This window comes from Comamonas antarctica (assembly GCF_013363755.1).
Taxonomy (GTDB): domain Bacteria; phylum Pseudomonadota; class Gammaproteobacteria; order Burkholderiales; family Burkholderiaceae_C; genus Comamonas; species Comamonas antarctica.
On sequence record NZ_CP054841.1, the window covers coordinates 510,902 to 623,936 of the forward strand.

Genomic DNA, 113,035 nt, shown 5'->3' on the forward strand with positions numbered 1-113,035 from the left:
AGGCTGCGGCGGGAAAGTGGGAGGTGGTTCAAGACAAAGCTCCAGTCAACAGGATTCTTGCGCGCCGGGCCGGCGCAGCGCGCGCACGCTGCCGTGCGCGCCGGCCAGCAGCGACAGCGCGTACAGCGCGCCCAGGCTCAGCGTGATGGCGGCCGAGGCGGCAATGCCCAGGTGGAACGAGGTCAGCAGCCCGAGCACGCTGCCCAGCACCGCCAGCGCCACGGCCAGCGCCATCTGCGCGCCCACGCTGCGCTGCCAAAAGCGCGCCGCCGCGGCGGGCAGCACGGCAAAGGCCACGGCCATCAGCGTGCCCAGCGAGTGAAAGCCGCCCACCAGATTGAGCACCAGCAGCAGCATGAAGACGGCATGCGCCAGCGCGCCCTGGCGCCCTTGCAGGCGCAGGAAGCCGGGATCGAAGCATTCAACGATCAGCGGCCGGTAGATCAGCGCCAGCGCCAGCAGCGTGGCCGTGGCAATGCCCCCGGTCAGCAGCAGGGTCGGGTTGTCGAGCGCCAGCACCGAGCCGAACAGCACATGCAGCAGATCGACATTCGAGCCGCGCAGCGAGATCAGCAGCACGCCGAGCGCCAGCGAGATCAGATAGAAGCCGGCAAAGCTCGCATCCTCGCGCAGCGCCGTGTGCCGCGTGACCATGCCCGACAGCAGCGCCACCAGCAGGCCGGCCAGCAGCCCGCCCAGCGTCATGGCGCCCAGCGACAGGCCGAAAAACAGATAGCCCAGCGCCGCGCCGGGCAGGATGGCGTGCGACATCGCATCGCCCACCAGGCTCATGCGCCGCAGCAGCAAGATCGTGCCCAGCGGCGCGGCGCCGGCGCTCAGCGCCAGGCAGCCGGCCAGCGCCCGCCGCATGAAGCCATAGTCGGCAAACGGCAGCCACAGCTCGGCAATCATCGCGGCCACTCCGCGTCCTCGAGGGCCTCGAGCACGGCGCGCGTCTCGCCCCAGCCCCGCATCCGCCCGGCCAGCGCCAGCGTCTGCGGGAAGTGGCTGCGCACGCGCTCGCGCTCATGCAGCACCGCGATCACCGTCTTGCCCTGCACATGCCAGTCCTGCAGCAGTTGCAGCAGCGCTTGGGCCGTGGCCTCGTCGACGCCCGCCAGCGGCTCGTCCAGCAGCACGACCGGCGGGTCCTGCACCAGCAGGCGCGCAAAGCGCATGCGCTGGAACTGCCCACCCGAGAGCTCGCCGATGTAGTGCGCCTGCAATCCCTGCAGGCCGACGGCGGCAATGGCCGCGCGCACGCGCTCGGCCAGCGGCGGTGTCACCCGGCCGAAAGCGCCGATGCGCGGCCACAGTCCCACCGCGACGAAATCCTCGACGCTGACCGGGAACTGCGGGTCCACCCCGCCGGCCTGGGGCAGATAGCCCAGCGCCGGCCGCGGATGGCGCGACGCAATGCTGCCGCGCAGCGGCCGCAGCAGGCCCAGCAGCCCCTTGAGCAGGGTCGACTTGCCGCCGCCGTTGGGGCCGATGACGGCCGTCATCGAACCCCGCGCGAAGTGCCCGCTGAGGTCCTGCACGGCCAGGCGCGCGCCATAGCCCAGGCTCACCCGATCGAGACTCAGGTCGGCGCCAGCCTGCGCCGGCTGCAGCGGCTCCATGCGGTCCATTCGCATCATGCGCGCCCTGCCCTTCCTGGCCTTCCTGCCTTTGCTAGCTCCTCATGGCCCAGGCCAGCGCCAGCCACAGCAGCGCGGCCACGGCGGCGGCCACGAGGCAGCGCACGGCGGCAGCGGCCTGCAGCAGGCGCACGCGGTGCGCACTCCGGCCACCCTCGGGTCTTGTCCAAAGCATTTTCAGCATCCATCGACGACTGTGATTTCATAACATGTGATGTTATAACAATTTTCAGCCGGCGATGACGGATCGGGCGCAGGCGGCGCAGCAGCCGCAGCGACTTCCCGCGCGCGCCCGGCCTTGGGCGATACTTGGCGACCAACAACCAGAGGAGACCAATTCGATGATGCATCGCCGCACCGTGATGGCCTGCGCCGCCGTGGGCGCCTTGTGCGCCGCGCTGGGCAACGGCCTGGCCCTGGCACAGGGCGTGGGCCCGTGGCCTGTCAAACCCATCACCTTCGTGGTGCCGCAAAGCCCTGGCGGCGCCAACGACGTCATTGCGCGTGCCGTGGCGCAGAGCCTGGGCAGCACGCTGGGACAGCCGGTGATCGTGGAAAACCGCCCCGGCGCCAACGGCAATCTCGGCACCAGCCAGGTGGCGCGCAGCGCTGCCGACGGCTACACCTTCCTGGTGACGGCGCAAAGCGCGCACACCATCAACCCCGCGCTCTACACCCGGATTCCCTTCGATCCGATCAAGGACTTCACGCCGGTGATGCAGCTGGCGGTGGCGCCCTATCTGCTGGTGGTCAATCCGAAGTTCCCCGCCAAGACGCTGGACGAACTGGTGGCCTACGCCAAGACCCATCCCGGCCAGGTGGAGTACGCCTCGGCGGGCAACGGCACGCTGAACCATCTGCTGGGCGAGATGCTGAAAAAGCAGCGCGGCGTCAACCTGCTGCATGTGCCCTACAAGGGCGCGGCCGCCGCGGCCACCGATGTGGTGGCGGGCCAGCTGCCCGTGACCTTCGGCAGCTTTCCCGGCGTGATGCCGTTTGTCACCAGCGGCAAGCTGCGCGTGCTGGGCGTGGCCTCGGACAAGCCCACGCCGCTGGCGCCGGAGATTCCCGTGCTCAAGGAACTGGCCGTGACCTCGTGGTATGGCCTGCTGGCGCCGGCCGGCACGCCCCAGCCCATCGTGGACAAGGTCTACCTGTCGATCACGCAGGTGTTGAACACCCCGGCCATGAAGGAGCGGCTCAGGGCGCTGGGCGCCGAGCCGGTGCAGTCCACCCCCGCGAGCTTTGCCGCCGGCCTGCCGGCGGAACTGGCGCAGTGGCAGAAGATCGTCGACGCCTCGGGCGCACGCATCGACTAGCCCGCGGGGCGCGCACCACCGGCCTAGGGCGGCGGCAGCGCATCGAGCACGCGCTGGCGCGCGCCCGTGGTGTGCGCCAGGATCGACTGGTCGGTGGCCACCAGCACGCTGCCCGGCGCCAGCAGCGGCAGCAGCTGCACGGCAAAGGCGGGCGCGAGGCGCACGTTGTCGATGGCCTCGGGCCGCAGCGCCACGCCGGCCTCGCTTTCATGGCCGGGCACGCCCAGCAGCACCCATTGCGGCATGCCGCCCGGCGCCACCGACTGCACGACCAGCGCGTGCGTGCCCGTCCAGGCCGCGGCACTGCGCAACGCGATGCGCGCGCGGCCGATTTCCACGCCGCCGCGCAGCACCACGAGCCGCTGGTCGCGGCTGCTGAGCACCAGCGAGACCGGCCCGTCGGCTGCGCGTTCGGGCTGCCAGCGGCTGTCCTCGTCGGGGCCCAGCGGCGTCACCGCCGCCGTGTCGGCTGCGCCGCGCGCGTTCACCGGCGCCAGCATCGAGGGATGGGCCACGGCCTGCGGCGCCTGGCCCTGCGCGGCCACGACCACGGTCATGCCCAATGTGGTCGCCGCAAACAGGCGCTGCGCAAATGCGGTGGGCAGGTGGATGCAGCCGTGCGACTCGGGGTAGCCCGGCAGGCCGCCGGCATGCAGCGCGATGCCGTCCCAGGTCAGCCGCTCCTGATAAGGCATCGGCGCGTTGTCGTAGAGGCTTGAATGGTGGTGCCGGTCCTTTTGCAGAATGGTGAAGACACCGGTGGGCGTGCGGTGCCCGGGCTTGCCGCTGCTGACCGTGGTGGCGGCCTCGAGCAGCCCGTTGCGGTAGAGGTAGGCGCGCTGCTCGCTCAGGCTCACCACCATGACCATCGGCCCGGCCGCGGCCTGGTCGCCGGCCCAGATCCACTGCCCGGGCTTGAGCGCCGCGGGCGGCGTGTCCACCGGGCTCGACGTGGCTGCGCCCCATACCGGTTCGGCCCGTGCGGCCAGCGGCGCGAGCGCGGCCAGCGCTGCGGCGCCGGCCGCATGCAGCCAGCGGCGACGCGGCAAGGCGCGCTGCTGCATGCTCAAAACACGCTTCTCGCCGACTGGCTCAGCTTGACCGCCAGCGCGCACTCGGCCAGCAACTGCGCCGCGGAGTAAGGCTTGACGACATAGCGCGCGGCGCTGGGCAGTCCCAGGTTCTGCGCCGGCGAGGCGCCGCTCGCAAACACGATGCCCAGGTGCGGGTGCAGCGCCAGCGCGCGGTGCGCGAGCTCGGCGCCATCCATGTCGGGCAGGCCGATATCCAGCACCAGCGCGTCGAAATCCGCCTGCGCGCCCAGCAGCGCAAAGGCTTCCTTGGCATTGGCCGCCTCGCTGACCACATGCCCGGACAGGCGCAGTTGCTCGGCCGTCGAGGTGCGGATCAGGTCGTCGTTTTCCACGACCAGCAGCTTGAGATGGGCCGCCGCCACCCCCTTCGCGCTTTGCACCATTTCAACGAGGCACTGGCGCCGCTGCGCCTCCTCGGCAATCACGTGGCGGATGCGGCGCGCCAGGGCTTCGCGCGTGTAGGGCTTGGACAGCAGCTCCACGCCTTCATCGAGCCGGCCGCCATGCACGATGGAGTTCTCGGTATAGCCCGAAGTGAACAGCACGGCCAGCGCGGGCAGGCGCTGCTTGGCCTTGCGCGCGAGCTCGCGGCTCCTGAGCTTGCCGGGCATCATCACATCGGTGAACAGCACATCGATGGGCACGCCGCTGTCGACCACCGTGAGGGCGCTGTCCGCGTCCTTGGCGCGCAGCACGCGGTAGCCCAGGCCCACCAGCGTGGCGACGGCCGTCTCGCGCACCTCCTCGTCGTCCTCGACGACCAGCACCGTCTCGGTGCCGCCCTGGATCGGGCCGCTCGACCAGTTGATGGGCGCCGGGTCCTCGTCCTGGCTGGAGCGCGGCAGATAGAGCTTGACGGTGGTGCCTTCGCCGACTTCGCTGTAGACCGCCGCATGGCCGCCCGACTGCTTCACGAAGCCGTAGACCATGGACAGGCCCAGCCCCGTGCCCTTGCCCTCGGGCTTGGTGGAGAAGAACGGCTCGAAGGCGCGCTCCAGCACCTCGGACGACATGCCGCTGCCGTTGTCGGTCACGGCAATCACCACGTACTGGCCGGGCTTGAGGTCTTCGTGGCGCTTGCAATACTCGAAGTCCAGCAGCGCATTGCCGGCCTCGATGGTCAGCTTGCCGCGGCCGTCCATCGCATCGCGCGCATTGATGGCCAGATTGAGCACCGCGTTCTCGACCTGGCTGGGGTCGGCCATGGTGTTCCAGAGCCCGCCCGAGATCACGGTCTCGAGCTCGATGCTCTCGCCCAGCGCGCGGCCCAGCATGTCTTCGAGGCCGCGGATGAACTTGCCGACGTTGACCACCTTGGGCTCGAGCGGCTGGCGCCGGCCGAACGACAGCAGTTGCGAGGCCAGCTTGGCGCCGCGCGTCACGCCGCCCATCGCGCCCTCGATGCGTTTGAGCGCCTGCGGATTGCCGTCGAGCATGAGCTGCAGGATCTGCAGGTTGGCGCTGATGACCTGCAATGAATTGTTGAAATCATGCGCAACCCCGCCGGTCAGCGCGCCCAGCGCCTCCATTTTCTGCGCGCGCTGCAGCGCGCGCTCGGCCACCGAGCGTTCTTCGGCCTCGCGCCGCAGGTGCTCGAGCGCCTGCTCCAGCTCGGCGGTGCGCTCCTTGACATGGGCTTCGAGCGTCGTGTTGATCTGGCGCAGCGCATCTTCGGCATTCTTCTGGTGCGTCACGTCGTAGCCATCGACAAAGATGCCTTCGACCTGGCCGTCGATGAAGACCGGCTGGTAGATCAGGTGCAGGAATCTTTCCTCCTCGTGGCCGCCGCGCTGCAGGCGCACCGACATGGCCTCGCCCTTGAAGGGCTCGCCGGTCTTGTAGACCTTGTCCAGCAGCTCGAAGTAGCCCTGCCCCGTGACATCGGGCAGCACCTCGCGCACCGGGCGCCCGATGATGTCCCGCGGGCCGACGAGACTGCAGTAGGCATCGTTGGCCAGCTCGAACACATGCTCGGGCCCGGACAGCAGGGCCATGAAGCTCGGCGCCTGCTTGAACATGGCATGCACGCGGTCGCGCTGCGCGGTGCGCAGCAGCACTTCCCGGGACAGGCTTTCATTGACCTGGGCCAGGTTGTCGGCCGCCTCCTGGCGCAAGGCCAGGGCTTCGTTCAAGGCCTTGGCGCGCAGCCGGGCCGTCTCGAAGCCCTCGATGGTGGTCCAGCGCGCGGCGATCTGCCCCACGAACAGCTTGACGAAGCTCTGGTAGTCGTCGTCGAAGGGCCGGTAGGGATTGAGGCCGACGACAAACGCGCCCACCGGCTGCTCGTTGCCCGCGGCATTCAGGCAGATGACCACGGCTTTCTTCGGCGCGATGTCCCAGCCGCCTTGGGGAAAGCCTTCGGCGGCATCGATGTCGATGACCAGCATCTGCTGGCATTCACAGGCGCGGCGCAGCTGCCAGCGCTCGATATCGACCGCGCCGCCCAGATCCTCATAGACGGCGGATGCGTTGCCTGCGGTGTCGAAGCGGTACAGCGCGCTGAACACGATGCTCTTGTTGGCGTTCTTCGCCGCCGCGGCAATGGCCGCGAAGAAGGTCTCGAAGGTATTGGTGGTGGCAATCGCGCCGGCCAGCGACTCCAGCGTCTCCAGCCGTCTGACGCTGATGACGCGCTCGGTCTCCTCGCTCACGGCGCAGAAGATGCCTTCGACCTGCTCGGCGTCTCCGACCAGCGGGCTGTACGAGAAGGTGTGGTAGGTCTCCTCGGGATAGCCATGGCGGTGCAGGATCAGCTTGAGCGCGCGGTCCCAGGTAGCTTCGCCCTGCTCGTACACGCGGCGCAGGCGCGGCTCGATGTCCGACCAGATCTCCGCGTACAGCTCGCGCGTGGGCACGCCCAGCGCGGCGCCATGCTTGCTGCCCAGGGTCGGCCGGTAGGCATCGTTGTAGAGAAAGGCGATGTCCGGGCCCCAGCCGATCCACATCTCGAACTTCGAAGTCAGCAGGATGCGCACCGCCAGCTTGAGCGACTGCGGCCACTGCAGCGGGTCCCCCAGGCTGGTGGCGGCCCAGTCGTGGGCGCGCATGTGCCTGGCCATATCGCTGTCCCCTACAAAGATACGCTCCAGTGCGCGCTGATCGTCCAAGCTCATAGGTACAGTGTTCATGCAAAAAGGTGAAGCCAGTGCAGTCTTGGCTCTTTCCCAGAGCCAATCCATCGCCGCAAGCGGGCTGATAGTCGATTTGTCGGAAATTATGCATAAGGAATGCGCCGGGCCCGCGCGCGCCGCACTGCATGGCAAGGGATTGGCGGGCAAATTGCGTGTTGTCCGACGCCTGCGACCAGCGCCTGCATTCAGCATCGCAATTTTCCACACAGGAGTTCGCCATGGCCGTCAAAACCGTCGCAGATCTTTTTCTCCACGAACTTTCGGACACCTACAGCGCGGAAAAGCAGATGACGCGCTCGCTGCCGAAAATGGCGCGCGCCGCGGCCGACGCGCAGCTCGCGCAGGCCTTTCTCGACCATCTCGAAGAAACGCGCGGCCAGGTGGAGCGCATCGACGAGATCGTCGAGCTGCTCAACCTCAAGCTCAAGCGCATCAAGTGCGCCGCCATGGAAGGCCTGGTGGAGGAAGGCAAGGACTTGATCGAGGAGATCGACAAGGGGCCGGTGCTTGACGTCGCGCTGATCGGCGCCGCCCAGAAGGTCGAGCACTACGAGATCGCCAGCTACACCACCTTGATCACGCTGGCCGGCAAGCTCGGCTATGACGCCGCGCTGCCGCTGCTGCAGGCCTCGCTGGCCGAAGAGAAGGCCACCGACGAAAAGCTCGGCAAGCTGGGCCAGGCCGCGGCCATCGAAGATGCCGCCCTGGTGGGCCAGAAGAAGTAAGCCGGCCTGCGGCGACCCGCAGCGCGCAGGCGCGAGACGCTGGCCGCAAAGGCCGGCGGCACAAGCCGGCGGGCTGCGCGCCGGCAATGGGAAATCCCGGGGGGGCGGCCGGCCGGCGCCTGTGCGACAGTCGACTGCGCCCACCAGCCGTCATCATCCAGATGGCGCGCTGTGGACCGGGCGCGGCCAAGGAGTTTGCCGATGCAGCAGCGCAAGTTGGGGTCCTCGGGTCCGGTCACTTCGGCGATCGGACTGGGATGCATGGGAATGAGCGAGTTCTACGGCGACAGCGATGACGCGGCCTCGCTGCGCACGCTGGCGCGCGCGCTGGAGCTGGGCGTGTCGCTGTTCGACACCGCCGACACCTATGGCCTCGGCCGCAACGAGGCGCTGCTGGGACGCTTCATTGCCGAGGGCGGCGCCGCGCGGCGCGCGCAGATGGTGCTGGCCACCAAGTTCGGCATCGTGCGCGCCGAAGGCAGCTACGAGCGGCGCATCGACAACTCGCCGGCCTATCTCCGCCACGCCTGCGAGGATTCGCTGCGCCGGCTCGGCGTCGAGCAGATCGATCTCTACTACTGCCACCGCCGCGACCCCGCGGTGCCGATCGAGGAGGTGGTGGGCGTGCTGGGCGAGCTGGTGCGCGCGGGCAAGGTGGGCGCGATCGGCTTGTCCGAGGTCTCCGAGGACACGCTGCGGCGCGCGCACGCGGTGCACCCGGTGGCCGCGCTGCAAAGCGAGCTGTCGCTGTGGAGCCGCGCGCCCGAGAACGGCATGCTCGCGGCCTGCGCCGAGCTGGGCACGGCCTTTGTCGCCTACAGCCCGCTGGGGCGCGCGTTTCTGACCGGCACGCTGCAGGTCGAGCAGCTCGCGGGCAACGATTTCCGCCGCAACAATCCGCGCTTCACGGGCGCGGCGGGCGAAAGCAACCGCCAGCTGGTCGCGGCGCTCGCCGAGTTCGCGGCCGCGCGCGGCATCACCAGTTCCCAGGTCGCGCTGGCCTGGCTGCTGTGCAAGTACCCGCAGGTGATCCCGATTCCGGGCACGCGGCGCATTGCCTGGCTTGAAAGCAATGTCGCCGCCGTGGACGTGCAGCTGGCGCCACAGGAGCTGGCGCAGCTCGATGCGCTGTTCGACCCCGGGCGCGTGGCCGGCGCGCGCTATCCCGATGCGGGGTTTGTCGGCATGGAAACGCGCTGAGTCCAGGCGTGGCTTAGAATCCATGCTGGGTGGGGCGCCATGGGGGTGCCTCAGGGAATCGCGCAGGTCGGGCCGCCGCGCGGCTTCATTACGCCCGCATGTTTTCTTTCCCCATTGAATCGGTGGCGGCAGCTGTCTTTGCCGCAGCCCTGCTCCACACCTTCTGCGCCAAGCAGTTCGAGCGCCTTTCCCACCGTTTTCCGCGCCATGCGGGCCTGTTCCACCTGCTCGGCGAGGTCGAGGTGGTCTTTGGCTTCTGGGCCATCGTGCTGATCGGCTTGCTGGCCCTGGGCCAGGGCGGCGGCGCGGCCGTGCAGTATGCGGAGTCGCGCAACTACACCGAGCCGCTGTTTGTGTTCGTGGTGATGGTGATGGCCGCCGCCCGGCCGGTGCTGGTGACGGTGATGACGCTGGTCAACAGGCTGGCGCGCTGGCTGCCGCTGCCAACGCCGCTGGCCGCCGCCTGGCTCGGCCTGGCCGGCGTGCCCCTGCTGGGCTCGCTGATCACCGAGCCTGCGGCCATGACGCTGGCCGCGCTGATGCTGGCGCCGCAGATCTTCCGGCGCCAGGTGCCCGAGGCGCTCAAATACCTGGCCCTGGGCGTGCTGTTCGTGAATGTCTCGATTGGCGGCACGCTGACCTCCTATGCCGCGCCGCCGGTGCTGATGGTGGCCGCCACCTGGCAGTGGGACAGCGCCTTCATGTTCGCCACCTTTGGCTGGAAGGCCGCGCTGGCGGTGCTGGTCAACGCCACGCTCGCGACCTGGGTGCTGCGCCGGCACCTGCGCGCGGGATTGCCGGGCAAGGACGCATTGCCCGAGGAAGCGCATGTGCCGTGGCCGGTGGTGGCCGTGCACCTGGCGCTGCTCGCCGCGGTCGTGGCGCTCGCGCACCATCCGGTGCTGTTTCTCGGCCTGTTCCTGATGTTCCTGGGCTTCACCCAGGCCTACGCGCGCCACCAGAGCCCGCTGATCCTCAAGGAAGCCCTGCTGGTGGGTTTCTTCCTGGCGGGGCTGGTGGTGCTGGGCGGCATGCAGCAATGGTGGCTGCAGCCCATTGTCTCGGGGCTCGAGCCGCTGGCGCTGTTTGTCGGCGCGATCGGGCTCACGGCCATCACCGACAACGCCGCGCTGACCTATCTGGGCTCGCTGATCATCGGCATCCCGGACCAGTCCAAGTACCTGCTGGTGGCCGGCGCGGTCGCGGGCGGCGGCCTCACCGTGATTGCCAACGCCCCGAATCCGGCGGGCGTGGCCTTGCTCAAGCGCGGGTTTGCCGATGAAACCGTGGGCGCGGTGGGCTTGCTGCTCGGAGCGCTCGGGCCGACGGCGGTGGCCGCGGCGGCGTTCCTGTGGCTCTGAGCGGCGCGGCAAATTTTTAGCGGCTAAAAATTTCCGCCGCGCCGCGGCCCGCTCTGCCTCACAGCTTGGTGCGCACGTAATAGCGCTGCGGCAGGCCCCAGGCAATGATGATGCAGCTCACCACCAGCGCCGCGGCCAGCGCATACAGGCCCATCGAGGCGCTGCCGGTCACATCCTTGACCTTGCCGACCATATACGGGCTGATCAGGCCGCCGAGCTGGCCGATCGAGTTGATCAGCGCAATCCCCGCCGCCGCCGCCATGCCGGTGAGGAAGCGCTGCGGAAACACCCAGAACAGGCCGATGGCCGAGATCACGCCGGTCGCGGCAATCGTCAGCCCGACCAGCAAGGCCGTGGTGTGCGCGCTGTACATGCCGCAGATGAAGTAGCCGATGCCTCCGGCCAGGGCGGTGAGCGCGAGGTGCCAGCGGCGCTCGCCGGTACGGTCGGAATTGCGGCCCAGCAGGATCATCACCACGCCGGCCACCAGATACGGGATGGCGGAGATCAGGCCGATGGCGAAGGTGTCCTGCGTGCCCGCGGTCTTGATCAGCTGCGGCATCCAGAACACCAGGCCGTAGATGCCGCCGGCCAGGCACATGTAGATCAGCGACAGCGTATAGGTGGCCGGCTCGCGCAGCGCGGCGGCGAAGTTGTGCGTGTCGGCTTCCTTGGCATCGCGCTCGACCAGGCCGCTCCAGAACTTCCTGTCGCCGGCGCTGAGCCATTTGGCGTGCGCGATCTCGTCGTCGAGATGGAACCAGACGATGATGCCGAGGATGATCGAGGGAATGCCTTCGAGCAGGAACAGCCACTGCCAGCCATGCAGGCCCATCGCACCGTCGGTGAACTTCATGATGCCGCCCGAGATCGGCCCGCCGATCACGCCGCAAAACGCAATGCCGGACATGAAGATGGTGTTGATGCGGCCCCGGCGCTGGGCGGGAAACCACTTGGTGAAGTAGTACAGCGCGCCCGGCACGAAGCCGGCCTCGAGCGCACCCACCAGGAAGCGGATGAAGTAAAAGCCCATCTCGCTGGTGACGAACATGGTGCAGGCCGAGGCAATGCCCCAGGTGACCATGATGCGCATGATCCAGACCCGGGCGCCGACCCGGCGCAGGATCATGTTGCTCGGCACCTCGAACAGGAAGTAGCCGATGAAGAAGATGCTCGCGCCCAGCCCGTAGACCGCGTCCGAGAACCCGAGCTCGCTTTGCATCTGCAGCTTGGCGAAGCTGATGTTCACGCGGTCGAGGTAAGCCATCACCCAGCAGATCACCAGCAAGGGAATGAAGCGCCAGAAGACCTTGGTGTAGATCTGCTTCTCGCGCGATGCCTCCCCGATGTCCAACCCACTCTCCATGTGCAGTGCAGTGCTCATGCTTGTCTCCTTTTATTGGTATGCGGCGCCGCGCTGCGGCGGCGCCGTGGTGGCGTGGCTGGCGCCTCAGTAGGTGGCGCGCCCGCCGGACAGATCGAACACCGCGCCGGTGGTGAACGAGTTCTCGGCGCTCACCAGCCAGCCGACCAGCGAGGCGATCTCGTCGACCTGCACGAAGCGCCCGCGCGGGATCTTCGACAGCATGTAGTCGATGTGCTGCTGCGACATCTGGTCGAAGATCCTGGTCTTGGCCGCGGCGGGCGTGATGGCGTTGACGGCGATGTCGTGGCCCGCGGTTTCCTTGCCGATGCTCTTGGTGAGCGCGATCACGCCGGCCTTGGAGGCGCTGTAGGCGCAGGCATTGGGGTTGCCCTCCTTGCCGGCGATCGAGGCCACGTTCACGACCCGGCCATAGCCGTGGTCGAGCATGCCCCTGACCAGCACCTTGTTGACGTTGAAGGTGCCGTTCAGGTTCACCTTGAGCACCTGCTCCCACTCGGCCTCGGAATAGTCCACGGTGGGCGCATTGGCGCCGGCGATGCCGGCGCTGTTGACCAGGATGGAGACCGGCCCCAGCGCGGCCGCGGTCTCGGCCGCGGCCTGTTCCACGCTGGCCAGGTCGGTGATGTCGGCAACCACGGTGTGCACCGCGCCCTGCCCTTGCAGCGCCTGCTGCGCGGCGTGCAGCGCGGCCGGGTCGCGGTCCCAGAGGGCCACGGCGGCGCCGCCCTTGAGCAGGCGCTGCGCCACGCACAGGCCGATGCCCTGGGCACCGCCCGTGACCACGGCCACCTTGCCGGCGAAATCGTATTGGTTCATGGCAATCTCCTCAGGCGGCAACGACGCGTTGCTGTTGCTCGCCCAGGCCGTCGATGCCCAGGCGCATGGTCTGGCCCGCGCGCAGGTAGACCGGCTCGGGCTTGACGCCCATGCCGACTCCGGGCGGCGTGCCGGTGGAGATCACGTCGCCGGGGTACAGCGTCATGAAGTTGCTGAGGTAGGCAATGATTTCAGGCACCTTGAAGATCATCGTGGCGGTGCTGCCGTCCTGGTAGCGCTTGCCGTCGACTTCGAGCCACAGGCGCAGCTGGTGCGGATCGGCAATCTCGTCCTTGCTGACCAGCCACGGGCCCGTGGGGCCGAAGGTATCGCAGCCCTTGCCCTTGTCCCAGGTGCCGCCGCGCTCGATCTGGTAGGCGCGCTCGGAGACATCGTTGACCACGCAGTAGCCCGCGACATGCTCCATGGCCTGGGCTGCGTCGATATACGAAGCGGTCTTGCCGATCACCACGCCCAGCTCGACTTCCCAGTCGGTCTTGACCGAGCCGCGCGGAATGCGCACCTCGTCGTTGGGCCCGACCACGGCCGAAGTCCACTTGTTGAAGACCACCGGCTCCTGCGGAATCGGCATGTTCGATTCGGCGGCGTGGTCGGCGTAGTTCAGGCCGATGCAGATAAACTTGCCGATCCGGCCGACGCACGCGCCCAGGCGCGGCTGGCCCTCGACCAGCGGCAGCGTGGCCAGGTCCGTGGCCTGCAGCTGGGCGAAAGCCGGGCTGGCGAGGAACGGGCCGTCCACGTCGGCGGTCAGGCGGGAAATGTCCCGGATCCGGCCGTCCTGGTCCAGGACTCCGGGCTTCTCGGCACCCTCGGGTCCGTAGCGCAACAATTTCATCAGGCGTCTCCATCAGCTTCATTGGGATGGAACGCAGTTTAGAAGCCGCGCAGGCGGCGGCCGATGCAAAACAGGCCGCGCAGACAACACAATGGAATCTCCAGACAAACCCGATCAGGACAATCCCCAGCTCGCCAGCCTGCATGCGATGGGCGGACGGCTCAAGTTCAAGCAGCTCAAGCTGCTGATCGCCATCGAGGACATGGGCTCGGTGCACCAGGCAGCGGCGCTGCTGCACATGTCACAGCCCGGCGTGAGCAAGGCGCTCAAGGAGATCGAGGAGGCGATGGGCGTGGCGCTGTTCGCGCGCACGCACCAGGGTCTGGTGCCGACCGAGATGGGCTGCTGCGCGATCCGCTATGCGCGGCTGATGCTGTCGAGCCTGTCGCACATGCACCAGGAGCTGCTGAACCTGTCGCGGACCTCGGGACTGCGCATTGCCGTCGGCACCATTGCCGGGGCGCTGGCGGCGGTGCTGGCGAACGCGCTGATTGCCTTCCAGCAGTTGCACCCCGAGGTCACCGTGGAGCTGCAGGAAGGCACCAGCGCCGACCTGCTCGAAGGCCTGCAAAGCGGCCTGCTCGACCTGGCGCTGTGCCGTACCTCGGTCGCCAGGCGCACCGATCTGTTTCACTTCGAATGGCTGCACGACGAGGAAGTCGCGGTGGCCGTGTCGCCCATGCATGCCCTGAGCCGGACCCGCGATGTGCGCTGGCAGCAGGTGGTGCAGTACCCGTGGATCCTGTTTCCCGGCCACATGCCGCTGCGCACGCTGCTCGAGCGCGAAGCCGCGAGCAATGGCGTGGCGCTGGAGTGCACGCCGGTGGAGACCGCCTCGACCTTTGCCACGGCCTTGCTGCTCAACAAGAGCCCGCAAATGGTGGCGCTGATGTCGCTGGAGACGCTGGAGTTCTTCGCGGCGCGCGGCACGGTCGCGCGGCTGGATTTGCGCGTCAACGCCAGCGCCGAGCCCTATGGCATCGTCACGCGCGCCGGCGCCGTGCAGCCGCCCGCCGTGGCGGCGCTCATGGACTGTATTCGCCGGCAGGCGGCGGCAGGACGGAATCCGGCGTGACGACCGGCACGCCGCCGCCCAGCACGCGGTACAGCGTGGCCAGCGCGTTCAGCTGATCAAGCCGGTTCTGCTGCAGCGCCAGTTCGGCGGCGCGGCGGCGCTCCTGGGCATCGAGCCACAGGCGCAGCGCCGAGGCGCCGGTGCGGTAGCGCACTTCATAGAGCCGCTCGGCCTCGCGCGCCGCCGCCAGCTGCAGCGCCAGTTGCTCGCCCTGCTGCGCCTGCTGGCTGCGCGCCGACAGCGCGTTCTCGACATCGGCCAGCGCGGCGTAGAGCGTCTGGCGGAAGTTCACCACCGCTTCGGCGTACTGCGCGCTGGCCAGCTCGCCCGACAGCTGCATTTCGCGCTGGCGCAGGAACGGCAGGTTCAGCCCCGCGCCCAGCGCGGCCACGGGATTCGACAGCAGATTCAGCAGCGCCGTGCTGGAGGTGCCGAGCTGGCCGGTGAGCGTGAGCGACGGGTAGTAGCTCGCGCGCGTGGCGTCGCCGCTCGCAAGAACACTGCGCAGCCGCGCCTCGGCCGCGCGCAGGTCGGGCCGGCGCGCCAGCAGCGCGGCCGGCACGCCCGCGGCCACGGCCGGCAGCGCGCCCTCGGGCAGGTGCTGCGCGGGCTGCGGCAGCAGCCGCACGAGCGTCGCATCGCCCGGCGGCGCATCGAGCAGCACGGCAATCGCATTGCGTGTTTCCACGCGCTGCTGCTCCAGTTGCGCCATCACCGCGCGCTGTCCGGCCACGGTCTGCTCGGCCTCGCGCAGCTCCAGCGCCGACACCGCGCCAGCCGCGTATTGCGCGCGCACCAGCTGCTGCGTGCGCAGCGAATAGGCCAGGCTCTCCTGGCTGCTGGCCAGGCGCAGCTGCAGATAGCCCAGTTGCCAGTACAGCCCGGCGGCCGTGCCAGCCAGGGCCTGGGCCGTGGCTTCAAGGTCCTCGGCGCTGGCGCGCGCCGACCATTCGGCGGCGTCGCGCGTGCGCGCCACGCGGCCCCATAGATCGAGCTCGTAGCTGGCCGCCAGCGTCGCGCCGCTGCTGCGCGCCGTGGCGTTGCCGCTGCCTTCGAGCCGGCGCGAGGCATTGCTGCTCACGCTGCCCGACAGCGTGGGCGCGAGCGCCGTGGCGGCAATGCCGGCCTGCAGCTGCGCCTGGCGCACGCGCCAGGCCGCGGCCCCGAGGTCGTTGTTGCGCGCCAGCGCGGTTTCCACCAACTGGTCCAGCGCCGGGTCGTTGAACTGGCGCCACCAGCGTTCGGGCAGCGCTGTCGCCTGGGCGGGTTGCGGCTGCTGCTGCCAGGCGGCGGGCAGCACGGCGGCCGGTGTCTCGTAAGCCGAATGCGTGCCGGCGCAGCCGGCCAGCAGCAGGGCCAAAGCCATCGGCGCCAGCCGCAGGGCCTCGATTGCAGGGATGCGATTCTTGCTCATCTCGTTCGTCATTCGCGCGCCAGCGCATCGATGGGGTTGAGGCGGGCCGCGCTGCGCGCCGGCAGGAAGCCGAACACCACGCCGATCAGCGTCGAGCAGGCAAACGCCCAGAACATGGAGCTGGTGGAGAACGCCAGCGGCACGGCCGGCACCAGGCTGGTGATCAGCGCCCCCAGTCCCAGCGCGATGCCGATGCCCAGGGCGCCGCCGAGCAGGCACACCAGCACCGCCTCGATCAGGAACTGCTGCTGGATGTCGCCCTGGCGCGCGCCCACGGCCATGCGCACGCCGATCTCGCGCGTGCGCTCGGTCACCGACACCAGCATGATGTTCATCACGCCGATGCCGCCGACCATCAGCGAGATCACCGCGATCGAGGCCACCAGCAGCGTCAGCGTCTGCGTGGTGTTCTCTATGGTCTGGCGGATGCTGTCGGTGTTGAGCACATAGAAGTCCTCGCGGCCGTGGCGCGTCTTGAGCAGCTGGTTGATGCCCTGCTCGGCCGCGGCCATGGGCGCGCTGTCGGACACGCGCACGGTGATGCTGCGCAGGTAGTTCTGCCCGACGATGCGGCCCATGGCCGTGGTGTAGGGCACCCAGACGTTGAGCGCCTCGGAGTTGCCGAAGGCGTTCTCGCTCTTGGCCGCGACGCCGATCACGCGCACCGGCACGCTGCCCAGCAGCAGCACCTCGCCCACCGGGTTGGCCAGGTTCGGGAACAGCTTGGCGCGGGTGTTGTCGTCGATCACCGCGACCTGCTGCAGCTGCTGCACCGCGTCGCGCTCGAACACGCTGCCCTGCGCCAGCTTCACCGCCTTGACGCGGAAGTACTGTTCGCCCACGCCGTTCACCGTGCCGGTGAGCTCCACGTTGCGCCAGCGAAAGCGCGTGGCCGTGCTGACATTGGGCGTGACGCTGTCGACATAGGGCTGGGCGGCGAGCGCCTCGGCGTCGCTGGGCACCAGCGTGCGTACCGCCGCCGCGCGCACGTCGCCGAAGCCCGCGCCCGAGAACACCTCGATGGTGTTGGTGCCGATGGCGCTGATGTCCGACAGCACCTTCTTTTGCGCCCCCGTGCCCAGCGCCACCACCGACACCACCGAGGCGATGCCGATGATGATGCCCAGCATGGTGAGGAAGGTGCGCAGCCGGTGCGCGTTCATCGCCAGCAGCGCCATGTGGAAGGCTTCGCGGAAGCGGTCGCCAAAGGCCGACACGCGCGCCGCCAGGCCGGTGGCCGGGGCGCCCGCGGCGGGCAAGGCGCGCTGGCGGGGCGCGGCGGCATGCTCGCGGCGCGTGTCGCCGACGATCACGCCGTCGCGGATCTCGATCACGCGCTCGGCATGCGCGGCCACGCCCATGTCGTGCGTGACGATGATCACCGTGTGGCCCTCGGCATGCAGCTCCTCGAGGATCTTCATGACCTCGGCGCCCGACTGCGTGTCGAGCGCGCCCGTCGGCTCGTCGGCCAGGATCACGCTGCCGCCGTTCATCAGCGCGCGCGCGATCGACACGCGCTGCTGCTGCCCGCCCGAGAGCTTGCCCGGCGTGTGGTGCATGCGCTCGCCCAGGCCCAGGCGCTCGAGCAGCGCGGCCGAACGCGCATGGCGCTGCGCCCGCGTGCGGCCCGCATATACCGCCGGCACCTCGACATTGCCCTGCGCCGTGAGGTCCGACAGCAGGTGGTAGCGCTGGAAGATGAAGCCGAAGTGCTCGCGCCGCAGCTCGGCCAGCTCGTCGGGCAGGAGTTCGCGCGTCTCGCGCCCGGCAACGCGGTAGCTGCCGCGTGTGGGCGTGTCCAGGCAGCCCAGGATGTTCATCAGCGTCGATTTGCCCGAACCGGACTGGCCGACGATGGCCACCATCTCGCCGGCCTGCACCGTGAGGTCGATGTCCTTGAGCACTGCGAGCATCTGGTCGCCCGCGGGAAACTCGCGCGTCACGCCGCGGATTTCCAGCAGCGCCCCGCCCGAAGCGGCCGTATTCATCTCGGATCGCATGGCCTGCGCTCCCCTCATCGCGGCGGCGGGCCGCCCGGCATGCCGCCGCGCCTGGCCGCGGGCGCGGCCGCGGCGTCGCCCAGCACCACCTGCTCGCCCGCGGCCAGCCCTTCGGTGATCTCGGCCGTGACGTTGTTGTTGAGCCCGACCCTGACCTGGCGCGGCTGGGCGTTGCCCGCGGCGTCGAGCACGCGCAGCGTGGTGCTGCCGTCGGCATGGCGCTCGCCCAGCGCGGCCGATGGTATGGTCACCACCCCCTTGGCCTCGGCACGCACGATGTACACCTGCGCGGTCATCGAGATGCGCAGCTTGCCGTCGGGATTGGGCACGTCGAACAGGCCGTTGTAGTAGACCGCCGTGGCCGTGGCGCTGCTGGCCGCGGTGCTGGCTGCCGTGGTCTCGGTGAGGATCGAGTCCGGCGCGGGCTCGACCGCGCGCAGCGTTGCCGCGTAGCGTTGCTCAGGCTCGCCCAGGATGGTGAAGTAGACCTTCTGGCCGGGCTGGACGCGCACCACATCGGCCTCGGAGATCTGCGCCTTGACGGTCATCGAGTCGACCTTGGCCAGCTTGATGATGGTCGGCGCGGCCTGGTTGGCGTTGACGGTCTGGCCCTCCTGCGTCACCACCGCCACCACCTGGCCGTCCATGGGCGCGACGATGCGCGTATAGCCCAGGTTGACCTTGGCGGTGTCGGCGGCAATTTCCGCCTGGCGCAGCTGCGCCTGCAGCGCGTCGATCTCGGCCAGCGTCGCGCGGTAGGTGGCCTCGGCGCTTTCGAGTTCGGACTGCGGGCCCGCATCGGCCGCGCGCAGCTGCTGCTGGCGCTTGTAGGCCTGCTCCACCTGCGACAGCGAGGCCTGGCGCGCACGCAGGTTGGCGCGCGCCGTGGCGAGCGCGGCCTCGGCGTTGCGCACCGTGTTCTGCTGCGTCATGGAGTCGATTTCGGCGATCAGCTGGCCTTGCTTGACGTTGTCGCCCAGCGCCACCTTCAGCGACTGGATCTGGCCAGACACCTGCGCGCCGACGCTGACCTGCTTGAAGGCCTGCAGCGTGCCGCTGGCCAGCACCGTGTCCTCGAGATCGCCGGTGGCGGCCGGCGCGGAGATGAAACTGCCGGGCGGCTTGGCGGGAAAGAACTGCCACTTGACGAAGGCGGCCGCCGCGGCGGCCAGCACCAGGGCGATGCCGATGCGCTTGGAGGTTTTCTTGGAGATGGGCATGGAGGGTGCGGTTCAAGGGTGGCCCGTGATGCCACGCGACGAAGCCGGTACCGGCAGGCTGCCGGGTCCGAGCGGTTGACCGGATGCATGTCCGGACCTGTCGGCAGTCCGTGGCATGCGGCCTCATGCTGAGGCACTGGGGTGGGGAGCGGGGTGCAGGCAGCGCCTGCACCGGGCTGCAATGATTCTAGGGTAAACCTGGACTGGTCTCGCCCCGGCCTGCGTAAGACGCTGGCGCATGGGCCCCTCGTCTGCGGGCCGATAATGCTTCGATCCGGCCAGGCGCGATCCTGCCTCTCCAACCTATCTGAATGTCCAGCCCAATGAATGCCCATGACTTTGACCTGTTTGTAATCGGTGGCGGCAGCGGCGGCGTGCGTGCCGCGCGCATGGCCGCGCAGCGCGGCGCACGCGTGGCGCTGGCGGAGATGCAGGGCGAAAGCGGCCTGGGCGGCACCTGCGTCAACGTCGGCTGCATTCCCAAGAAGCTCTACAGCTATGCCGCGCATTACGCCGAGTCCTTCGAGGAGTCGCATGGCTTTGGCTGGGAGGGCGCCGCGCCGGTGCTGAATTGGGGCACGCTCAAGGCCAACCGCGCACGCGAGATCGCGCGCCTCAACAGCATCTACGGCCATCTGCTGACGGGTGTCGGGGTCGAGGTGTTCGATGCCTTTGCGCGCCTCGATGGCCCGCACGCGGTGGTGCTGCGCGGCGCCGCAGGCAGCGAGGAGCGGCGCTTCACCGCCAAGCACATCCTGATCGCCACCGGCGGCACGCCGTTCCGGCCCGAGATCGACGGCGGCGAGCATGTCATCGACTCGAATGCGATCTTCGACCTGGAGCCGTTTCCCAAGCGCCTGCTGGTGGTCGGCGGCGGCTATATCGCCTGCGAGTTCGCCTCGATCTTCAACGGCCTGGGCGCGCGGGTCACGCAGCTGTACCGCGGCGAACAGGTGCTGCGCGGCTTCGACGACGAGATCCGCGAATTCGTCGCCAAGGAAATGGGCAAGACCGGCGTCGACCTGCGCCTGAACGCCGATGTCGCGGCAATCACGCGCACGTCCGAGGGCCTGCAGGTGAAGCTGCAGGACGGCAATGAACTGCAGGCCGACGCCGTGCTCTACGCCACCGGCCGCGTGCCGCTGACCCAGGGCCTGGGCCTCGAGACCGCCGGCGTGGCCATCGGCAAGAATGGCGCGGTGCTGGTCGATGAGCGCTACCAGACCAGCATTCCCTCGGTCTATGCCGTGGGCGATGTCACCAGCCGCGTGCAGCTGACGCCGGTGGCGCTGGCCGAAGCCATGGTCGTCGTCGACCAGCTGTTCGGCCCGGCCGCGGGCAAGCCCGCGCGCAGCATGAACTACGACTTCATTCCCACGGCGGTGTTCACCCATCCGAGCATCGGCACCGTGGGCCACAGCGAGTCGCAGGCCCGGCAGATGTTTGGCGACGTGACCATCTTCCGCAGCGAATTCAAGGCGCTCCGGCACACGCTGTCGGGCAGCTCGGAGCGCACGCTGATGAAGCTGGTGGTCGAGACCGCGACCGACCGCGTGGTCGGCCTGCACATGGTGGGCGCCGAGGCCGGCGAAATCGTGCAGGGCTTTGCCGTGGCGATGAAGGCCGGCGCCACCAAGGCGATTTTCGACAGCACCATCGGCATCCACCCCACGGCCGCCGAGGAGTTCGTCACCATGCGCGAGCCGGTGAAGGCGGCGCCAGCGGGCTGATGCTGCAGGCGCAAGCCTGCGTCCTGGGGCGCTACCGCGGCGGCGCGGCCCGCGCCGGAATGAAGCGGTGCAGCAGGGCCGCCGCCAGCGCCGCCACCGCGCCCATGAAGGCGATGCCCGTGGCCAGCGTGGTCGCGGAAACGATCAGCGACAGCAGTGCCGGCCCGGCCGTGGCGCCGATGTCGGCCAGCAGGCGCCAGACGCCCAGGAAATAGGAGCGGCCCTGCACCGGCGCGTGGTCGGCGCCCAGCGTCATGTTCATGCCCGAGCTGATGCCGTTGCCAAAGCCGATCAGCATCGCCACCAGCACCAGCGCCGCGAAGCTGCCCGTGAGCGGCATCAGCAGCATGCCCGCGCCCATGATCAGCATGGCGGGCAGCGCGACCGCGCGCCGGCCCCGGGTGTCCATTACCTTGCCGGCGGGGTAGAACACCAGCGTCTCGATGGCGCCGGCCAGGCCGAACAGCAGCGAGGCCGCGGTGGGCGCCAGGCCCAGGTGGTCCGCCCACAGCGGCAGCACCACGCTGCGCGCGGCGCGCACCGCGCCCACCAGCAGGATGGCCAGGCCCAGCGTGAGGAAAATCCGGCGGTGGTCGGCAAAGGTCGACAGCAGCGAGACGCGCTTGCCGGACTGCGCGGCCTGGTGGCGCGGGTGGTCGGGCAGGTCCGGAATGCGCGCGCCCAGCGCCGCGGCGGACAGCACCGCGACGATGCCCACCGCAAACGCCGAGGACAGGCCGTGGAAGTGGATCACCGCGGCGCTCAGGAACGGCCCGATGAAGCTGCCGATGCGCACCACGCCGCCCAGCGCCGACAGCGCGCGCGCGCGGTGGCTCAGCGGCACCACCTCGGTCATGTAGCTCTGGCGCGCCAGGTTGTAGATGGCCTGCGACATGCCCATCATGAAGCAGCCGAGGGCAAACACGCCGTAATGCGTGGCGAAAAAGCACACCGCCATGCCCAGCGCGCTCCACAGCCCGGCCGTGACAATGGCCGCGCGCTCGCCCCAGCGCGCGATCAGCAGCGAGGCCGGGATATTGTTGAGCACGCAGCCAATGCTGATCAGCGTCACGGCCAGCGCCGCCATGGGAATCGACGCGCCGAGCTCGCGCGCCAGCAGCACGACGACCGGCAGGATGGCGCCGTCGCCAATGCCAAACAGCAGCGCCGGGCCAAACGCGGCCAGCGCGATCTTGCGAAAGGAAAAATCGTTCACGGGAGGCAATCCGAAAGAGCGCAGGGCCAGCCCGCGCCGGCGGGCGCCGCGGCCAGCGGGAAAGAGGTGTCAGGCGCGCGCTTCGGCGGGCGCGACGCTCGCGCCTTCGATGCCATGGCGCTTGAGCGCCGCGGCGACAAACCCGCTTTGCTTGCGCTCCTCGACAAACGCGTGCAGCAGCGCCGCAGCGGCTTCGCCGCGGCGGGTGGGTACACCCATCGCCTGCTGGATCAGCATGAAGCGCCCGGGCAAGAGGCGCAATCCGCCAATGCGCCGCGCATCGGCTTGCAACTGCTGCTTGACGCCCGCGGCGACATCGGCATTCGTGGCGACAAAGGTATCGACCACCGCCGGCGAGGTCGGCGCGCGCTCTATCGTTGCCTGGCGCAGTTCGCGGCTCAGATAGAGGTCGTAGGCGCTGCCCTTGCCCACCGTGACGCGCGTGCCGGGCTGGTCGACCTGTTCATTGGCCTGCAGCGGCGAGGCCTCGCGCACCAGGTAGGCGCCCTCGATCAGCACATAGGGCGCGGTAAAGCGTATGCCCTGGCCGCGCAGCGGGTCGATGGCAAAGAAGCCGATATCGGCCTGCTCGGCGGTGACGGCCTCGACCGACTTGCCCGCGGCATCGAACACGACCAGCTCCACCGGCACGCCCAGCCGTTCGCCGAACGCGCGCGCCAGATCGACCGACACGCCGCCCACTTCCCCGCTCTGCGCGTTGCGGTGCGCCAGAATCGGATTGCCCAGGTTGATGGAGGCGCGCAGCACGCCGGTGGGCGCGAAGGCTTGCAGGAGGTCGGGAGCGATGTGCATGGTGTGGCGGTTCAGGGTTTGAGAATGGCGCTGATCTTCTCGAGGTTGCGCAGCGTGCTCGACAGATGCACATGCATGGCCTGCGCGGCTTCGTCGTTGCGTCCGCGCTCGAGCAGGTCCAGCAATTGCAGGTGTTGTTCGCAGTGCTCGCGGTAGCGCGAGCGCTCCTGCATCGAGCGGTAGGACAGCAGCCGGCGCACGCGGTTCACGCGCCGGATGGTGTCGATGAAAAACGGATTGCCCGAGCCTTCGACCAGCGACTCGTGGAAGCGCACGCCGCGCTCGTGCAGCGCCGCGGCGCTGTCGGTGGCAATGCCGCCCTGCAGCAAATGCCGCTCGGCCGCGCGGCAGCGCTCGATGACTTCGGGCGCGAGGCGATAGCCGGGCTCGAGCAGCGCCGCGGGCTCGAGCGCGAGCCGCAGCCGGTAGGACTGCAGCAGGCTGTCGGCCGTGGTCAGCATCGCGGAAAACGTCCAGCCGTAGCCGGGCTTCTTCTCGGCCCAGCCTTCGCTGGCGATGCGCGCCATCACGCTGCCCAGCTGCGCCGGCGTGAGGCCGTAGCGCTGGCGGATCTCGGTTTCCTTGAAGTCGCTGGGCAGCAGCCCGCGCAGCCGGTCGTCGGCAATGCGGAAGTAGACATCGGCCACGACATTGGTCTCGTCGATGCCCAGCTTCTCGGCCAGGTCCTTGGCCGGCAGCTGCACCGGTTCGGCAAGAAAATAGCCGCGGTTGGCCTCGCGCCGCAGGATCTGCTTTTCGGCGAGCAGCGCCAGCGCCTCGTTGATCGGCGAGCGCGACACGCGCAGGCGGTCGGCGAGCAGTTGCGCCGGCAGGTGGCTGCCCACGGGCAGGCCCTCGGTCTGGATCAATTCCAGGATCTGGGTGGCAATGGTGGGTTCAGTCCGCATGGAAGCGGATTGTCCATGCAACGCGAACATTACGCAGCCATCTGCTCGCGATGTTCGGCCAGCATGCGCTGCAGCGTCGAAGGAATGACGCCGCCGGCACGCAGCAGCGCGACTTCAAGCTGGGTTTCCACGGCGGCCGTCGCCGTCAGTTGCTCACTGCCGCCATGGGCGCGCAGGATGCGCACCGGCACGGCGCAGCGCGGCTCGATGGCGTCGGGCAGCGCCTCCACGGCAATGCGGTCGCCCGGCGCCAGCTGCAGCGATAACGGCGTGACGCCCGCAGGAAAGCGCAGCGGCAGGATGCCCATGCCGATCAGGTTCGAGCGGTGGATGCGCTCGAAGCTGTTGGCCAGCACGCTGCGGATGCCCAGCAGGCGCTGGCCCTTGGCCGCCCAGTCGCGCGACGAACCCGTGCCATAGCGCTCGCCCGCGACCAGCACCACGGAGTCGCCCTCGGCCGCATAGCGCCGCGCCGCGTCATACAGCGGCATGACCGCGCCGCTGGGCACATGGAGCGTGTGCGCCACCGGCACCCCGGGCGCGAGCAGGTTCTTCAGCGTCTTGCTGTGGAAGGCGCCGCGCACCATGACCTCCCAGTTGCCACGGCGCGAGGCAAACACATTCAGGTCGCCCCGGTCGTCGCCGCGCTCGACCAGGAAGTCCGCCACCAGGCTGTCGCGCGGAATCGCGCTGGCCGGCGAGATATGGTCGGTGGTGATGTCGTCGCCCACGACCAGCAAGGGATAGGCGCTGAATTGCCCCAGCAGGCTGCCCTCGCCCAGGTCGGCGAACGGCGGGCGGCGCAGCGCGGTGGACTGCGGCGCCCAGGGATAGAGCGGCGTGCTGGGCGCGGGCAGTTGGTGCCACAGCGGATTCCAGGTGGCGATCTGGAATGCGCGGCGGTAGTCGGCGGGATCCTGCGATGCGGACAGCCAGGCCTCGATCTCCTCGGGCGTAGGCCAGAGGTCGTGCAGGAAGACCTCGCGGCCTGCGGGCGTGACCTGGATCGGATCGACGCGCAGGTCGACCTCGGCGTTGCCGGCCAGCGCAAACGCAATCACCAGCGGCGGCGACATCAGAAAGCCCAGGTCGAGATCGGGATGCACGCGGCCCGCGAAGTTGCGGTTGCCCGACAGTACGGCCACCGGGTGGATCGCGCCCGCGGCCATGGCCGCCTGGACTGCGGGCAGCAGCTGGCCCGGATTGCCGATGCAGGTCGTGCAGCCATAGCCAACGATATCGAAACCCACGGCCGACAGGTCTTCGGTGAGCCCGGCGCGCGCCAGATAGTCGGCGGCCGCGGGCGAGCCCGGGCCGGTCGAGGTCTTGACCCAGGACGGCACTTTCAAACCCAGCGCGCGCGCCTTGCGCGCCACCAGCCCGGCCGCGACCAGCAGCCGCGGGTCCGAGGTATTGGTGCAGCTGGTGATGGCGGCAATGACGATCGGATGGCGCGGCATCCCGCCGGCACGGCCCTTGGGCTGGAAATCCAGGGCCTTGAGCAACTCGGCGGTTTCGCCAAAGCCACGCAGATCCTGCGGCCGGCGCGGGCCGGCGACATGCATGCCAATGCTGTCCAGGTCGACATCGATGCTGCGCGTGAAGCGCGGCGTGGCGGCGGGATCGAACCACAGGCCGATGGCCTGGGTCAGCACGCGCACGCGCTCGATGGCCTCGGCGCTGCGCCCCGTCGTGCGCAGATAGTCGAGCGTCGCCTCATCGACGGGAAAGAATCCCGTGGTCGCGCCATATTCCGGCGCCATGTTGGCCACGACGGCGCGGTCGCCCGCGGTCAGCGTCGCCACGCCGGGGCCAAAGAACTCGACAAATTCGCCCGACACGCCGATGGCGCGCAGCCGGCTGGTCACGGTGAGCGCCAGGTCGGTGGCCAGCACGCCCGGGCGCAGCCGGCCGGACAGGCGCACGCCGATCACCTCGGGAATGCGCAGCATGGTCGGCAGGCCGAACATCACCGTCTGCGCCTCGAGGCCGCCCACGCCCCAGCCCAGCACGCCAATGCCGTTGATCATCGGCGTGTGGCTGTCGGTGCCGATCATCATGTCCGGCACCAGCCAGTCCTGGCCCGCGCGCTGCTCGGTCGTGACCACCGTGGCCAGTTGCTCGAGGTTGACGGTATGCATGATGCCCGTGCCTGGCGGGTGGATGCGCACACCCTGCAGCACCTTCGACGCCCACTGCAGGAAGCCATAGCGCTCGGCATTGCGCCGGATCTCGAATTCCATGTTGCGCTGCGGCGCATCGGGCCGCGCGAATGCCTCGACGGCCAGCGAGTGGTCGACCGAGACATCGACCGGCAGGCTCGAATTGAGCACCGACGGGTCCACGCCGGCCTCGGCCAGCGTGCTGCGCATCGCGGCCAGATCGACCAACGCCGGCGTGCTGGTGGTGTCGTGCATCAGCACCCGGCCCGGCTGGTAGGCGATTTCGGCTTCGCTGCTGCCGGTCTGGGTCCAGGCCAGCAGCGCCGCGATCGCGGCCGCGCGCTCGCTGCCCGCCATGTTGCGCGCGGCGTTTTCCAGCAGCAGGCGCAGCACCACGGGCATCTGCGCCAGCTGCGTGCCGGCGATGCCATGCAGATCGGTGGCCTGGTAGGCAATGCCATTGGCGCGCAGCGCCAGCACGGGGATCTCGGTGTTTTCCATGAGTCGTATTTTGCATTTACCGTGCATAAAATGCAAACCAGTGCAAACCCTAGCGACCGGGGCGCGGCGTTTCGCGTCCCTTTGCACCGGTCCAACCCGCCCGAGGAATTTCATGTACGCGTATGTCGGCAGCCGCACCACCCAGCAAAGAAATGCCCGCGGCGAAGGCATCAGCATCTTTCGCGTGGACCCCGCGCAGGGGGCGCTGGAGCTGGTGGATATTGCAAGAGGCCTCACCAACCCGTCGTTTCTGGCCCTGAGCCGCGACGGACGGTTTCTCTACACCGTGCATGGCGACGCATCGGAAGTCAGTGCCTTCGCGGTCGACCGCGCCACGGGCGCCCTGCGCTTCATCAACCGGCAGGACACGCAGGGCCGCAACCCGGTGCATCTGGCTTTCGATCCCAGTGGCCGCCATCTCGTCGTCTCGAACCACATTGGCGCCAGCCTGGCCGTTCTGCCCGTCAATCCCGACGGCTCGCTGGCTCCCCTGACCCAGTTGCTTGCGCTCGAAGGCCCGGTCGGGCCGCACCGTGTCGAACAGCAGCAGGCCAAGCCGCATTTCAATCCCTTCGACCCCTCGGGCCGCTATGTCGTGGTGCCCGACAAGGGGCTGGACCGCGTCTTCAGCTTTGCCTTCAGCGACGGCCGGCTGGTGCCCGCGGCCGCGCCCTGCGCGGTGGCGCGTGAAGCCAGCGGGCCGCGCCACCTGGCGTTCCATCCGCAGCTGCCGCTGGCCTATGTGGTCAATGAGCTCGACTCCACCGTGACCGGCTACCGCTTCGATGCCGCCACCGGCGCGCTCGCGCCGTTCCAGGTTCTTTCCGCGCTGCCCGACAGCTATGCGGGCAACAGCCGCGCGTCGGGCATTGCCATCGATGCCCGGGGCCGCTTCCTGTACGCCTCCAACCGCGGCTTCGACAGCATCGCGGTGTTTGCGATCGACGCGGCAACGGGACGGCTGGCATTTGTCGGCGCCCGGCCCTCGGGCGGCAAGACGCCGCGCTTTTTCGCCCTCTCGCCCAATGGCCGCTGGCTGTTTGCATTGAACGAGGACAGCGACTGCATCGTGACGTTCGCCATCGACCCGGCCACGGGAACGCTGGCCGAGGTCGGCGCCCCGGTGCACAGCAAGAGCCCGGTCTGCATGGTCTTTTCGGCCTGACGCGTGCGCACATCCCCACCTCAACCCAGGAGACCGCCATGAAACCCATCCTCTCTTGCAGCCTGCTGCTGTGCGCCGCGGCGCTCACCCCTGCCGCTTTTGCGCAAGGCGACTACCCGGCCAAGGCCATCACCATCGTCGTGCCGTTTTCCGCGGGCGGCGGCGTCGACGCCATGGCGCGGCTGCTTGCCGAGAAGCTGCGCGCGAGCCTGCAGCAGACGGTGCTGGTCGACAACAAGCCCGGCGCGAGCGGCATGGTCGGCGCGGCCGCGGTGAGCAAGGCCGCCGGCGACGGCTACACGCTGCTGCTCGGCTCCGCGGGCGAGACCAGCATCAACCCGCTGATCTACAAGAGCCGCATGCAATACCAGCCGCAGCGCGACCTGGCGCCGATCGGCCTGGTCGCGCGCGTGCCCAATGTGCTGGTCGCCAACCCGGGCCTGCCGGTCGGCAACCTGGCCGAACTCGCGGCCTACGCCGCCAAGAACCCCGGCAAGCTCAGCTATGCGACCAGCGGCGTCGGCAATCCGCAGCACCTCAACGGCGAACTGCTGCAATCGGTGCTGGGCGTGAAGATGCAGCATGTGCCCTACAAGGGCGCCTCCGGCCAACTGGTCGATGTGGCCTCGGGCGCGGTGGACCTGACTTTCGTCAGCTACGCCGGCGCGGCGCCATTTCTCAAGGGCAACCGCGTCAAGGCGCTGGCCGTGACCTCGGCCAAGCGCACCAGTTTCGCGCCCGAAATTCCCGCCATTGCCGAGACGCCAGCGGCCAAGGCCTATGACCTGGAGAACTGGTTTGGCGTGTTTGCGCCGGCCAAGACGCCGGCCGCCATCCAGGCCCGGCTCAGCGAGGCGATTGCCGCGGCGCTGAAAGACCCCGATCTCGCCCGGCGCCTGCGCGAACAGGGCGGCGAGCCCGAGCCCATGACCCAGGCCCAGTTCCGCGACTTCATCGCCCGCGAAAGCGCCAAGTACGCGCGCATTGTCGAGGCCGCCCACATCCTGCCCGAATAAGGCAGCGTTCCCCCAGGCGGCACCAGACCGCTTCATTTCAATCCCTCAGGAGACAAGCATGTCGTTCCATTTCGTGACCCGCCGCCGGCTGGTCGCTGGCGCAGCCCTGGCCGCGCTCGGCACCGCGGCCTTCGCCCAGCCCGCAGCGCCTGGCTATCCGGCCAAGCCCATCACCATCATCGTGCCCTTTGCCGCGGGCGGAAACACCGATGTCAAGACCCGGCTCGTGGCCAAGCGCATGGGCGAGATCCTGGGCCAGTCGGTGATCGTCGACAACAAGCCCGGCGCCAGCGGCAACATCGGCATGGAGCTCGCCGGCCGCGCCGCGCCCGACGGCTATACGCTGGCCATGGGCAGCTTCGGCCCGCTGGCGGTGAATCCCTGGATCTATCCCAAGCTGAACTTCGACCCCAAGGCCTTCGTGCCCATCATCCTGCTGGAGAAAAGCCCGCTGGTGCTGGTCGCGCCCATGGACCGGCCGTTCGGCAATGTCAACGAGGTCGTGGCCGCGGCCAAGGCCAGGCCCGGCCTGCTGAACATTGCCAACGCCGGCCCGGGCGGCGCCCACCATCTGTCGGCCGAACTGTTTGAAGCCGCGGCCGGCATCGACATGGTGGGCGTGCCCTTCAAGGGCGGCGGCCCGGCCTCGACGGCGCTGATGGCCGGCCAGGTGGACCTGATGTTCGAGCAGACCGGCGCGGCCATGCCGGCGATCCAGACCAAAAAGGTCAAACCCATTGCCGTGACCTCGGCGCAGCGCCTGCGCTTCATGCCCGACGTGCCGACCTTTGCCGAAGCCGGGTTTCCCGCGGTGACGGTCTCGAACTGGATGGGCTATGTCGCGCCCAGGGGCACGCCGCCCGAGATCGTGGCCAGGCTGCAGGCCGCATTCGCCAAGGCCATGGAGCACCCGGAAGTCAAGGACCGCATCGTCTCGCAGGGCAACGAGTTCGGCGGCGGCAGCAGCCAGGACTTCGCCGCCTTCATCGACAGCGAATCGGGCAAGTGGTCCAAGCTGGTGAAGGAACGCGGCATCCGCATGGAGTGAGCGGCGCGCGCCGCATCAAGCCTGGCGCGCAGTTGCCGCGGCGCGCCTGCGGCTCTTTTCCTCGGAGCTCGGGCAGTCCCGGGCCGCCTCCTGCTGCAGCCAGGCCAGAAATGCCGCAAGCCCGGGCCGGGACAGGCTTTCCTCGCGCCAGACGGCGTAATACGACAGCGGCGACAGCACGTTCAGTGCCGGCAGCAGCCGCACCAGCCGCCCCGCGGCCAGGTCGTCGCAGGCCATCACGCTGCGCGCCAGTGCAATGCCCTGCCCTTCGGCCGCGGCCTGCAGCACCGCGGCAGCGTTGTTGATGCGGTGCCCGCGCTCGACCGTCGCGCCCGGCACGCCGACGCGCTCGAACCAGGTCTGCCAGGTCACATAGCCCGAAGGGCCGTCGCCCGTCATGTCGTGGATCAGCGGGTGCCTGAGCAAATCGGCCGGCTCGCGTATGCGGGCCCTGGCCAGCAAGGCCGGCGAGCAGACCGGAAACACCGCTTCCTCCATGAGCTTTTGCGCGCAGAGTCCGGGCCAGCGGCCCGCGCCGTAGCGGATGCCCAGGTCGATGCGCTGCACGGCAAAGTCAAGCAGGCGCTGGCTGGTGTCCAGCAGCAGTTCGGTGCCCGGCTGCTGCGCCGAGAAGCGCTCGATGCGCGGCAGCAGCCATTTGGAGGCAAAGGCCGGGCTCATGGTCAGTTTCAGCACCTCGTGCGCGGGCGCCTGCCTGAGCCGGGCCAGGCCCAGGCCCAGGCGCTCGAAACCGGCGCGGATATCGGGCAGCGCGGCCAGCGCGGCTTCGGTGGGCACGATGCGCTGGCGGCCGCTGGCCACGCGCGTGAACAGCGCCACGCCCAGCCACTGCTCCAGGCCGCGCACCAGCTGGCCCACGGCCGCTGAACTCACGTTCAATTCATCGGCTGCCGCCGAAAAGCTCTGGTGGCGCGCGGCGGCTTCGAAGGCCTTGAGGGCATTGAGATGGGCGGGGGCAGTCATGGGAAAGAATTTCTTGGGCGGCCGCAAAGAATAAGCCGTTTGCGCCGTCGCCGGGAACAGAGAAGAATTCAACCCTGCTCCGGTAGCCTACCCTTGGCAAAACGGACAAGAAAAAATTTGCGGCGCATTCCAACCCCTCACCCTCCCATGCACATCAACGCCGATTTCACGCTCGCGGCCAGCGTCAGGCCCGAGAACCATCAGTGGATTGCCTCGCCACAAGCCGGCGTCGAGCGCGTCATGCTCGACCGCGTGGGTGCCGAAGTCGCGCGCGCCACCAGCCTGGTGCGCTATGCGCCGGGCTCGGACTTTCGTGCCCACCGCCATGCGGGCGGCGAGGAAATCCTGGTGCTGTCGGGCGTCTTCTCCGACGAGCATGGCGACTATCCCGCGGGCTGGTACCTGCGCAATCCGCCGGGCTCGTCGCACAGCCCGCGCAGCGCTCCGGGCGCGGTGATCTTCGTGAAGCTCCAGCAGATGCGCGACGACGAAACGCAGACGGTACGCATCGATACGCGCGATGCGGCCCGCTGGCAGGCGGCCGACGGCCGCGCGGTCTGCCGGCTCTTCGACGATGCGCACGAACAGGTGTCCATGCTGCGCCTGCCCGGCGCTGCGCCGCTGACCGTCCCGGAACGCGACGGCATGGAGCTGCTGGTCATTTCCGGCGCGCTGTCGGTCGATGGCATACCGCATCCCGCAGGCAGCTGGATCCGGCTGCCACCTGGGGCGCATCCTGCCATGCAGGCGCTGGAAGACACGCAGGTCTATGCCAAGACCGGTCCGGGGCTCTGGCCCACCGACAGTGCCGCAGCCGAGGGCCGTACGCCATGACCATCAACCTTTCGGTGCTGCGCCTTGCCGCCGCCCAGGCGCTGTCGGGCGCCAACTCCATCGTGGTCTATGCCAGCGGCGCGATCATCGGCCATATGCTCGCGCCGCGGCCCGAGTGGGCCACGCTGCCCATCACCATGTTCGTGGTCGGCATGGCGCTGGCCACGCTGCCCGCGGGACACATTGCGCGGCGCCATGGACGCGCGCGCGCCTTCCTGCTGGGCAATCTTTGCGGTGTGCTGATGGGCCTGCTGGCCGCGCTGGCCATCGTCCAGCAGTCGTTTGCGCTGTTCTGCCTGGCCACGCTGCTGGGCGGCGCCTACGCGGCCGTGGTGCTGACGTTCCGGTTTGCCGCGGCGGAATGCGTGACGCCCGAGGAGAAGCCGCGGGCGCTGTCCCTGGTGCTGGCGGGCGGCGTGCTGGCCGGCGTGGTCGGGCCGCAGATGGTCAGCGCCACCATGAATGCCTGGCCGCCCCATGCCTATGCGCTGACCTATGTCTGCTCCGCGGCGGTGGCCGTGCTGTCGGCGCTTGTGCTGCGGGGCGTGAAGCTCAACGCGGTGAAGCCGCCGGCGGCGGGCGCCGCGGTGCGCCCGCTGGGGCCCATCCTGCGCCAGCCGCTGTTCATGGCGGCGCTGCTGTGCGGCACCATCAGCTATCTGCTGATGAATTTCATGATGACCAGCGCCCCGCTGGCGATGGAGCTGTGCGGCATCTCGCGCCACCATTCCAATATCGGCATCGAGCTGCATGTCGTTGCCATGTATGCTCCGAGCTTTTTCACCGGCCGACTGCTCCAACGCTTTGGCGAGCTGCGCGTCATACTTGCCGGGCTGCTGCTCACGGCCTGCGCGGCGGCCACCGGGCTGATGGGCCTGAGCGTCGAACATTTCTGGGTCGGGCTGGTATTGCTGGGGCTGGGCTGGAATTTCGGCTTCCTCGGCGCATCGGCACTGGTGCTCAAGTGCCATGCGCCCGAAGACGGCCCGCGCGTGCAGTCGATCAACGATTTCGTGGTGTTCGGCGCCATGGCCATCGGCTCGTTTGCCTCGGGCGGCCTGCTTGCGGCCTACGGCTGGCAGTGGGTCACGGGCCTGATGCTGCCGTCCGTGGCGCTGGCGGTGCTGGCCTTGCTGTGGCTGGCGAAGAAACCCGCCATGGCCGCATTCCCCTCACCTGACGACAAATGACGAGTTCCCTGGTATCGATGCTGCCCGCAAACCTGCCGGCGCATCTGCTTTTCATGCTGTTCGTGGCGTTCTCGGTCTATGTGCAGACGCTCACCGGTTTTGCCTTGTCGCTGATGCTGCTGGGGCTGGTGGGACTGACGCATCTGTTTCCGCTGCCCGATGCGGTGAATGCGGTTTCCTTCCTGACCATCATCAATGCCGCGACTTTCCTGCAGCGCCGGCGCCCGATGCGCATCGAGCCCGTCATGATGGTGGCGGTGCTGGCCAGCATGGCGGGCTCGTTCATCGGCATGGGCATACTGGTCTATCTGGCGGCCAACGCGCTGCAACTGCTGCGCACGCTGCTGGGGCTGATCATCATCGGCTGCGCGCTGCTGCTGTGGCGCATGGGCCAGCCGCGCGCCACCCCCTCGCCGCCGCGCGTTTTCGCAGCGGTGGGCGCGCTGTCGGGCGTGCTTGGCGGCCTGTTCTCGGCTGCCGGTCCGCCGCTGGTGTATGTGGTCTACCGCCAGCCCTGGCCGCTGGCGCGCATCCAGGAGTCGCTGATCTTCGCGTTTGGCGTGGGCGCGCTGCTGCGGCTGGTGGTGCTGGGCCTCGCCGGGCAGATCGGCGCGCAGTCGCTGCTGCTCGCGGCCGAGGCGATTCCGGTGGTGCTGCTGGTGACGCTGCTGAGCGCCAACCGCAAGCCGCCGGTCTCGCGCGAAACGCTCAAGCACCTGGTCTGCCTGCTGCTGATTGCCGCGGGGGTGGGGATGCTGGCCTGAGGCGCCACGGCCTTTGCGCCGGCGGCTTGCCGGCGCTGTCGCTCAGGGCAGCCGTGCCGACGGCGTGATCTGGCGCGGATCGGTGCTGAGTTCCAGCAGCGAGAATCCCGCTACCTGGCGCGCGCGCGCCAGCGCCGCAGGAAAGTCTTCGGTGCTGTCCACGCGTTCGGCATGCGCGGCGCCCATGGCCCGGGCCAGCGCCACATAGTCGGGGCCGACCAGGCGCGTGCCGCTGACCCGGCCCGGGTAGTGGTTCTCCTGGTGCATGCGGATGGTGCCGTACATGCCGTTATTGACCACGAGCACCACCAGGCGCGCGCCGTGTTCGGCGGCGGTGGCCAACTCCTGCGGGTACATCAGGAAGCAGCCGTCGCCGGCGACGCACAGCACCTCGCGTTCGGGGTGGCGCAGCGCGGCGGCCACGGCGGCGGGCACGCCGTAGCCCATGGCCCCGCAGGTGGTGGCCAGCTCGGTGCGCGCCGCGCGGTACTGGTAGAAGCGATGCAGCCAGACCGAATAATTGCCGGCGCCGTTGGTGACCAGGGCGTCGTCCGGCAGCACGGCGCTCGCATGCGCGACGGCCTGGCCCAGATCGACGCCCACGGCCTCGGCCACGCGCCCGGGCGGCTGGCTGAAGGCTGCATGGGCCTGGCGCGCGGCCAGGGTCCAGCCATCCCAGGGCCGGCTGGCGGGCGCGGCCAGCGCCGCCAGTGCGGCGATGGCGCATGCGGTGTCGGCCTGCACCCCGATGTCCGGGCGGTAGACGCGCCCGATCTCGCCCGCATCGGGGTGGATGTGGATCAGCCTTTGCCGCGGCACCGGAACCTCGAGCAGCGTATAGGAGTCGGTCGAGACATCCCCCAGCCGCGTGCCGATGGCCAGGATCAGGTCGGCTCCCTTGACGGCCTCCTTGAGGCGCGGGTTCATGCCCAGGCTCAGGTGGCCCACGTACTGCGGGCTGCGGTTGTCCAGCGCATCCTGGCGCCGGAAAGCGCAGGCCACGGGCAGGTTCCAGGCGGCCGCGAAACGCTGCAACTGCTGCGCTGCCGCTGCGCTCCAGCCGCTGCCGCCGGCCACCACCAGCGGCTGGCGTGCCGCCTGCAGCGCCTGCGCGATCTGCGCCAGCGCCGCATCGGAGGGCGGTACGGCCTGCAATGCGCAGGCGGCAAAGGCCATGGTTTGCGTGGTCTCGACCAGCATGTCCTCGGGCAGCGACACCACCATCGGGCCCGGGCGGCCCGAGACCGCGGTGTGGAAGGCGCGCGCCACGATCTCGGCCATGCGCGAAGCGTCCGTGACCTCGACCACCCATTTGGCGAGGCCGCCGAACATGGCCTGGTAATCGACCTCCTGGAACGCGTCCCGGCCGACCTGGCGGCGCGCGATCTGGCCGACAAACAGGATCATCGGCGTGGAGTCCTGCTGCGCGATATGCACGCCGATGCTGGCGTGGGTGGCGCCCGGCCCGCGCGTGACCATGCAGATGCCCGGGCGCCCGGTCATCTTGCCGTCGGCCTCGGCCATGTTGGCCGCGCCGCCTTCGTGCTTGGTCACGATCAGCTCGATGCTGCCGCGCGCATCGTGCAGCGCATCCAGCACCGCCAGATAGCTTTCGCCGGGCACGCAGAACACGCGGTCAACGCCGTGCAGGCGCAGCGCGTCGACCAATACCTGTGCCGCGGTGCGCGGGGTGGCGGAGGCGGCGGTCCGGGAGGGGGTGTCTTCAAGCATGGGCATTTCCTGTGGTGAGCGGGCGGCAAGCCGGCCCGGATTGGCACGCAGTTTAGAAGCCGCTGGCGCCGGGCGCAGCGCGATTTGCGCAGGGCAGCCGTGCCGAAATCGCGTTGCCGCGCGGGGCCCGGTTTTTCTAGCATGGTCGCTGACGGCACGGCTGCGAAACCGTGGCCGCCACCCCCGCCCGCCGGCCTTTGCCGCGGCGCCAAAAAGGAGACAAGACATGCGCAAGAACATTCCCGGCAGGCGCGCCCTGCTGCTCAAAGCCGCCGCTGCCGCCGCCGCGGCCCACTGGCCGGTCACGCCGGCCCTGGCCGCCGATGCCTGGCCCGAGCGCAGCATCACCTACATCGTGCCGTTCACGCCGGGCGGCGCCACCGATATCCTGGGCCGGCTCTACAGCCAGGCGCTGGCCCAGAGCCTGAAGGTGCCGGTGGTGGTGGAGAACATCGGCGGCACCGGCGGCAGCCTGGGCTCGGCCAAGGCCGCGCGCGCCAAACCGGACGGCTACACGCTGGTCGGCGGCACCATCAGCTCGCATGCGATCAACATCAGCATCTACCCCTCCGTGGGCTACGACCCGGTCAAGTCGTTCGAGCCGGTGATCCTGAGCGGCACGCTGCCCAATGTCATGCTGGTGCGCGCCGACGGGCCGTTCAAGACGCTGGACGACGTCATTGCCGCCGGCAAGAAGCCCGGCAGCCGCATCAGCTACGGCTCCGCAGGCGTGGGCTCGTCGCAGCACCTGACCGGCGCCTTGTTCGCGCTGGAGACCGGCACCGAGTTGCTGCATGTGCCGTACAAGGGCTCCGGGCCGGCGCTGCAGGCGCTGATGTCCGGCGAGATCGACCTGCTGTTCGACAACATCACGCCCGGCATTCCCTTTGTCAACGCCGGCCGGCTGCGCGCGCTGGGCGTGACGTCGCTGCAGGAATCGCGCTCGCTGCCCGGCGTCAAACCGCTGGCGCAGCAGGGCCTGGCGGGCTTCGAGGTGCTGTCATGGCAGGCCGTGTTCGCGCCGGCCGGCACGCCCGCGCCCATCATCGACAAGCTGCATCGGCACATGGCCGCCACGCTGAAACAGCCCGAGGTGCAGGAAAAGCTCGCCGCGCTGGGGCTGGACGTCTCGGGCGCGGGCCCGCAGGCGCTGCGCGCGCTGCAGCGCCGCGAGGTGGCCAAATGGGCCGAGGTGGCGCGCCGCGCCCAGGTCAAGCTGGACTGACAGGCCTCCATGAGCACACTCCAGCACATCCATGCCCTGGCGGATTTCGAGGCCCCGGCGCGCCGCAGGCTGCCGCGCCAGCTGTTCAGCTACATCAGCAATGGCGCGGACGATGAGTCCTCGCTGCGCGCGAACCGCGCGGCGTTCGGGCGCTATGCGTTCGTGCCGCGCATGCTCGAGGGCGTGGCCCGGCGCTCGCAGCAGATCGAGCTGTTCGGCCAGACCTACCAGTCGCCGTTCGGCATCTCTCCGGTCGGCCTTGCGGCCATGTGGTGCTACCGCGGCGACCTGGTGCTGGCCCAGGCGGCGCAGCAGCTGGGCATTCCCGCGGTGATGAGCGGGGCCTCGCTGATTCCCATGGAGGAAGTGGCCGCCGCCGCGCCCGGCACCTGGTTCCAGGCCTATATGCCGGGCGAGCCGGCGCGCGTCGAGGCGCTGATCGCGCGCATCGCGCAGGCCGGCTTCAAGACCCTGGTGGTGACGGTGGACCTGCCGGTGCAGGTCAATCCCGAGCGCTACCTGAAGAATGGCTTCAGCACGCCGCTGCGCCCCAGCCTGCGGCTGGCCTGGGACGGCCTCAGCCATCCGCGCTGGCTTGCCGGCACCTTCCTGAAGACGCTGGCGCGGCATGGCATGCCGCACTTCGAGAACTGGCGCGCCGAGCGCGGCGCGCCGATCCTCGCGGCGCGCGCCGAACGCGACTTCCAGGCGCGCGATCACCTGGACTGGACGCACCTGGGCGTCATGCGCGAGCTGTGGAAGGGGCCGCTGGTGGTCAAGGGCATCCTGCGCTGGCAGGACGCGGTGAAGGCGCAGAAGCTGGGCGTCGACGGCATCATCGTCTCCAACCACGGCGGCCGGCAGCTCGATGGCGCGATCTCGCCGCTGCGCGTGCTGCCGGAAATCGTGCAGGCCGCCCCCGGGCTCACGGTGATGATGGACAGCGGCATCCGCCGCGGCAGCGATGTGCTCAAGGCGCTGGCGCTGGGCGCGCGCTGCGTGTTCAACGGCCGCTCCTTCAACTATGCGGCCACCGTGGCCGGGCCCGAGGGCGTGCGCCATGCGATCCAGATCCTGCGCAGCGAAGTGCAGCGCAACATGGCCTTGCTGGGCATCAACCGGCTGGACGAACTCGATGCCGCGCTGGTGCGCGACCAGCGGCGCGACTGAGGCGGCCGCCGCTCAGCCAGTCACCGCGTGCACCCCTGGCCACTGGCCCTGTTTGACCAGCGTGGCCACCACCTGGCGCAGCACCTGGGTGGTCTCCCATAGGCCGCTCGCGGCCGGCCGGTTCAGGGCCGTGGCGATGGCCACGGCGCGCAGCGCCTCGTCGCCGGCCAGGCGCACGGCCTGCAGCTGGCCGCGTTCGACCTCCTCCTGCACCGCGGCCAGCGGCAGCAGCGTGCAGCCATGGCCGGCCGCGACCAGGCGCCGCGTCATGAAGGTCGAGCCATCGCATTCCATGGCCACCTGCAGCCGCTTGCCATGGCGCTGGGCCCAGCTCTCGGCCAGGCCGCGCAGCCCGTGCCGCGTGGTCGGCAGCACCAGCGGCAGATCCAGCAGCGCGCCGATCGGCAGCGGATCGGACGGACGCCGCCAGCCCGGCGGCAGCACGCAGTACAGCGGCTCCTGCAGCAGCAGATCGTGGTCGACGATGCGCGACTGGGTGGGCACGTAAAGCAGCGCCACGTCGATCTTGCCTTCCTGCAGCCAGTCCACCAGCTGGTGGCCCATGCCTTCGACGAAGCGGATGCGCGCGCGCGCGAAGCGCGCCTGCAAGGCATGGCCCAGCGCGCCGAAGGTCATCTGGGCCAGGGTCGGCATCGCGGCAACGACGATCTGCGAGGGGCCGTCGGCCGCCAGGTCCGCCGCCACCCGGCGCGTGTGCTGCAGCGCATCGACCACCTTGCGCGCCTCGATCAGCAGCAGCGCGCCGGCATCGGTGGGCACCATGCCGCGGCCGCTGCGGTGGAACAGCTTCACGCCGGCCTCGTCCTCGAGCCGGCCGATATGCCGGGTCAGCGTCGACGGCTCCATGCCCAGCGCCGAAGCCGCCCGGGAGATGCTGCCGCTTTCCGCCACGATATGAAAATATTCCAGCGCGCCAAGGTCCATGGCCGGAATATACCGGTGCCGCAGCGCCGGCCCGCGGATCAGCGGCCGCTCATGACGCGCTGGCTTGCGGCGCCGCCGCGGCGGCAATCGCTTCGGACGGCCAGGCCGCCGGCACGGGCACCGCGCAGGGCGCGTCGGTGTCCACCGTGCCGAACAGCGCGGGACTCACGATCTCCAGATACTCCATGTCCGGCGAGTAATCAAACAGATAGTGGCGGATGCCGGGACGCTGGTGCACGCAATCGCCGGCTTCCACCAGCGTCACCTGGTCTTCGTACATGAACTTCGCCCAGCCCTTGGTCATCAGCACGATCTGGAAATCCGCGACATGCCGGTGCCAGCCCGTGCCCTGCTCCGGCGGCTTGTTGGCCTTGACCAGATGCGCGATCACCCGGCCATGGGTGGCATCGGCCACGCCCAGGTCCCGGTAGAGAAAGAAATCTCTCAGTCCATCGGAGCGCCACGGCGTTTCGCCCTCCTTGACGTGGGAGAAAAGGGTCACTTGCTCGCTGCTTGCAGTCATGACGGTGGCCTTGTGAGAGGGTCAAAGTGAAGTGGGCTGCTCGGTTGCAGCCGACGCCCAGGCAGCTCAAGGCCTTGCCATGCGCAAAAGACGCAGGTCCCGTTGCGCACACTCGGCCCCGACCTGGTGCCAATATGTGCGCCGACCTCCGGTTGGTCAAGAAACGCAAATGGCCAAAGCTTTCATCAGGGTTTTCCAGAAGTTCTTGCGGCACCTGCCGCCGCCCCCAGCCAGCGTCAGGCCGGCGGCGCGAAATGCCGAGTCCGCCGGCACGCGTCGCAAGAACACAACAATCTGAGGACAAAAAGCCACAGCATGCGGGCAAACACAAGATAATGATAACGATTCGCACTATCGTTTTTCTCCTGCTCCGTGGCCTTGCTGCTCATGCCACGCCCTTGCCGTGCATAGCCTCTACCAAGACCACCACCCCTGGCTGCAAAGCCTGCTGCGCAAGCGCCTGAGCAACCGCGAGGATGCGGCCGACCTGGCCCAGGACACTTTCCTGCGCCTGCTGCGCGCGCCCGTGCCGCAGGACGAGATCCGCGAGCCGCGGCGCTATCTGGCAACGATTGCCAAGGGCCTGGTCACCGACCTGTTCCGCCGCCGCGCGCTAGAGCGCGCCTATCTGGAATACCTCGCCGGCCTGCCGCAGGCACTGGCGCCGTCCGCCGAGGACCAATTGGCGCTGCAGCAGACGTTGCTCGAAGTCGACCGCCTGCTGCAAGGCCTGCCGCCCAAGGTGCGCGCGGCCTTCGTGCTGGCGCAGTTCGAGGAACTGAGCTATCCCGAGATCGCGCAGCGCCTGGGCATTTCGCTGCGCACGGTGAGCAACTACCTCGCGCGGGCGCTGGAACACTGCTGCCTGGCCATGGCATGAAGCCGGCCGTCGACCCCGAGCGCCAGGCCCTGCGCGAAGCCGTGACCTGGCAGGTGCGGCTGCGCGATGCTGCCACCGCAGACGAGGCGCGCCAGGGCTGGAGCCAGTGGCTTGCCGCCGACCCGGCGCACCAGCGCGCCTGGCAGCGCGTGCAGGCCGTCAATGCCCAGTTGGCCCAATTGCCGCCGGCGCTGGCGCGCCAGACGCTGGCGCCGCGCCCGCAGGCGTCGCGGCGCGGCGTGCTGCGCAGCCTGGCGCTCGGCCTGGGCGCGGGCAGCACCGCCTGGATGGGCTGGCAGGGCCTGCCCTGGCAGCAGTGGCGCGCCACGCACCGCACCGCCACCGGCGAGCGCCAGAACATCACGCTGCCCGACGGCTCGCTGCTGGCGCTGGACACGGCCAGCGGCGTGGATCTGGATTTCAACGAACGCGAGCGGCTGGTGCATTTGCGCGGCGGGCGGGTGCTGATTGCCACGGCCGCCGACGCGCTGGGCCGGCCGTTCAGCGTGCAGACGCCGCACGGCCGGGTGCAGGCGCTGGGCACGCGCTTCATGGTGCAGCTCGACGGCGCGGGCCGCAGCCATGTGCAGGTCGAGGAACATGCGGTGCGCCTGCTGCCCGCGGCCGGCGCGCCGCAGCAGCTCGCGGCCGGCGAGCAGGGCTGGTTCGACGCCGCCCGCGCGCAGGCGCCGGAGCCGGCCGATCCGTTTGCCGCGAGTTGGCAGCACGGCGGCCTGGTGGCCGTGGACATCGCGCTGGGCGATCTGCTGGCCCAGCTGGCGCGCTACCGCCGCGGCCACCTCGAATGCGCGCCCGAGGTGGCGCAGCTCAAGGTCTCGGGCGCGTTTCCCGTCGACGATACCGACCGCGCGCTGGCCGCGCTGGTCAGCCGCTTTCCGCTGCAGTTGCGCAGCCGCACGCGCTATTGGGTGCGCGTGGAAGCCCGGGATGCAGCCTCCTGAATGCCGAATTGCGCTTTTTTGAAAAAATAAAAAGATAGCACCCGAGTCAGGCCAGCTCCCGTCCCGGCGCGCAAACCACGGGGCAAATCCGCGGCCGCGCAGCAAAAAACTTCGCCGGCAGTTGCAGGATTGCCCGGGCTCATCCGGCATACGAGGAAACACCGCCCAGTTCCGCTCCGCCATGCCACGCCCTTCCCCGCCACTGCCGCCACACGGCCGCCGCGCGCCCGCGCGGCGCCGGCATGCGGGCGCGGCGCTGCTCGCCGGATGCATGTGGCTGGTGCCGGCGCTGGCGATGGCGCAAGCCGCTGCGCCCGCACGCGCCGAACTGCGCAGCTTTCAGATCGCAGCCGGGCCGCTGAGCCATGTCATTGCCCAGTACGCCAACCAGGCCGGCGTGGCGCTGTCCTTCGATGCCGCGCAGCTCGGCACGCGCCGCTCGCCCGGGCTGCAGGGCAGCTATTCGGTCAAAGACGGCTTTGCACGGCTGCTTGAAGGCACCGAGCTGCAGGCGGTGCATGAATCCAGCGGCGTCTACACGCTGCGCCTGCAGTCCCTGCACCCCGGCAGCGCCGCCAGCGTGCTGGACGGCGTCATCGTGCGCGCGCGCGCCGAGAACGCGGCCACCACCGAAGGCTCGGGCAGCTATGCCGCAGCCCAGGTGACGGCCAATATCGGCCAGCAGCGGGTGCGCGACATTCCCCAGCCGGTGAGCGTGCTCACGCGCCAGTGGATCGACGACCAGGCCCTGCCCGACCTGCACGCGGTGCTGAGGAACGCCACCGGCGTGACCGTCGACTACATCGACAGCGAGCGCATCAACTACTACGCGCGCGGCTACCAGATCGACTCGCTGCAGGTCGATGGCATGGGCATCAACCAGGTGACCTCGGCCGCGACCTTCATCCAGCCCGACACCGCCATGCTCGACCGCGTCGAGGTGCTGCGCGGCGCCTCGGGCCTGCTGCGCGGCGCGGGCAATCCGTCGGCCGTGGTGAACCTGGTGCGCAAACGCCCCAGCGCACAGTTCCAGGGTTCGGCGGCGCTGACGCTGGGCTCCTGGGACCGCCGGCGCCTCGAAGCCGACCTGTCGGGGCCGCTCAACGACGCCGGCACGCTGCGCGCGCGCCTGGTGGCGCTGGCCGACGACAAGGCCGCGTTCCAGACCGCGCGCCACGAGAAGCGCCAGAGCGTCTATGCGGTGCTCGAGGCCAACCTGAGCCCGCAGACGCGGCTCACCGCCAGCCTGCAGCAGACCGCGCTTGACGCGACCGGATCGTGGGGCGGCCTGCCCGCGAACCTCGACGGCAGCCAGCTCGGCTTGCCGCGCAGCACCTACCTGGGCACGCCCTGGAACGCCTGGAACCGCAGCAACCGCCAGGCCTATGTCGAGCTCGACCACCGCCTGGACCATGGCTGGCAGTTCAAGGCCCAGGCCGCGCGCAGCTATTTCCGCTCCGATGGCTTCAAGCAGACCTCGTTTTCCAGCGCCAGCGACACCAACCCCTATCTCGCCAACGTCACCACCTCGATCTATGACGGCGAAGCCAGCAGCCAGGGCACGCTGAGCCTGCAGGCCACGGGCCCGTTCGAGTGGCTGGGCCGGCGCCATGAGCTGGCGCTGGGCCTGGACATGCAGCGCGTGCGCGCCATCGGCAGCTCCGGCTACTGGGACGTGAGTCCGCTGTATGGCGTCGACATCCGCAGCTGGGACCCCTACACCAGCTACCCCGAGCCGGCCTACGGCGCGGGCAACGGCAACGCCTATTCCGCGCCCACGGCGCATGTGCACCAGCATGGCGGCTTCGCGCGTGTGCGCCTGTCGCTGAGCGACGCGCTCACCGCCATCGCCGGCGCGCGCCTGAGCTGGTGGGACTACCACGAGCCGGCCACGCCGGGCAGCGGCTATGGCGTGCGCCACGAACCCACGCCCTATGCCGGGCTGGTGTACGCGCTCTCGGAGCAGGTCAGCGCCTACGCCAGCTACAGCCGGATCTTCAGCTCGCAGAACAAGAAGCAGGCCGATGGCAGCCTGCTGCCGCCGATCGAGGGCCAGGACTTCGAAGCCGGCCTCAAGGGCGAGTTCCTGGACGGCCGGCTGCAGGGCACGCTGTCGGCCTTCGACATCGAATACACCGGCAGCGCGCTCGAGGACACGGCCTCGCCCATGCCCTGCCTGCCGTATTACCTCGCGGGCCGCTGCTACCTGGCCGGCGGCAAGAGCCGCAGCCGCGGCTGGGAGGCGGAGTTGTCGGGCGCGCCCGCGCCCGGTTGGCAGCTGCTGGCCAGCTACACCCACACCCGCAGCCGCATCCTGCGCGACGACAGCACGGCGCTGGTCGGCCAGCCGCTGCGTCCGGCCGACCCGCAGTATGCGCTGCGCGTGTTTGCCAGCCGCCAGCTGGCCAGCCCCTGGCCGGGCTGGACCGTGGGCGCCGGGGTCCGGCTGCAAAGCCGCACCTATACCAGCGTCGGCAACGTAACCACCCGCCAGGGTGGTTATGCGCTTTTTGATGCGCTCGTGGCCTACCGCTTCAGTTCCACGCTGGCACTGCAGCTCAATGCCAACAACCTGTTCGACAAGGTCTATTACGCCAAGTTCTCGCCCAACAGCCGGTTCTTCAACAACTACTACGGCGACCCGCGCAACCTGACGCTCACGTTGCGCGCGACCTTCTGAACACCGCTTTCCAGCCGTTTTCCCTTTCCATAACCTCTGATGTGAATGCAATGAAAAATCGTTCCTACTGCGCTTCCCCGCGCTTTGCCGCCAAGCCGCTCGCCCGCCTGATGGCGCAATGCCTGGGCACCGGCCTGGCCCTGGCCTCGCTGGGCGCGGCCGCCCAGAGCGCCGACAAGGCGCTGCAGGAGGTGGTGGTCAGCGACCAGGCCGCGGCCATTGGCGGCCTGCAAAAGACCTATTCGGGCGGACAGCTGGCGCGCGGCGGCGACCTGGGCATCCTGGGCCGCACCGACCTGATGAACGTGCCGTTCAGCACCACCAACTACACCGCCTCGTACATCGAGAACCAGCAGGCGCTGAACATCTCCGACGTGGTGATGAGCGATGCCTCGGTGCGCACGCTGCAGGCGCGCGGCGGCTTCGGCGAAGACTTCCAGATCCGCGGCTTCAGCCTGGGCATGCGCGATGTGTCGCTCAATGGCCTGTACGGCCTGGTGCCCGCCACGCGCGTGCCGCTGGAGATGATCGAGCGCGTCGAAGTGCTCAAGGGCCCGGGTTCGCTCACCAATGGCGTCGGCCCGAGCGGCAGCGTCGGCGGCAACATCAACCTGGTGACCAAGCGCGCCGGCGACGAACCGCTGACGCGCGTCATCGGCACCTACATGGGCCAGTCGCAGTTCGGCACCCACCTCGACGTGGGCCGGCGCTTTGGCACCGACAACCAGTGGGGCGTGCGCGCCAACGGCGTGTGGCGCAATGGCGAGGGCAATATCGACAATGGCCGCCAGCGCCTGGGCCTGGGCTCGCTGGGCCTCGATTTCGCCGGCGACAAGCTGCGCTGGTCGCTCGATGCACTGGCCACCGACGGCAAGACCGAAGAGGTCCGCCCGCAGATCGGCTTTCGCAGCGGCACCACCCAGGTGCCGGCCGTGCCCGACGCGCGCCTGAACTTCTTCCCCGGCACGCTGCTGACCGACAAGGCCAAGACCGTGATCTCGCGCCTCGAGTACGACCTCAACGACGCCACCACCGTCTACGGCGGCATCGGCTACAGCGATACCAAGAGCAACCAGACCTTCCCCGGCACCTGGGGCATGGAGCCCGATGCGCAGGGCAACTTCGGCGTCTACAACGGCTACTACGACGAGTACAACAAGACCAGCTCGGCCGATGCGGGCCTGCGCACGCGCTTCAAGACCGGCGGCGTCGGCCATACGCTGGTGCTGTCGGCCAACCACATGGCGCGCGAGACCGGCTACTTCTACACCAGCACCGCCACCGCCAATCCGTCCAACCTCTACAACCCGTCGCCGCTGCCCGTGATCACCGCGGCGCGCGGCGCGCCCAGCAAGACCGCCGACCTGACGCAGCAAAGCGTGGCGATTGCCGACACCCTGGCCTTTGCCAATGAGCGCGTGCTCGTGACCCTGGGCCTGCGCGACCAGAGCATCCACCAGAAGAGCGTCAACGGCTCGACGCCGTACAAGGCCAGCGCCGTCACGCCGCTGGCCGGCGTGGTGCTCAAGGCCGCGCGCGACACCTCGATCTACGGCAACTACACCGCCGGCCTGCAGGCCGGCTCCACCGCCGGCCCGACCTATGCCAACGCCGGCCAGGTGTTCGCGCCGCAGAAGACCAAGCAGATCGAGATCGGCGTGAAGCAGGACTGGGGCGTGCTGATGACGCAAGCCGCGCTGTTCCAGATCACCCAGCCCTCCACCACCACCGAAGGCAATGTCTACAGCTTTGGCGGCGAGCAGCGCAACCGCGGCCTGGAACTGACGGCCTACGGCGAAGTGCAGCGCGGCCTGCGCCTGATGGCCAGCGCGGCCTTCCTCGACGCCAAGCTGACGCGCACCGACGGCGGCGTCAACCAGGGCAACGATGCCAACGGCGTGCCCGCGCGCACCTTCAACGTGGGCCTCGACTGGGACACCCCCTGGGTGCCGGGCCTGAGCCTCAATGGCCGCGTGATCAGCACCTCGTCGATGTACTTCGACGCCGCCAACCAGCTGCGCATGCCCGGCTGGAGCCGTGTCGACATCGGCGCGCGCTACCGCACCAAGGTCGGCAGCCAGCCGCTGGTGCTGCGCGCCAGCCTCGAAAACGTGTCCGACAAGGCGTACTGGGTGACCAGCACCAACCCGAGCTATGCCACCGTGGGCGCGCCGCGCACGCTGATCCTGTCGGCGCAGATCGATTTCTGATCGCCTGAACCCGCCCGGCACCGCCAAGGCCTCGAAGCCCTGGCGGTGCCTTTGACTTTTCATCCTCAGCCACAAAGCCAATGCAAAGCCATACCATCAAGACCTGGGCCTGGGTACACAAATGGAGCAGCCTGGTCTGCACCGTTTTCATGCTGCTGCTGTGCCTCACCGGCCTGCCGCTGATCTTCCACCACGAGATCGGCCACCTGCTGGGCACCGAAGTCGAAGCCCCGGAGATGCCCGCCGGCACGCCGCATGCGAGCCTGGACCAGGTGCTCGACGTGGCGCGCGCGCAATACCCCGAGCGCATCGTGCAGTTCGTCTCCAAGTCCGACGAGACCGACGACATCTGGTACGTGACCATGACGCCGACGCCGGCCAACACCGACGACTTCCGCACGGTGGTCGTCGATGCCCGCACGGCCGAGCTGCTGCCGCTGCAGCCGCGCTTCGACGAAGGCTTCATGTGGATCATGTTCAAGCTGCATGTCGACCTGTTTGCGGGCCTGCCGGGCAAGCTCTTCCTGGGCTTCATGGGCTTGCTGCTGCTGGTGGCCATCGTCAGCGGCGTGGTGCTTTATGCGCCGTTCATGCGCAAGCTCGACTTCGGCACCGTGCGCCGCGAGCGCACGGCGCGCGTCAAGTGGCTGGACCTGCACAACCTGCTGGGCATCGTCACGCTGGTGTGGCTGTTCGTGGTCGGCGCCACCGGCATGATCAACACCTGGACCGACCTGGTGATCAAATACTGGCAGCACGACCAGCTCAGCAGCGTGCTCGCGCCCTACCAGGGCCAGCCGACGCTGGCCCAGGCCCAGCGCGCGCCGCTGCAGCAGTCGCTTGACGCGGCCATGCAGCAGGTGCCCGGCTCCAAGCTGTCGTTCATCGCCTTCCCCGGCACCAGCTATTCCAGCCCGCACCACAACACCGTGTTCCTGCGCGGCGACGAACCGCTGACCTCCAAGCTGCTGCACCCGGTGCTGGTCGATGCCAAGACCTCGGCCGTGACGGCGGCGCCGGCCATTCCCTGGTACCTCACCGCGCTGCTGGTCTCGCAGCCGCTGCACTTCGGCGACTACGGCGGCCGCGCCATGCAGATCATCTGGGCGCTGCTGGATATCGCCAGCATCTTCGTGCTCGGCACCGGGCTCTATCTGTGGCTGAAGAAGGGCCGCACGGCCGCCAGGCCGCAGGAGCTGCACGGCGACGCGAAAACCATTGCCCGGGAGGCCACGCCATGAAGCCGGCGCGCATGAAAAACCGTTTCCTGTCGCTGTGGGGCTGGCCCATCGTACTGGGCCTGCTCACGGCCATCGGCCTGGTCTCCGCGCTGTTCAGCGACGGCGGCTTCGGCGACCAGCTGTCGGGCGTGTGCCTGGGCATCGTCACGGCCGTGGGGCTGTGGTTCAGCTTCCGGCGCTGACGGCTGCCCCTTGCGCTGCCTGTCTCAGCGCACGGCGGGTGTTTCCTGGGCACGCGCAATGCGTGCCACACCCAGCTTGAGGCCGACCACGCCGAAGATGCGGTTCATGGTCTGGACGCTGCCTTCGCTGCGCTCCTGCTCGATATCCTGCAGCGTGCGATGGGCCACTCCGGTGAGTTTCGCCATCTCGGCCACGGTCAGCCGCATCGTGGTTCGGAGATGGCGCACCGCCTGCGGCAATGACCATTGCGGATGGGACAGCACATCCTCGATGGCCTGCTGGCGCAGTTCCAGTTGCTCGGCAATCGAAAGCGGGTTGAAACGTTTGTCCATGGTGCTCAGGCCAATGCAGCCAGTTCCTGCGCCCGGGCCAGGAGGCCGGGGCGCAAGTGGTTCAACACGTCGGCATCGATACCCATGGCCTCGCCTTCGGCAGCAATGCGCCGCAGCGCGGGCACCATGGCCCGCAAGCCTTCCACCAGCGCCGCACGTTGCAGCAGCGCCGGGCCCTTCTTGCGGCGCGCGCGCTGCACCTGCCGCGCGCTTTCGCACACACTGTCGAGTACGCGTGACCAGTCGGGCCTGCCGCCGTCATTGCCCTCCCAGCGGATGCGCCGCGCAATGCCGTCGGGATGCAGGTACATGGGCGCGAAGTCGAACAGCGGCGTCAGCGTGATGCGGCCGGAAAAATCCCTTTGCAGGGCCGTGTTGCGCGCATGGTTGTCCTTGTTCCCCAACGCCAGATTGGCCACATCGCGCCGCAGGTATTCCAGCACCTCCTGCTGCGGGTCGGTGCAATAGCGCAGCAGCCCCTCACAGACCTGGTCATGCGAGGGGACGGCTTCGAAGCCGGGCATGCCGGTCAGCGTCGCAATGCTCTCCTGGGCCAGGCGCACGACCGCGCCATTTTCCACGCGGCGGTCGAAGCGCTCGATGAATAGCGCGCGCTCGCGCAGCACCAGCGGGGCATGCACCCGCATCCCCAGTTCCTTGGCCAACTGCATGTACACCGCTTCATGGCGCAGGATGCTGGCCAGGCCAGGATCGGTGCCGCGGCCAAACTTGACGATGTAATGCCTGCAGGCCTGCTCGTCCGGCAGCGTATGGTCCAGGTAAAGCAGCCCGTCATGGGCCCGCGTCAGCAGCACCTTGGGCCACTCGCCCTGCACTCCCGAGGAGCCGGCGACAAACAGACCATGTGCCGCCAGGTATTCGGAAAAATCGTCGCCGCGCTGCGCCACTTCCTCGTCGGTAAAGCCGCGGAAACCGCCGGCATGGTCGGCAAGCCAGGCGGCAGCTTCCTTGACGCGCAGGTTGCCAATGGGATTGCCGGAGCCGGCGAGCAGCAACGGCCAGTCGGCCACTGCGTCCGCCGTGGGCGGCAACCCCATGCGCCGCAGCAATTCCTGGCGGCCAAAGCCCTGGGGCAGCAGGTCGATGAGAAATACCGGCCAGTGCGCCAGTTGCACCGGCTCCAGACCCACGGGCCAGGCAGCGCACAGCGCATGCGCATCATTTTCCCGGCTGTGCTCGAAAGCCCAGTCGACCGCATAGCCGGTATACGACGGGCTTCTCCAGCCCGCGTTTTCCGGGCCGAGCAAGCGCACGCTGGCAACGTCATGCCAAGCGCCGGATGCATGCAACTGAAGGGTGCAATGACTCATTTACACGGAATTCTAGCAAATATAGGCCGTTTTGACCGCCTAATTAGATTACTTTTCCGTGCAAATAGCATCAACGCAGTATTCAGAGAGCCGGGTGACAGTGCCTTTCACATGCCGCGAAACACCGCCGGCCGTTTTTCCGCAAACGAGCGGATGCCCTCCTGCACATCGGCCGTCGCATAGAGCCGGCGCTGCTGCGCCTCCAGCACCTCGGCCGCGGCCTGCGGGCCGGAGCCCAGGGCCAGGCGCGCGTTCTCCAGCGTGGCCTGCACCGCCAGCGGCGCCTGGGCCGCGATGCGCTGCGCGTAATGCCAGGCGCGCGCGAATTCCTGGCCCGCGGGCACCACCTCCTGCACCAGGCCCATGGCCAGCGCCTCCCGGGCCGTGAACTCGTCGCCGGTGAGCAGGAACTTCATCGCCTGGCCCCAGCCCGCGCGCTGCGGCAGGCGGATGGTGGCGCCGCAGGTGGGCATGATGCCGCGCGCGACTTCCTGCTGCGCGAAGCGGCAGTTGTCGGCGGCCACGCAGATCTCGCTGGCCAGCGCCAGTTCCACCGCCAGCGTGAAGCTGATGCCCTTGAGCGCCACGACCATGGGCTTGCGCCGCAGCCGGCCGCGCAGGTTGAACGGGTCGACCTCCTCGGGCGGATACAGCGGCAGGCCGGCCTGGCGCAGCGGCGCGATCTTCGCCAGGTCGACGCCGGCGCTGAAATGTTCGCCATGCGCATGCAGCAGGCCGACAAACAGGTCGGAGGAATCCTCGAGCCGCGTACAGGCCCGGGCCAGCTGCGTGAACATGGCCGGCGTGAAGCCGTTGCGCTTTTCGGGCCGGTCGATGCCGATCAGCAGCACGGCGCCGCGCTGCTCCACCGTGATCTGCCCATCGGGATCGCGGGCCGTCGGCGTGTCTGTCACGGGCGCTTCCTGCATGGCCATCAATCCAGCGCCAGATTCATGGGTTTGACAATCGCGCCCCAATGCACATATTCCGCATGCAGCAATTCGCCAAACTGTTTCGGGCTGGCCGAGGAAACCGCGGTTTCTCCGCCCGCGGCCAGCTTGGCGGCAAAATCCGGCGTGGCGACAGCGGCCACCACCGCCTGGTGCAGGCGGTTGATCACGGGCGCGGGCGTGCCCGCGGGTGCCAGCAGGCCGAAATTGGTATAGGCCACGAGATTCGGATAACCCGCTTCGCGCAGGGTCGCGACATCGGGAATCTGCGCCGCGCGTTCCTCGGACATGATGCCCAAGATGCGCAGCTTGCCCGCCTGGTGCATGCCGATGGCGCTGGACATGACTTCGATATTCACGTCGATGCGCCCTCCCATCAGGTCGGCATAGGCCGCGGCCGTGCCCTTGTACGGCACCTCGACCATTTTCACGCCCAGGGTGCGGCCCATCCATTCGCCGATGATGTTCGTGAGACTGCCGGTGCCGGTGGTGCCGTAGCTCACGCCGCCGGGCTTGGCCTTGGCCCAGGCAATGAATTCCTGCATGTTCTTCGCCGGAAAATCCGGCGCCGCCACGACGCCGAACGGCAGCCGCGAGACGATGGAGATCGGCGCGAACTCCTCGGGCTTGTAGCTGAGGCGGCGGTAGATGTAAGGGTTCACCGACGTCGTGGTGCCCGGCGCCATGAACAGCGTATAGCCATCCTTGGGTGCGCGCGCGATATAGGCCGCGGCCAGCGTGGTGGCGGCGCCCGGGCGGTTCTCGATCAACACCGCGGTGCCGAGGTTTTTCGCCATCAGCTCGCCCACGCGCCGCGCGGTGATATCCGTCGGCCCTCCCGGTGCATAAGGCACGACGATGGTTACCGGCTTGCTCGGAAATGCCTGGGCCCAGGCGCCCGCGGCACATATCGCCGTGCCAATGCACAGCCCCCATTTTCTCCAGGCCAGGGAATATCTCATTGCACTGTCTCCTTGCTTGAAAAGCCGCTTCTGTCCGGCGGCATGCATTACCGGCTGGCAGCCGGCTTCCATGAGGGAATCCATCGGGCGGGTGCGGCTTTCAGCGCGTTTTTGCGGGCAGCAGGCTGCGCGCGAGAATGTCGCGCTGGACTTCGCTCGCGCCGCCATAAATCGTGCCCGGGCGCGACACCATATACAGCCGGTGCAGGTCGATATTCACCGCGCCAAAGGCCTGGGCGCCATTGACGGCGCCGCGTTCCGCGGCAAGGTCCATCACCAGCTCGACGATTTTCTGGAACAGCTCGGTGGAGACCAGCTTGAGCACCGAATATTCGGCATCGAGCGTCTGGCCGGCCAGCGCCGCGGCGCAGGTTTCGGCATACAGGCCGTGGAAATCATGCAGTTCGCAGGCCAGCTGGGCCAGGCGGTCATTGGGCAATGCGGCGGCGCGCATGTCGGGGGCGGCGTCCAGCATCTGCCGCAGGTAGTTGAATGCCTGCTGCGCCAGCGCCGGGCTGCCGTTGACCAGGCGCTCGACGCCCAGCAGGCTCTTGGCGACGTTCCAGCCATTGTCGAGCGGGCCCAGCAGGCGGCTCGCCGGCACTTCGACGTTGTCGAAGAACACTTCGCAGAATTCGTCGTCGCCGGCCATGTTGACGATGGGCCGCACCGTGATGCCCGGCGAGTTCAGGTCGACCAGCAGCAGGCTGATGCCCTGCTGCTTGCGCTCGTACTGCCCGGTGCGCACCAGCATGAAGATGCGGCTGGCATTGTTCGCGTGGCTGGTCCAGATCTTCTGGCCGTTGACGATGAACACATCGTCGCGGCGCTCGGCGCGGGTGCGCAGCGACGCGAGGTCCGAGCCCGCGCCGGGCTCGGAATAGCCCTGGCACCAGACCTCCTCGCCGCGCAGGATGCCTGGCAGGAAGCGCGCCTGCTGCTCGGCCGTGCCGTAGCGGATCAGGATGGGCGCGAGCAGCGTGCTGCCCATGTCGAGCACGCGCGCCACGCCATGCGCATCGAAGACCTGCTTGTAGAGCAGCTGCTTGCGCAGCGGCAGGCCCATGCCGCCCGCCGCGCGCGCAATGCCCGGCGCGCGCAGGCCGTGGCGGTGCAGCGTGCCCAGCCAGTCGCGCTCGGCCGCGCCGCGCAGGCGCAGCACGATGGGCTGGCGCCATTCGGGCGGATAGTGGGCCTGCAGCCAGGCTTCGAGGCGCGCCGCGAACTCGCTATCGGACAACTGCGCCCAGGCCTCGGGCGTGGCCGGATGCGGGCCGGCCGGGAAGCCGCCGCGCAGCTCCGGCGCTGCGGGCCGGTCGAACGCCAGTGCCGCAAACCGGCGCCGGTGCGCGGGCGCGTTGCCGAATGCGGGTGCGTGCCGCAGCGCCGCATCGGCACACAAGCCGATGTCGGCCTCCTCGGTATAGCCCATCGCCCCATGCAGTTGCATGGCCGCGCGCGTCGCGCGCAGCGCGAGTTCGGAGCAGCGCGCCTTGGCGGCGCTCGCGGCGGCGGCGAAGTCGTCAGGCGCCGCCGCGTGGATCTCACAGGCCTTGCGCCACGAGGCAAAGGCCAGGCGCTTTTGCAGGTCCAGATCGACCACGCGATGGCGCACGGTCTGCAGCGCCGCCAGCGGCTGGCCGAACTGCACGCGTTGCGCCAGATAGGCGGCCGTGCTGTCCAGCGCGGCTTCGGCCAGCCCGGCCAGATAGGCGGCGGCCACCACGCGGGTCTCGTCAAGCGCCACGCCCAGCGCGCGCCGCGCGGCGGCGCCCGTGGCCAAGAGCGCATCGGCGGAGATCCGCACCGCGTCGAAATGCAGCGTGTCCATCGCGCTGCCGTCGGCACGCAATTGCGCGTCGCGCCGCACGCCGGCGGCCTGCGCGGCCACCCGCACCAGCCGGGGCTGGCCGTCCTCGCTGGCCGCCACCAGCCATTGGTCGGCCGCGCCCTCGACCGCGACACAGGTCCCGTCCAGCACCAGGCCCTGCGCATCGCGCGCCAGCACCGCGCCGCTCCAGCCGGGATCGATCTCGCCCGGCTGCGCCTGCCAGGCCAGCGTCAGCACCTGCGCGCCGTCCACCAGCTCGCCGGCCAGCGCGTCGCGCAGGTCCGAGGCCGGCAACGCGGCCAGCAGCGCGGCCGGCGCCACGGCGCAGCCGACAAAGGGATCGGGCAGCAGCGCCGCCCCGAGCCGCGCCGCGAGCGCGGCCGCGGCCGACAGCGGCAGGCCAAAGCCGCCCAGTTCCTCGGGCAGGCGCATGCCCAGCCAGCCGCATTCGCCCATGGCCGACCACAGCCGCGCATCGAAGCGCCGCCCTTCGCTGCGCCAGCAGCGCGCGCGCTGCAGCGAATGCCGGGCCTGCAGAAACTGCTGCGCACCATCCAGCAGCATGCGCTCGACTTCCTGGCGCTCCTCGAACGCGTCGACGACCTGGTTCATGGCTGGCTTTCGGTGGCGGCAAGCGCCATCAGGGCGCGGTCATCGGCGGCATCGGGCGCGGCCCAGCGGCTGGCGCGGCTCAGCCGCTCGCGGCACTCGGCCACCATGCGCTCGATCAGTTCCTCGCAGCTGGGAATGTCATGGATCAGTCCGATGCACTGGCCGGCGCTGAGAATGCCGCCGTGCACCTCGCCGCTTTCGAGCGCCGCGCGCCCGCGCGTGCCCACCACCAGCGGCCGCAGGTCCTCGAACGCGCAGCCGCCGGGCTGCGCCTCGAGCGCGCGCACCTGCTCGGCAATCTCGTTGCGGAAGACGCGCGCGGTGTTCTTCAGCGTGCGGTAGATCAGCGCCGTGTCGCGCTCGCTGCCGGCGACATAGGCCTGCTTGATGTGCTCATGGATGGGCGCCTCGCGCGTGACGCAAAAGCGCGTGCCCATGTTCACGCCTTCGGCGCCCAGCACCAGCGCGGCGGCCAGGCCGCGGCCGTCGGCAATGCCGCCCGAGGCAATCACCGGGATCTTCAGCGCCCGCGCCGCGGCCGGGATCAGCACCAGCCCGCCGACATCGTCCTCGCCCGGATGGCCCGCGCATTCGAGCCCGTCGATGGACACCATGTCGACGCCCGCACGCTCGGCCGACAGCGCATGGCGCACGGTGGTGCATTTGTGCACGATGGTGATGCCATGCTGCCGGAAGGTGCGGATGAATTCCTCGGGAATCCGGCCCGCCGTCTCGACGATCTTCACGCCGCTGTCGACGATGGCGGCGACATACTCGGCATAGGGCCGGGGCACCGACGAGGGCAGCATGGTGAGGTTCACGCCAAACGGCTTGTGCGTCATGCGCCGGCAGCGCGCGATTTCCTGGCGCAGGTCGTCGGCCGTGGCCTGGGTGAGCCCGGTCAGGATGCCCAGGCCGCCGGCATTGGAGACGGCCGAGGCGAGCTCGGCCAGGCCGACCCACTGCATTCCGCCCTGGATGATGGGATATTCAATGCCCAGCTTTTCGGTGACACGTGTTTTCATCGTTTTTCCGCAGGAGTTGAAGACAGATCCGCGCACATGGCACGCATGCGGCGGCCGCCACCGGCCTGGCACGGGGCCCGGCGGTGGGCACAGGATTTACTCGGCCTTGATGCCTTTTTCCTTGATCAGATCGCCCCAGAGCCGGTATTCGGCGGCCATGTCGGCCTTGAGCCTGGCGGGGCTGTCCTGGCCGGTGGGCATCAGCGCCAGCGCCGCGAGCTTGGCGCTGAACGCGGGCTCGGCCATGATCTCGGCGGTGGCGGCATTCACCGCGGCCACCGCCGCGTCGGGCGCGCCGGCGGCGGTGAACAGGTGGTACCAGCCGCGGCCGAACTGCTGGCCTTTGGTGAACATCGGCGGGATCTCGGGCATGGCCGCCCAGGGCTTGTCGTCGGCCACGCCCAGCGCGCGCAGCTTGCCGGCCTTGAGGTGCGGCAGCGAGGTGGTCATGGCATCGAGCATGGTCTGCACCCGTCCCGACATCACATCGACCAGCGCCGGCGCAGTGCCCTTGTAGGGCACGGTGACCATCTTCACGCCATAGGCCTCCTGGAACTGCGTGCCGATCAGATGCGTGATGCCGCCCTGGCTGGGCGTGGCGTAGTTGACCTTGCCGGGGTTGGCCTTCATGTAGCTGATCAGTTCGGGCAGCGTCTTTTGCGGCAGGTCGGCGGGCGTGACCAGCACGAACACGATCTCGGTCAGCGACGCCACGGGCTTGAGCTCCTTGAGCACATTGACCGGGCTCGAACCTTGCAGCTGCGGCGAGATCAGCAAGGTGTTGGTCACCAGCAGCAGCGTGTGGCCGTCGGCGGGCGCGCTCGCCACCTGGGCCGCGGCCAGCAGCGTGCCCGCGCCGGGCTTGTTTTCCACGATCACCGGCTGCTTGAGCTTGTCCTGCAGCTTCTGGCCGAAGTCGCGCGCCAGGATGTCGGCGCCGCCTCCGGGCGGATAGGCCACGACGATGCGCAGCGGCTTGGTTGGAAAGGCCTGCGCGGCGGCGGCCAGCGGCAGGCTGCACAGCGCCAGCAGCGCGAAAAGGCGGCGGTTGAATCGGATGGGCATGGCGGTGTTCCTCGGGCGGCGTTCAGGCCAGCGCCGCGGCGCCACGCGGCTGGGCGCCCCCGGACTGGGCGCCGCCGGACTGGGCGCGCGCGGACTGCGCATCGATCCATTGCTGGCGCTGCTGCCAGCGCGCCAGGGTCCAGAAGCAGCTGTCCATGGAACGGAACAGCGCGATATGCGGCAGGGAGGCGGTATCGGCATAGCCCGGCCCGCCCATCCACTGCGTGAGCCACACGTTGCAGGCGATCTTGCCGAAGCGCGCGGCCTGCTCGTTGAGCGTGGCAATGCGCGGCGTCGCCGACTCGTAGGCCTGGATATGCGGCGTGACCACGCAGTCGTAGGCAGCATCGCCCATGGTGGCCGCCGCGCAGGCGCTGAAAGACGCCGGGTGGCTGATGACCTGGGCCGTGGTGTCGAACGGGTTGTGCGGATAGCCAAAGGCCGGAATGGTGTCGGCCAGCACCTGCGCGTTGGCCGCATCGGCGGGCGGCGGCAGTTCGATGCCGTGCGCGGCGGCGGCATCGGCGGCAATGATGCAGGCGCCGCCCGAGGTGCTGAGAATCGCCGCGCCGCGGCCGCCGGCGCGCGGCGCCTTGGCAAAGAAGCTGGCCACTTCGAGCACACGGTCGAAATGCTCGACCATGACCGCGCCGCAGCGCGCGAACAGCGCTTGCCAGTCGGCCTGGCTGCCGGCCACCGAGGCCGTGTGGCGCCACGCGGCATGGATGCCCTTGGCCGAGCAGCCGAGCTTGTGCACGATCAGCGGCTTGCCGGCGGCCAGCGCGATGCGCGCCGCCTGCTCCATGCGCGCCGGGTGCTCGTGGCCCTCGATGATGCAGACGATGGCCGCGCAGGCGCTCTCGCCGGCCAGGTAGCTCACGTAGTCGGCGACATCGACATCGACCATGTTGCCGCAGGCCAGCGCGTGGCTGATGGGCGTGCCGGCATTCGCGCCCTGCGCAATCGCCATCGCCAGCGCGCCCGACTGGCTGGCGATGCCGACCGCGGCGGGCCCGGGCAGGTAGCCCGGGAATTCCGAGAACGACAAGTGGGTGGAGGCGGCGTAGTTGGCAAAGCCCAGGCAGTTGGGGCCGACCAGCCGCGTCTTGCTGCCGCGCACCAGCGCCGACAGCGCGCGCTGCGCGCTCAGGCCCTCAGCCTGGTCGGTTTCGGCATAGCCCGAGGCAAACACCAGCACGCCGGGCAGTTGCGCTTCGACGCATTGCGCCACCAGCTCATAGACCTTCTCGCGCGGCACGGCGATGACGGCGCAATCGGGCACCTCGGGCAGGGCCGCGAGGTCGGGATAGCAGGGGTCGGCGCCCAGCGTCGCGTACTGCGGGTTGACCAGGTAGACCCGGCCCGTGTAGTGGGTGCGCAGGTTCCTCAGCGTGCGCTCGCCAAACGAGCCCGGGCGGCTCGAGGCGCCGATGATCACGACGCTGCGCGGCGCCAGCAGCCCGGCCAGCTCGCCATGGGAATACACCGTTTCTCGCAAGGAATGCATGGTTCTTGTCTCCTGGTTCTATTCGCAGGCAAGTCGCGTTGGCGGGCGATCTATTGCTCGAAATCCTAGCCACCGCGCGGCGCGGCAGCCAATACTTTTGCGCTTCCCACCGATACCGAAGCGCTATCGAAACCCAGGCAAAACCCGGGGATCGACGGCCAGCCCCAGGCCGGCGCCGGGCTCATACGCCGATGGTGTAGCCGCCGTTGACCGACAGGTGCTGGCCCGTGACATAGGACGCGGCATCCGACAGCAGGAAGGCCACCGGGCGCGCCACCTCGCCGGCCTCGCCCCAGCGGCCCAGCGGAATCTGCGCCAGATAGGTGTCGGCGAACTTCTCGCCGCGGATGGTTTCGGTCATTGGCGTCTCCACCACGCCAAAACCCACGGTGTTGCAGCGGATGTTGTACTTCGCCCATTCGCGCGCCGCGCACATCGTCATGCCCAGCACGCCGGCCTTGGCCGTGCCGTAGTTGATCTGGCCGATGGTGCCGCGGCGGCCCGCGTCGGACGAAATGTTGACGATCGAGCCGGCGATCTGCTCGCCGGCCTTGGCGCGCGCCAGCAGGTGGCGGCCCAGCGCCTGCAGGAACTGGAAGGCGCCCGTCAGGTGCACGTCGATCACGGTCTGCCAGGACTCGAGCGTCATCTTGTCGATCATCGCGGTGCGCGTCACGCCGGCGTTGTTGACCAGGCCGTTGACGCCGCCGAACGCGGCCACGCCGGCATCGACCGCGGCCTGGGCCACGGCGGGGTCGGTGACGCTGCCGATCACGGTCACGCAGCGGCCTTCGCCGAGTTCGGCGCGCAGCGCCGCGAGCGCCGCGTCATTGAGGTCCACCGCCACCACCTTGCCGCCCAGCGCGACGATGGTCGAGGCCAGCGCCTTGCCTATGCCCTGGGCCGCGCCGGTGACGATGATCTGCTTGTTGTCGAGAGAGAAGTCGGGAGTTTGCACGAATAAGTCCTTGATGTCGGTGCCCGCGCGGGCAGGCGTTAAAGCGTTTCCTCGGTGCCCAGCACCATGGTCGCCTGGCTGGAGAGTTCGCCGCCATTGCCGTGGGCCAGCGCCAGCTTCGCGTCCTTGACCTGGCGCGCGCCGGCCGTGCCCTGCAGCTGCTGCACGGCTTCGACGATGGTGAACAGCCCGTACATGCCCGGGTGCACGCACGACAGGCCGCCGCCATTGGTGTTGACCGGCAGCTCGCCGCCGGGCGCGATGCGCCCGCCTTCGACAAAGGCGCCGGCCTCGCCCTTCCGGCAAAAGCCCAGGTCCTCGAGAAACAGCAGGGTATTGATGGTGAACGCGTCGTAGACCTCGACGACATCGATGTCCTTGGGCGTGACGCCGGCCTGGGCCATGGCGCGCGGGCCCGAGATCGCGGCCGCGGTGGTGGTCAGGTCCGGCATCGAGGTGATGTCGCGGTGGTGCGTCGACGCGGCGTTGCCCAGGATGTAGACCGGCCGCTGCGCCAGGCTTTTGGCGCGGTCGGCGCGCGTCATGACGATGGCCGCGGCGCCGTCGGTGACCAGGCAGCAGTCGCGCACCGACAGCGGGTCGCTGACCAGGCGCGACGCCAGGTACTCGTGCATGCCCAGCGGCTCGCGCAGGAAGGCGTCGGGATTGAGCTGCGCCCACTGGCGCGCGGCAATCGCCACCGCGCCCAGCTGTTCGCGCTTGAGGCCGTATTCATGCATGTAGCGCGAGGTGGCCAGCGCATACGCGCCCACCGGCCGCGGCAGCTTGTACGGCGCTTCGTAGGGCGAGGGCCGCATCGCGCTGACCAGCCCGCCCGCGGCGCTGCGCTGGTTGCTGCCGTAGGCCACCAGCGCCACGTCGCACTGGCCCGCTTCCAGCGCCAGCGCGGCCCACATGCAGTGCGTGAGGAACGCCGAGCCGCCGGTGCGGTTGTTGTCCGTGACCTGGGGCGTGATGCCCAGGTACTCGGCAAACGTCAGGCCCGAGAGGAAGTCGTCGGGCAGGCCGATGAACAGCCCGTCGACATCGCCGGGCTTCAAGCCGGCCGAGGCCAGCGCGCGCAGGCTGGCCGATACCGCCAGGTCCATCGAGGACAGGCCGGGCGCCTCGCCCATGCCGTAGGTGGCCGACGCCACGATGGCGGTCTTGCCGCGCGGAAATTTGTCTTGGCTCATGGTGTCTGGGCTTTCCTATGGCTGGGCGTCGAACACGACCAGGGGCTTGCCGTCGGCGCTGGCGATGCGCGCCTTCACGGCCATGCCGATGCGCACTTCCCCGGGCGCCACGCCCTCGACGCGGCTCATCATGCGCGGGCCCTCGGCGAGCTGCACCAGGGCCACGTTGAACGCCGGCTCGGGCGGCTTGCGCCGCACCACGGTGGTCGCATGGACAATGCCGTCGCCGCTGGCCGCGACCCATTCGAGATCGCGGTTGCCGGTGCGCGGCTCGGCCACGCGCGGGTAGAACACATAGCCGCCCGAGCTGCGCGAGCGCTGCAGCATGAAGCGGCCTTCGGCCAGGTGGGCGAAATACTCGCGCTCGGGCTGCGGCACGCGCGCCTCGGCGGCGGGGGTCTGGGAATCCTGGGTCACTGCTTGTCCTCCGTGGGCCAGCTGTAGAGCGCCGGCTGTTTGTCGATGAAGCGCTGCACCGCCTGCTGGTGGAAGCGGCTTTCGCGGCACATCGCCTGGGCCATGGCCTCCTGCGCGCAGACGCTGTGGCGCTCGCTCTCGAAAGCCCGGTTCATGATCGACTTGGCCAGGCCGATGGCGCCGGCCGGTGCCTGCTCGAAACGCGCCGCGAGTTCCAGCGCCGCCTGGCGCAGGTCGCCGTCGACGATCCGGTGCACCAGTCCCATGCGCCGGGCCTCGTCGGTGTCCACCACGCGCCCGGTGAACACCAGTTCCTTGGCCGTGGACAAGCCCACGGCGCGCGGCAGCAGATACATCGCGGCCATGTCGGGCACGTAGCCGATGCGGCTGAACACCGCGCAGAACGTGGCGCGCGGCGTGGCCAGCACGAAATCCGCGCACAGCGCGAACGACAGCCCGGCGCCGAACGCCACGCCGTCGATAGCGGCAATCACCGGCTTTTCGATGTCGATCAGTTCATTGAACCAGCGGTGGATGTTGAGGATGCGCTCGCGGCCCTCGAAGACGTCGCGTTCCGCGGCCTGGGCCTCGGCCAGGATCTTCACGTCGCCGCCGGCGCAAAAGTGCTTGCCGGCGCCGGTGATGACGATGGCCTTGACCTGCGGGTCGTCGCGCAGCTGCGGCACGGCCTGGGCCAGTTCGCTGCGCATCTGGTAGTCGAGCGCGTTGCGCGCCTCGGGCCGGTTCAGCGTGAGCACGGCGGTGCTGCCCACGCGTTCGACAAGAATGGCTGGCATCTGCGGTCCCCGGCTCAATGCGTGACCTGGATCAGCCACTGGGCGACCAGCACCGGGCGCTCCACGCCGTCGGCATGCACTTCGACGTTCCAGGTGCAGCGCAGCCCGCCCGGCGCCACGTCCTCGGCCTTGACCAGCGTGAAGCGGCCATGCACCTGCGCGCCGCTCTTGACCGGGCCGGTGAAGCGCACCTTGTCGAAGCCGTAGTTCACGCCATGCCGGCGGTTGGGAAACTTCAGGCACTGGCCGTACCAGGCGGGCAGCAGCGACAGCGTCAGCAGGCCGTGCGCAATGGTCGAGCCATACGGCGATTCCTGCGCCGCGCGTTCGACGTCGACATGCAGCCACTGGTGGTCGCCGGTGATGTCGGCAAAGCGGTCGATCATGCTCTGGTCGATCTGCAGCGGCGCGCTGGTGGCGCTTTTGCCGACGAAGGCGCGGATCGCTTCGGGAGAGTCCAGGGTCACCATGTGTGTGTTCCTTGAAGAGGGAGTGACGGTGTCAGTCGGCCTTGATGCCCAGCGACTTGGCCAGCGGAATCCAGCGCGCGCGCTCCTCGGCGATGAAGCTGCCGAAGGCCTGCGGCGAGCCGGGCATGGGCTGGGCGCCGATGTTGTTGAGCCGGGTCACCAGATCGGGGCGCTTGAAGGCCTCGTTGACGGCCTTGTTCAGGCTGTCGATCGCGGCCTGCGGCGTGCCGGCGCGCGCCATCACGCCGAACCAGGCGCTGGCCTCGTTGCCGGGAAAGCCGGCTTCGGCCAGCGTGGGCACCTCGGGAATCTGCGGAAAACGCTTGCCGTCGAGAATCGCCAGCGGCACGATGCGCCCGGCCTTGGCCTGCTGCAGGCACGAGGGCAAGGCATCGAACATGATGTCGATGTTGTTGCCCAGCATGCTGGTGATGGCCGGCGCGCTGCCGCTGAAGGGCACGTGGGTCACGCGAAAGCCCATCGCGCGGCTCGCGCTCTCGCCGGCGAGGTGGGTGATGTTGCCGCTGCTGGCCGAGCCCATGGTGAAGCCGGTGTCGCTTTTCTTCGCCAGCGCGATGAACTCCGCCACGTTCTTGGCGCCGAGATTGCCGCGCGTCACCAGCAAGAGCGGTGACTTGCCCATGCCGACCACGGGCACGAAGTCCTTTTCCGGGTTGTAGGCCATCTTGGCGTAGATCGCCTGGTTGATGACCATGGGCGCATTCGAGCCGACAAAGAAGGTGTGGCCGTCGGCGTCGGCGCGCAGCGCGGTTTCGGCGGCAATCATGCCGGCCGCGCCGGCCTTGTTGTCGATGACGATCGGCGTGCCCAGGACCTGCGCGGCCTCGTTGGCCACCAGGCGCGTGATCTGGTCGGCCGCGCCGCCGGCCGGATAGGGCACGACAAAGCGTATCGGCGTGCGGCTTTGCGCGCTGGCGCTGGCGGCCGTGGCCAGCAGGGCCGCGCCGGCCAGCGCATGAAGGAATTGGCGTCGCATGGTGTCTCCTGTGCTTGTTATCGGGAATGCGGGATCAGACGATGCCCTGGGCGCGCAGTGCGGCAATGCGTTCGGGCGCCAGCCCGAGCTGGCCGGCCAGCACCGCGTCGGTGTGTTCGCCCAGCGTCGGCGCGGCGCGGCCGTACTGCAGCGGCGTGTGCGAGAAGCGCAGCGGGCTGGCCACCGCGGGGGCCTGCACGCCCGCGCCATGCGGCAGCGACAGCCGCATGCCGCGGTGGCGCACCTGCGGGTCCTCGAACACCTGCTGCATGTTGTAGATCGGCCCGCAGGGCACGTTGGCCGCCTCGAGCAGTTCGATCCACTCGGCCATGGTCTTTTCCCGCAGCAGGTCGGCAAGCTGCGGAATCAGGAGCTCGCGGTGGCGGTTGCGGTTGCCGGCGCTGGCATAGCGCTCGTCCGTGGCCAGGTCGGCCCGGCCCAGCACCTGGCACAGCGCGCGGTACTGCGAGTCGTTGCCCACCGCCAGGATCAGGCTGCCCTCGCGGCAGCGGAACACCTGGTAGGGCACCATGTTGGCGTGGGCATTGCCCATGCGCTGCGGAATCTTTCCCGACAGGAAGTAGTTGATCGCGACATAGGAGTTGACGCTCACCATGCAGTCGAGCAGCGACAGGTCGATGTGCTGGCCGGCGCCGCTCACATGGCGGTGCTCGAGCGCGCCGAGGATGGCGGTGGTCGCATACATGCCCGTGAGCAGGTCGCTGATGGCAATGCCGGCCTTCATCGGCTCGTCGCCGGGCGCGCCCTCGGGCTGGCCGGTGATGCTCATCAGCCCGCCCATGCCCTGGAACACGAAGTCGTAGCCGGGCAGCGCGGCATACGGCCCGTCCTGTCCAAAGCCGGTGATCGAGCAATAGACCAGGCGCGGGTTGATCTGCTGCAGGTCCTCATAGCCCAGGCCGTAGCGCGCCAGCGTGCCGACCTTGTAGTTCTCGACCACCACGTCCGCGTCCTTGGCCAGCGCGCGGATCAGCGCCTGGCCCTCGGGCTGGGACAGGTCGCAGGTGACCGACTTCTTGCCGCGGTTGGCGCTGAGGAAATAGGACGAATCCCGGGTCTCGTTGCCATCCGCATCCTTGAGGAACGGCGGCCCCCAGCCGCGCGTGTCGTCGCCCTGCACGGGACGCTCGATCTTGATGACCTCGGCGCCCATGTCGGCGAGATTCTGCGTCGCCCACGGCCCCGCGAGGACGCGCGTCAGGTCGAGTACTTTGATATGGCCCAGTACGGATGTCATGCGTTCGATCGCCTCCGAAAACGCGTGCCGGCACGGTGGCCGGCGGTGTTGTTCATGGCTTTCAGCGTACGCAGCGCAGATTTGGGCGTCCAATATTAAATTCAGGAATATCAATATCGACCCGGTATTGAATACCAAGGTTTACCCGAGGTCCCGAAAATACCGATATTCAATTCAATATCGGAAAATACCAAAACGATATTGGACAGCGTGGGGGGTGCCACGTAATGTCGGCTTCAGTGCATTTGCCCGAGAGCCACCCATGACCCAATACCTGCTGTACGAACAAGATGCCCATGTCGTCACGCTCACGCTCAACGACCCGGAGCGCCACAACCCGCTGACCGGCAGCTCGCTGCTCGATGAATTGCTAGCCGCGCTCCAGCGCATCGAGGCCGACCGCTCGGTGCGCGTGGTGATCCTGACCGGCAAGGGCGCGTCCTTCAGCGCCGGCGGCAACGTCAAGGCCATGCTGCGCCAGGCCAGCGGCGAGGTCGACGCGATGCAGGTGCGCCAGGAATACCGCAGCGGCATCCAGCGCCTGCCGCTGGCGCTGTTCAACCTCGAGGTACCGGTGATCGCGGCCATCAACGGCCATGCGATCGGCGCCGGCCTGGACCTGAGCTGCATGTGCGACATGCGCATTGCCGTCGACAGCGCGAAGTTCGCCGAGAGCTTCGTCAAGGTCGGCATCGTGGCCGGCGACGGCGGCGCCTGGCTGCTGCCGCGCATCATCGGGCTGTCGCGCGCGGCCGAGCTGTCCTTCACCGGCCGCAGCATCGATGCGCGCCAGGCGCTGGAGTGGAACCTGGTGTCGCAGGTGGTGCCCGCGGCCGAGCTGATGCCGGCCGCGCGCAAATTGGCCGAGGAGATTGCCGCCAACCCGCCGCATGCCGTGCGCCTGACCAAGCGGCTGATCCGCGAAGGCATGACCACGCGCCTCGATACGCTGCTGGAGATGGCCGCGATGTACCAGGCCGTGTCGCACCAGACCGCCGACCACCGCGAGGCGGTCATGGCCTTCATCGAGAAGCGCAAGCCCGATTTCAGCCGCTGAAAACCGCTTCGGGCGCTGCGGTTATGCTCCGAGCCACGATGATCACCATGGACCTGCGGCGCATCCGCCACTTCGTCACGCTCGCGGAAACGCTTAATTTCCGCATGGCGGCCGAGCGGCTGCACATGTCCCAGCCGCCGCTGTCGGTGTCGATCCAGAAGCTCGAAGCCGAACTCGGCACCAAGCTGTTCACGCGCGGCAGCGGCGGCGTCGCGCTGACGCCCAGCGGCCGCGCGGCGCTGGCCGAGGCGCGCCGGCTGCTGTTCCACAACGACCAGTTCGTCGACCTCGCGAGCCAGGCCTCGCATGGCACGGGCGGCACGCTGGAGGTCGGCTTCGTCGGCTCCTGCACCTTTGGACTGCTGCAAAAGCTGGTGCCGCGCTTTCGCATCGAGTACCCGGGCGTGGACCTGATCCTCAAGGAAGCCACCTCGACCGCCATCCTGCAGCAGATCGAGAACGACGAACTGGACATCGGCCTGGTGCGCACCCCGCTGCTCGACAGCGCCCAGGTCAGGCTGGTGATGCTCGAGACCGAGGAGTTCGTGGCCGCGATTCCGCGCGGCAACCCGCTGGCCGCCCGGCACGAGCTGCAGCTTGCCGAGCTGTCGCACGAAGCCTTCGTGATGTACACGCGCAACTATGCGGCGGGCCTGCACAGCGCGGCCATGCTTGCCTGCCAGCATGCGGGCTTCATTCCGCGCGTGGCGCAGGAAGCCACGCAGGTGCAGACGGTGCTGGCCATGGTCGAGAGCGGCCTGGGCGTGGCGCTGGTGCCATCGATCATGCAACGCTTTGCCAGCGAGAAGATGGTCTACCGCAAGCTGCTCAAGCTGCCGCAGGCGGCCTCGATCGGCATGGCGCTGGCCTACCGCCCGGAGATGGAAAGCGCCGCCGCCCAGCGCTTTCGCCAGCTTGCCGAGCGCGAGTTCTCGGGCTACGGCGAAGGGCTGGTCAGCGCGCTCTGACGGGCCCCTTCTTGCGCCGCGCGGCGCTTGCCCTCTTGCATCGCCTCCGGCTTGCGCCACCCAGGCACAGCCGCGCCATGTCGCGGGTTTTCCCCATGTATTCAATCTTGTGTTTTTGCAACGCAGTGGCTAAAGTCCATGCAAAACACAATCCTGTATACAAATGCTTGAAAATGCCGACAAACCCAGTTCGCAGAACGTGCTGGCCCAAGTCAGCGATTACCTGACCGGCCTCAAGGCCTCGATCGAGGCGCCGGTGCGCGTGCGCGAGGAAGAGCTCGCGGGCCGGCTCGGCGTGAGCCGCACGCCGGTGCGCGAGGCGCTGATCCGGCTTGACACCATTGGCCTGGTCAGCCTGCGCCCGGGCAAGGGCGCGCTGCTTGCCCCTACCTCGGATACCGACTACCTCGAATGGCTGCAGATCCGCGAGCAGCTCGAAGGCCTGGCCACACGCGAGGCGGCAATGAACGCCACCCAGCGCGACGTCGACCACCTGCGCCGGATCTTTGCGCCGTTCATGGACGCAGCGCAGGCCGCGGCGCAACCGGCCAATGCCTATGCCAGGGCCAATGTCGACTTCCACCAGGAGATCGTGCGCCTGTCGGGCAACGCGCTGCTGGTGAAGATGTGGGCGCTGTTCGGCCACCTGCAGACCAGCTACCGGCGCCAGACCATTGCCCGGCTGCACCGCCAGGACGACTCCATGCGCGAGCACCTCGAAATCATCGACGCCATCCACCGGCGCGATGCCGATGGCGCCGAAGACATTGCCCGGCGCCATGTGCGCAGCCTGCTCAAGGCCTTTGCCGCGGCCACCCCACCCTGACCTGATGGAACAGAAGATGAAGTTTGCAACTTTCCTGCCGGCGCAGTCGCGCCAGCCGTCCCTGGGCGTCGAGACGCCGTCCGGCGACTTTCTCGACCTCACCGCGGCCGCCGCCGTGCTCGGCCCGGTGATTCCCGGCTCGATGGCGCAGCTGATCCGCGGCGGCGCGGCGGCCATCCAGGCGGTGGCCGAAGCCCTGGCGAGCCCCCGCGTCAACGGCCTGCTGCAGGCCCGCGACAGCCTCACTTTCCTGCCGCCGATACGCACCGGCAAGAACGTCTTCTGCGTGGGCCGCAACTACCGCGAGCACATCATCGAAGGCAACCGTGCCAACGGCCGGCCCGAAAACCAGTTTCCCGAAGCCATCGAGTTCTTCACCAAGCCGGCGACGGCGCTGGTCGGCCACCAGGGCGCGGTGCTGCGCCATGAAGCCATCACCAACAGCCTCGACTATGAGGTCGAGCTGGCCATCGTGATCGGCAAGGGCGGCGCCAACATCCGCGAAGAAGACGCGCTGCAGCATGTGTTCGGCTACACCGTGGTCAACGACATCACCGCGCGCGACCTGCAAAAGCGCCACGGCCAGTGGTTCAAGGGCAAGGGCCTCGACACCAGCTGCCCGGTGGGCCCGGTGATCACCCACCACAGCGCCATCGCCGACCCGAACCAGCTCGAACTGAGCCTCACGGTGAACGGCGAGCAGCGCCAGCGGCACAACACCAACGACATGATCTTCAGCGTGCAGCGCATCATCGCCGAGCTGTCCATCGGCATGACGCTCGAGCCCGGCGACATCATCTCCACCGGCACGCCGCAGGGCGTGGGCTTTGCCATGACCCCGCCCGCCTGCCTGCAGGCCGGCGATGTGGTGCGGGCCACGGTGCAAGGCATAGGCACGCTGGAAAACCGCATCGTTGGCGGCTGACCCCACCCGCATTCCAAAAAAACCTCCAGGGAGACAAGAGCATGAAAAAAATCACCGGCATCGTGCTGGCCGCCGCCATCCATTCCATCGCTTTCAGCGCCCACGCCGACGGCAAGACCATCGAGCTGGTGGTGCCGTTTGCCACCGGCGGCTCGACCGACGTCTACGCGCGTTTTCTCGCCAAGGAACTCGCCACCGAGCTCAAGGCCAATCTGATCGTGGTGAACCGCCCGGGCGCGGGCGGCGGCGTGGGCGCCGCGGCCGTGGCGCGCGCCGTGCCCGACGGCAAGACCATCCTGCTGGGCACCATCAGCACGCATGCCATCAATTCCTGGATCTACAGCAACATGCCCTACGACCCGGCCAAGGACTTCACGCCCGTGGCCAAGGTCGTGGCCATGCCCAATGTGCTGGTGGTGCGCGCCGAATCCCCGATCAAGAGCGTCGATGACCTGGTGAACGCGTCGAAGGCCAAGCAGCTGACCTTTGGCTCGGCCGGCGGCGGCACCACCAGCAACCTGGCCGGCGAGTTGATGAAGCAGGTCAAGCCCGAAATGAAGCTGACCCATGTGCCCTACAAGGGCTCGGCGCCGGCCATCACCGACCTGATCGGCGGCCATACCGACCTGCAGTTCGACAACCTGACCAGCCTGCTGGGCCAGATCCAGTCCGGGCGCCTGCGCGCGCTGGCGGTCTCGTCGGCCCAGCCTTCGGAGCAGCTGCCCGGCATCAAGCCGCTGGCCGAGCAGGGCTTCAAGGGCTACGACCTGCAGTCGTGGTTCGGCATCTTCCTGCCCAAGGGCGCCTCGGCGGCGACCGTCGCCGAACTGTCGGAGGCGCTCAAGCGCGCCTACGCCAAGCCCGAGTTCCTGCAGCAGATCAAGGCTGCGGGCATCACGCCCGACTTGGTCCTGACGCCGGAATTCAACCGCTTTGTCGCGGCCGAGCAGGACAAGTGGGGCAAGGTCGTCAAGGCCGCCAACATCAAGCTGGACTGAGCGCACGCCGCGTGAAAAACATCTACAACCTGGAAGACTTCCGCGGCCTGGCGCGCCAGCGGCTGCCGGCATCGATGTATGCCTACATCGCCAACGGCGCCGAGGACGAGCTGTCGCTGCGCTGGAACCGCGCGGCGTTCGAGGACTATGAGTTCATTCCGCGCATGCTGGTCGACGTGTCGGCCCGGACGCAGCACATCGAACTCTTCGGCCAGCGCTACGCCAGCCCGTTCGGCATCGCGCCCGTGGGCCTGGGCGCGATGTACCACTTCGACGGCGACGTGGCACTGGCGCGCGCCGCGCATGCGCATGGCATTCCCTATGTGCTCAGCGGCGCCTCGCTCACGCGGCTGGAGAAGGTCGCGGCCGCGGCGCCGGGCATCTGGTTCCAGGCCTACCTGCCGGGCGATCCGCGCGAGGTCCAGCGCCTGCTCGACCGCGCCGCGGCCGCGGGCATCGCCAACCTGGTGATCACCGTCGATATCCCGGTGTCGGTGAGCCCGGACCGCTATGCGCGCTTTGGTTTCTCGTCGCCGCTGCGGCCATCGCTGGACATGCTGTGGCAAGGCGTGACCCATCCGCGCTGGACCATCGGCACCTTCCTGCGCACGCTGGCCCAGCATGGCATGCCGCATCTGGAGAACTGGCGCGCCGACCGCGGCAATCCAGTGCTGTCCTCCACGCTGCAAAAAGACGTCAGGAACCGCGACAACTTCACCTGGGACCATATCCGCGTGGCCCGCAGCCACTGGCAGGGCCGGCTCATCATCAAGGGCATCATGTGCGGCGCCGACGCAGTGCAGGCCCGGGAGGCGGGCGCCGACGGCATCATCGTCTCCAACCATGGCGGGCGCCAGGCCGACAGCGTGGCCACGCCGCTGAGCGTGCTGGCCGAGGTCGTCGAGGCGGCCCCGGGCCTGGTGGTGATGATGGATGGCGGCATTCGCCGCGGCGCGGATGTGCTCAAAGCGCTGGCACTGGGCGCGCGCTGTGTGTTTGCGGGCCGGCCCTTCAACCTGGCGCTGGCCGCCGCTGGACAGCCGGGCGTCGAAACCGCGATCGCGCTGCTGCGCGACGAGCTGCAGCGCAACCTCGCGCTGCTGGGGCTCAATCACCCCTACGAGATCGGCCCCACGCGGCTGCGCCGGCGTGCGCGCTGAGGCGGCCAGCGCTGCGGCGCCAGGCCTACAGCCGGATGCCGCCCTGTCCGAGGGCCGTTGCCGACGCGCTGGCGCATGCTCTGGGCATGACGCAAGAGACGCCCAGCGACGCTGAATTCCAGCCTTTCATCGACGCGCAGCGCGGTGTGTTCGAGACCGCGCTGCAGGAGTTGCGCGCCGGACAAAAGCAGTCGCACTGGATGTGGTTCATCTTCCCCCAGCTCGACGGCCTGGGCCGCAGCGCGATGGCGCGGCGCTTTGCCATCCACGATCTGGCGCAAGCCCGGCGCTATCTGCAGCACCCGCTGCTCGGCGCGCGGCTGATCGCGGCGGCGCAAACCGCCCAGGCCGCATTGCAGCCCGGCACCGGCTTGCTGCATCTGTTCGGCGCCATCGACAGCCAGAAATTCATCTCCTGCATGACGCTTTTCCGCGCGGCTGCGGGTGAGGACTCGGTGTTTGCGCAGATCCTGCTGGGCCTGCAGGCCAGCGATGGCAAGACGCTGGAGCTGCTTGGCAGCCTATAGCGCTCGGGCCGTTGGCGGCACTTCACTGACGCTTGCGTTCAGCCTGGCCCGAGATCGCCTATAGCCGCCCGCAACTGTGCCACTTCCGCCGCGAGATTGCGCGCCGCTGCGCCAGCGAAGGCATTGCGCCCGCGCACCGTGTGGTACAGACCGGGTCCGGTGCGCAGAAAGGCTTCGAGCACCGCCAGCCGGCCGCGCAGGAACAGCGCCTCGGGCACATGCGCATACTCCTGGCGCACCTGCGCCTGGTATTGCGCGTAACGCTGCGGCGTCGCGCCAAGGATCGCCAGGTCGATGTCGACGATCAGCTTTTCATCCTCGGTGCGAGGCGTTGCGGCATGCTTGGTGACATCGATCAGCGCCACGATGGCCTGCGCCAGTTCTGGCCCTGCCTGCATCTGCGCCAGCATTTCCCGGGCAATGCGCGCGCTCATGTCTTCATTGTCCGACCGCTTCGGGTCATACACCACGTCGTGGAAGAACAGCGCCAGGGCCACCGCCTTCGGCCAGTCCTGCACTCCGCGCCATGCGTGCAGAAGATCGAGGGATTCCAACAGGTGCTGGGTGGTGTGGTAGGCACGCTGCGGCTCGCTCCAGCCGGCCAGCACGCGCGCGAACAGTTGCGCCGACACGGCGGCCGGCAATGCCGGGCAACTGCGCGCCCAATAGGCCTGCAGCCGATTTACCGCGCTGCTTTCTTGCGGATGGTTCATCGCCGCATTGTGTCGCATGCACTGGCCGGCCGCGCCCGCTGCGGCGACAATGCCCGCATGACGCAAAGCACCCAAGACTCCCGGCCGGTCTACCAGGCCGCCTGCCACTGCGGCAGTGTGCGTTTCAGCCTGCGGCTGGCCGACGGCCTGCGCAGCGCGCGCCGCTGCAACTGCTCGTACTGCCGCATGCGCGGCGCGGTCGCGGTCACGGTTCGGCTGGAGGACCTCGAGGTGCTGCAAGGCCAGGAATCGCTGGCGCTCTACCAGTTCCACACCGGCGAAGCCAAGCACCACTTCTGCGCACAGTGCGGCATCTACACCTTCCACCAGCGGCGCTCCTCGCCGGACCAGTACGGCGTCAACGTCGCCTGCATCGAAGGCATGAGCCCGTTTGACTTTGCCGAGGTGCCGGTCAGCGACGGCGTGCACCATCCCAAGGACCGTGCGGACGGCGCGGCGCCCCCTGCGGGCTGGCTGCGCTACGAAGCCAATCCCGCGGCGCGGAACAACTGAACGGCCAATGCCCGCCGCCCGGCGCCCGCGCCCCAGGCCCGGGATAATCGCGGCTTTGCATTCCACCCGGGCGGCCTGGCCGGCCCGGGTGCATTTTTTCTGGAACGACACATGACAAGCATCACCGAGGACCTGCGCTTCGTGGGCATCGACGACGAAGGCTATGCGCAAGCCGTGGCCGCGGCCAGGAGCTTCCGGTATGGCGACGACCAGGCGGGCTTTGCCTTCACCGGCAAGGCCACGCTGATGTTCCAGCGCGAGGCACCCGAGTGGGAGCATGGCGCGTTCAGCAGCACGGTGCTGATCACCTTCATCGATCCGATCCAGGGCGCACCGGACGCGGAAGATGCGCAGGACGAAGACTTCCTGCGCGCGGTCAGCGACCGCGTGAATTTCCTGCACGTTCCGGTCGAGTGCCAGGACATGCAGGTCGACGACGTCTGGGGCATCGACTGCGAGTTTTTGATGTTTGCCCTGCCCCACCCCCAGGATGAAGGCGCCAGCGCCTGGCTGCTGGTTCCCGGACCCGGGCAGCGCACGGTCTCGTCGCGGCACACGGTGCAGGACTACCAGCTGGCGGAACTGAAGCGCGCCGCGGCCGAGCTGGGCCTCGATGGCTCCGAGGAACCCAAGCTGCGTTGAACTCCCGGGCGGGGAACGCGGGCCGTGCGGCCTATGCGCCAAACCCCGCCAGTGCCAGCACATGCGGCCGGCCTATCCACAGCGCGCGGTCGCGGTGGTCGGTCAGCGCGTCGCCGGTGTTGGGATGCAGGAAGACATCGAGCGCGCCATGGTTCAGCGCCAGCCAGCCCACGACCTGCGCAAAATCTTCCAGACTGATGCGCAGCTGAAAACTCCACATTGGATGCGGCCCGACGGGACGCTCATGGAAGCGGCCGATATCGACCCGCGGCGCAAATGCCCGCGTCGCGGCTTCGCGCAAGGCCCAGGCCGCGTCCCGGCTCGACGCATCGAAATAGACATGGGCATGCCAGTCCTGGATCTGGGTGGGGTTTAAAAAGTTCATGTTGCTCCATTGCCGCGCGCCCTGGGCGCAACCCGCCCCGGGCCCGAAGCGCATCGCTCGGTGGAAGCCGGATTTTCGCACTCCGCCCCCGCCCGTCGGACGCCAGAATTTAGCCGCTAAAATTTTTCGCGGCGGGGGCGGGAGGTCTTCGCCGACAATGGCGGCCCGGAAAATGAATGGATCAGCAATGAGCACAGAACAACAAGCCACCGACTGGAATGCCTGGAGCCGCGAGGCCGTGGAGGCCATGGTGGCCGGCAATGCCCGCTGGCAGAGCGAGTTCGGTCTGCAAGGATCGCCCAAGTACCACTGGGACCTGGAAAGCGCCACATTGACGTTCGAAGGCACGCTGGGCCAGGTGCTGGCCACTGTATGCCTGGTGGGCACGACCAGTGCCAGCGAAGGCAGCTTTGTCTGGAGCTGGGCCAACGAGGCCATTCCACGCCAGCATGGCGCGGCGCTGGAGGTGGTGCATGACTTCGGCCGCGAAAACCAGCTGGCGCTGCTGACCACGCCGCGCATCCAGGGCGGGCGTCCCGAGGCCACCGAGTGCCTGTGCATCGCCGGCCGCCTGCAGCGCGCCGTCGGCACCTTCATCGACCAGCAAGGCGACGTGACGCTGTACTTCACGCTGCTGCACCTGCGCATGGCGCCGGCCCAGGGCGAGTGGCTGCACTGAACCCGCGCTGATCGCTGTCAGGACCCCATCACTACCGGCCCGCCCTTTTGCAGCGCGCGCTGGTAGGCGGGCCGCTGCTGCATGCGCTCGCGATACGCCAGCAGATGCGGCCAGCCGGCGACATTGCCGCCGCGCGCCAGCGCCGCCTCGACCGCAAAGCTCATCTGGAAATCGGCCATGGTGAGGTGCTCGCCCGCGAACCAGCGCTGCTGCGCCAGATGTGCGTCCATGAACGCCAGCGCGGTCTGCACATTCGGATCGATGAGCTTTTGCGCGACCGTGGCGCACAGCGCGCGCGCCACCGGGCGCACGAAAAAAGGCATGGGCTGGTGCGGGATGGTGCTGAACACCAGTTTCATGACCAGCCAGTTCATCAGCGAGCCTTCGGCGTAATGCATCCAGAAGCGGCACTGCCGGTATTCTGGCGTGCCGCGCGCCGGCTCGAGATGCGCCAGTTCGGCAGGCGCCTGCGCCGCATGGCACTCGGCCAGGTACTCGATGATGGCGCCCGACTCGGCCACCACGGTGCTGCCGTCAGTGATCACCGGCGACTTGCCCAGCGGATGAATCGCCTTGAGCTCGGGCGGCGCCAGGCGGGTTTTCGGATCGCGCCGGTAGCGCTTGAGTTCATAGGGCACGCCCAGCTCTTCGAGCAGCCACAGGACGCGTTGCGAGCGCGAGGTTTCAAGATGGTGCACGGTCAACGTCATCGGGGTCTCCTCGGGTGATGGGCCAGTTTAGCCAACCGCACCGCTCGCCGCTTGCGGCGGGCACCAGCACCGTCGAGCGCCGCGCGCAGGCCGGATCCGCTATGACCTGCCGATCAGCAGCGAAACCACCCCGGCCGCAATCAGCGGCCCGACCGGCACGCCGCGGAAGAACGCCACGCCCAGGATCGTGCCGACCATCAGCCCGGCCACCACGCCCGGCTGCGCCGACATCAGCGTCACGCCGCGCCCGCCCAGCCACGCCACGAAAATGCCCACCAGGATCGCCACGCCCGACTTCCAGTGGGTGAAGGATTTGAGCAGGTCCATCGCCGGAATCTTGCCGCTGGCAATCGGCACCATCACCGCCACCATCAGCAGGAAGATGCCGATATTGAGGCCATGCTTTTGCAGCCACGGAAAATACAGTGCCAGCGGCGAGACGCGGATCACGATCAGCACCACCATGGCGGCCGCCACGGTGTAATTGCCGGCAAACATGCTGAGCCCAGCCAGGGCCAGGAGAATGAGGACGATGGGTTCGAACAGAGACATGACAGGACCGGGTGCCAGTGCAGGGACGGGTCGTTCAGTGGAAACCCGGATTTTGGCATTCCTGGCTGGAGCTTGGATTCCAGCGGGCAAAACTTTGGCTCGATGTTGAGCGGATGGGTCGATTCAGGGGTGAGGTTCTGCAACAGGCTTCCATGTCGGGCTAGCGCTGCGTACAACGAGCTATTACTTACGTCCAATGCGCGGGCAATGAGTGGTGTTGCCAGCTTGATGGTTGAGTGCATAGAAGCATTGGGTAGACCACTGGACCTGCGGCCGGTGGCGAGGTCGGCTTTGCAGCGATTACAGCCAGTCGCACAACAGCGCCGTTCTAAGGTAGATCAAAGTTGCTTTTGTCAGGCGTGTAGAGTGCGTTCGGCATTTAAAGCCGCCGCCATGGTATTCCTGCCGCTGTTGCATGTCATTGGCGCCAATCTGCAAGCTGACGATGATTCGTAGCGGAACGGCAGCGGTGAACTATCTGCCGCTGCGCACAGTCAGGTGCGATGCATGCAGATCCCGCATTGGGTGGTCGGTTCGGATGGCAATGCAGATATCCCTGCACAGATTTTTGAGCTCGGAGTCTGGCAACAGTTCGGGCTCTGTTCTTTGTAGGCCTGCGCTGTGCATCGGTTCGGAAATTCACCCCATAAGCCCGTGCAATACTCGCCCTCGTAGGGTTGAAACCCCAAGCCCACGTTCGTAATACATGACCCAAGAAACCAATAACCTCGCCGCTGACCTTTGGGCGCTGGCCGATCTGCTGCGCGGCGACTTCAAGCAAAGCCAATATGGCCGCGTCATCCTGCCCTTTGCGCTGCTGCGCCGCTTGGAGTGTGTGCTGGAAAGCAGCAAGCCCGCTGTGCTGGCCGAAGCCGCCAAGGTCGAGAAGATGGCGATTGCCGAAGAGGCCAAGGAAAAGCTGCTCCGGCGCGCCTCTGGCGGGCTGTCTTTTTTCAACACCTCGCCTATGGACCTCAGCACCCTCGGTGAGTCGGGCATCAAAGCCAATCTGGAACGCTACATCCAGTGCTTTTCCAAAGACGCCCGCGAGATTTTTGATCACTTCAAGTTTTCTGAATTCGTTAGTCTGCTGAACGACGCCAACCTGCTCTACAAAGTGGTGCAAAAAGTCCGCACCATGGATCTGCACCCCAAGGTCGTTTCCAACCACGACATGGGGCTGGTGTTTGAAGAGCTGATCCGCAAGTTTGCCGAAAGCTCCAACGAGACGGCGGGCGAGCACTTCACCCCGCGTGACATCGTGCGCCTCACCACCTCGCTGGTATTCATGGAAGACGATGAAGCCCTCACCAAGCCCGGCATCATCCGCACCATTTACGACCCCACAGCGGGAACGGGCGGCTTTCTCTCGGCGGGCATGGAATATGTGCACGAGCTGAACCCACAGGCCGTGATGCGCGCCTTTGGCCAGGAGCTGAACCCCGAGAGCTACGCCATCTGCAAGGCTGACATGCTTATCAAGGGGCAGGATGTCAGCAACATCAAGCTCGGCAACACGCTCTCCAACGACCACCTCTACGCCAGCAAGTTCGATTACATGCTCTCCAACCCGCCCTTTGGCGTGGACTGGAAAAAGATCGAAGGCGACATTACCGACGAACACACCCTCAAAGGCTTTGACGGCCGTTTTGGCCCCGGCCTGCCGCGGGTGTCCGATGGATCGCTGCTGTTTTTGCTGCATCTCATCAGCAAACTGCGCGATGTGAAGGACGGCGGCTCACGCATCGGCATCATCCTCAATGGCTCGCCGCTGTTCACTGGTGGCGCAGGCTCGGGCGAATCCGAAATCCGGCGCCATATTCTGGAAAGCGATCTGCTCGAAGCCATCGTCGCCCTGCCCACCGACATGTTCTACAACACCGGCATTGCCACCTATGTGTGGGTGCTGTCGAACAAAAAGCCTGCTGAGCGCAAAGGCAAGGTGCAGCTCATCAACGGCGCCAACCTCTGCGGCAAGATGCGCAAATCGCTGGGCAGCAAGCGCAATGTGATGGACGAGGCCGACATTGCCACCATCACCCGTTGCTTTGGCAGGTTTGAGGTGATCGAGACGCAGGCGCTCAACAAACTGGCGGAAGCCAAAAGCAACCGGGGCCGCCAAGCCGCCAACCCCAAGCCCGAAGGCGTCAAAACCTTTGCCAGCAAAATTTTTGCCACGCACGAGTTTGGCTACCGCCGCATCACCATCGAGCGCCCCCTGCGCCTGTCGTGGCAGTTCAGCGATGAACGCATTGCCTGCCTGCGCTTTGAGTCTGGCGCGCTGAATGCAGCCATGCAGTGGGTCTACGCCGAGTACGGCCAGCCCTACTGGCAAGACGCTGCCGACTGCGACCTCTACGGCCAGCTGGACGACTACGCCGAAGAAATACGCGCCCACCTCAAGCGCCACTTTGCCGACCTCAAGGAAAAGCAGATCAAAGACCTGCTCGACGCCCGCACCTGGCTGGCACAAAAGGCGCTGTTGCTCAAGGCCCGCGCCCTGCAAAGCGCAATCGGCAGCGCCCAGCACGACGACTTCAATGCCTATAACGAAGCCATCAAGGGCGCCAGCAAAAAGGCAGGCATCACGCTCGATGCCAAAGAGAAAAAGCAGATCGCCGATGCCGTGAGCTGGAAGAGCCCAACCGCTGAAAAGGTGGTCAAGAAGGTGCATAAAGGCAAAGCCCATCCGCTCTACGGCCTGTTCGCCGTGAACCAGGAGGTCATCGAATACCAGGCCGATGGCGAGCTGCGCGATTTTGAAAACGTGGCCCTGGACCCCAGTCGCACCGTGAGCGAGAGCGTAGAGGCCTACTTCATCGCCGAAGTGCAGCCCCATGTGCCCGATGCGTGGATAGACGCCAGCAAGCGCGACGCCAAAGATGGCGAGATCGGTATCGTCGGCTATGAAATTCCGTTCAACCGCCACTTTTACCAGTACCAGCCGCCACGGCCGTTGGAAGAGATAGATGCCGACTTGGACGCCGTGAGCGCCGAGATCATGGCGCTGCTGCGTGAGGTGCATTCGTGAATCGGTACAAGGCTTATCCGGAGTATGAAAAATCAAAACTCCAATGGGCAGACAGAACACCAAAGCACTGGAATTCTGTACATCTTCGCTGGATTGCAAAACTATATGCCGGAGGTACGCCATCCAAGGCTATTGAGGAGTATTGGGAAAATGGGTCAGTTCCTTGGATTAATTCTGGCGAAGTAAATCAAGGCCTAATTTCGGAAGTATCAACCTACATTACAGAAGCTGCCTACAAAAACAGCAGTGCGAAATGGATTCCTAAAAATGCACTGGTGATGGCGCTTGCGGGGCAGGGAAAAACGAAAGGAATGATTGCGCAGCTTGCAATAGATGCAACATGCAATCAGTCTATGGCTGCCATCGTTTCTCAAGACTTACAGAGTTCACGTTATTTATTCTGGTGGTTGCACTCAAACTACCAGAACATCAGAAACATGGCCGGAGGCGACCTTCGAGATGGCCTAAATTTAGAGTTATTGGGCGATATAGGTTGTCCGATTCCAAATGTAGAAGAACAGTTGTCCATCGCCGCCTTCCTCGACCACGAAACGGCGAAGATTGATGCCTTGATCGAGAAGCAGCAGTGGTTGATTGAGTTGCTCAAGGAAAAGCGCCAAGCCGTCATCAGCCACGCCGTCACCAAAGGCCTCAACCCCAACGCCCCGATGAAAGACTCTGGCGTGGAGTGGCTAGGTGAAGTGCCTGCGCATTGGGGAATGACAAAATTTCACTATAAGATTGACTTACTCGAAGGGCCGGGGATTTTGGCGAATGACTTTCACGATGAGGGCGTGCCTCTATTGCGCATACAAAATGTGAAAGATAAGTTTGTAAGTAGAGACTACAAAACCTATCTATCCCCATCTAAAGTTCGAGCAAAGTGGGAGCACTTCCGAGTCGCGCAAGGCGATTTAATTATTAGCTGTAGTGCAACCACTGGTCTCGTATCTGAGGTTGGGGAAGACACAGTTGGGGCTGTCCCTTACACCGGCTTGATAAGACTGCGTCCACAAGTTAAGGCTTCCATCACCAAAGAATTCATTCGCTGTCTTGTTCAATCAGACCTTTTCTTTGAGCAAATAAAGCTACTCCAGTCAGGATCAACGATTCAGCATTTCGGGCCATACCATCTGCAGCAGATGCACATCACATTGCCTGCGCTTACTGAGCAAAATGAAATTGCAAAAGCCGTCAAAGAAAAAACAGCTCGTCTCGACAAACTAATTTCTATTGCAGATCAGCAAATTGAGCTCATGCAAGAACGCCGCACCGCTCTAATCTCCGCCGCCGTCACCGGCAAGATCGATGTGCGCGACTGGCAAGCCGCCGCCTGACGGCCTTCATCCACACAGCCCCACCTCTCCCGACCATGAGCGACCCAGCCACCGAACGCATTTTTCAAGACGACATCATTCGCCAGTTGCTTGCCAATAGCTGGTTGCTCGGCTCGCCGGAAAAGTACAACCGCGAACTGGCCCTGTACCCCGAGGATGCGCTGGGCTTTGTGCAAGAGACGCAAGATGCACAGTGGCAAAGGTTTTGCGCCAACCACCCCAAAGATGCGGAGCAGAAGTTTTTGCAACTGATTGCCACGCAACTGGGCAAGGCCGACCCCAACGCCACGCACAAAGACAGCCGCACCTTTGGCACGCTGGGGGTGCTGCGCCACGAGTTGCGTGACCGCAATGCGCGCTTGTCGCTGTGCCAGTTCAAGCCCGAGCACGACTTGAACCCGGACACGCTGGCCCGCTACGCCAAAAATCGCCTGCGCGTGGTGCCCGAGCTAGTGTACAGCCCGTGGTGTACCGATGCCTGTTTCGCGGCGACCGGTACAAAGGCCAAGGCGTGGCGCATTGACCTGGCGCTGTTCGTCAACGGCGTGCCGGTGGCCACGCTGGAGCTAAAGAGCGAGTTCAAGCAGGCGGTGGACCGCGCTGTGCGGCAGTACAAAACCACGCGCCTGCCTGTGGACCCCGTGGCGCGAAAGCCGGAGCCGCTGCTGACTTTTAAACGCGGCGCGCTGGTGCACTTTGCGGTGAGCCAGTACGAGGTGCACATGGCCACCAAGCTGGAGGGGGAGAGCACGTACTTTCTGCCCTTTAACAAAGGCACGGCGGACGGCGGCGCGGGCAACGATGTGCCGCAGGATATTAGCCGCTACGCCACGGATTACCTGTGGAACGAGGTGCTCCTGCCGGACAACCTGCTCAACATCCTGGCCCGCTTTGTGCACTTGCAAATTGAGGACAAGGAAGACTGGGAAGGCCGCAAGTACAAGAAGGAAAGCCTGATCTTCCCCCGCTACCACCAGTGGGACGTGGTCGGCAAGCTGCTGGCGGCGGCGCGCAGCGAGGGGCCGGGACAGAAGTACCTGATTCAGCACAGCGCGGGATCGGGCAAGTCCAACTCCATTGCCTGGGTGGCGCATCAGCTCTCGGCGCTGTACAAGGCAGACGGCAAAAAGCAGTTTGACTCGGTGATTGTGGTGACCGACCGCACGGTGCTCGATGCGCAGTTGCAAGACACCATCTACCAGTTTGAGCACACCGATGGCGTGGTGGGGCGCATCAACAACAAAGAGGGCGATGGCTCCAAGTCTGAAAAGCTGGCGGCCGCTTTGGAAGCGGCCCAGCCCATCATCATCGTCACCATTCAGACCTTTCCGTTTGTGTTGAAGGCAATTGAAAACAGCGTGAGCCTGAAACAGCGCTGCTACGCCATCATTGCCGACGAGGCGCATTCGTCGCAAAGCGGCTCCACGGCGCGGCAGCTCAAAGAGGTGCTGATGAAGGAAGCCGGTGAAGCGGGAGATGAGGCTGCCGAACTGGATAGCGACGACTTCATTGCCGCCACGGTGGCGTCGCGCCGCGCATCGGGCAATCTGAGCTACTTTGCCTTTACCGCCACGCCCAAGGCCAAGACGCTGGAGCTGTTTGGCCGCGTGCCGCGCCCGGACGAGGTGCCTTCCGCCACCAACAAGCCAGCGGCGTTCCATGTGTACAGCATGCGGCAGGCGATTGAGGAGGGCTTCATCCTCGACGTGTTGAAGAACTACACCAACTACAAGGTGGCTTACAAGCTGGCCCTGAAGGTGCAGGACGCCGATGCAGAGGTGGAAAGCAAGCGCGCCAAGGTCAAGCTGAACCAATGGGTGCGCCTGCATGATCACAACATTGCCCAGAAGGTGATGGTGATTGTGGAGCACTTTAAGGACAACGTGATGGGCTTGCTCGGCGGGCAGGCCAAGGCCATGGTGGTGACCAGCTCGCGCAAGGAGGCGGTGCGCTACAAGCAGTGTTTCGATAAGTACATATCGGAGAAGGACTACCAGAAGATTCACGCCATGGTGGCGTTTTCGGGTGAGGTGGAGTTCACCGACAAAGACCTGGCTGCGGCGGCCCAGATCGGCGAGAAGTTCACCGAGACGAATATGAACCCGAACCTCAAGGGCCGCGATATGCGCAAGGCTTTCGATTCGGACGACTACCAGGTGATGATCGTCGCCAACAAGTTTCAGACGGGATTTGATCAGCCCAAGCTGTGCGCTATGTATGTGGACAAGAAGCTGGTCGGGGTGGAGTGTGTGCAAACCTTGTCGCGCCTGAACCGCACCTACCCGAACAAGGCCGAGACGGGCACCTATGTGCTGGATTTCTTCAACGAACCGGATGAGATTCTGGGGGCCTTTCAGCCCTACTTCCAGACGGCCGAGTTGTTGAATGTGTCCGACCCCAACCTGATCTTTGTGCTGCAAGACAAGCTGCGTGCGGGTGGCATTTTTACGCGGCAGGAAGTGGAGCAGTTCTGCGCGGCGTTTTATGTGAAGAACAAAAGCAACGCGGCGATTGCCAATATCTGCAAGCCGGCGGTGCAACGTTGGCAGCTGCGTTACAAATCGGCGATGGAGTCTTTCAAGATCGCCAAGGAGATGTTTGAGCGCACCCAGAAGACGGGCGATGCGGTGCTGATTGCGAACGCCGAGAAAAGCCTGAAGGAGTGCCAGAAGGAAAAAGACGCGCTGGAAATCTTCAAGAAAGACTTGGGCACGTTTGTGCGCTTTTACGAGTTCATGTCGCAGATCGTGGATTACGACGACACCGACCTGGAAAAGCTGAGCCTGTACGCGCGCAACCTGCGGCCCATGTTGCGTGAAACTTTGCTTGACGAAGACGACATCGACCTGGGCAACGTGGTGCTGAGCCACTACCGCGTGGCCAAGATACGCCAGCAGGATCTGGTGCTCAAAGAAAATAGCGCTGAGTTCAAGCTAGTGCCCGGTGAAGGCTTGGGCACGGCCAAACCAAACGACAAGACGGAAGAGCTTCTGTCGCAGATCATCAGCCGTCTCAATGAGGTGTTTGTGACCGACCAGCTCACCGACAAGGACATGGTGAACTACGCCTATACGATCCGCGACAAGGTGGGTGAAAACGTCAAGGTGATGAAGCAGATCGAGAACAATTCGCCCGAACAGGCCATGCTGGGCGACTTCTCCAAGGCAATAGACGATGCCATCATGGACAGCAGTGAAGCCCACCAGAACCAGATGATGCAGTTGCTGGCCGATCCGAGCAAGGCAGCCAACTTTGCGCGAATAGTGTTTGATTTGCTGGTGCAGGGTAATCTCCCGATTTCCACCGTTACGAGAAGTAGAGCGGTTACGCGGGCAGGTCCAATTGCTGATTTGGGGTAGTGCCGCCCAAGGCTATGTGGCGGCAGTCGTGATGTGTTTTCACCTTGATCTAGCGCGCCCGCTGCATGGCACGACATTGGTCACGCTGCCATCAGCCATACCTTGCAGTAGCGCCAAGCGGGTGCCCAGCAGTTCCAGGAGTCGCGCATCGGGCCGTCGTACTGCGCACGTTGGTAAATCCGCTTGATCCCAAGCAGACTGGTGCTTACAAAAGCCACACTCAGTCCGGCTTTACTACTAGCAGCAAAATATCAAGCTAGCGACAAGTCCGTGTTATCGACAATAGAGCACTTGGACACTGCAACCCAGCAATGAAGCTTGCTCCTGCCTTCCATCTGCATCAGTCACGCGGTAACGGGTTCAGCGGTCTGCTTCTGATCACAGCAGTCGTTCGATGCGGATGTGCGACCGGCAGCTCTCAGCCTGAAGCAACCAGTGACGCCAAAGCGAGCTATGCGTCTATGGGCGATGTCAGTGGCGTAGCTCTGCTTACCGAAATATGCTCTGCAAAGGATAAGGGATTCAGGCATATCTCGAAAAGCGGTGCTCAGGCATATCAACTGACCATGCACCGATATCAATAAGCCATCCAGCGGCTCCCGGCTGTTCGGAGTTTGCGACGCCTACAAAATTTTTGGTGAATCGCAATTCGACCTCCAGGCACCCGCAAAAGCCCAACCACCCAATTTGACTCAGCGCTGTTGGCAACAAAGGACTGCGCAACAACGTCAACCTGAAGGTCAGTGACCTGCCAGAGCAGCCCCGAGTACCGGGCCGGACTTACCGGCCCGGCCCCCTCAGTTATCGGCCGCGCTCAAAGCCCGCACCCCAACGCCCCAAACGCGATCCGCATATTCACTCCCATCCATCTCATCCCCCTCCACCCTTTGCAGATGCCGGACCTGCCATTCCCGGTCCGCCAGGAACAGGTCGCGGCCGATGGCTGATACCAGCCGCGGCACGTTGTGGCGCAGGCTGCCGGTATCGCCGACCGGGCGGCCGTGGCTGGCCATGGCCGGGGCGCCCAGGCAGTGGATGTCGGCGAGCCAGGGCGCGCTGCCCGGATCGGCCTCGGTGAAGGCAAAGCCCGCATCGAGATAGGGATGGCGGCCCAGCTCCGCGTCCGGGTTGCCCCACTCGGGGCGGTAGTGCCGGGCCCAGGTTGCAATCTGCGGCGCGATGCGCGCCAGTTCGGGCCGCGCCGCGAGGTCGACGGCGTAGCCCGTGCCCAGCACCAGATGGTCGAACACAAAGCGGCCATCGGAGGCATCGAGCACGATGTGCTCGCCCTGCTCGCGCAGTTCATGCCATTCGCTGCCCAGATGCAGGTGGAAGTTGTCGAACGCCGCGGCGCGCTGCACGGCGTGGCGCGGCGGGGCGCCGCCGCTTGCGCGGTAGGCGCGCATCAGTTGCCAGCGGTCGGCGTCGGGCAGGGTGTGAAAGAACTCGAAGGCGCCGACATGCGAGAAAGCCTTCATGCGGCTGCCGCGCGCGATATCGGCGCGGCGCGCAAACAGATGCACTTCGGCTGCGCCCTGCTCCAGCGCCGTGGCCGCCGCGTCAAAGGCCGAGGCACCCGCGCCCAGCACCGCCACGCGCTGGCCGGCCAGATCGGGCAGCGGCGCATGGGTATGCGAGTAGCGCGTGGGCGCCAGGGCCTCGCGCACCTGCGGCGGAATGCGCGGCACGCCGCAGCCGTCGACGCCTGTCGACAGCACCAGCTTGCGCGTGACTTCGGTGGCGATGCGGCCATCGGGCAGGCGCAGCGTCAGCTGCAGGCCCCGGCCCGGCAGCGCTTCGATATCCAGCAGCCGCGTCTCGTTGCGGATGGCGCTGCCCGTGGCCGCGCGGTACCAGCGCAGATAGTCGGCCCAGGCCAGGCGCGGAATGCGTTCCAGCGCGGCATAGGCCGCCGCGCCCTGCGTGGCTGAATACCAGGCCTCGAAACTCAGCGCGCCAATGCCGGACTCGGGACCGGTCAAGGCCTTGGCGGTGCGCAGCGTAGGCATGCGCGCCACCGTGGACCACACGCCTTCGCGGCCGGCTGCGTTCTGGTCGATGGTGGCGATGCGGCCAATGCCCGCGCGCCGCAGCGCAAGCCCCATCGCCATGCCGCTTTGGCCGCCGCCGACGATGAACACATCGTGGTCGGTGCCCGCGCGCGGCGGCACCCAGTCGGCGGGCGCGTCGCGCAGCAGTTGCATGTCGCGGCGTACCGCCGCAGCCAGGGCCTGCTCCGCGGTCGTGAAGCTACTGTTGGACATGGTGTCAGCCACGGATCTGCGCCGCCTGGATCACGCGGTTGTTCAATGCGATCTCGGCCTTGATCAGCTCGGTGATCTGCTGCTGCTGCAATGGCAGGATCTCCACGCCCAGCGCCTGCAGTTCCTTGACCACGGCGGGCTTGGCGGCGATCTCGGCATAGGCCTTGAGCAAGGCCTCGACGACCGGCTTGGGCGTGTTGCGCGGCACCGCCGCCAGGAAGAAGTTCGTCGCCTCCCACTTGGGCACGCCGGCCTCGTCGATGCTGGGCACGCCGGGCAGATCGGGCGCCGAGCGCGCGCCGCTGAAGGCCAGGCCGCGCAGGCGGCCGTCGCGCACATACTGGCCAGCCAGCGGGTCGAGCACCAGTTGCACATGGCCGGCCAGCGCGTCGCTCACGGCCAGCGCCGAGCCGCGGTAGGGCACATGCACGATGTCGATGCCAGTGCGCTGGCGCAGGTATTCGCCGGCAATATGGCCGCCCGTGCCGTTGCCCGCGGTGCCGTAGTTGATCTTGCCGGGGTTGGCGCGCGCATAGGCAATCAGCTCGGCCAGGCTGCGGATCGGCAGCGCCGGGTTGACCGCGAGCACGAAGCGCACATGGCCCAGGAACCCCACGGGAACCAGGTCATTGAGCGGGTCGTAGGGCGCGCCGATCACCTGCGGCGCCGAGGTCAGGTTGCCGCTTGAGGCATTGAGCAGCGTGTAGCCGTCGGGCACGACCTGCACCACGGCATTGGTGCCCAGCGTGCCGCCCGCGCCGCCGCGGTTGTCGATGACCACCGGCTGGCCCAGCAGCGCCGACAGTTCGCGCCCGGTGATGCGCGCCACCAGGTCGTTGGTGCCGCCCGGCGGATAGGGGCTGACCAGGTGCAGCGCGCGCTGCGGATAGCCGCTGCCGGCATTGGCGGCCTGCGCCAGTGGCGGCCATGCGGGAATGGACACAGTGCCGGCGCCGGCGAGCAGCAGGCGGCGGCGGGACAGGGAAGCAGTCATTGCAGCTCGTGAAAAAGTGGAAGATACTTCCCATTTTTCAAAGCGGCAGCGATTCGGGCAAGGTAGAAATCCGCATATATTCATGCGTCCTGCGTTGCGTCCCGGTTTTCCCGTCGCGCCGTGCTCACCGATGCCTCCACGCTCCGATGCTTCCCCCTCCGTCCAGGATTCCAGCGCCCTCGCGCGCGGCTTGGCGATTCTCGACTGCCTGCTGCGGGCCGCACGGCCGCTGACGCTGGCCGAGATTGCCCAGGCCACGCAGCTGCCTTCGAGCACGGCGCACCGCCAGCTGCAGTTGCTGGAGCAATTGGGCCGCACCTACCGCGATGCCGCGGGCCGGCATTGCGCGGGCGCGGCAACGCTGGCGCCGCTGCCGCTGGACCATCCGCTGAACCTGCTGCGGCGCGACGCCACCGACGTGCTGCGCCAGTTGCAAAGCCAGTTCTCGGCAACCGCGGTGCTGACGGTGTTTCTCGGCCATCAGCGGCTGGTGATCGAAGCCATCACCGGCCAGCATGCGATTGCGCCCTATATCGGCACCCAGGCGCATGCGCCGTTGCACTGCTCGGTATCGGGCAAGCTGCTGCTGAGCACGCTCGATGCGGCGGCGCGCGCGCAGTTGCTGGGCCCTTCGCCCTACGCGGCACGCACGGCCGCCACGCTCACCAGCCGCAAGGCGCTGGAGGCGCAACTGGAGCGCATTGCTCGGGAGCGCTTGGCAGTGAATCTGGAAGAGAACGTCGAGGGCATCTGCGCCCAGGGCGTGCTGGTGTCCACCGCCGCCGGGCAGGCCATCGGCGCGCTGGCGCTCACCGGGGCCAGCGCGCTGTTCTCGCCGGAACTGCGGGCTGCGATGCTGCCGGTGCTGACGCGCAATGCCAATCTGCTCGGGGCGTCGCTGTCGGCGCATGCGGTGGCGCGGCTGCTGGCGGCGTGAGGCGGGGTGGGATGGTCGGCGCACCGGTTGTAAGATCTGGCCGTTCATCCTTCGACGGGCTCAGGACGAACGGTGAGCTGCGGACGCAGGCACCTGCAGATTTTTAGCGGCTGAAACGCGATTTCGGCACTGCCAGGCCGAGGTTTTCCCGCAGCGTCTCGCCCGCATAGCCCTGGGGCAGATAGCCGCGCCGGCGCAGCAGGGGCACGACCTGTTCGGCGAAATCGGCGAGTCCGCCCGGCATGAAGGGCGGGATGATGTTGAAGCCGTCGCCCGCGCCGGCCTCGTACAGGTCGATCAGCCCCTGCGCCACCTGCTCCGGCGTGCCTACCAGCTCGATATGGCCGCGCATGCCGCCGAAATAGCGCGCCGCCGCGGCCACCGTCAGCGGCCCGCGCGCGCGCAGGCCGGCGAGGATACCCAGCACGCTGCGCTGGCCGTTGGCCGCGGGCTGGAGTTCGGGCAGCTCGTCTTCGAAGCGCAGATGCGACAGCTCAAGGCCCAGCTGGTTGCCCAGCACGAACCGGCCATGCTCCAGGTCGACGCCCTGATCCATCTGCCGCACCAGCGCGCGCGCCTCGGCCTCGGTGGCGCCCAGCACCGGAATCACGCCAGGCATCACGATCACCTCGCGCGGCGTGCGACCGAAATCCGGCAGCGCGGCGTGGAAGCTGCGGCGAAACGCCACCGCGGCTGCAAGCGTCGACTGGCGCGTGAAGATCAGCTCGCCCACGCGCGCGCCGAGCTGCGTGCCCGGAATGGAGGAACCCGCCTGCACCAGCACCGCCTGCCCCTGCGGGCTGCGCGGCACGGGAATCGGCCCGCGCACCTGGTAGTGCCGGCCCTGGTGATGGAGCGCATGCACGCGCTGCGGGTCGACAAAGCGGCCGCCGGCCTTGTCGCGCACGAAGGCGTCATCGTCGAAGCTGTCCCACAGCCCGCGCACCACGTCGACGAACTCCTCGGCCAGCGCGTAGCGCTGCTCATGCGGCGGCAGCTGGTGGTGGTTGAAGTTCTCGGCCACGCCGGCCGAATACGAGGTCACCACGTTCCAGCCCGCGCGGCCGTTGCTCAGCTGGTCGAGCGAGCCGATCTGGCGCGCGACGATATACGGCGCGCTGTAGGTGGTCGACATGGTCGCCACCAGGCCGATGCCCGGTGTCGTGGCCGCAATCGCCGACAGCGTGGCCACGGGATCGAGCCGGCGCAGGCGCGAGCCGCTTTCTCCGAGCGAGGTATCGAGCGAATCGCCCAGGAAGAGCGCATCGAAGCCCGCGGCCTGGGCCATGGCCGCCGCCTGGCGGTGGGCTTCGAAGATGCTGGCATGGCTCACGGCCTGGGGCAGGCGCCAGCCGGCCGAGTGGAAGCCGTCGGTGAAATGGAAGTAGCCGAGTTTGAGAAAGTCCCTGCGCGTCTTGCCGGTCATATGGTTCCGCCCGCTGCCCCTGCGGAAGGCAGCCTGAAAAAGTTCGCTTCAAAAATGGAAAGCTTGTTCCGAATTTGACCGCGATCCGGCGTATCCGTTGGCGCGTTTTTCGCATATCGATATGCGGGGTTGATGCCGCGCCGGGCGCGCGCGGCGGCGCGCAAATATATGATGCGGGCATCCGTTTCCCCCCGACATCCGCATGCCCGACGCCCTTGGCCTGCCCCCCGGCCCGCCCATCGACCGCCTCCAAGTCGTCGATATCGAAGAAGACCCGCCCGCGCCGGAGGCGGCAGAGCGCCCGAAGCGCCGGCGCGGCCGCCCGCCGGGCGCAAAAGCCAGGATCGCCAGCGCCGGCGCGCGCATCTCCGCGAGCGAGACCTCGTTCATGCGCGCGGTGCTGCAGGGCGTCGATGAAAAGCTGGCCGCCAACCGCTACCTGCTGCATCTGGGCAGCATGGACCGGCGCGCCGCGGGCAGCTATCGCGAACAGCTGCAGCAGCGCATCAAACTGGCGCTGCTGAACCTGCCCGAACACCTGCCCCAGCGCGAGCAGGGCCCGCGCATCCTGGCGCAGCTGCTGGCGCGGCCCGAGCCCACGCCCGAGCTGCCGACGCTGGAGGAATTCGCCCAGGGCTTTGCCGAGGACATGTTCAGCGAGAAGGAGCTGATCGCGCTGTACCGCGAGCAGCTCGACGACCGTTTTGGCGAGTCCGGCCAGCGCGCCGGCCCCACGGCCGCCGAGATCCTGCGCGGCAAGCTCGAGGCGCTGCACTGGGTGCAGCTGCATGTCGCCCAGCACCCGCAGCCCGGCGACCCGACGCAGCTCTGGCTCGATGCGGCCATCTGCGCCAAGCTGCGCGTGCATGGCGTGCTGAGCCTGAGCGATGCCATCGGCTGGATCAACCTGCAGGGCCGGCGCTGGCACGCGCAGCTGCCCGGCGTCGGCCGCACGCGCGCGCAGCGCCTGCTGCTGTGGCTCAGCGACCACCAGGAGGCGATTGGCGTGCGCATCCACCACCGGATCGCGCAGGAGATGATCTACGCCGAGTTCACGCCCGCGGCCAGCCTGCTGCCCGAGACGCTGGGCAGTGCGCGCGGCACGCCCGAGATGTTCGGCCTGGTGCCGCTCGAAAGCCTGGCTTGGCCGCTCGATCTGCTGGGCGACGACGGCCTGTTCCGCTCGCACCGCCCCAACACGCTCAAGGCGCACACCGACCGCGAGGCGGTGCAGGCCTGGTTTGCCACGCTGGCCGAGAAATCCGCGGCGACGCAGGACAGCTACCGGCGCGCCGTCGAACGGCTGGTGCTGTGGGCGCTGGTCGAGCGCCGCACCCACCTGTCGTCGCTGGCGACCGAGGATTTCATTGCCTTCAAGGCCTTTTTGCGCGCGCCGCCCGCGCACTGGTGCCAGAAGGCGCCGGTCACCAAGGGATCGGAGGACTGGCGCCCGCTGCGCGGCCCGCTGGCCGACCTGAGCATCCAGCAGACCATGAGCGCGATCGCCACCATGTACCGCGACTGGCATGCGAGCGGCTACCTCGATGCCAATGCGGTGGCCAGCGTGCGCGGCAGCAAGCGCCGGGACATGCAGATGGATGTGATGCGCTCGTTCTCCAACGAGGCGCTGCAGGCCATCCGCACGACGCTGCAGGAGATGCCCGACGGTCCGGTCAAGCGCCGGCTGCGCGCCGCCATCTTGCTGCTGCAGACCGCGGGCCTGCGCCGCGCCGAGGCCGTCAACATGACCTGGGGCCATATCGAGCGCGTGCGCCTGGACAACATGGAGTCCGACATCTGGGCGCTGCGCTTTGCCGGCAAGGGCAAGCGCGAACGCATGGTGCCGCTCAAGCCCGAGACGCTGCAGGCGCTCGAAGCCCATTACCAGGACCGCCTGGCACTGATTGAATCCGGCGCGCTGGCCAGCTACGCCGGGATGCCCAAAAAGGACTGCCCGCTGCTGGGCGTGCTGGACGAGCGCCTGGCGCTGGGCCACGCCGGCACCGTCGGCGACCTGGCCTCGAACGCGCGCCGCGAAACCAATGCCACCGGCGCGCTGTCGGCGGCGCGGCTGCATGGCGTGCTCAAGCAGTTCTTCCGCCAGGTGCAGCAGCAGCCCGGCGCGGGCGACACCGATTTCCTCAAGGCCTCGGCGCACTGGCTGCGCCACACCTTTGCGCACCAGTCGCTGCGCTCGAGCGGCAAGGACCTGGCCGTGGTCCAGCAACTGCTGGGCCATGCCGACATCTCCACGACCGGCATCTACGTCAAGGCCGACATGTCCTCGCGCGTGGCCGCCGTGCTGGGCGTGGAAGCCGCGGTCTGAGGGGGCAAGGCATGGAATTCCTGCTGGTGTTTCTCGGCGGCGGCCTGGGCTCGGCCGCGCGCCATGGCGCCAACCTGCTGGCCGCGCGCTGGCTCGGCACGCAGTATCCGCTGGGCACGCTGGGCATCAACGTGCTGGGCGCGTTTGCCATGGGCGCGGTGGTCGAGTACGGGGCCGCGCGCAGCGGCCTGTCGCCGCAGGCGCGGCTGTTTCTCACCACCGGCATCCTGGGCGGCTTCACGACCTTCTCGACCTTTGCGCTCGAGATCGGCGCACTGCAGCTGCGCGGCGAGATCGCGGCGTCCATCCTTTATGCGCTGGGCACGCTGGTGCTGGGTGTCGCCGGGCTGTATGCGGGCATGGCGCTGGTGCGGGCGCTGCAGTAGGCGGCTGGTCGCGCGCGCAATCCGGGACCGCCACAGGGTCGGCAGGCCGGCTTGCCGGCGCGGCGCCATAATGCGCCACCGCTATCCCTTTGTGGAATAGCGAAACCGGGACATCCTCCATGATCCACCAGCCGCTTCCCTCCCCGCCCATCGCGATGCAGCCCATAGGCTTTGTGCGCAGTCCGTTCCAGTCGCTGCAGGGCATGCCCATCCAGACCGCGGCCGCGGCGCATGCCGAGGGCTGGCTCGATGTGCTGCCGGCGTTCCAGCCCGGGCTGCGCGATATCGAGGGCTTCGAATACCTGGTTCTGCTCACGCATCTGCACCAGGCCGGCGAGCAACTGGAGGTCGTGCCGTTCATGGACACCGTGCGCCACGGCGTGTTTGCCACGCGCGCGCCGGCGCGGCCCAACCGCATCGGCCTGTCCATCGTCCGGCTGCTGCGGGTCTGCGGCGGCCAGCTGCATTTCGCGGGCAACGACATGCTCGACGGCACGCCGGTCTTGGACATCAAGCCCTATGTGCCCGCGCTCGACGTGCGCCAGACCGAGCGCATCGGCTGGTTCGAGCAGGGACTGGAGCGCTTGCCAACCACGCTTTCCGACGAACGCGCGTTGTCGCCGGACGCCGTTGCCGCCAGGACTTGAGCTCGCTCCAAGGTCGGATACCTCTTGTTATGATTTCGCTATTCCGTTTTGGAATAGCGAAATCAAAGGATCCGAGATGACTGCTTCTTCCCGCTGGCTGCTGAAGGCCACCCTGCTGACGGCATTTTCCCTGGGCGCGGTGGCCGTGCAGGCGCAGGAGCTGACGGTTTCCGCCGCCGCCAGCCTGACCAATGCCTTCCAGGCCGTGGGCCAGGCGTTCGAGAAGGCCCATCCCGGCACCCGGCTGACGTTCAACTTCGCCGCCTCGGGTCCGCTGCTGGCGCAGATCCAGCAGGGCGCACCCGTGGACGTGTTTGCCTCGGCCGACCAGGAAACCATGGACCGCGCGGCCAAGGCCAGGCTGCTGGCCGAAGGCACGCGCGCCGACTTCGCGCGCAACACGCTGGTGCTGATCGTGCCCGCCTCGGCCAGCCATGTGCCGCAACAGCTCGCCGACCTGAATGGCGCCGCCTACAAGCGCATCGCCACCGGCACCCCCAGCTCGGTGCCCGTGGGCCGCTACACCATGGCTTCGGTGCAGGATGCAGGCCTGGCTTCGGCGCTGGAATCGAAGTGGATCTACGGCGAAAGCGTGCGCCAGGTGCTGAACTACGTCGCGCGCGCCGAAGTCGACGCCGGCTTCGTCTACCGCACCGACGCGCTGATCGAGAAGGACAAGACGCGCATTGCGCTCACCGTGCCCACGGCCACGCCCGTGAGCTACCCGATCGCGCAGGTCGCCGCCAGCAGGAACGCGGCGCTGGGCAAGGACTTCATTGCCTTCGTGCGCAGCGCTGCGGGCCAGCAGATCCTCGAAGGCTTTGGCTTTTCCAAACCCTGATCACCCGGCGCCCCCACCGTGCTGACCCCTCTTTGGCTGACGCTCAAGATCGCGCTGCTGGCGACGCTGCTGGCCGGCGCGGCCGGCATCGCGCTGGGCTGGTGGATGTCGCAGCGCCGCTTCGCGGGCAAGAACTTCGTCGATGCGCTGCTGATGCTGCCGATGGTGCTGCCGCCCACGGTGCTGGGCTACTACCTGATCGTGCTGATCGGGCGCAATGGCGTGCTGGGCCAGTACCTCGACCGCTGGTTCGGCATCAATCTGATGTTCACCTGGCAGGGCGCGGTGATCGCTGCCGCGCTGGTGTCGCTGCCGCTGGTCTACAAGGCCGCGCGCGCGGCGTTCGAGGACGTCGACGCGCGCTATCCGCATGCCGCGCGCACGCTCGGCGCGGGCGAGTTCGAGACCTTTGTGCGCATCACGCTGCCGCTGGCGGTGCGCGGCATCACGGCCGGGCTGATGCTGGCGTTCGCGCGCGCGATGGGCGAGTTCGGCGCGACGCTGATGATTGCCGGCAACCTGCCGGGCAAGACGCAGACGCTGTCGATCGCGATCTACGATGCGGTGCAGGCCGGCAACGATGCGCAGGCGCTGTGGCTCACGCTGGTGATCTCGGCCGTGTGCGTGGTGGTGCTGGTCGTCTCCAGCCGGCTGCTGCAGGCAAGGCATTGACATGACGCAGATCACTCCCGTACTGGACCTTCACTTGCAGGCGACGCTCTCGTCGCCGGACCGCACTTTCGTGCTCGATGCGCGCTTCACTTCCACGGCCGCGCGCACCGCGCTGATCGGCGCCTCGGGCTCGGGCAAGTCCACGCTGCTGATGGCGATTGCCGGACTGGCTGCGCAGGCGCACGGCCATGTGCGCGTGAGCGGCCACACGCTCCTGGACACCGCGCGCGGCATCGATCTGCCCACACGCGAACGCCGCATCGGCGTGGTGTTTCAGGACTATGCGCTGTTTCCGCACCTGACGGTGGAGCAGAACCTGGCCTTCGGGCTGTGCCGGCTGGGCCAGCGCCCCGACGCGGCGCAGCGCGAGCGCATCGATGCGCTGGTGCGCCAGTTCGGCCTGGAGGCCTTGCGCGCTGCGCTGCCGCGCCATCTGTCGGGCGGGCAGCGCCAGCGCGTGGCGCTGGCGCGCGCGCTTGCGCCCCAGCCCCGGCTGCTGCTGCTCGACGAACCGCTGTCGGCGCTCGATACGCAGTTGCGCGTGCGCCTGCGCGCAGAGCTCGCCGAGATGCTCGAGCGCGTGCAGATTCCGGTGCTGCTGGTGACGCACGACCCGAGCGATGTCGAGGCGCTGGCCCAGGCCGTGGTGCAGCTCGACGCGGGCCGCGTGGCGCGTGTGGACCTTGCGCGCATGCCGGCGTGATCGCATCGCAGGAATTGAAAAAGCCCCCGTTTCGCCAGAAACAAGGGCTTTTTTTCTGCGCGTGACAGGCCGGCGAATGCCGGCTCGTCCTGCGCCGCTTAAAGCTTCACGGCCTTGATGCTGCTTTCGGCGGTGCAGGTCTTGGTGATGCTGTTGAGCGTCCAGCTGTTGGTCACGCTGTCCGTCGAGGTGCCGGTAAGGGCGCCGGTTTGCGCGTCCAGCTTCAGGCGCATGGTGCCGGTGCTCTCGCTGTAGTAGGTGGTCACGGCATTGGACAGCGACACGGAGCGCGGCTCCAGCAGCCGGAACTGCACTTCACCGGTGCGGGCGTTGAAATCGCCCGGGAGGTAGCCGGTCAGGCCGCCTTCCTGCACGCGCACCATCGCCGTACCGCGCTGGGCATTCAGCGCAATGTCGATCACCTCGCTCTCGTTTTCGGCGGGACTGGTGCAGTAGAGGCTGGCCTGCATGCCGCCCGCAAACACCACCTCGGGCGCGGGAACATTCTGGGACACGACGGTGCTGGTGTACTGGTAGCGCACGAACACATTGCCGCTGTTTTCAGCCAGGTCGGTGAGCACCGCCTGCACGATGTTGGCATTGCCGGACTGCAGCAGCCATTCGCCTGCCGTCCGGCCCGTGGTGCCCAGGGGCTTGTTCTGCACTGCGGCCGCCGCCAGCTGCAGCGTGTCGGTGGTCGCGCCGCCCAGCAGCCCGCCGGCCTGGCCGTTGAAATCAACCACGGCCTTGATGACCGCCGCCACGCCCAGCGAGGCGGCCACGGAAGGCACATAGGCTTCGCGCTCCGCGCTCGACAGGATGCCGTCGTGGTTGCTGTCGGCCAGCACGAAATCTGCGGTGGTGAAGTGCGTCACGCGCGCGGCGGGGAGGCTGGTCGCGGTGGCGACGCCGCTGCTGCCCGCGGCGGCAATGACCTGCTCGAGCGTGCCTAGCGTGGACACCAGCTTGATGCCGCCGCTCTTGCTGGCCACCAGGGTCAGCACGCCGGAGCCAAGGCTGCGCGGCACGGCCAGCGTGTAGTTGCCCTGGGCATCGGTGTCGGCCGAGCAGATGGCGGCACTGGCCGCATCGCGCGCCGCGGCGCCGTCGACTTGCAGGCAGACCTTGGCGCCGGCAATCGGCGCGTCGATCACCTGTCCGCTGACGGTCACCGCGCCCGCGGGAACCGATGCGCCGTTGTCCGCGGCGCTGCCATCACTGCCGCCACCACCACAGGCGCTCAGCAGCGCGGCCAGGCCCAAGGCCGAAAGCTTGTAATTCATCGTTGTACGCATTGGGGTCTCGTTTTTGTCATGAAAACCCCATGATTGTGACATATGTAACAAGAAGAAATTGCGCTTTTGCGCACGCCAACCAGCTGCATGAATGGCCCCCAATGCACCGGCATGGCCGCGCAGAATTTACGCCGAATTTATGCGCCTGCCGTCTTGCGGCATGGCAAATTTACGCGCCCTGGGCGAACAATGGATTTGGCTATATCGCCTGCCAATCCGATACCCCCATGCTTCGCGTTTCCCCTTTCTTCTCTCCACCCGCCCCGGACCTTCACGGAGTGCTGCACCATGCTTGAATGGGGCTTGTTTCTCGCGTTGCTGCTGGCCCTGGGCTGGCCGCTGGGGCATTACCTCGCGGCCGTCATGCGCGGCGCGCCCATGCGCGGCGATTGGCTGTTCGGCTGGCTCGAACGTTCGATCTACCGCCTGCTGGGCACGCGCCCCGACATCGGCATGGGCTGGCGCGGCTACGCCGCAGCCTTCTTGCTGAGCAACCTGCTGCTGGCACTTGCGGTCTGGGGCATCTTCATGACCCAGGCCTGGCTGCCGCTCAATCCCGATGGCGTGCCGAACATGCGCTGGGACCTGGCGCTGCACAGCATGGTCTCGTTTCTCACCAACACCAACCAGCAGCATTACTCCGGCCAGGCCCAGCTGTCGTATCTGGCGCAGATGACCGGGGTCATCGGGCTGCAGGTGGTCACGCCGGTGATGGGCTTGGCCGTGGCCGCGGCCACGCTGCGCGGGTTGCTGGGAGGGGTAGCGCCGAGCGGGCCAGCGCCTAGCGGGCCAGCGCCACGCGGGTCAGCGCCAACCGCCCCAGGCGCCGCGTCGAGCGGCATCGATGTCGGCAACTACTGGGCCGATGTGGTGCGCGCCACGCTGCGCTTCGTGCTGCCGCTGTGCCTGCTGCTGTCCTTGCTGCTGACCTCGCAGGGCGTGCCCGCGACGCTGGCCGCCGGCCCCGTCGCGGCTCCGGTCGAGAGCAGCGCCACGTTCAGGGAGCAGAAGATCCCGCTGGGCCCGGTCGCGCCCATGGTCGCGATCAAGCAGCTGGGCAGCAATGGCGGCGGCTGGTATGGCCCGAACAGCACGGTGGCGCTGGAGAACCCGACGCCGCTGTCGAACTTCCTGCAGCTGCTGGCCATCGCGCTGATTCCGGTGTCCATCATCTTCATGATCGCGCCGTTCACCGGCCGGCGCCGGTTTGGCGCCCTGGTGTTCGGCAGCATGCTGTGCCTGTCGCTGCTGTCCACGGGGTTCTCGCTCTGGTCGGAGGCCCATTCCGCCACTGCCGCCGACAGCGCGCTGATGGAGGGCAAGGAACTGCGCCTGGGCGCCGAGGCCGCGGCGCTGTGGGCCGCGACGACCACGCAGGTCAACAACGGCTCGGTCAACCTGATGCTGGATTCGGCCGCGCCGCTGACCGGCCTGGCGGCCCTGAGCAACATGCTGATCAATGCGATCTGGGGCGGCGTCGGCTGCGGGCTGCAGCAGTTCATCGTCCACCTGCTGCTGAGCGTGTTCCTGGCGGGGCTGATGACCGGGCGCACGCCGGAGCTGTTCGGCCGCAAGATCGAGGCACCCGAGGTGCGGCTGCTGGCGGTGCTGGTGCTGTGGCAGCCGCTGGTGATCCTGGGCTTCACCGCGGTGGCGCTGGCCGTGCCCGGCCTGGCCGGCAACTCCAACCCGGGCTTCCACGGCCTGAGCCAGGTGTTCTACGAATATGTCTCGGCGTTTGCCAACAATGGCTCGGGCTTCGAGGGCCTGGCCGACAACACGCTCTGGTGGAACCTCAGCGCGGCCTTCGTGCTGGCCGCGGGCCGCTATCCGGCGCTGCTGATTCCGCTGGCGCTTGCGGCCATGCTGGCGCGCAAGCGCCGCGCGCCCGAAAGCCCGGGCAGCCTGCAGGTGGAGACTCCCACCTTCGCGCTCACGCTGACCGCCATCGTTGTGATTCTCACGCTGCTGCAATTCATGCCGGTGCTGGTGCTCGGCCCGGTGGCCGACCATCTGGCCCTCGCGCCGCTGCGCGCGCCCTGAAGGAAACTCCATGCGAAACGCACACTCCCAAGAGAGCCTGCGCCCGGCGCTGATCGCCGCGTTCACCAAGCTCGCGCCGCAGCACATGCTGCGCAATCCGGTCATGGCCGTGGTCTGGGCCGGCACGCTGCTCGCGGCCGCAGCCACGCTGGCCGGCCTGGCGGCACCGGGTTTCGGCATGGCCGTGACCGCCATCCTGTTGATCACCGTGCTGTTCGGCAACTTCGCCGAAGCGGTGGCCGAGTCGCGCGGCCGCGGCCAGGCGGCGTCGCTGCGGCGCGCGCGCCAGGACCTGATGGCGCGGCGCATCGACGCCGCGGGCGGCGAGGCCCGCGTGCCCGCGGCCGAACTGCGCCCCGGCGACCAGGTGCTGGTCGAGGCCGGCGAGCTCGTGCCGGCCGACGGCGAGATCGAACAGGGCCTGGCCTCGATCAACGAGGCGGCCGTGACCGGCGAATCGGCGCCGGTGCTGCGCGAGGCCGGCACCGACCGCTCGGGCGTGATTGGCGGCACGCTGGTGCTGTCCGACCGCATCGTGGTGCGCGTCACCGCCGAGCCGGGCCACAGCTTCCTCGACCGCATGATCGCGCTGGTCGAAGGCTCGAGTCGGCAAAAGACGCCCAACGAGATCGCGCTGGGCCTGCTGCTGATGGTGATGACGCTGACTTTCGCCATCGTTGTCGCGACGCTGCCCTTCATTGGCGGCTTCGTCGGCGTCGAGGTCAATCCGGTGCTGCTGGTGGCGCTGCTGGTATGCCTGATTCCGACCACCATTGGCGGGCTGCTGCCGGCCAACGGCATTGCCGGCATGAACCGCGCGCTGCAGGCCAATGTGCTGGCCAAGTCGGGCAAGGCCGTCGAAGTCGCGGGCGACATCGATGTGCTGCTGCTCGACAAGACCGGCACCATCACCCATGGCGACCGCCAGGCCACCGCCTTCCACGCCCTGCCCGGCGTGGGCTTGCCGCAGCTGCGCGAGGCCGCGCTGCTGGCCTCGCTCGCCGACCCGACGCCCGAAGGCAAGTCGGTGGTGAAGCTGGCCGGCCTGGCGCTTGAGGCACCCGCCGGCGCGCAGTTCGTGCCGTTTTCGGCGCAAACGCGCATGTCGGGCGTGGACCTGCCGGGCGGGCGCGTGATCCGCAAGGGCGCGCTGGCGGCAATGGCCGCGCATGTGCGCGCGCTGGGCGGCCAGGTGCCGGTGGCGCTGGAGCAGCGCGTGGCCGACATCGCGCGCACCGGCGCCACGCCGCTGGTGGTCAGCGACGGGCGCCAGCTGCTGGGCGTGATCGCGCTGTCGGACGTCGTCAAGCACGGCATCCGCGAGCGTTTCGCGCAGCTGCGCGCAATGGGCATCAAGACGGTGATGATCACTGGCGACAACCCGCTCACGGCGGCGCATATCGCGGCCGAGGCCGGGGTCGATGACTACATTGCCGAGGCGCGGCCCGAGGACAAGCTCGCGCGCATCCGCGCCGAGCAGGCCGAAGGCCGGCTGGTGGCCATGGTCGGCGATGGCACCAATGACGCGCCCGCGCTGGCCCAGGCCGACATCGGGCTGGCGATGAACTCGGGCACGCAGGCCGCCAAGGAGGCCGGCAACATGGTCGATCTCGACTCCGATCCGGCCAAGCTGCTGGCCGTGGTGGAGATCGGCAAGCAGCAGCTCATCACGCGCGGCGCGCTGACCACCTTCTCGCTGGCCAACGACGTGTCGAAGTACTTTGCCATCCTGCCCGCGCTGTTTGCCGTGGCGATTCCGCAGATGGCCGCGCTCAACGTGATGCAGCTGTCGAGCCCTTCGAGCGCGGTGCTGTCGGCGCTGGTCTTCAACGCCGTGATCATTCCGCTGCTGATTCCCCTCGCGCTGCGCGGCGTGCGCTTTCGCGCCGCGGGCGCAACCGCGCTGCTGCGCCGCAACATGCTGGTCTACGGCCTGGGCGGGCTGCTGCTGCCTTTCATTGCCATCAAGCTCATCGACCTGCTGCTGTCGACGCTGTTCCACCTCTGAGGGTTCTGTCATGGATATTTCCACTTTTCCCGGCGCTGCGCCGGCCCCGGCCCCGGCCGCGCTGGCAGCGCGCGGCCTGCTGCGCGGCGCCCTGGGCCTGACCGGGCTGACGCTGGCCGGTTTCGGCTTTCTCTACGCGCTGGCCGGCGTCGGGCTGGGCCAGGCGCTGTTTCCCGCGGCCGCCAACGGCAGCCTGCTCGAGCAGGGCGGCCGCGTGGTCGGCTCGGCGCTGGTGGCGCAGCCGTTCACGGGCGCGCGCTACTTCCAGCCGCGGCCTTCGGCGGCGGGCTACGACACCATGGCCCTGGCCGGCAGCAACCAGGCGCGCAGCCACCCCGAACTGCGCGCGCGCCTCGATGCGGCGCGCGCCGCGGTGGCGCAGCGCGAGGGCATCGCGCCCGCCGCCGTGCCCGCCGAGCTGTTCACCCAATCGGGCAGCGGCAGCGACCCGCATATCAGTCCCGAGGGCGCCGCCGTGCAGATCGCGCGCGTGGCGCAGGCGCGCGGCATGCCGCGGGCCGCGCTGGAGCAACTGGTCGCGCAGCATACCGAGACGCGGCAGCTGGGCGTGCTGGGTCAGCCGCGGGTGAATGTGCTGGCGCTCAATCTGGCGCTGGATGCCAAGGAAGCAGCGCGATGAGCCGTGAACTCGCGGTGGGTGTCGCGGCTGGCGCCGAGCGGCTGGAACTGGTGGTGCTGGGCGGCTCGCCGCGCCTGTGCCGGGCAAGCTTTCCGTCGACTCCCATTGGCTGGGCCGCCGTGCGCGGATTTCTTGCCGGGTACCGCCGGCCGGTGCGCCTGGCCGTGGCGGGTGCGGCGGCGCTGGGCTTTGCGTTGGCCGTGGGCAACACGCCGGAGCGCCGCGTGCTGATCATGTCCCCTGGACCCGCGAAATCGGCGCTGCAACTGGCTGTGCAGGCGAAGAATCACCGGTAGGCTTGGCGCATGCACTACATGAACTTCCAGGCGCCCTGCGATGGGCGCTGAGCAGGCCGCGCAGGCCAACGCGCTGATCGGCGCGCTGCAACGCGAGGGCGCGGGCCGGCTCACGCTGTTCCTGGGCGCCTCGCCCGGCGTGGGCAAGACCTGCGCGATGCTGGCGCGCGCGCGTGAACTGCTGCGCCAGGGCCAGGACGTGGCCATCGGCATCGTCGAGACCCACGGCCGCGCCGAAACCCAGGCCCTGGCCGAGGGCTTGCCGCTGGTGCCGCGGCGCAGCATCGACTACCAGGGCCGCCGGCTCGACGAGATGGACCTCGACGCGCTGCTCGCGCGCCGCCCGGCCGTGGCGCTGGTCGATGAACTCGCGCACCGCAACGCGCCCGGCAGCCGCCACGATCGGCGCTGGCAGGATGTCGAGGAACTGCTGGACGCGGGCATCGATGTCTACACCACGCTCAACATCCAGCACCTCGAGAGCCTCAACGATGTGGTGCACCAGATCACCGGCATCCGCGTCGCCGAGACCGTGCCCGATGCGCTGCTCGAGCGGCTGCGCGACATCCGCCTGGTCGACCTGCCGCCGCGCGAGCTGATCGAGCGCCTGCACCAGGGCAAGGTCTACCTGCCCGATCAGGCCGGGCAGGCGCTGCAGGCGTTCTTCTCGCCCTCGAACCTGACGGCGCTGCGCGAGCTGGCGATGCAGACCGTGGCCGACCATGTCGATGCCGACCTGCGCGAAACGCGCAGCGCGCGCGGCCTGGGCGGCATCGCGCTGCAGCGCCATGTGCTGGTGGCGATCGACGGCCAGGGCCAGTCCGAATACCTGGTGCGCGCCGGCGCGCGCCTGGCCGAGCGCCGCGGCGCGCCCTGGTCGGTGGTCTGCGTCGAGACGCCGCGCAGCCTCGGGCGCGCGCGGCAGGAGCGCCAGCGCGAGATCGACAAGGCCTTTGCGCTGGCCCGCAACCTGGGCGGCGGCACCGAGATCCTGCATGGCGCCGACGTGGCCCAGGTGCTGCTGGACGCGGCCGCGGCGCGCGGCGCGCGCTCCATCGTCATCGGCCGCACGCGCGAACGGCCGGTCGCGCGCATCTTCAACCGCACGCTGACGCAGCAGCTGCTGCGGCGCGGCGCGCGCTACGAGCTGACCATCGTCAGCACGCCGCAGGCGCGCCAGCGCGCACGGCTGCGGCATGGCGTGAACGCCGAGGCCCTGGGCTGGCGCGCGCCGCTGCGGGCCTTGCTGGCCACCGCGGGCGCGGCCGCCGCCGCGGCGCTGGGCCAGCGCTTTCTCGGGCTCGAAGACCTGTCGATGGTGTTCCTGCTGGCGGTGCTGCTGGTGGCCGCGCGCAGCCGCCTGGCCACGGCCGTGGCCACCGCCGTGCTGTGCTTCTTTGCCTACGACTTCTTCTTTCTCGACCCGCTGCTGACGCTGGCCATCGGCTCGCACGGCGGCGTGGCCACGGCGGCGATGTTCCTGGCCACGGCGCTGATTGCCGGGCGGCTGGCCTCGCAGCTGCGGCAGCAGGTCGTGGCGCTGCGCGCCGCCAATGCGCATGCGACAGCGCTGCAGAGCCTGGGGCAGCAGCTGTCCAAGGCCGCCGACCTGGGCCAGGTCATGGCCGCGGGCGCGGCCGCGCTGCAGTCGACGCTGCAGGCGCGTGCCTGGATCCGCATCCAGGGTGCCGCGGAGCCGGCCGCGAACGCCGCGCTGCTGGACGACAAGGACCTCGCGGCCGCGGACTGGACCGAGCGCCACGGCCAGGCCAGCGGCCGCTACACGGACACGCTGTCGCAGTCGGCCTGGTGGTTCCTGCCGGTGCGCTCGGACCAGCAGCAGCTGGGCGTGGCCGGGCTGCAATGGCCGGCGGGCATGGCGCGGCTCGGCTTCGAGCAGCGGCGCCTGGCCGAGAGCATGGTCGAGGACATCGCCCAGGCCGCGCTGCGCGCGCGCCTGGTGGCCGATCTCGAGGCGGCGCGCGTCAGCGCCGAGACCGAGCGCCTGCGCTCGGCGCTGCTGTCGTCGGTATCGCACGACCTGCGCTCGCCGCTGTCGGCGATGATAGGCGCGGCCGGCAGCCTGTCGAGCTACGGCAAGGACATGGGCGAGGACGACCGCCACAGCCTGCTGCAGACCATACGCCTCGAGGGCGAGCGCCTCGATCGCTACATCCAGAACCTGCTCGACATGACGCGCCTGGGCCAGCAGGGCCTTGCGCTCGAGCGCGACTGGATTGGCGTGGACGAACTGGTGGGCTCGGCCGCGCGGCGCCTGCAGCGCTATGTCGGCCACGCCCGCGTCGAAGCCGAGATCCCCGACGGCCTGCCGCTGGCGCATGTGCATCCGGCGCTGGTCGAGCAGGCGCTGTTCAATGTGCTGGAAAATGCCGCCAAGTTCTCGCCGCCCGGCGCCGCCATCCGCGTGCTGGCGCGCAGTACCGAGGCCGGGTTGCTGCAGATCGACGTCTGCGACCAGGGCCCGGGCATTCCCGAGGACGAGCGCCACCGCATCTTCGACATGTTCTACAGCGTCGAGCGCGGCGACCGCGGCCAGCAGGGCACGGGACTGGGCCTGACCATCGTGCAGGCCATCATTGGCGCGCACCTCGGCAGCGTCGAGGCCCTGCCCGGGCCGCAAGGCCGCGGCACCACCATCCGCCTGACGCTGCCCTGGGGCGAGCCGACGGCGCCAGGAAAGCATTGAACATGGAACAGCCATCCACCCAGACCGCGGCCCTCGCGGCGCGCGTGCTGGTCATCGACGACGAGCCGCAGATCCGCAAGTTCGTCGACATCAGCCTGCGCTCGCAGGGCTACGCCACCTTGCTCGCCGATACCGGCGAGCGCGGCCTGGCGCTGCTCGCCACCCAGGGCGCCGACCTGGTGATCCTCGACCTGGGCCTGCCCGACCGCGACGGCCAGCAGGTGCTCAGGGAGCTGCGCCAATGGTCGCGCGTGCCGGTCATCGTGCTCACGGTGCGCTCCAGCGAGACGCAGAAGGTGGCGCTGCTCGATGCCGGTGCCAACGACTATGTGACCAAGCCCTTTGGCATCGAGGAGCTCATGGCGCGCATCCGCGTGCTGCTTCGCAACGCCAGCCGCGCGCCGGATGCCGAGCCGGTCTATGACGACGGCGTGCTGCGCATCGACCTGGCGCGGCGCGAGGTGCAGTTGCGCGGCCAGCCCGTGGCGCTGACGCGCAAGGAGTTCGCGCTGCTGTCGCTGCTGGCGCGCCAGCCCGGGCGCCTGCTGACCCAGCCGCAGCTGCTGCGCGAGATGTGGGGCCCGACCCATGCGGACGACGCGCACTACCTGCGCATCCTGGTCGGCAAGCTGCGCCACAAGCTCGGCGACGCGGCCGCGGCGCCGCGCTACATCCTGACCGAACCCGGCGTGGGATTGCGCTTCCAGGCGCAGGAGCATGGGCAGGCCGCGGATTGAGGCGCAGCCACCGATGCGGCAGCGCCGCCGCGCGCCCTCAGTTCGGCGCGCGGCTGTCGACCACCATGAAATGCTCCACATGCGGCGGCTGCGCGAAGAACGGGCCGATCAGCGCGCGCCATGCGGTGAAGGCCGGCGACTGGCGAAAGCCGACGGTGTGGTCTTCGAGCGTTTCCCAATGCACGGTGAGCACATAGCGGCCCGGGGTCTCGATGCAGGCCAGCACGCTGTGCCCGGCATAGCCCGCGGCCTGCGACAGCACGGTCTGCACGGCGTTCTTGAGCACCGGGCCAAACGCTTCGTGCTGCTCGGGAGCGATCTTGAAATCCACCACTTCGACAATCATCGGCATCTCCAGACAAGCCCGGGCACAACGGCAGGCCCGGGAACTTGGCCCACTGTACGGGGAAAAGCGCCGGCGCCGGCGCGCCCTTGGCTGGTTTGGCGCGGCTGCCGTATGCTGGCGGCAAAGCGCTCCCCCCTCTCTTGCTCCGTGAAAGGCCTGTCCCATGCTGCGTTTTTCCCCTACCCGCCAAGGCCGCCTGAGCTGGCTGGCCCTGGCCATCGCCACGGCGGCCCTGCTCGGTGCCTGCACCAGCACGCGCCCCCCCGCGGGGGTCGAGGCCGTCACGGCGTTCGACCTGCAGCGCTACCAGGGCCGCTGGTACGAGATCGCGCGGCTGGACCACCGCTTCGAGCGCGGCCTGACCGATGTGTCCGCCACCTACACGCCCCAGGCCGACGGCAGCGTGCAGGTGGTCAACCGCGGCTTCTCGCCGGCATCGGGCGAATGGCGTGAAGCCGTTGGCAAGGCCCGCTTCACCGGCGCGCCCACCACCGGCTCGCTCAAGGTCTCGTTCTTTGGCCCGTTCTATGGCGGCTATCACGTGGTGTCGCTCGACGCGGACTATCGCTGGGCGCTGGTGGTCGGGGCAGATCTGGACTATTGCTGGGTGCTGGCACGCGACAAGACGCTGGACCAGGACACGCGGACCGCGATCGTGGCCCGCGCCAGGGCGCTGGGCGTGGATATCGATGCGCTGATCTGGGTGCAGCACACCCAGGTCGACCCACGCTGAGCGCGGTCCAGTCAGCGGCCATGGCGCCGCGCGTCGGCGCTGCGACTCAGCCTTGCGGACTACATCCGTCCCAAGCCTTCGCGCCCTAGACTGCAGACCATGCACAAACCGTCCAGACTGGTGAGGCCCGCCCTGCTGGCAATGCTGGTGGGCGCCGTCCTCATGGCATCCGGCTGCGCGCCCTGGCGCCTGAACGAGGCGCGCGCGCTGGTCGAGCGCAGCGAGCCGCTGCAGCGCCTGCCCGCGGACCCGGCGCAGCGCCTGTTGATCGTCGGCGACAGTACCGGCGTCGGCACCGGCGCGACTTCGCCGCAGACCAGCCTGGCCGGCCTGCTGGCCCAGGCCTGGCCGCGGCTGGAGATCGACAACCGCGCAAAGAACGGCGCGACCTTTGCCGATGTCCGCGGGCAGCTCGAAGCCGCGACCGGGCGCTACGATCTGGTGCTGGTGCAGGCCGGTGGCAATGACGTGATGCGGCTGCGCTCGGAGAGCGCGATGCGCGGCGATATCGAACGCGTGGCCGAACTCGCGCGCGCGCGCAGCGCGCATGTGCTGATCATGCCGGCCGGCAATGTCGGCAACGCGCCGTTATTCTTTCCCCCGGTGTCCTGGTACCTGAGCGCGCGCTCGCGCACGCTGCACGGCCTGGTGCGCGAGGCCGCGGCGCGCCACCAGGCGGTGTATGTCGACCGCTACCAGGAACGCGCCCAGGACCCCATGGCCCGGCAACCCGACCTGATGTATGCGGCCGATGGCCTGCACCCCAGCGACGCCGGCTACAGCAACTGGTTCGAAGTGCTCAGCCAGCAAGCCTCCCTGAGCGCATTGCTGGCGCCGTCGCAGGCGCGCTGACGGCTTCAGTCCCGGGCAGCCGGCCGCTGGCGCGTTGCGGCGCGGGTCGCGAGCCAGCACAGCATGGCGCCGCCGCAGACCAGCGCCGCACCCGACCAGAACGTGGCCGTGAGCGGCACGCCCAGCAGCACCGCGGCCAGCGCCGCCGACAGCACCGGCGTGAAATACGAGGCGCCGGCGAGCAGCGTCACATTGCCATGCAGGATGCCGACGTTCCAGGCCGCATAGCCAAAGCCCATGGCGCCGGCGGCAAGGACCAGATGCAGGCCGGTTGGCCAGCTCCATTGCATCGCCGGGCCGCCGAGCAGCAGGTACTTGGTCCACAGTGCCAGTGCCGTGAGCAGGAAAAACAGCGCGATGCCATTGCTGCCCTTGGCAATCCGCGCGGTGACGGTGCAGTAGGCGGCCCAGATCAGCGCGCCGGCAAAGGCCAGGCCATAGCTCAGCGGATTGTCCCGGACATTGGCCAGCATGCCCGCCGGGTCCAGGCCCTGCTCGCCGCCCAGCACGCAGGCGATGCCGGCCAGCGAGATCAGCAAGCCCGGCAGCACCAGCGCGCTCGCGCGCTGGCCGTTGAAGGCCATGGCCGCCAGCATGGTGAAGGTCGGCCACAGGTAGTTGACCATGCCGACCTCGATCGCCTGCCGGCCCGTGTTGGCATAGCCGATCGACAGCGCCAGGCACAGCTCATACGACACGAACAGCGCGCTGCCCCAATACAGATAGGCGCGCGGCATGGCGCGCAGCCGTGGAAAACCCACCGTCGCCAGCAGCAGCACGGTGGCCAGCGTATAGATCATGGCCGCGCCGCCGGTGGCGCCCAGGCCTTCGCTGACGCGGCGGATCAGCCCCACGATCGAGGACCAGAGAACGATGGCAACGAGGCCGATGAGGGTGGCGCTTTGCTGACGGGGCATCGCGCCGATTATCGCGGCGCGCTGCCCGCCGATCAGCGCTTGGGCAGCACGGCGCCGCGCAGCGCGGCCTGCTCGATCCAACGCTGCAGTTGCGCATCCGCCTGCTGCTGCGCCGCGAAGCGCTCCACGTAGGTCAGGCCCTGCACGGGGCGGCCCTTGGGCATGCCCAGCGCAAACGACTCCATGCCCCAGGCGCCGGGCAGCACGCGGCTGCCCGCGACCTGCTCCTGCAGCGCAAACAGGATCGACTTGTTGGTGGCAAAGGCGTCGATGTCGCCCTTGGCCAGGGCTTGGCCGGCATGCTGCAGCGAGGGCATGTCGCGCAGCTGCGCGCGCGGGTAGATCTGCTGCAGTTCCTGGCCCGTGGAGCTGCCGGCGCTCACGCCAATGCGCAACGCGGGCTGGTTCAGCTGGTCCAGTGCTTCGATGCGGCTGCCCGGGGCCAGCAGCACGCTTTTTTCAATGTTCAGCACGGTGCCGGTGAAATCGACATAGGCCTTGCGCTCGGCCGTGGCATTGGTGAACACCAGGTCGACCTCGCCGCGTTTGGCCGCCGCCAGCACATCGGCATTCTTGTCGAACACCACGGGCTGGAAGGGCACGCCCAGCTGGCGCGCCAGCGCCTCGCCCAGCGCATAGCCCAGCCCGCGCGGCGCCTGGCCCGCCGCGCCCGGCAGCAGCGAGGTCGGACTGCCGGGGTACAGCCCGACGCGCAGCGCGCCGGTGGGCGCGAGCGCCTGGAGCTGCGCCGCGCTGGCCGGTGCAGCGACGGCCAGGGGGGCGGCAGCGGCGCCGCTGTGTGCGCCCGGCGCCTGGCACGCCGTGCCAAGCAGCGCGGCGCTCAAGACGGCAATGGCGCCAAGCGCTCGGTAAGTGGTCTTGGTCATGGTGCGGTTCTCCAATCGCGCGCGGGGTGGCGCGGGTGGCATCAGTCGGCGGTGATGCCCGCGGACTTGATCAGCTCGCCCAGCGAGGCGGACTCGGCCTGGATGAACTGCGCGAACTCGGCCGGCGTTCCGCCCACCGGGGTGGCGCCGATCTCGGCCAGCCGGGTCTTGACTTCGGGCGTGGCGAGCGCGGCATTCAACGCCTTGTTCAGCGTCTCGATGACCTGCGCCGGCGTGCCCTTGGGCGCGTTCAGGCCCCACCACACCGTGGCCTGCACGTTGTAGCCCAGCGACTGGGCGGTCTTGACCTCGGGCAGCAGCGGCGAGCCCTTGGTGTTGAGCATCGCCAGCGCGCGCAGCGAGCCGTTCTTCACATGGCTCACGACTTCGAGCGGGTTGATGGCCATGAAGTCCAGGCGCCCGCCCAGCAGATCGGTCACGGCCGAGGAGCCGCCCTTGTAGGGCACATGCACGGCCTTGAAGCTGCCCGCGCGCAGCAGCAGTTCACTGGCCATGTGGCCCGAGCTGCCGACGCCGGCGGTGCCGAACGACAGCGCATCGGGCTTGGCCTTGCCCGCGGCCACCAGCTCGCCCAGGGTCTTGTAGGGCGACTTGGCATTGACCACCACCACCAGCGCGGCCTCGCCGATGCGGCCGATCGGCACGAAGTCGGCCAGGGGATCGAAATTGAGCTTCGAGTACAGCGCCTTGTTGGTCGTCAGCGTATTGGACGAGGTCAGCAGCGTGTAGCCGTTGGCCGGGCTGCGCGCCACCGCCGACATGCCGATGTTGGTGCCGCCACCGGGCTTGTTGTCGACCACCAGGCTCTGGCCCAGGGTCTGCGCCATGGGCGTCGTGATCAAGCGCGTGATGATGTCCACGCCGCCGCCCGGCGAATAGGGCACGACCACGGTGATGGCCTTGTCGGGGTAGCCTGCGGCATGCGCGGGAAGAACGAGGCAGGGGATGGCCAGCAGCAGGGCAGTGGCAAGGGTGCGGCGGGTGCGCGAGGTCATGGTCTGTCTTCCTTTGGGTGAACCGGGTTTTTTTGCGGCATTCTCGGCACAGCCTGTTATATCGTCCAATACTTTTTTGGACGCGTATTGAGAGGTTTTTCGACTCATGGATTTCCGCCGCCTCAACTACTTCATTGCCGTCGCGCAGGAACTCAACTTCAGCCGCGCCGCCGAGCGCCTGCATATCAGCCAGCCGCCGTTGAGCCAGCAGATCCAGGCGCTCGAGGCCGAACTCGGCGTACTGCTGTTCGAGCGCTCGCGCCGCTCGGTCGCATTGACGCAGGCCGGGCGCGTGTTCTACGCCCACGCCTGCCGCATCACCGCGCACTACGCGCTCGCGCGGCGCGAGGCGCAGATGGCGCATTCGGGCGTGGCCGGACGCATCCGCCTGGCTTTCACCGCGTCCGTGCCCTTGTTTCCCGCCTTTCCTCGGCTGCTGCAGGGCTTTCGCCAGGCCTATCCGCATGTCGAGGTGGTACTGCGCCACCTGACCACCGGGGAACAGCTCGAAGGCCTGCTGCAGGGCGAGATCGATGTCGGACTGCTGCGGCCCTCGCCCCATCTGCATATTCCCGAATGGCTGCGTTCGTGGGAGCTGTGGCACGACGAGCTGGTCGTCGCGGTCGCGGCGAGCCACCCGCTGGCGGGCCAGGACATGGCGCCGATCGCGCTGCAGGCGCTGGCCGGCGAAGCCTTCGTGCTGCAGCCGCAGACCCTGGGCTGCGGCCTCTGGGAGCGCATTGCGCTGCTCACCAGCCGCGCCGGTTTCAGCCCGCAGATCGCCCAGGAAAGCAGCGAGACCGCGACCACGCTGGCACTGGTCGCCGCCAACCTCGGCGTATCGATCGTGCCCAGTACCTACCGCAGCATCCGGCCCGAAGGCGTGCACTTTCGCCCGCTGTCGGACCCGCAGGGCCAGACCTGCATCCGTGCGGCGTTGCGCGCCAGCGAAGCCGATGCCTGCGTGCAGACCTTCGTCGGTCTGCTGCAGGCGCAACCGCGCATCGGCCAGGCCACGCCATGTAGCAGCAATCAATGACGTCCGACTGGTCAATGTTGTAAGCCATCACCCACAAGCAACGTAGGTCAAACACGAAAAAGCTTGGCTTTTCCAGGTGGTCGGCGTATCTTCAGGCCATTGGTCTTGGCGTCGTAGCAGCCCGCTTTTGACTTTCAGTTTCCGCTGCCCTCTACGCAGCCAATGAAAGCGAAGTATGAAATACCGCCTTCTCGAGGCTGCGTCCGGCACGCAGCCCTTTCATCTTCATCTGCCTGAGGAAATCAGCGCGTTTGAAGACCTGCGCGACGGTGGGTTGGTGGCCGGCACCATCCAGACGCTCGCCAATGCCTGCCGCAAAGCCACCATCTACAGTCTCACGCCCGACGGGTACGCGGTGCTTGCACTGCGCAAATGCCGCATCGCACGCCGGCCCGGCCCGATACAGCGGGCTGATCGCAGCCGCTGACGTTCAGCCTGCCCGACAGCCGGCCATCTCCCGGTGGGTCGGACGGTTCCCCGGTTCCCCCGGCGCCGCGGTATCCGGCAATGCCCGCTGGCTTATCCCCACAGCTTGGGTCCAAGCCTGTGCATAACTGCCACAACAAGCGCGCAACCCCGCGCCAGTGCTGGGTTTCCAGAGTCTGCCCAAAAAACAGGCAAGCTGCCGGCGGCACGGGCCTGGCTCGCATCTACTTGCCGTATGCGTAGTCACCGCCGCGCGCAATGGCTTGCTGGTAGGCCGGCCGGGCCTGCAGGCGCGCCAGCCAGGCCTGCAGATGCGGATAGGGGGCATCCATGCGCTGCGTCTTGGCGAGTTCACCAATGAAGCTCAGCTGAATGTCGGCACCGCTGAGCTCCGCGCCCATCAGGTAGGGGGTGTCGCGCAACGCGCCATCGATATAGCCGAGGAAATTCGCCAGTTCCGACGCGATGCGCGGGTGCAGCGGCTTGCCGGCTTCGCCCAGCCGGCCGACATACAGGTTGAGCATGAACGGCAGCATGGCCGAGCCTTCGGCAAAGTGCAGCCACTTGATGTACTCATCGTACGCCGCCGTCGCCGGATCGGGCTGCAGCCGGCCCTGGCCATGGCGGCGGATCAGATAGTCGACGATCGCGCCCGACTCGTTCAACACCAGCGCACCGTCCTCGATCACCGGTGACTTGCCCAGCGGATTGACGGCCTTGAGCTCGGGCGGGGCCAGCTTGGTTTCCGGGTCGCGCTCGTAGCGCTTGATTTCATAATCCAGGCCGAGTTCTTCGAGCAGCCAGAGAATGCGCTGCGAACGCGAGTGGTTGAGATGGTGGACGGTGATCATGCAGGCTGGAAGTGAGGGGAAGAAGGGCCGGCGCGAAACCGTGCCACGGGATTTTGACTCTAGCGCAAGCCAAGGGCGTGCGGAATGGCGCCATACCCTCGCGCCTTATCCCCACGGCCGGGGTCCAAGCTTGTGCATAACTACCGGAACAACTCGCGAAAGTGGCGCCAGTGCTGGGTTTGCCGGGCATGCCCAAAAAACAGGCAGCCTGGGCGCAGCGGCGTTTCATCCCAGCGGATCGACGACGAAACTCCCCGGCGGCACGCCCGCGGCCAGGCTTTGTGCATAGTGCTGTGCGACATCGAGCGCCTCGGCAATGGTCACATGCATGTCGATGTAGCGGTAGGTGCCCAGGCGGCCGACGAAAGTGACATTGCGCTCGCGCCGCGCGCGCTGCACGTAGTGCGCCAGCAGCGCCTTCTCGGCCACCAGGCGGATCGGGTAATACGGCGTGTCGTCGCCCTCGCACAGCCGGCTGTATTCCTTGAAGACCACGGTGTCCGCATGCTGCTCCCAGGGCGCGAAATGCTTGTGCTCGGAAATGCGCGTCCAGGGCACGCTCAGGTCGCAATAATTGATGACGGCGTTGCCCTGGTAGTCGTCCGCATGGTCCTCGCGCACGAAGTCCAGCGTGCGGTAGCCGAGCCGGCCTTCGTCATAGCCGAACCAGGCGTCGATCGGACCGCTGCAAAACACCTGGTCGTAGCCGGCCGCCTGCGCGCGCGCGAAGCGCGTGCCCAGGTGCAGGCTGACGTTAGGCAGGTCCAGCAGGTTCTCGACGATGGCCGTGTAGCCGTCGCGCGGTATGCCCTGGTACTGGCTGTTGTAGTAGTTGTCGTCGTAGTTGAAGCGCATCGGCAGGCGCTTGAGGATGCTGGCCGGCAGCTCGGTCGGTGCCATGCCCCACTGCTTGAGCGTGTAGTTCTTGAAGAACGCCTCGTACAGCTCCCGCCCCATGAGCGCCAGCGCCTGCTCCTCGAAGTTCGCCGGCGTGCCCGTGCCCTGCTCGGCAATCCCGGCAAAGAAGGCGCGCGCCTGCGCGGGCGAGAAGGTCTGGCCCAGGAACTGGTTGATGGTCAGCAGGTTCAGCGGCAGCGAGAACACGCGCCCGCCCGTGATGGCCTTGACGCGGTTGACGAAGGGCATGAAGGTGCCGAACTGCTGGATGTAGTCCCAGACCCGCTGGTTGCTGGTGTGGAAGATATGCGGGCCGTAGGTGTGCAGCATCACCTGGGTCTTTGCGTCGCGCGCGGTATGGCAGTTGCCAGCCACATGCGCGCGCGCATCGAAGACCTCGACGCGGTGGCCCGCCCGGCCCAGTTCCTGGGCCAGTACGGCGCCGGAGAAACCGGCGCCGACAATTGCAATATGCGCCATGCCAGGCTTTCGAAAGAGGTGGAATCAGGCCATGGGCAGCGCGGGTGCGCGCTGCGGCGCCGCAGCCCACACCGGCAACTGCGCGGTGTCGTCGGCGGCGTGTGTCGCGAAGCGCTCGAGCAGCACATGCATTGCGCCCGCGGTCTGGTCCCAGCACGTGGCCGCCACGACCTGGGCCGCCTCGTCCTGGAACTGCGCGCGCTGCTGCGGCGTGCGCGCCAGCAGGTCCTCGCAGGCGCCGACGAATTCGGCCGGCGAGGCCGCAATCGGCACCACCGTCGCGTATTGCTGCGCGACATCGCGCACCGGCGTGCTGACCACGGGCTTGCCGGCGGCCAGGTATTCGAGCGTCTTGGTCGGACTGATGAAGCGCGTCGAGGCATTGAGCGCAAACGGCATCAGGCAGACATCCCAGCCGGCGAGGAACGCCGGCAGTTCGTCATAGCGCCGCTGGCCCATCCAGTGCAGATTGGGGCGCTGCGGCAGGCGCGCCGCATCGATCTTCACCACCGGCCCGACCATCACGATCTGCCACTCGGGATGGGCATCGGCCAGCGCCGCCACCAGGCCGATGTCCAGCCGTTCGTCGATCACGCCGTAGTAGCCCAGGCGTGGACCGGCAAGGCCGGCCTGGTCGGGATGGTCGTCCAGGCCGCGGCGGCCGAAATGCGCATGGTCGACGCTGCTGGGAAAGCAGTGCACGTCCGCATGCCGCTCGCGCTTGGACTCATAGAGGCTGCGCCCGCCGGTGAACACCAGATCGACCTGGCCGAAGAGCGCCATTTCGCGTGCGATCAGCTCCGGCGGCGCGAAGTCGAAAGCCGCCAGTTCGTCCATGCAGTCATAGACGCTGCCCAGCGGCGTGAGGTCTTGCGCCAGCGGCAGGGCCATCGGCGTGTAGAACCACAGCAGGTATTCGTCGATGCCATGGTCCTCGAGGTATTGGTTGAGCAAGGTGCGCATGCGGTCCATGTGCACGTCGGCGAAGCCCGGAGCATTGCCGGGCACGTGCATGCGCAGCACCTGCACGCCGGCGCAGGGGCTGTAGCGCTCGAGCCAGGTGCGCTCGGCGCCGGTGATCGGCTCTTCGATGAACAGGATGGGATGCGCGGCCGCCAGGCGCGACATCAGCTGCTGCGGGCGCTGGTACACGAAGTCCCAGCGGAGATGAGAGAAAACCAGAAGGCTTGTCATGGGCGTACCAGAGGTGGGTGGAGGAAAACGAAGCGCGTGATCGGGAAACGCCTGCAGCCAGTGCTGCAGGCGCTCGGCATAGGGCTGGCACAGCCGGCGCGTGAGGTCGCCGGCCGCGGCGCCGGGCACATCCCACAGGCCGCTGTGGTGCCAGTGCTCGGGGTCCTGCCAGTCGGGACGGTCGATCAGCGGGTAGAGGCACAGGCCCAGCAGCGGGATGCCCTGCGCATGGCACAGCGCGGCCTCGCCGGCGACATCGTCCAGCCACTGCGCGCGGCCTTCGCCCACATGGCCGGTTTCGCTGATGCACAGCGGCCGCTGGTAGCGCTGCCACAGCGCCGACACCAGTTGATGCAGCGGACGCCGGCGCCGGTCCTGCAGATGCCAATGCAGCCGGGCGTGCGAGCCATGCTCCCACTGGTTGTTGTGGTAGTAGTTGATGCCCAGCAGGTCGAGATAGCGCGGCGCTCCGCCCAGCTCGGGCGCGCGGCGGCCGGCCAGCATGTCCCAAGCCTCGAACTGGCTTTCGCACTCGCGCGCCGCGGCGGCGCAGGCGCCCGGGCCCGCGCCCAGCGGCGGCTCGACATGAATGGCGGGATCGGTATGCAGAATGCGCGCGCCCGGCGCTTCGCACCAGATTGCATCGATGGCGCGCAGCGCGGCGCGCACCAGCACGCGCTTGAGCTGCGCGCCGCGCCCGGGCTCGCCCGGCAGATGGGGATGGATCAGGCCGGTATGGCCCGCGGCCCAGGCCAGGAAGGAGATTTCATTGACCGGCTGGTAGATCGCGGCCGGACCGCTGACGCCGGCCAGCACCCGCGCCACCCGCGCGCAATGCGCGGCAAAGGCATCGATGAATTCGTCGGGCCGCTCGAACGGGTCCAGGCGCTGCGGCCAGCCGTAGTGCAGCAGCGACCAGATGACCTGGATGCCATGGCGCGCTGCCAGCCGCGCCTGCGCGCCCAGCGCCGGCAGGCTGGCCGAGCCGCCTTCGTCAAACAGCCGCCAGCCTATGCTCTCGCGCACCACACGGATGCCCAGGCCGGCCAGCGCCGCATAGTCCTCG

99 protein-coding genes (1 of these 99 only partly in view) are annotated in these 113,035 nt (G+C 68.1%); 50 read left to right on the forward strand and 49 right to left on the reverse strand.

Translation table 11 applies throughout. The features are described 5' to 3' along the window. Positions 1-45: 45 nt before the first annotated feature. From HUK68_RS21670 to HUK68_RS21680, 3 genes are read right to left on the reverse strand one after another with little or no spacing between them, the layout of a single operon-like run. Positions 46-912 (reverse strand): metal ABC transporter permease, encoded by an 867-nt coding sequence (locus tag HUK68_RS21670; protein WP_175506452.1) that lies wholly within the window; start codon positions 910-912, stop codon positions 46-48. Beyond that, on the reverse strand, positions 909-1,640 hold the full coding sequence (locus HUK68_RS21675) for a metal ABC transporter ATP-binding protein (RefSeq protein ID WP_244146384.1): 732 nt from the start codon (positions 1,638-1,640) through the stop codon (positions 909-911). The genes HUK68_RS21670 and HUK68_RS21675 overlap by 4 nt, the downstream gene beginning before the upstream one ends. Before the next feature lie 34 nt (positions 1,641-1,674). After that, entirely contained in the window at positions 1,675-1,815 is a 141-nt protein-coding gene (locus HUK68_RS21680) for a hypothetical protein (RefSeq protein WP_175506313.1), read from the reverse strand. A 187-nt stretch (positions 1,816-2,002) separates the two neighbouring features. Here HUK68_RS21680 and HUK68_RS21685 point away from each other — a divergent pair, with 187 nt between their 5' ends. Next, positions 2,003-2,959 (forward strand): Bug family tripartite tricarboxylate transporter substrate binding protein, encoded by a 957-nt coding sequence (locus HUK68_RS21685; RefSeq protein WP_244146429.1) that lies wholly within the window; start codon positions 2,003-2,005, stop codon positions 2,957-2,959. Positions 2,960-2,982: 23 nt separating this feature from the next. Here the strand turns inward: HUK68_RS21685 and HUK68_RS21690 are convergent, their stop codons facing one another. Together HUK68_RS21690 and HUK68_RS21695 are read right to left on the reverse strand one after the other, a co-directional pair. Next, positions 2,983-4,023 carry a L,D-transpeptidase gene (locus HUK68_RS21690; protein ID WP_175506454.1) on the reverse strand — a complete coding sequence of 347 codons (1,041 nt, stop codon included), beginning with the start codon at positions 4,021-4,023 and terminating at the stop codon, positions 2,983-2,985. 2 nt (positions 4,024-4,025) lie between these two features. After that, positions 4,026-7,112: a response regulator gene (locus HUK68_RS21695; protein ID WP_175506315.1), complete on the reverse strand. Its 3,087-nt coding sequence runs from the start codon at positions 7,110-7,112 to the stop codon at positions 4,026-4,028. Between the two features lie 290 nt (positions 7,113-7,402). Between HUK68_RS21695 and HUK68_RS21700 the strand changes: the two genes are divergently transcribed. From HUK68_RS21700 to HUK68_RS21710, 3 genes are all read left to right on the forward strand, one after another. Continuing rightward, positions 7,403-7,909 carry a YciE/YciF ferroxidase family protein gene (locus tag HUK68_RS21700; protein ID WP_175506316.1) on the forward strand — a complete coding sequence of 169 codons (507 nt, stop codon included), beginning with the start codon at positions 7,403-7,405 and terminating at the stop codon, positions 7,907-7,909. A gap of 201 nt (positions 7,910-8,110) precedes the next feature. Then, entirely contained in the window at positions 8,111-9,109 is a 999-nt protein-coding gene (locus HUK68_RS21705) for an aldo/keto reductase (protein ID WP_175506317.1), read from the forward strand. A gap of 98 nt (positions 9,110-9,207) precedes the next feature. After that, positions 9,208-10,470: a putative Na+/H+ antiporter gene (locus tag HUK68_RS21710; protein ID WP_175506318.1), complete on the forward strand. Its 1,263-nt coding sequence runs from the start codon at positions 9,208-9,210 to the stop codon at positions 10,468-10,470. A gap of 58 nt (positions 10,471-10,528) precedes the next feature. On the opposite strand, the gene HUK68_RS21715 is transcribed toward HUK68_RS21710, so the two are convergent. The 3 genes from HUK68_RS21715 to HUK68_RS21725 all read right to left on the reverse strand — a co-directional run bounded on the left by HUK68_RS21715 (position 10,529) and on the right by HUK68_RS21725 (position 13,529). Next, the gene (locus HUK68_RS21715; RefSeq protein ID WP_175506319.1) at positions 10,529-11,854 is read right to left on the reverse strand and encodes an MFS transporter; all 1,326 of its coding nucleotides are present in this window, start codon (positions 11,852-11,854) and stop codon (positions 10,529-10,531) included. Positions 11,855-11,920: 66 nt separating this feature from the next. Then, positions 11,921-12,673: an SDR family NAD(P)-dependent oxidoreductase gene (locus HUK68_RS21720; RefSeq protein WP_175506320.1), complete on the reverse strand. Its 753-nt coding sequence runs from the start codon at positions 12,671-12,673 to the stop codon at positions 11,921-11,923. Positions 12,674-12,683: 10 nt separating this feature from the next. Then, positions 12,684-13,529 (reverse strand): fumarylacetoacetate hydrolase family protein, encoded by an 846-nt coding sequence (locus tag HUK68_RS21725; RefSeq protein ID WP_175506321.1) that lies wholly within the window; start codon positions 13,527-13,529, stop codon positions 12,684-12,686. Positions 13,530-13,620: 91 nt separating this feature from the next. On the opposite strand from HUK68_RS21725, the gene HUK68_RS21730 reads away from it, so the two are divergent. Next, on the forward strand, positions 13,621-14,604 hold the full coding sequence (locus HUK68_RS21730) for a LysR family transcriptional regulator (protein WP_175506322.1): 984 nt from the start codon (positions 13,621-13,623) through the stop codon (positions 14,602-14,604). Here HUK68_RS21730 and HUK68_RS21735 read toward each other — a convergent pair. From HUK68_RS21735 to HUK68_RS21745, 3 genes are read right to left on the reverse strand one after another with little or no spacing between them, the layout of a single operon-like run. Continuing rightward, positions 14,555-16,018, reverse strand: a complete 1,464-nt coding sequence (locus HUK68_RS21735) for an efflux transporter outer membrane subunit (protein WP_175506323.1) — start codon at positions 16,016-16,018, stop codon at positions 14,555-14,557. The two genes, HUK68_RS21730 and HUK68_RS21735, sit on opposite strands and share 50 nt — an antisense overlap. An 8-nt stretch (positions 16,019-16,026) precedes the next feature. Further along, entirely contained in the window at positions 16,027-18,018 is a 1,992-nt protein-coding gene (locus HUK68_RS21740) for a MacB family efflux pump subunit (protein WP_434082470.1), read from the reverse strand. A gap of 14 nt (positions 18,019-18,032) precedes the next feature. Continuing rightward, on the reverse strand, positions 18,033-19,238 hold the full coding sequence (locus HUK68_RS21745; protein ID WP_175506324.1) for an efflux RND transporter periplasmic adaptor subunit: 1,206 nt from the start codon (positions 19,236-19,238) through the stop codon (positions 18,033-18,035). Positions 19,239-19,561: 323 nt separating this feature from the next. Here HUK68_RS21745 and gorA point away from each other — a divergent pair, with 323 nt between their 5' ends. Then, positions 19,562-20,968 (forward strand): glutathione-disulfide reductase, encoded by a 1,407-nt coding sequence (gene gorA, locus HUK68_RS21750; RefSeq protein ID WP_175506325.1) that lies wholly within the window; start codon positions 19,562-19,564, stop codon positions 20,966-20,968. A gap of 31 nt (positions 20,969-20,999) precedes the next feature. Here the strand turns inward: gorA and HUK68_RS21755 are convergent, their stop codons facing one another. The 4 genes from HUK68_RS21755 to acnA form a co-directional block, all read right to left on the reverse strand. Continuing rightward, positions 21,000-22,184: an MFS transporter gene (locus tag HUK68_RS21755; protein WP_244146385.1), complete on the reverse strand. Its 1,185-nt coding sequence runs from the start codon at positions 22,182-22,184 to the stop codon at positions 21,000-21,002. 69 nt (positions 22,185-22,253) lie between these two features. Next, positions 22,254-22,997: an ABC transporter substrate-binding protein gene (locus HUK68_RS21760; protein ID WP_175506326.1), complete on the reverse strand. Its 744-nt coding sequence runs from the start codon at positions 22,995-22,997 to the stop codon at positions 22,254-22,256. Between the two features lie 11 nt (positions 22,998-23,008). Beyond that, a complete protein-coding gene (locus tag HUK68_RS21765; protein ID WP_175506327.1) occupies positions 23,009-23,905 on the reverse strand; it encodes a GntR family transcriptional regulator in 897 nt (298 codons plus the stop codon). A 29-nt stretch (positions 23,906-23,934) separates the two neighbouring features. Beyond that, the gene (gene acnA, locus HUK68_RS21770) at positions 23,935-26,568 is read right to left on the reverse strand and encodes an aconitate hydratase AcnA (protein WP_175506328.1); all 2,634 of its coding nucleotides are present in this window, start codon (positions 26,566-26,568) and stop codon (positions 23,935-23,937) included. A 112-nt stretch (positions 26,569-26,680) separates the two neighbouring features. Between acnA and HUK68_RS21775 the strand changes: the two genes are divergently transcribed. The 3 genes from HUK68_RS21775 to HUK68_RS21785 are packed head-to-tail and all read left to right on the forward strand — an operon-like array spanning position 26,681 to position 29,797. Then, a complete protein-coding gene (locus HUK68_RS21775) occupies positions 26,681-27,733 on the forward strand; it encodes a lactonase family protein (protein WP_175506329.1) in 1,053 nt (350 codons plus the stop codon). A gap of 38 nt (positions 27,734-27,771) precedes the next feature. Further along, on the forward strand, positions 27,772-28,749 hold the full coding sequence (locus HUK68_RS21780; protein ID WP_175506330.1) for a Bug family tripartite tricarboxylate transporter substrate binding protein: 978 nt from the start codon (positions 27,772-27,774) through the stop codon (positions 28,747-28,749). A gap of 58 nt (positions 28,750-28,807) precedes the next feature. Next, positions 28,808-29,797 carry a Bug family tripartite tricarboxylate transporter substrate binding protein gene (locus HUK68_RS21785; protein ID WP_175506331.1) on the forward strand — a complete coding sequence of 330 codons (990 nt, stop codon included), beginning with the start codon at positions 28,808-28,810 and terminating at the stop codon, positions 29,795-29,797. Between the two features lie 15 nt (positions 29,798-29,812). Here the strand turns inward: HUK68_RS21785 and gcvA are convergent, their stop codons facing one another. Further along, positions 29,813-30,781: a transcriptional regulator GcvA gene (gene gcvA, locus HUK68_RS21790; protein WP_175506332.1), complete on the reverse strand. Its 969-nt coding sequence runs from the start codon at positions 30,779-30,781 to the stop codon at positions 29,813-29,815. Between the two features lie 147 nt (positions 30,782-30,928). Here gcvA and HUK68_RS21795 point away from each other — a divergent pair, with 147 nt between their 5' ends. From HUK68_RS21795 to HUK68_RS21805, 3 genes are read left to right on the forward strand one after another with little or no spacing between them, the layout of a single operon-like run. After that, entirely contained in the window at positions 30,929-31,615 is a 687-nt protein-coding gene (locus HUK68_RS21795; protein WP_175506333.1) for a cupin domain-containing protein, read from the forward strand. Next, positions 31,612-32,805, forward strand: a complete 1,194-nt coding sequence (locus HUK68_RS21800) for an MFS transporter (protein WP_175506334.1) — start codon at positions 31,612-31,614, stop codon at positions 32,803-32,805. The genes HUK68_RS21795 and HUK68_RS21800 overlap by 4 nt, the downstream gene beginning before the upstream one ends. Beyond that, positions 32,802-33,569, forward strand: a complete 768-nt coding sequence (locus HUK68_RS21805) for a TSUP family transporter (RefSeq protein ID WP_244146386.1) — start codon at positions 32,802-32,804, stop codon at positions 33,567-33,569. The genes HUK68_RS21800 and HUK68_RS21805 overlap by 4 nt, the downstream gene beginning before the upstream one ends. Before the next feature lie 42 nt (positions 33,570-33,611). Here the strand turns inward: HUK68_RS21805 and HUK68_RS21810 are convergent, their stop codons facing one another. Continuing rightward, positions 33,612-35,300 carry a thiamine pyrophosphate-binding protein gene (locus HUK68_RS21810; protein ID WP_175506335.1) on the reverse strand — a complete coding sequence of 563 codons (1,689 nt, stop codon included), beginning with the start codon at positions 35,298-35,300 and terminating at the stop codon, positions 33,612-33,614. Positions 35,301-35,526: 226 nt separating this feature from the next. On the opposite strand from HUK68_RS21810, the gene HUK68_RS21815 reads away from it, so the two are divergent. After that, on the forward strand, positions 35,527-36,525 hold the full coding sequence (locus HUK68_RS21815) for a Bug family tripartite tricarboxylate transporter substrate binding protein (RefSeq protein ID WP_175506336.1): 999 nt from the start codon (positions 35,527-35,529) through the stop codon (positions 36,523-36,525). A 9-nt stretch (positions 36,526-36,534) separates the two neighbouring features. Beyond that, positions 36,535-37,695 (forward strand): alpha-hydroxy acid oxidase, encoded by a 1,161-nt coding sequence (locus HUK68_RS21820; protein ID WP_175506337.1) that lies wholly within the window; start codon positions 36,535-36,537, stop codon positions 37,693-37,695. A gap of 12 nt (positions 37,696-37,707) precedes the next feature. On the opposite strand, the gene HUK68_RS21825 is transcribed toward HUK68_RS21820, so the two are convergent. Further along, positions 37,708-38,640, reverse strand: coding sequence for a LysR family transcriptional regulator (locus HUK68_RS21825; RefSeq protein WP_175506338.1), 933 nt, complete (start codon positions 38,638-38,640; stop codon positions 37,708-37,710). A 49-nt stretch (positions 38,641-38,689) separates the two neighbouring features. Further along, positions 38,690-39,142, reverse strand: coding sequence for a cupin domain-containing protein (locus HUK68_RS21830; RefSeq protein WP_244146387.1), 453 nt, complete (start codon positions 39,140-39,142; stop codon positions 38,690-38,692). 424 nt (positions 39,143-39,566) lie between these two features. On the opposite strand from HUK68_RS21830, the gene HUK68_RS21835 reads away from it, so the two are divergent. The 6 genes from HUK68_RS21835 (at position 39,567) to HUK68_RS21860 (ending at position 47,318) form a co-directional block, all read left to right on the forward strand. Continuing rightward, positions 39,567-40,043 carry a sigma-70 family RNA polymerase sigma factor gene (locus tag HUK68_RS21835; RefSeq protein WP_175506340.1) on the forward strand — a complete coding sequence of 159 codons (477 nt, stop codon included), beginning with the start codon at positions 39,567-39,569 and terminating at the stop codon, positions 40,041-40,043. Then, entirely contained in the window at positions 40,040-41,005 is a 966-nt protein-coding gene (locus HUK68_RS21840) for a FecR domain-containing protein (protein WP_175506341.1), read from the forward strand. Before HUK68_RS21835 ends, HUK68_RS21840 begins: the two co-directional genes overlap by 4 nt. Before the next feature lie 181 nt (positions 41,006-41,186). Next, positions 41,187-43,685: a TonB-dependent siderophore receptor gene (locus HUK68_RS21845; protein ID WP_175506342.1), complete on the forward strand. Its 2,499-nt coding sequence runs from the start codon at positions 41,187-41,189 to the stop codon at positions 43,683-43,685. A gap of 50 nt (positions 43,686-43,735) precedes the next feature. Continuing rightward, positions 43,736-45,895 carry a TonB-dependent receptor gene (locus tag HUK68_RS21850; protein ID WP_175506343.1) on the forward strand — a complete coding sequence of 720 codons (2,160 nt, stop codon included), beginning with the start codon at positions 43,736-43,738 and terminating at the stop codon, positions 45,893-45,895. A gap of 80 nt (positions 45,896-45,975) precedes the next feature. After that, the gene (locus HUK68_RS21855) at positions 45,976-47,136 is read left to right on the forward strand and encodes a PepSY-associated TM helix domain-containing protein (protein ID WP_175506344.1); all 1,161 of its coding nucleotides are present in this window, start codon (positions 45,976-45,978) and stop codon (positions 47,134-47,136) included. An 11-nt stretch (positions 47,137-47,147) separates the two neighbouring features. After that, positions 47,148-47,318 carry a hypothetical protein gene (locus HUK68_RS21860; protein ID WP_390887737.1) on the forward strand — a complete coding sequence of 57 codons (171 nt, stop codon included), beginning with the start codon at positions 47,148-47,150 and terminating at the stop codon, positions 47,316-47,318. A 24-nt stretch (positions 47,319-47,342) separates the two neighbouring features. Here HUK68_RS21860 and HUK68_RS21865 read toward each other — a convergent pair whose 3' ends face one another. From HUK68_RS21865 to HUK68_RS21935, 15 genes are all read right to left on the reverse strand, one after another. Beyond that, the gene (locus HUK68_RS21865; protein ID WP_175506346.1) at positions 47,343-47,651 is read right to left on the reverse strand and encodes a helix-turn-helix domain-containing protein; all 309 of its coding nucleotides are present in this window, start codon (positions 47,649-47,651) and stop codon (positions 47,343-47,345) included. Between the two features lie 5 nt (positions 47,652-47,656). Further along, positions 47,657-48,982: a type II toxin-antitoxin system HipA family toxin gene (locus HUK68_RS21870; protein ID WP_175506347.1), complete on the reverse strand. Its 1,326-nt coding sequence runs from the start codon at positions 48,980-48,982 to the stop codon at positions 47,657-47,659. Between the two features lie 107 nt (positions 48,983-49,089). Beyond that, the gene (locus tag HUK68_RS21875) at positions 49,090-49,896 is read right to left on the reverse strand and encodes a crotonase/enoyl-CoA hydratase family protein (RefSeq protein WP_244146388.1); all 807 of its coding nucleotides are present in this window, start codon (positions 49,894-49,896) and stop codon (positions 49,090-49,092) included. A gap of 20 nt (positions 49,897-49,916) precedes the next feature. Continuing rightward, the gene (locus tag HUK68_RS21880; protein ID WP_175506349.1) at positions 49,917-50,894 is read right to left on the reverse strand and encodes a Bug family tripartite tricarboxylate transporter substrate binding protein; all 978 of its coding nucleotides are present in this window, start codon (positions 50,892-50,894) and stop codon (positions 49,917-49,919) included. A 100-nt stretch (positions 50,895-50,994) separates the two neighbouring features. Beyond that, complete coding sequence (locus HUK68_RS21885) at positions 50,995-53,337, reverse strand: acyl-CoA dehydrogenase family protein (RefSeq protein WP_175506350.1); 2,343 nt, start codon at positions 53,335-53,337, stop codon at positions 50,995-50,997. After that, positions 53,334-54,362, reverse strand: a complete 1,029-nt coding sequence (locus tag HUK68_RS21890) for an NAD(P)H-dependent flavin oxidoreductase (protein WP_175506351.1) — start codon at positions 54,360-54,362, stop codon at positions 53,334-53,336. The genes HUK68_RS21885 and HUK68_RS21890 overlap by 4 nt, the downstream gene beginning before the upstream one ends. Before the next feature lie 96 nt (positions 54,363-54,458). Then, positions 54,459-55,427 (reverse strand): Bug family tripartite tricarboxylate transporter substrate binding protein, encoded by a 969-nt coding sequence (locus HUK68_RS21895; RefSeq protein ID WP_175506352.1) that lies wholly within the window; start codon positions 55,425-55,427, stop codon positions 54,459-54,461. A gap of 22 nt (positions 55,428-55,449) precedes the next feature. After that, positions 55,450-56,934 carry a CoA-binding protein gene (locus HUK68_RS21900; RefSeq protein ID WP_175506353.1) on the reverse strand — a complete coding sequence of 495 codons (1,485 nt, stop codon included), beginning with the start codon at positions 56,932-56,934 and terminating at the stop codon, positions 55,450-55,452. A 181-nt stretch (positions 56,935-57,115) separates the two neighbouring features. After that, positions 57,116-57,892, reverse strand: coding sequence for an SDR family NAD(P)-dependent oxidoreductase (locus tag HUK68_RS21905; protein WP_175506354.1), 777 nt, complete (start codon positions 57,890-57,892; stop codon positions 57,116-57,118). A gap of 38 nt (positions 57,893-57,930) precedes the next feature. Further along, positions 57,931-59,088 carry a thiolase family protein gene (locus HUK68_RS21910; protein WP_175506355.1) on the reverse strand — a complete coding sequence of 386 codons (1,158 nt, stop codon included), beginning with the start codon at positions 59,086-59,088 and terminating at the stop codon, positions 57,931-57,933. 15 nt (positions 59,089-59,103) lie between these two features. After that, entirely contained in the window at positions 59,104-59,415 is a 312-nt protein-coding gene (locus tag HUK68_RS21915) for a Zn-ribbon domain-containing OB-fold protein (RefSeq protein ID WP_434082477.1), read from the reverse strand. An 86-nt stretch (positions 59,416-59,501) separates the two neighbouring features. Then, positions 59,502-60,302: an enoyl-CoA hydratase/isomerase family protein gene (locus HUK68_RS21920; RefSeq protein WP_175506357.1), complete on the reverse strand. Its 801-nt coding sequence runs from the start codon at positions 60,300-60,302 to the stop codon at positions 59,502-59,504. 14 nt (positions 60,303-60,316) lie between these two features. Further along, complete coding sequence (locus HUK68_RS21925) at positions 60,317-60,772, reverse strand: MaoC family dehydratase (RefSeq protein ID WP_175506358.1); 456 nt, start codon at positions 60,770-60,772, stop codon at positions 60,317-60,319. A gap of 31 nt (positions 60,773-60,803) precedes the next feature. Continuing rightward, complete coding sequence (locus HUK68_RS21930) at positions 60,804-61,769, reverse strand: Bug family tripartite tricarboxylate transporter substrate binding protein (RefSeq protein WP_175506359.1); 966 nt, start codon at positions 61,767-61,769, stop codon at positions 60,804-60,806. 34 nt (positions 61,770-61,803) lie between these two features. Then, positions 61,804-63,027 (reverse strand): CaiB/BaiF CoA transferase family protein, encoded by a 1,224-nt coding sequence (locus HUK68_RS21935; protein WP_175506360.1) that lies wholly within the window; start codon positions 63,025-63,027, stop codon positions 61,804-61,806. Positions 63,028-63,289: 262 nt separating this feature from the next. On the opposite strand from HUK68_RS21935, the gene HUK68_RS21940 reads away from it, so the two are divergent. From HUK68_RS21940 to HUK68_RS21970, 7 genes are all read left to right on the forward strand, one after another. Further along, complete coding sequence (locus HUK68_RS21940) at positions 63,290-64,084, forward strand: crotonase/enoyl-CoA hydratase family protein (protein WP_175506361.1); 795 nt, start codon at positions 63,290-63,292, stop codon at positions 64,082-64,084. A 47-nt stretch (positions 64,085-64,131) separates the two neighbouring features. Continuing rightward, a complete protein-coding gene (locus tag HUK68_RS21945) occupies positions 64,132-65,052 on the forward strand; it encodes a LysR family transcriptional regulator (protein ID WP_175506458.1) in 921 nt (306 codons plus the stop codon). A gap of 163 nt (positions 65,053-65,215) precedes the next feature. After that, a complete protein-coding gene (locus HUK68_RS21950) occupies positions 65,216-65,878 on the forward strand; it encodes a GntR family transcriptional regulator (protein ID WP_175506362.1) in 663 nt (220 codons plus the stop codon). 16 nt (positions 65,879-65,894) lie between these two features. Continuing rightward, positions 65,895-66,803 carry a fumarylacetoacetate hydrolase family protein gene (locus HUK68_RS21955; protein WP_175506363.1) on the forward strand — a complete coding sequence of 303 codons (909 nt, stop codon included), beginning with the start codon at positions 65,895-65,897 and terminating at the stop codon, positions 66,801-66,803. 41 nt (positions 66,804-66,844) lie between these two features. Further along, positions 66,845-67,801: a Bug family tripartite tricarboxylate transporter substrate binding protein gene (locus HUK68_RS21960; protein ID WP_175506364.1), complete on the forward strand. Its 957-nt coding sequence runs from the start codon at positions 66,845-66,847 to the stop codon at positions 67,799-67,801. Positions 67,802-67,812: 11 nt separating this feature from the next. Continuing rightward, positions 67,813-68,961, forward strand: a complete 1,149-nt coding sequence (locus HUK68_RS21965; RefSeq protein ID WP_244146390.1) for an alpha-hydroxy acid oxidase — start codon at positions 67,813-67,815, stop codon at positions 68,959-68,961. Between the two features lie 86 nt (positions 68,962-69,047). After that, on the forward strand, positions 69,048-69,488 hold the full coding sequence (locus HUK68_RS21970; protein WP_175506365.1) for a DUF1810 domain-containing protein: 441 nt from the start codon (positions 69,048-69,050) through the stop codon (positions 69,486-69,488). Between the two features lie 38 nt (positions 69,489-69,526). On the opposite strand, the gene HUK68_RS21975 is transcribed toward HUK68_RS21970, so the two are convergent. Beyond that, positions 69,527-70,201, reverse strand: a complete 675-nt coding sequence (locus tag HUK68_RS21975; protein WP_175506366.1) for an HD domain-containing protein — start codon at positions 70,199-70,201, stop codon at positions 69,527-69,529. A gap of 57 nt (positions 70,202-70,258) precedes the next feature. Here HUK68_RS21975 and HUK68_RS21980 point away from each other — a divergent pair, with 57 nt between their 5' ends. Together HUK68_RS21980 and HUK68_RS21985 are read left to right on the forward strand one after the other, a co-directional pair. After that, positions 70,259-70,714, forward strand: a complete 456-nt coding sequence (locus HUK68_RS21980; RefSeq protein ID WP_175506367.1) for a GFA family protein — start codon at positions 70,259-70,261, stop codon at positions 70,712-70,714. 111 nt (positions 70,715-70,825) lie between these two features. Further along, positions 70,826-71,356 carry a hypothetical protein gene (locus HUK68_RS21985; protein ID WP_175506368.1) on the forward strand — a complete coding sequence of 177 codons (531 nt, stop codon included), beginning with the start codon at positions 70,826-70,828 and terminating at the stop codon, positions 71,354-71,356. Between the two features lie 31 nt (positions 71,357-71,387). Here HUK68_RS21985 and HUK68_RS21990 read toward each other — a convergent pair whose 3' ends face one another. Beyond that, positions 71,388-71,741, reverse strand: coding sequence for a DOPA 4,5-dioxygenase family protein (locus HUK68_RS21990; RefSeq protein ID WP_175506369.1), 354 nt, complete (start codon positions 71,739-71,741; stop codon positions 71,388-71,390). A gap of 187 nt (positions 71,742-71,928) precedes the next feature. Between HUK68_RS21990 and HUK68_RS21995 the strand changes: the two genes are divergently transcribed. Continuing rightward, the gene (locus HUK68_RS21995) at positions 71,929-72,420 is read left to right on the forward strand and encodes a DUF6882 domain-containing protein (RefSeq protein WP_175506370.1); all 492 of its coding nucleotides are present in this window, start codon (positions 71,929-71,931) and stop codon (positions 72,418-72,420) included. 17 nt (positions 72,421-72,437) lie between these two features. Here HUK68_RS21995 and HUK68_RS22000 read toward each other — a convergent pair whose 3' ends face one another. Both HUK68_RS22000 and HUK68_RS22005 read right to left on the reverse strand, forming a co-directional pair. Next, entirely contained in the window at positions 72,438-73,130 is a 693-nt protein-coding gene (locus HUK68_RS22000) for a glutathione S-transferase family protein (RefSeq protein WP_175506371.1), read from the reverse strand. A gap of 99 nt (positions 73,131-73,229) precedes the next feature. Beyond that, complete coding sequence (locus tag HUK68_RS22005) at positions 73,230-73,676, reverse strand: DUF441 domain-containing protein (RefSeq protein WP_175506460.1); 447 nt, start codon at positions 73,674-73,676, stop codon at positions 73,230-73,232. A 712-nt stretch (positions 73,677-74,388) separates the two neighbouring features. Between HUK68_RS22005 and HUK68_RS22010 the strand changes: the two genes are divergently transcribed. Genes HUK68_RS22010 through HUK68_RS22020 form a run of 3 tightly spaced genes read left to right on the forward strand, consistent with a single transcriptional unit; the run spans position 74,389 to position 81,409 of the window. Next, complete coding sequence (locus HUK68_RS22010) at positions 74,389-76,713, forward strand: type I restriction-modification system subunit M (RefSeq protein ID WP_175506372.1); 2,325 nt, start codon at positions 74,389-74,391, stop codon at positions 76,711-76,713. Then, positions 76,710-78,050 carry a restriction endonuclease subunit S gene (locus HUK68_RS22015; protein WP_175506373.1) on the forward strand — a complete coding sequence of 447 codons (1,341 nt, stop codon included), beginning with the start codon at positions 76,710-76,712 and terminating at the stop codon, positions 78,048-78,050. The genes HUK68_RS22010 and HUK68_RS22015 overlap by 4 nt, the downstream gene beginning before the upstream one ends. 35 nt (positions 78,051-78,085) lie before the next feature. Further along, entirely contained in the window at positions 78,086-81,409 is a 3,324-nt protein-coding gene (locus tag HUK68_RS22020; protein WP_244146391.1) for a type I restriction endonuclease subunit R, read from the forward strand. Positions 81,410-82,206: 797 nt separating this feature from the next. Here HUK68_RS22020 and HUK68_RS22025 read toward each other — a convergent pair. Further along, positions 82,207-83,673: a flavin-containing monooxygenase gene (locus HUK68_RS22025; protein WP_175506374.1), complete on the reverse strand. Its 1,467-nt coding sequence runs from the start codon at positions 83,671-83,673 to the stop codon at positions 82,207-82,209. A 4-nt stretch (positions 83,674-83,677) separates the two neighbouring features. Then, positions 83,678-84,667: a Bug family tripartite tricarboxylate transporter substrate binding protein gene (locus tag HUK68_RS22030; protein WP_175506375.1), complete on the reverse strand. Its 990-nt coding sequence runs from the start codon at positions 84,665-84,667 to the stop codon at positions 83,678-83,680. Between the two features lie 130 nt (positions 84,668-84,797). Between HUK68_RS22030 and HUK68_RS22035 the strand changes: the two genes are divergently transcribed. Further along, positions 84,798-85,604: an IclR family transcriptional regulator gene (locus HUK68_RS22035; RefSeq protein ID WP_175506376.1), complete on the forward strand. Its 807-nt coding sequence runs from the start codon at positions 84,798-84,800 to the stop codon at positions 85,602-85,604. 103 nt (positions 85,605-85,707) lie between these two features. On the opposite strand, the gene HUK68_RS22040 is transcribed toward HUK68_RS22035, so the two are convergent. Beyond that, complete coding sequence (locus HUK68_RS22040) at positions 85,708-87,030, reverse strand: NtaA/DmoA family FMN-dependent monooxygenase (protein WP_175506377.1); 1,323 nt, start codon at positions 87,028-87,030, stop codon at positions 85,708-85,710. A 202-nt stretch (positions 87,031-87,232) separates the two neighbouring features. Between HUK68_RS22040 and HUK68_RS23465 the strand changes: the two genes are divergently transcribed. The 6 genes from HUK68_RS23465 to HUK68_RS22070 all read left to right on the forward strand — a co-directional run bounded on the left by HUK68_RS23465 (position 87,233) and on the right by HUK68_RS22070 (position 92,605). After that, positions 87,233-89,356, forward strand: a complete 2,124-nt coding sequence (locus HUK68_RS23465) for a site-specific integrase (RefSeq protein ID WP_175506378.1) — start codon at positions 87,233-87,235, stop codon at positions 89,354-89,356. Positions 89,357-89,367: 11 nt separating this feature from the next. Beyond that, positions 89,368-89,742, forward strand: a complete 375-nt coding sequence (gene crcB / locus HUK68_RS22050; RefSeq protein WP_175506379.1) for a fluoride efflux transporter CrcB — start codon at positions 89,368-89,370, stop codon at positions 89,740-89,742. 119 nt (positions 89,743-89,861) lie between these two features. Then, entirely contained in the window at positions 89,862-90,389 is a 528-nt protein-coding gene (gene tsaA, locus HUK68_RS22055; RefSeq protein ID WP_175506380.1) for a tRNA (N6-threonylcarbamoyladenosine(37)-N6)-methyltransferase TrmO, read from the forward strand. Between the two features lie 76 nt (positions 90,390-90,465). Continuing rightward, positions 90,466-91,230 carry a molybdate ABC transporter substrate-binding protein gene (gene modA, locus HUK68_RS22060; RefSeq protein ID WP_175506381.1) on the forward strand — a complete coding sequence of 255 codons (765 nt, stop codon included), beginning with the start codon at positions 90,466-90,468 and terminating at the stop codon, positions 91,228-91,230. An 18-nt stretch (positions 91,231-91,248) separates the two neighbouring features. Continuing rightward, positions 91,249-91,902 (forward strand): molybdate ABC transporter permease subunit, encoded by a 654-nt coding sequence (gene modB / locus HUK68_RS22065; RefSeq protein WP_175506382.1) that lies wholly within the window; start codon positions 91,249-91,251, stop codon positions 91,900-91,902. Position 91,903: 1 nt separating this feature from the next. Beyond that, positions 91,904-92,605, forward strand: a complete 702-nt coding sequence (locus tag HUK68_RS22070; protein WP_434082471.1) for an ABC transporter ATP-binding protein — start codon at positions 91,904-91,906, stop codon at positions 92,603-92,605. 98 nt (positions 92,606-92,703) lie between these two features. On the opposite strand, the gene HUK68_RS22075 is transcribed toward HUK68_RS22070, so the two are convergent. After that, on the reverse strand, positions 92,704-93,888 hold the full coding sequence (locus HUK68_RS22075; RefSeq protein ID WP_175506383.1) for a hypothetical protein: 1,185 nt from the start codon (positions 93,886-93,888) through the stop codon (positions 92,704-92,706). 300 nt (positions 93,889-94,188) lie between these two features. Between HUK68_RS22075 and HUK68_RS22080 the strand changes: the two genes are divergently transcribed. Genes HUK68_RS22080 through HUK68_RS22105 form a run of 6 tightly spaced genes read left to right on the forward strand, consistent with a single transcriptional unit; the run spans position 94,189 to position 102,331 of the window. Beyond that, positions 94,189-95,943 (forward strand): potassium-transporting ATPase subunit KdpA, encoded by a 1,755-nt coding sequence (locus HUK68_RS22080; protein ID WP_175506384.1) that lies wholly within the window; start codon positions 94,189-94,191, stop codon positions 95,941-95,943. A gap of 10 nt (positions 95,944-95,953) precedes the next feature. Further along, on the forward strand, positions 95,954-97,951 hold the full coding sequence (gene kdpB, locus HUK68_RS22085; protein WP_175506385.1) for a potassium-transporting ATPase subunit KdpB: 1,998 nt from the start codon (positions 95,954-95,956) through the stop codon (positions 97,949-97,951). Between the two features lie 10 nt (positions 97,952-97,961). After that, positions 97,962-98,591, forward strand: coding sequence for a potassium-transporting ATPase subunit KdpC (gene kdpC, locus HUK68_RS22090; RefSeq protein ID WP_175506386.1), 630 nt, complete (start codon positions 97,962-97,964; stop codon positions 98,589-98,591). After that, positions 98,588-98,887, forward strand: coding sequence for a hypothetical protein (locus HUK68_RS22095; protein ID WP_175506387.1), 300 nt, complete (start codon positions 98,588-98,590; stop codon positions 98,885-98,887). The genes kdpC and HUK68_RS22095 overlap by 4 nt, the downstream gene beginning before the upstream one ends. Before the next feature lie 40 nt (positions 98,888-98,927). After that, a complete protein-coding gene (locus HUK68_RS22100; RefSeq protein WP_175506388.1) occupies positions 98,928-101,594 on the forward strand; it encodes a sensor histidine kinase in 2,667 nt (888 codons plus the stop codon). Positions 101,595-101,596: 2 nt separating this feature from the next. Further along, entirely contained in the window at positions 101,597-102,331 is a 735-nt protein-coding gene (locus HUK68_RS22105) for a response regulator (protein WP_175506389.1), read from the forward strand. Positions 102,332-102,368: 37 nt separating this feature from the next. Here the strand turns inward: HUK68_RS22105 and HUK68_RS22110 are convergent, their stop codons facing one another. Next, positions 102,369-102,677: an antibiotic biosynthesis monooxygenase family protein gene (locus HUK68_RS22110; protein WP_175506390.1), complete on the reverse strand. Its 309-nt coding sequence runs from the start codon at positions 102,675-102,677 to the stop codon at positions 102,369-102,371. Between the two features lie 163 nt (positions 102,678-102,840). Here HUK68_RS22110 and HUK68_RS22115 point away from each other — a divergent pair, with 163 nt between their 5' ends. Then, entirely contained in the window at positions 102,841-103,410 is a 570-nt protein-coding gene (locus HUK68_RS22115) for a lipocalin family protein (RefSeq protein ID WP_175506391.1), read from the forward strand. 99 nt (positions 103,411-103,509) lie between these two features. Beyond that, complete coding sequence (locus HUK68_RS22120) at positions 103,510-104,262, forward strand: SGNH/GDSL hydrolase family protein (protein ID WP_175506392.1); 753 nt, start codon at positions 103,510-103,512, stop codon at positions 104,260-104,262. Positions 104,263-104,267: 5 nt separating this feature from the next. Here the strand turns inward: HUK68_RS22120 and yddG are convergent, their stop codons facing one another. From yddG to HUK68_RS22135, 3 genes are read right to left on the reverse strand one after another with little or no spacing between them, the layout of a single operon-like run. Further along, positions 104,268-105,179: an aromatic amino acid DMT transporter YddG gene (gene yddG, locus HUK68_RS22125; RefSeq protein WP_175506393.1), complete on the reverse strand. Its 912-nt coding sequence runs from the start codon at positions 105,177-105,179 to the stop codon at positions 104,268-104,270. 32 nt (positions 105,180-105,211) lie between these two features. Then, positions 105,212-106,066: a transporter substrate-binding domain-containing protein gene (locus tag HUK68_RS22130; RefSeq protein ID WP_175506394.1), complete on the reverse strand. Its 855-nt coding sequence runs from the start codon at positions 106,064-106,066 to the stop codon at positions 105,212-105,214. A 41-nt stretch (positions 106,067-106,107) separates the two neighbouring features. Then, the gene (locus HUK68_RS22135) at positions 106,108-107,082 is read right to left on the reverse strand and encodes a Bug family tripartite tricarboxylate transporter substrate binding protein (RefSeq protein ID WP_175506395.1); all 975 of its coding nucleotides are present in this window, start codon (positions 107,080-107,082) and stop codon (positions 106,108-106,110) included. A gap of 106 nt (positions 107,083-107,188) precedes the next feature. Between HUK68_RS22135 and HUK68_RS22140 the strand changes: the two genes are divergently transcribed. Both HUK68_RS22140 and HUK68_RS22145 read left to right on the forward strand, forming a co-directional pair. Continuing rightward, positions 107,189-108,121 carry a LysR family transcriptional regulator gene (locus tag HUK68_RS22140; protein WP_175506396.1) on the forward strand — a complete coding sequence of 311 codons (933 nt, stop codon included), beginning with the start codon at positions 107,189-107,191 and terminating at the stop codon, positions 108,119-108,121. A gap of 175 nt (positions 108,122-108,296) precedes the next feature. Beyond that, the gene (locus tag HUK68_RS22145) at positions 108,297-108,548 is read left to right on the forward strand and encodes a hypothetical protein (RefSeq protein ID WP_175506397.1); all 252 of its coding nucleotides are present in this window, start codon (positions 108,297-108,299) and stop codon (positions 108,546-108,548) included. A gap of 223 nt (positions 108,549-108,771) precedes the next feature. Here the strand turns inward: HUK68_RS22145 and HUK68_RS22150 are convergent, their stop codons facing one another. The 3 genes from HUK68_RS22150 to HUK68_RS23375 form a co-directional block, all read right to left on the reverse strand. Beyond that, positions 108,772-109,398 (reverse strand): glutathione S-transferase family protein, encoded by a 627-nt coding sequence (locus HUK68_RS22150; RefSeq protein WP_175506398.1) that lies wholly within the window; start codon positions 109,396-109,398, stop codon positions 108,772-108,774. 225 nt (positions 109,399-109,623) lie between these two features. Beyond that, entirely contained in the window at positions 109,624-110,775 is a 1,152-nt protein-coding gene (gene glf, locus HUK68_RS22155) for a UDP-galactopyranose mutase (protein WP_175506399.1), read from the reverse strand. A 24-nt stretch (positions 110,776-110,799) separates the two neighbouring features. Then, on the reverse strand, positions 110,800-113,035 hold the 3' portion of the coding sequence (locus HUK68_RS23375) for a glycosyltransferase (protein WP_244146392.1). Its footprint extends 188 nt past the window's final position; 2,236 of the gene's 2,424 nt are visible here — the last part of the coding sequence; its start codon lies beyond the right edge, outside the window; it ends in the stop codon at positions 110,800-110,802.

Coding starts and splice junctions, on each gene's coding strand:
- HUK68_RS21670 (WP_175506452.1), bottom strand. CDS start 912: ATGATTGCCGAGCTGTGGCTGCCGTTTGCCGACTATGGCTTCATGCGG.
- HUK68_RS21675 (WP_244146384.1), bottom strand. CDS start 1,640: ATGATGCGAATGGACCGCATGGAGCCGCTGCAGCCGGCGCAGGCTGGC.
- HUK68_RS21680 (WP_175506313.1), bottom strand. CDS start 1,815: ATGCTTTGGACAAGACCCGAGGGTGGCCGGAGTGCGCACCGCGTGCGC.
- HUK68_RS21685 (WP_244146429.1), top strand. CDS start 2,003: ATGGCCTGCGCCGCCGTGGGCGCCTTGTGCGCCGCGCTGGGCAACGGC.
- HUK68_RS21690 (WP_175506454.1), bottom strand. CDS start 4,023: ATGCAGCAGCGCGCCTTGCCGCGTCGCCGCTGGCTGCATGCGGCCGGC.
- HUK68_RS21695 (WP_175506315.1), bottom strand. CDS start 7,112: ATGGCCAGGCACATGCGCGCCCACGACTGGGCCGCCACCAGCCTGGGG.
- HUK68_RS21700 (WP_175506316.1), top strand. CDS start 7,403: ATGGCCGTCAAAACCGTCGCAGATCTTTTTCTCCACGAACTTTCGGAC.
- HUK68_RS21705 (WP_175506317.1), top strand. CDS start 8,111: ATGCAGCAGCGCAAGTTGGGGTCCTCGGGTCCGGTCACTTCGGCGATC.
- HUK68_RS21710 (WP_175506318.1), top strand. CDS start 9,208: ATGTTTTCTTTCCCCATTGAATCGGTGGCGGCAGCTGTCTTTGCCGCA.
- HUK68_RS21715 (WP_175506319.1), bottom strand. CDS start 11,854: ATGAGCACTGCACTGCACATGGAGAGTGGGTTGGACATCGGGGAGGCA.
- HUK68_RS21720 (WP_175506320.1), bottom strand. CDS start 12,673: ATGAACCAATACGATTTCGCCGGCAAGGTGGCCGTGGTCACGGGCGGT.
- HUK68_RS21725 (WP_175506321.1), bottom strand. CDS start 13,529: ATGAAATTGTTGCGCTACGGACCCGAGGGTGCCGAGAAGCCCGGAGTC.
- HUK68_RS21730 (WP_175506322.1), top strand. CDS start 13,621: ATGGAATCTCCAGACAAACCCGATCAGGACAATCCCCAGCTCGCCAGC.
- HUK68_RS21735 (WP_175506323.1), bottom strand. CDS start 16,018: ATGAGCAAGAATCGCATCCCTGCAATCGAGGCCCTGCGGCTGGCGCCG.
- HUK68_RS21740 (WP_434082470.1), bottom strand. CDS start 18,018: ATGCGATCCGAGATGAATACGGCCGCTTCGGGCGGGGCGCTGCTGGAA.
- HUK68_RS21745 (WP_175506324.1), bottom strand. CDS start 19,238: ATGCCCATCTCCAAGAAAACCTCCAAGCGCATCGGCATCGCCCTGGTG.
- gorA (WP_175506325.1), top strand. CDS start 19,562: ATGAATGCCCATGACTTTGACCTGTTTGTAATCGGTGGCGGCAGCGGC.
- HUK68_RS21760 (WP_175506326.1), bottom strand. CDS start 22,997: ATGCACATCGCTCCCGACCTCCTGCAAGCCTTCGCGCCCACCGGCGTG.
- HUK68_RS21765 (WP_175506327.1), bottom strand. CDS start 23,905: ATGCGGACTGAACCCACCATTGCCACCCAGATCCTGGAATTGATCCAG.
- acnA (WP_175506328.1), bottom strand. CDS start 26,568: ATGGAAAACACCGAGATCCCCGTGCTGGCGCTGCGCGCCAATGGCATT.
- HUK68_RS21775 (WP_175506329.1), top strand. CDS start 26,681: ATGTACGCGTATGTCGGCAGCCGCACCACCCAGCAAAGAAATGCCCGC.
- HUK68_RS21780 (WP_175506330.1), top strand. CDS start 27,772: ATGAAACCCATCCTCTCTTGCAGCCTGCTGCTGTGCGCCGCGGCGCTC.
- HUK68_RS21785 (WP_175506331.1), top strand. CDS start 28,808: ATGTCGTTCCATTTCGTGACCCGCCGCCGGCTGGTCGCTGGCGCAGCC.
- gcvA (WP_175506332.1), bottom strand. CDS start 30,781: ATGACTGCCCCCGCCCATCTCAATGCCCTCAAGGCCTTCGAAGCCGCC.
- HUK68_RS21795 (WP_175506333.1), top strand. CDS start 30,929: ATGCACATCAACGCCGATTTCACGCTCGCGGCCAGCGTCAGGCCCGAG.
- HUK68_RS21800 (WP_175506334.1), top strand. CDS start 31,612: ATGACCATCAACCTTTCGGTGCTGCGCCTTGCCGCCGCCCAGGCGCTG.
- HUK68_RS21805 (WP_244146386.1), top strand. CDS start 32,802: ATGACGAGTTCCCTGGTATCGATGCTGCCCGCAAACCTGCCGGCGCAT.
- HUK68_RS21810 (WP_175506335.1), bottom strand. CDS start 35,300: ATGCTTGAAGACACCCCCTCCCGGACCGCCGCCTCCGCCACCCCGCGC.
- HUK68_RS21815 (WP_175506336.1), top strand. CDS start 35,527: ATGCGCAAGAACATTCCCGGCAGGCGCGCCCTGCTGCTCAAAGCCGCC.
- HUK68_RS21820 (WP_175506337.1), top strand. CDS start 36,535: ATGAGCACACTCCAGCACATCCATGCCCTGGCGGATTTCGAGGCCCCG.
- HUK68_RS21825 (WP_175506338.1), bottom strand. CDS start 38,640: ATGGACCTTGGCGCGCTGGAATATTTTCATATCGTGGCGGAAAGCGGC.
- HUK68_RS21840 (WP_175506341.1), top strand. CDS start 40,040: ATGAAGCCGGCCGTCGACCCCGAGCGCCAGGCCCTGCGCGAAGCCGTG.
- HUK68_RS21845 (WP_175506342.1), top strand. CDS start 41,187: ATGCCACGCCCTTCCCCGCCACTGCCGCCACACGGCCGCCGCGCGCCC.
- HUK68_RS21850 (WP_175506343.1), top strand. CDS start 43,736: ATGAAAAATCGTTCCTACTGCGCTTCCCCGCGCTTTGCCGCCAAGCCG.
- HUK68_RS21855 (WP_175506344.1), top strand. CDS start 45,976: ATGCAAAGCCATACCATCAAGACCTGGGCCTGGGTACACAAATGGAGC.
- HUK68_RS21860 (WP_390887737.1), top strand. CDS start 47,148: ATGAAAAACCGTTTCCTGTCGCTGTGGGGCTGGCCCATCGTACTGGGC.
- HUK68_RS21865 (WP_175506346.1), bottom strand. CDS start 47,651: ATGGACAAACGTTTCAACCCGCTTTCGATTGCCGAGCAACTGGAACTG.
- HUK68_RS21870 (WP_175506347.1), bottom strand. CDS start 48,982: ATGAGTCATTGCACCCTTCAGTTGCATGCATCCGGCGCTTGGCATGAC.
- HUK68_RS21880 (WP_175506349.1), bottom strand. CDS start 50,894: ATGAGATATTCCCTGGCCTGGAGAAAATGGGGGCTGTGCATTGGCACG.
- HUK68_RS21885 (WP_175506350.1), bottom strand. CDS start 53,337: ATGAACCAGGTCGTCGACGCGTTCGAGGAGCGCCAGGAAGTCGAGCGC.
- HUK68_RS21890 (WP_175506351.1), bottom strand. CDS start 54,362: ATGAAAACACGTGTCACCGAAAAGCTGGGCATTGAATATCCCATCATC.
- HUK68_RS21895 (WP_175506352.1), bottom strand. CDS start 55,427: ATGCCCATCCGATTCAACCGCCGCCTTTTCGCGCTGCTGGCGCTGTGC.
- HUK68_RS21900 (WP_175506353.1), bottom strand. CDS start 56,934: ATGCATTCCTTGCGAGAAACGGTGTATTCCCATGGCGAGCTGGCCGGG.
- HUK68_RS21910 (WP_175506355.1), bottom strand. CDS start 59,088: ATGAGCCAAGACAAATTTCCGCGCGGCAAGACCGCCATCGTGGCGTCG.
- HUK68_RS21915 (WP_434082477.1), bottom strand. CDS start 59,415: ATGCTGCAGCGCTCGCGCAGCTCGGGCGGCTATGTGTTCTACCCGCGC.
- HUK68_RS21920 (WP_175506357.1), bottom strand. CDS start 60,302: ATGCCAGCCATTCTTGTCGAACGCGTGGGCAGCACCGCCGTGCTCACG.
- HUK68_RS21925 (WP_175506358.1), bottom strand. CDS start 60,772: ATGGTGACCCTGGACTCTCCCGAAGCGATCCGCGCCTTCGTCGGCAAA.
- HUK68_RS21930 (WP_175506359.1), bottom strand. CDS start 61,769: ATGCGACGCCAATTCCTTCATGCGCTGGCCGGCGCGGCCCTGCTGGCC.
- HUK68_RS21935 (WP_175506360.1), bottom strand. CDS start 63,027: ATGACATCCGTACTGGGCCATATCAAAGTACTCGACCTGACGCGCGTC.
- HUK68_RS21940 (WP_175506361.1), top strand. CDS start 63,290: ATGACCCAATACCTGCTGTACGAACAAGATGCCCATGTCGTCACGCTC.
- HUK68_RS21945 (WP_175506458.1), top strand. CDS start 64,132: ATGGACCTGCGGCGCATCCGCCACTTCGTCACGCTCGCGGAAACGCTT.
- HUK68_RS21950 (WP_175506362.1), top strand. CDS start 65,216: ATGCTTGAAAATGCCGACAAACCCAGTTCGCAGAACGTGCTGGCCCAA.
- HUK68_RS21955 (WP_175506363.1), top strand. CDS start 65,895: ATGAAGTTTGCAACTTTCCTGCCGGCGCAGTCGCGCCAGCCGTCCCTG.
- HUK68_RS21960 (WP_175506364.1), top strand. CDS start 66,845: ATGAAAAAAATCACCGGCATCGTGCTGGCCGCCGCCATCCATTCCATC.
- HUK68_RS21970 (WP_175506365.1), top strand. CDS start 69,048: ATGACGCAAGAGACGCCCAGCGACGCTGAATTCCAGCCTTTCATCGAC.
- HUK68_RS21975 (WP_175506366.1), bottom strand. CDS start 70,201: ATGAACCATCCGCAAGAAAGCAGCGCGGTAAATCGGCTGCAGGCCTAT.
- HUK68_RS21980 (WP_175506367.1), top strand. CDS start 70,259: ATGACGCAAAGCACCCAAGACTCCCGGCCGGTCTACCAGGCCGCCTGC.
- HUK68_RS21985 (WP_175506368.1), top strand. CDS start 70,826: ATGACAAGCATCACCGAGGACCTGCGCTTCGTGGGCATCGACGACGAA.
- HUK68_RS21990 (WP_175506369.1), bottom strand. CDS start 71,741: ATGAACTTTTTAAACCCCACCCAGATCCAGGACTGGCATGCCCATGTC.
- HUK68_RS21995 (WP_175506370.1), top strand. CDS start 71,929: ATGAGCACAGAACAACAAGCCACCGACTGGAATGCCTGGAGCCGCGAG.
- HUK68_RS22000 (WP_175506371.1), bottom strand. CDS start 73,130: ATGACGTTGACCGTGCACCATCTTGAAACCTCGCGCTCGCAACGCGTC.
- HUK68_RS22010 (WP_175506372.1), top strand. CDS start 74,389: ATGACCCAAGAAACCAATAACCTCGCCGCTGACCTTTGGGCGCTGGCC.
- HUK68_RS22020 (WP_244146391.1), top strand. CDS start 78,086: ATGAGCGACCCAGCCACCGAACGCATTTTTCAAGACGACATCATTCGC.
- HUK68_RS22025 (WP_175506374.1), bottom strand. CDS start 83,673: ATGTCCAACAGTAGCTTCACGACCGCGGAGCAGGCCCTGGCTGCGGCG.
- HUK68_RS22030 (WP_175506375.1), bottom strand. CDS start 84,667: ATGACTGCTTCCCTGTCCCGCCGCCGCCTGCTGCTCGCCGGCGCCGGC.
- HUK68_RS22035 (WP_175506376.1), top strand. CDS start 84,798: ATGCCTCCACGCTCCGATGCTTCCCCCTCCGTCCAGGATTCCAGCGCC.
- HUK68_RS22040 (WP_175506377.1), bottom strand. CDS start 87,030: ATGACCGGCAAGACGCGCAGGGACTTTCTCAAACTCGGCTACTTCCAT.
- HUK68_RS23465 (WP_175506378.1), top strand. CDS start 87,233: ATGCCCGACGCCCTTGGCCTGCCCCCCGGCCCGCCCATCGACCGCCTC.
- crcB (WP_175506379.1), top strand. CDS start 89,368: ATGGAATTCCTGCTGGTGTTTCTCGGCGGCGGCCTGGGCTCGGCCGCG.
- tsaA (WP_175506380.1), top strand. CDS start 89,862: ATGATCCACCAGCCGCTTCCCTCCCCGCCCATCGCGATGCAGCCCATA.
- modA (WP_175506381.1), top strand. CDS start 90,466: ATGACTGCTTCTTCCCGCTGGCTGCTGAAGGCCACCCTGCTGACGGCA.
- HUK68_RS22070 (WP_434082471.1), top strand. CDS start 91,904: ATGACGCAGATCACTCCCGTACTGGACCTTCACTTGCAGGCGACGCTC.
- HUK68_RS22075 (WP_175506383.1), bottom strand. CDS start 93,888: ATGAATTACAAGCTTTCGGCCTTGGGCCTGGCCGCGCTGCTGAGCGCC.
- HUK68_RS22080 (WP_175506384.1), top strand. CDS start 94,189: ATGCTTGAATGGGGCTTGTTTCTCGCGTTGCTGCTGGCCCTGGGCTGG.
- kdpB (WP_175506385.1), top strand. CDS start 95,954: ATGCGAAACGCACACTCCCAAGAGAGCCTGCGCCCGGCGCTGATCGCC.
- kdpC (WP_175506386.1), top strand. CDS start 97,962: ATGGATATTTCCACTTTTCCCGGCGCTGCGCCGGCCCCGGCCCCGGCC.
- HUK68_RS22095 (WP_175506387.1), top strand. CDS start 98,588: ATGAGCCGTGAACTCGCGGTGGGTGTCGCGGCTGGCGCCGAGCGGCTG.
- HUK68_RS22100 (WP_175506388.1), top strand. CDS start 98,928: ATGGGCGCTGAGCAGGCCGCGCAGGCCAACGCGCTGATCGGCGCGCTG.
- HUK68_RS22105 (WP_175506389.1), top strand. CDS start 101,597: ATGGAACAGCCATCCACCCAGACCGCGGCCCTCGCGGCGCGCGTGCTG.
- HUK68_RS22110 (WP_175506390.1), bottom strand. CDS start 102,677: ATGATTGTCGAAGTGGTGGATTTCAAGATCGCTCCCGAGCAGCACGAA.
- HUK68_RS22115 (WP_175506391.1), top strand. CDS start 102,841: ATGCTGCGTTTTTCCCCTACCCGCCAAGGCCGCCTGAGCTGGCTGGCC.
- HUK68_RS22120 (WP_175506392.1), top strand. CDS start 103,510: ATGCACAAACCGTCCAGACTGGTGAGGCCCGCCCTGCTGGCAATGCTG.
- yddG (WP_175506393.1), bottom strand. CDS start 105,179: ATGCCCCGTCAGCAAAGCGCCACCCTCATCGGCCTCGTTGCCATCGTT.
- HUK68_RS22130 (WP_175506394.1), bottom strand. CDS start 106,066: ATGACCAAGACCACTTACCGAGCGCTTGGCGCCATTGCCGTCTTGAGC.
- HUK68_RS22135 (WP_175506395.1), bottom strand. CDS start 107,082: ATGACCTCGCGCACCCGCCGCACCCTTGCCACTGCCCTGCTGCTGGCC.
- HUK68_RS22140 (WP_175506396.1), top strand. CDS start 107,189: ATGGATTTCCGCCGCCTCAACTACTTCATTGCCGTCGCGCAGGAACTC.
- HUK68_RS22145 (WP_175506397.1), top strand. CDS start 108,297: ATGAAATACCGCCTTCTCGAGGCTGCGTCCGGCACGCAGCCCTTTCAT.
- HUK68_RS22150 (WP_175506398.1), bottom strand. CDS start 109,398: ATGATCACCGTCCACCATCTCAACCACTCGCGTTCGCAGCGCATTCTC.
- glf (WP_175506399.1), bottom strand. CDS start 110,775: ATGGCGCATATTGCAATTGTCGGCGCCGGTTTCTCCGGCGCCGTACTG.